This is a genomic window from Burkholderia sp. NFPP32 (genome assembly GCF_900119325.1).
GTDB lineage: Bacteria > Pseudomonadota > Gammaproteobacteria > Burkholderiales > Burkholderiaceae > Burkholderia > Burkholderia pyrrocinia_C.
Genome location: NZ_FPJP01000014.1, coordinates 1 through 88,841 on the forward strand (window position 1 = coordinate 1; position 88,841 = coordinate 88,841).

74 protein-coding genes, 2 tRNA genes and 3 pseudogenes are annotated in these 88,841 nt (G+C 65.2%); 52 read left to right on the forward strand and 27 right to left on the reverse strand.

Going from position 1 to position 88,841, the window contains the following annotated elements; all coding sequences use genetic code 11:
* Positions 1–171: pseudogene (locus BT264_RS23805) on the forward strand (succinyl-CoA--3-ketoacid-CoA transferase); the annotation flags it as partial.
* 142 nt (positions 172–313) lie between these two features.
* On the opposite strand, the gene BT264_RS23810 reads toward BT264_RS23805, so the two are convergent.
* The 3 genes from BT264_RS23810 to BT264_RS23820 are packed head-to-tail and all read right to left on the reverse strand — an operon-like array spanning position 314 to position 2,651.
* Complete coding sequence (locus BT264_RS23810; protein ID WP_072441745.1) at positions 314–1,030, reverse strand: SDR family oxidoreductase; 717 nt, start codon at positions 1,028–1,030, stop codon at positions 314–316.
* A 35-nt stretch (positions 1,031–1,065) separates the two neighbouring features.
* The gene (locus tag BT264_RS23815; RefSeq protein WP_072441743.1) at positions 1,066–2,082 is read right to left on the reverse strand and encodes a polysaccharide deacetylase family protein; all 1,017 of its coding nucleotides are present in this window, start codon (positions 2,080–2,082) and stop codon (positions 1,066–1,068) included.
* A gap of 11 nt (positions 2,083–2,093) precedes the next feature.
* Positions 2,094–2,651 carry an ester cyclase gene (locus BT264_RS23820; RefSeq protein ID WP_072441776.1) on the reverse strand — a complete coding sequence of 186 codons (558 nt, stop codon included), beginning with the start codon at positions 2,649–2,651 and terminating at the stop codon, positions 2,094–2,096.
* Positions 2,652–2,789: 138 nt separating this feature from the next.
* On the opposite strand from BT264_RS23820, the gene BT264_RS23825 reads away from it, so the two are divergent.
* The 13 genes from BT264_RS23825 (at position 2,790) to BT264_RS23890 (ending at position 15,961) form a co-directional block, all read left to right on the forward strand.
* Positions 2,790–3,698 (forward strand): LysR family transcriptional regulator, encoded by a 909-nt coding sequence (locus tag BT264_RS23825; RefSeq protein WP_072441741.1) that lies wholly within the window; start codon positions 2,790–2,792, stop codon positions 3,696–3,698.
* 188 nt (positions 3,699–3,886) lie between these two features.
* A complete protein-coding gene (locus BT264_RS23830) occupies positions 3,887–4,783 on the forward strand; it encodes an alpha/beta fold hydrolase (RefSeq protein WP_072441739.1) in 897 nt (298 codons plus the stop codon).
* An 80-nt stretch (positions 4,784–4,863) separates the two neighbouring features.
* A complete protein-coding gene (locus BT264_RS23835) occupies positions 4,864–5,217 on the forward strand; it encodes a RidA family protein (RefSeq protein ID WP_034184009.1) in 354 nt (117 codons plus the stop codon).
* Positions 5,218–5,271: 54 nt separating this feature from the next.
* The gene (locus BT264_RS23840) at positions 5,272–7,506 is read left to right on the forward strand and encodes a RelA/SpoT family protein (RefSeq protein WP_072441737.1); all 2,235 of its coding nucleotides are present in this window, start codon (positions 5,272–5,274) and stop codon (positions 7,504–7,506) included.
* Between the two features lie 85 nt (positions 7,507–7,591).
* Positions 7,592–7,668 (forward strand) — tRNA-Val (locus tag BT264_RS23845).
* A 271-nt stretch (positions 7,669–7,939) separates the two neighbouring features.
* A complete protein-coding gene (thrS, locus tag BT264_RS23855) occupies positions 7,940–9,847 on the forward strand; it encodes a threonine--tRNA ligase (protein WP_072441734.1) in 1,908 nt (635 codons plus the stop codon).
* 49 nt (positions 9,848–9,896) lie between these two features.
* Positions 9,897–10,421 (forward strand): translation initiation factor IF-3, encoded by a 525-nt coding sequence (gene infC / locus BT264_RS23860; protein WP_071734130.1) that lies wholly within the window; start codon positions 9,897–9,899, stop codon positions 10,419–10,421.
* Positions 10,422–10,611: 190 nt separating this feature from the next.
* A complete protein-coding gene (gene rpmI / locus BT264_RS23865) occupies positions 10,612–10,809 on the forward strand; it encodes a 50S ribosomal protein L35 (RefSeq protein WP_004191477.1) in 198 nt (65 codons plus the stop codon).
* Between the two features lie 30 nt (positions 10,810–10,839).
* Positions 10,840–11,199, forward strand: a complete 360-nt coding sequence (rplT, locus tag BT264_RS23870; RefSeq protein WP_004192938.1) for a 50S ribosomal protein L20 — start codon at positions 10,840–10,842, stop codon at positions 11,197–11,199.
* A 283-nt stretch (positions 11,200–11,482) separates the two neighbouring features.
* Entirely contained in the window at positions 11,483–12,496 is a 1,014-nt protein-coding gene (gene pheS, locus BT264_RS23875; protein WP_034184012.1) for a phenylalanine--tRNA ligase subunit alpha, read from the forward strand.
* Positions 12,497–12,593: 97 nt separating this feature from the next.
* Entirely contained in the window at positions 12,594–15,023 is a 2,430-nt protein-coding gene (gene pheT, locus BT264_RS23880; protein ID WP_072441732.1) for a phenylalanine--tRNA ligase subunit beta, read from the forward strand.
* A 72-nt stretch (positions 15,024–15,095) separates the two neighbouring features.
* Entirely contained in the window at positions 15,096–15,482 is a 387-nt protein-coding gene (locus BT264_RS23885) for an integration host factor subunit alpha (protein WP_040144036.1), read from the forward strand.
* 62 nt (positions 15,483–15,544) lie between these two features.
* Positions 15,545–15,961, forward strand: a complete 417-nt coding sequence (locus BT264_RS23890) for a MerR family transcriptional regulator (RefSeq protein ID WP_072441730.1) — start codon at positions 15,545–15,547, stop codon at positions 15,959–15,961.
* Between the two features lie 81 nt (positions 15,962–16,042).
* On the opposite strand, the gene BT264_RS23895 is transcribed toward BT264_RS23890, so the two are convergent.
* Positions 16,043–18,253 carry a hypothetical protein gene (locus BT264_RS23895; RefSeq protein WP_072441774.1) on the reverse strand — a complete coding sequence of 737 codons (2,211 nt, stop codon included), beginning with the start codon at positions 18,251–18,253 and terminating at the stop codon, positions 16,043–16,045.
* Between the two features lie 425 nt (positions 18,254–18,678).
* Between BT264_RS23895 and BT264_RS23905 the strand changes: the two genes are divergently transcribed.
* The 4 genes from BT264_RS23905 (at position 18,679) to BT264_RS23920 (ending at position 21,814) form a co-directional block, all read left to right on the forward strand.
* Complete coding sequence (locus tag BT264_RS23905; RefSeq protein WP_072441729.1) at positions 18,679–19,392, forward strand: class I SAM-dependent methyltransferase; 714 nt, start codon at positions 18,679–18,681, stop codon at positions 19,390–19,392.
* A 160-nt stretch (positions 19,393–19,552) separates the two neighbouring features.
* Positions 19,553–19,629, forward strand: a tRNA-Pro gene (locus tag BT264_RS23910).
* A 140-nt stretch (positions 19,630–19,769) separates the two neighbouring features.
* Positions 19,770–20,978: an outer membrane protein assembly factor BamC gene (gene bamC / locus BT264_RS23915; protein ID WP_072441727.1), complete on the forward strand. Its 1,209-nt coding sequence runs from the start codon at positions 19,770–19,772 to the stop codon at positions 20,976–20,978.
* Between the two features lie 545 nt (positions 20,979–21,523).
* A complete protein-coding gene (locus BT264_RS23920; RefSeq protein ID WP_072441772.1) occupies positions 21,524–21,814 on the forward strand; it encodes a putative quinol monooxygenase in 291 nt (96 codons plus the stop codon).
* 41 nt (positions 21,815–21,855) lie between these two features.
* On the opposite strand, the gene BT264_RS23925 is transcribed toward BT264_RS23920, so the two are convergent.
* From BT264_RS23925 to BT264_RS23935, 3 genes are all read right to left on the reverse strand, one after another.
* Positions 21,856–22,113 (reverse strand): hypothetical protein, encoded by a 258-nt coding sequence (locus BT264_RS23925; protein ID WP_034184019.1) that lies wholly within the window; start codon positions 22,111–22,113, stop codon positions 21,856–21,858.
* Between the two features lie 136 nt (positions 22,114–22,249).
* Positions 22,250–22,531, reverse strand: a complete 282-nt coding sequence (locus BT264_RS23930) for a hypothetical protein (RefSeq protein WP_072441725.1) — start codon at positions 22,529–22,531, stop codon at positions 22,250–22,252.
* Between the two features lie 220 nt (positions 22,532–22,751).
* A complete protein-coding gene (locus tag BT264_RS23935; RefSeq protein WP_072441724.1) occupies positions 22,752–23,468 on the reverse strand; it encodes a YdcF family protein in 717 nt (238 codons plus the stop codon).
* A 157-nt stretch (positions 23,469–23,625) separates the two neighbouring features.
* Here BT264_RS23935 and BT264_RS23940 point away from each other — a divergent pair, with 157 nt between their 5' ends.
* On the forward strand, positions 23,626–23,943 hold the full coding sequence (locus BT264_RS23940) for a hypothetical protein (protein WP_006495354.1): 318 nt from the start codon (positions 23,626–23,628) through the stop codon (positions 23,941–23,943).
* Positions 23,944–24,139: 196 nt separating this feature from the next.
* Here the strand turns inward: BT264_RS23940 and BT264_RS40115 are convergent, their stop codons facing one another.
* Both BT264_RS40115 and BT264_RS23950 read right to left on the reverse strand, forming a co-directional pair.
* Positions 24,140–24,391 (reverse strand): hypothetical protein, encoded by a 252-nt coding sequence (locus tag BT264_RS40115; RefSeq protein ID WP_072441770.1) that lies wholly within the window; start codon positions 24,389–24,391, stop codon positions 24,140–24,142.
* 202 nt (positions 24,392–24,593) lie between these two features.
* Positions 24,594–24,989 (reverse strand): annotated as a pseudogene (locus BT264_RS23950) (transposase); the annotation flags it as partial.
* A 429-nt stretch (positions 24,990–25,418) separates the two neighbouring features.
* On the opposite strand from BT264_RS23950, the gene BT264_RS23955 reads away from it, so the two are divergent.
* The 9 genes from BT264_RS23955 (at position 25,419) to truB (ending at position 37,623) form a co-directional block, all read left to right on the forward strand.
* On the forward strand, positions 25,419–26,321 hold the full coding sequence (locus tag BT264_RS23955) for a LysR family transcriptional regulator (protein ID WP_034184023.1): 903 nt from the start codon (positions 25,419–25,421) through the stop codon (positions 26,319–26,321).
* Between the two features lie 75 nt (positions 26,322–26,396).
* Complete coding sequence (locus BT264_RS23960; protein ID WP_072441722.1) at positions 26,397–27,599, forward strand: pyridoxal phosphate-dependent aminotransferase; 1,203 nt, start codon at positions 26,397–26,399, stop codon at positions 27,597–27,599.
* 272 nt (positions 27,600–27,871) lie between these two features.
* Positions 27,872–28,927 (forward strand): SMC-Scp complex subunit ScpB, encoded by a 1,056-nt coding sequence (gene scpB / locus BT264_RS23965; RefSeq protein WP_072441720.1) that lies wholly within the window; start codon positions 27,872–27,874, stop codon positions 28,925–28,927.
* Positions 28,928–28,987: 60 nt separating this feature from the next.
* The gene (gene rluB, locus BT264_RS23970; protein WP_072441718.1) at positions 28,988–30,742 is read left to right on the forward strand and encodes a 23S rRNA pseudouridine(2605) synthase RluB; all 1,755 of its coding nucleotides are present in this window, start codon (positions 28,988–28,990) and stop codon (positions 30,740–30,742) included.
* A 459-nt stretch (positions 30,743–31,201) separates the two neighbouring features.
* Positions 31,202–31,660 carry a ribosome maturation factor RimP gene (gene rimP, locus BT264_RS23975; RefSeq protein WP_011351796.1) on the forward strand — a complete coding sequence of 153 codons (459 nt, stop codon included), beginning with the start codon at positions 31,202–31,204 and terminating at the stop codon, positions 31,658–31,660.
* The gene (gene nusA / locus BT264_RS23980) at positions 31,660–33,135 is read left to right on the forward strand and encodes a transcription termination factor NusA (RefSeq protein WP_034184027.1); all 1,476 of its coding nucleotides are present in this window, start codon (positions 31,660–31,662) and stop codon (positions 33,133–33,135) included. Before rimP ends, nusA begins: the two co-directional genes overlap by 1 nt.
* A 91-nt stretch (positions 33,136–33,226) precedes the next feature.
* Positions 33,227–36,163, forward strand: a complete 2,937-nt coding sequence (gene infB / locus BT264_RS23985) for a translation initiation factor IF-2 (protein WP_072441717.1) — start codon at positions 33,227–33,229, stop codon at positions 36,161–36,163.
* Positions 36,164–36,278: 115 nt separating this feature from the next.
* Complete coding sequence (gene rbfA, locus BT264_RS23990) at positions 36,279–36,677, forward strand: 30S ribosome-binding factor RbfA (RefSeq protein WP_034184029.1); 399 nt, start codon at positions 36,279–36,281, stop codon at positions 36,675–36,677.
* 13 nt (positions 36,678–36,690) lie between these two features.
* The gene (truB, locus tag BT264_RS23995; RefSeq protein ID WP_072441715.1) at positions 36,691–37,623 is read left to right on the forward strand and encodes a tRNA pseudouridine(55) synthase TruB; all 933 of its coding nucleotides are present in this window, start codon (positions 36,691–36,693) and stop codon (positions 37,621–37,623) included.
* A gap of 97 nt (positions 37,624–37,720) precedes the next feature.
* Here truB and BT264_RS24000 read toward each other — a convergent pair whose 3' ends face one another.
* The 4 genes from BT264_RS24000 to BT264_RS24015 all read right to left on the reverse strand — a co-directional run bounded on the left by BT264_RS24000 (position 37,721) and on the right by BT264_RS24015 (position 42,653).
* Complete coding sequence (locus tag BT264_RS24000) at positions 37,721–39,280, reverse strand: DHA2 family efflux MFS transporter permease subunit (protein ID WP_072441713.1); 1,560 nt, start codon at positions 39,278–39,280, stop codon at positions 37,721–37,723.
* 27 nt (positions 39,281–39,307) lie between these two features.
* Positions 39,308–40,525: an HlyD/EmrA/EmrK family protein gene (locus BT264_RS24005; protein WP_072441711.1), complete on the reverse strand. Its 1,218-nt coding sequence runs from the start codon at positions 40,523–40,525 to the stop codon at positions 39,308–39,310.
* A 52-nt stretch (positions 40,526–40,577) separates the two neighbouring features.
* Positions 40,578–42,074 carry an efflux transporter outer membrane subunit gene (locus BT264_RS24010; protein WP_072441709.1) on the reverse strand — a complete coding sequence of 499 codons (1,497 nt, stop codon included), beginning with the start codon at positions 42,072–42,074 and terminating at the stop codon, positions 40,578–40,580.
* 84 nt (positions 42,075–42,158) lie between these two features.
* Positions 42,159–42,653, reverse strand: a complete 495-nt coding sequence (locus BT264_RS24015; protein WP_072441707.1) for a MarR family winged helix-turn-helix transcriptional regulator — start codon at positions 42,651–42,653, stop codon at positions 42,159–42,161.
* 327 nt (positions 42,654–42,980) lie between these two features.
* Here BT264_RS24015 and typA point away from each other — a divergent pair, with 327 nt between their 5' ends.
* The 6 genes from typA (at position 42,981) to BT264_RS24050 (ending at position 52,663) form a co-directional block, all read left to right on the forward strand.
* Positions 42,981–44,807, forward strand: coding sequence for a translational GTPase TypA (gene typA, locus BT264_RS24020; RefSeq protein WP_034184035.1), 1,827 nt, complete (start codon positions 42,981–42,983; stop codon positions 44,805–44,807).
* A 319-nt stretch (positions 44,808–45,126) separates the two neighbouring features.
* Complete coding sequence (locus BT264_RS24030; RefSeq protein WP_072441703.1) at positions 45,127–47,991, forward strand: 2-oxoglutarate dehydrogenase E1 component; 2,865 nt, start codon at positions 45,127–45,129, stop codon at positions 47,989–47,991.
* Between the two features lie 135 nt (positions 47,992–48,126).
* Positions 48,127–49,401 (forward strand): 2-oxoglutarate dehydrogenase complex dihydrolipoyllysine-residue succinyltransferase, encoded by a 1,275-nt coding sequence (gene odhB / locus BT264_RS24035; protein ID WP_072441701.1) that lies wholly within the window; start codon positions 48,127–48,129, stop codon positions 49,399–49,401.
* Positions 49,402–49,482: 81 nt separating this feature from the next.
* Complete coding sequence (gene lpdA, locus BT264_RS24040; RefSeq protein ID WP_072441699.1) at positions 49,483–50,913, forward strand: dihydrolipoyl dehydrogenase; 1,431 nt, start codon at positions 49,483–49,485, stop codon at positions 50,911–50,913.
* Positions 50,914–51,010: 97 nt separating this feature from the next.
* Positions 51,011–52,108, forward strand: a complete 1,098-nt coding sequence (gene zapE, locus BT264_RS24045; RefSeq protein WP_034184039.1) for a cell division protein ZapE — start codon at positions 51,011–51,013, stop codon at positions 52,106–52,108.
* A gap of 144 nt (positions 52,109–52,252) precedes the next feature.
* Positions 52,253–52,663, forward strand: coding sequence for a transposase (locus BT264_RS24050; RefSeq protein WP_072441697.1), 411 nt, complete (start codon positions 52,253–52,255; stop codon positions 52,661–52,663).
* A 103-nt stretch (positions 52,664–52,766) separates the two neighbouring features.
* Here BT264_RS24050 and BT264_RS24055 read toward each other — a convergent pair whose 3' ends face one another.
* From BT264_RS24055 to BT264_RS24070, 4 genes are all read right to left on the reverse strand, one after another.
* The gene (locus tag BT264_RS24055) at positions 52,767–53,228 is read right to left on the reverse strand and encodes a DUF2147 domain-containing protein (RefSeq protein WP_072441695.1); all 462 of its coding nucleotides are present in this window, start codon (positions 53,226–53,228) and stop codon (positions 52,767–52,769) included.
* A 166-nt stretch (positions 53,229–53,394) separates the two neighbouring features.
* Positions 53,395–55,080 (reverse strand): ShlB/FhaC/HecB family hemolysin secretion/activation protein, encoded by a 1,686-nt coding sequence (locus tag BT264_RS24060; RefSeq protein ID WP_072441693.1) that lies wholly within the window; start codon positions 55,078–55,080, stop codon positions 53,395–53,397.
* Between the two features lie 144 nt (positions 55,081–55,224).
* Complete coding sequence (locus BT264_RS24065) at positions 55,225–56,577, reverse strand: collagen-like triple helix repeat-containing protein (protein ID WP_072441690.1); 1,353 nt, start codon at positions 56,575–56,577, stop codon at positions 55,225–55,227.
* A 40-nt stretch (positions 56,578–56,617) separates the two neighbouring features.
* Entirely contained in the window at positions 56,618–58,213 is a 1,596-nt protein-coding gene (locus BT264_RS24070) for a collagen-like triple helix repeat-containing protein (RefSeq protein ID WP_072441687.1), read from the reverse strand.
* Positions 58,214–58,890: 677 nt separating this feature from the next.
* On the opposite strand from BT264_RS24070, the gene BT264_RS24080 reads away from it, so the two are divergent.
* From BT264_RS24080 to BT264_RS24145, 14 genes are all read left to right on the forward strand, one after another.
* Positions 58,891–59,100: a Flp family type IVb pilin gene (locus BT264_RS24080; RefSeq protein WP_072441685.1), complete on the forward strand. Its 210-nt coding sequence runs from the start codon at positions 58,891–58,893 to the stop codon at positions 59,098–59,100.
* A 116-nt stretch (positions 59,101–59,216) separates the two neighbouring features.
* Entirely contained in the window at positions 59,217–59,717 is a 501-nt protein-coding gene (locus tag BT264_RS24085; RefSeq protein ID WP_072441683.1) for an A24 family peptidase, read from the forward strand.
* Positions 59,714–60,160 carry a TadE/TadG family type IV pilus assembly protein gene (locus BT264_RS24090; protein WP_072441680.1) on the forward strand — a complete coding sequence of 149 codons (447 nt, stop codon included), beginning with the start codon at positions 59,714–59,716 and terminating at the stop codon, positions 60,158–60,160. The genes BT264_RS24085 and BT264_RS24090 overlap by 4 nt, the downstream gene beginning before the upstream one ends.
* 93 nt (positions 60,161–60,253) lie before the next feature.
* Complete coding sequence (gene cpaB / locus BT264_RS24095) at positions 60,254–61,177, forward strand: Flp pilus assembly protein CpaB (RefSeq protein WP_072441677.1); 924 nt, start codon at positions 60,254–60,256, stop codon at positions 61,175–61,177.
* A 65-nt stretch (positions 61,178–61,242) separates the two neighbouring features.
* The gene (locus tag BT264_RS24100; protein WP_072441674.1) at positions 61,243–62,574 is read left to right on the forward strand and encodes a type II and III secretion system protein family protein; all 1,332 of its coding nucleotides are present in this window, start codon (positions 61,243–61,245) and stop codon (positions 62,572–62,574) included.
* Positions 62,575–62,634: 60 nt separating this feature from the next.
* On the forward strand, positions 62,635–63,909 hold the full coding sequence (locus BT264_RS24105; RefSeq protein WP_072441671.1) for a fimbrial protein: 1,275 nt from the start codon (positions 62,635–62,637) through the stop codon (positions 63,907–63,909).
* 3 nt (positions 63,910–63,912) lie between these two features.
* Positions 63,913–65,283, forward strand: a complete 1,371-nt coding sequence (locus BT264_RS24110; protein ID WP_072441668.1) for a TadA family conjugal transfer-associated ATPase — start codon at positions 63,913–63,915, stop codon at positions 65,281–65,283.
* Positions 65,276–66,274 carry a type II secretion system F family protein gene (locus BT264_RS24115; RefSeq protein ID WP_072441665.1) on the forward strand — a complete coding sequence of 333 codons (999 nt, stop codon included), beginning with the start codon at positions 65,276–65,278 and terminating at the stop codon, positions 66,272–66,274. The genes BT264_RS24110 and BT264_RS24115 overlap by 8 nt, the downstream gene beginning before the upstream one ends.
* Before the next feature lie 4 nt (positions 66,275–66,278).
* Positions 66,279–67,271 carry a type II secretion system F family protein gene (locus tag BT264_RS24120; RefSeq protein ID WP_072441662.1) on the forward strand — a complete coding sequence of 331 codons (993 nt, stop codon included), beginning with the start codon at positions 66,279–66,281 and terminating at the stop codon, positions 67,269–67,271.
* Positions 67,272–67,289: 18 nt separating this feature from the next.
* A complete protein-coding gene (locus tag BT264_RS24125; protein WP_072441660.1) occupies positions 67,290–68,132 on the forward strand; it encodes a tetratricopeptide repeat protein in 843 nt (280 codons plus the stop codon).
* Positions 68,133–68,151: 19 nt separating this feature from the next.
* Positions 68,152–68,481, forward strand: a complete 330-nt coding sequence (locus BT264_RS24130) for a DUF3613 domain-containing protein (RefSeq protein WP_072441658.1) — start codon at positions 68,152–68,154, stop codon at positions 68,479–68,481.
* Between the two features lie 11 nt (positions 68,482–68,492).
* The gene (locus BT264_RS24135; RefSeq protein ID WP_305729457.1) at positions 68,493–70,514 is read left to right on the forward strand and encodes a pilus assembly protein TadG-related protein; all 2,022 of its coding nucleotides are present in this window, start codon (positions 68,493–68,495) and stop codon (positions 70,512–70,514) included.
* 108 nt (positions 70,515–70,622) lie between these two features.
* Positions 70,623–72,014 carry a sigma 54-interacting transcriptional regulator gene (locus BT264_RS24140; protein WP_072441652.1) on the forward strand — a complete coding sequence of 464 codons (1,392 nt, stop codon included), beginning with the start codon at positions 70,623–70,625 and terminating at the stop codon, positions 72,012–72,014.
* A 56-nt stretch (positions 72,015–72,070) separates the two neighbouring features.
* Positions 72,071–72,778: a DUF2968 domain-containing protein gene (locus BT264_RS24145; protein WP_072441650.1), complete on the forward strand. Its 708-nt coding sequence runs from the start codon at positions 72,071–72,073 to the stop codon at positions 72,776–72,778.
* A 79-nt stretch (positions 72,779–72,857) separates the two neighbouring features.
* Here the strand turns inward: BT264_RS24145 and hfq are convergent, their stop codons facing one another.
* Positions 72,858–73,439 (reverse strand): RNA chaperone Hfq, encoded by a 582-nt coding sequence (gene hfq / locus BT264_RS24150; RefSeq protein WP_034184055.1) that lies wholly within the window; start codon positions 73,437–73,439, stop codon positions 72,858–72,860.
* A gap of 294 nt (positions 73,440–73,733) precedes the next feature.
* Between hfq and BT264_RS24155 the strand changes: the two genes are divergently transcribed.
* A complete protein-coding gene (locus tag BT264_RS24155) occupies positions 73,734–74,018 on the forward strand; it encodes a PXPV repeat protein (RefSeq protein ID WP_072441647.1) in 285 nt (94 codons plus the stop codon).
* Between the two features lie 27 nt (positions 74,019–74,045).
* Here BT264_RS24155 and BT264_RS24160 read toward each other — a convergent pair whose 3' ends face one another.
* The 4 genes from BT264_RS24160 to BT264_RS24175 all read right to left on the reverse strand — a co-directional run bounded on the left by BT264_RS24160 (position 74,046) and on the right by BT264_RS24175 (position 79,158).
* Positions 74,046–74,963, reverse strand: a complete 918-nt coding sequence (locus BT264_RS24160; RefSeq protein WP_072441644.1) for a DUF1571 domain-containing protein — start codon at positions 74,961–74,963, stop codon at positions 74,046–74,048.
* Positions 74,964–74,992: 29 nt separating this feature from the next.
* The gene (locus tag BT264_RS24165) at positions 74,993–76,747 is read right to left on the reverse strand and encodes an AMP-binding protein (protein ID WP_072441641.1); all 1,755 of its coding nucleotides are present in this window, start codon (positions 76,745–76,747) and stop codon (positions 74,993–74,995) included.
* A gap of 157 nt (positions 76,748–76,904) precedes the next feature.
* Positions 76,905–77,723, reverse strand: coding sequence for a TetR/AcrR family transcriptional regulator (locus BT264_RS24170; RefSeq protein ID WP_072441638.1), 819 nt, complete (start codon positions 77,721–77,723; stop codon positions 76,905–76,907).
* Positions 77,724–77,937: 214 nt separating this feature from the next.
* Positions 77,938–79,158, reverse strand: coding sequence for an MFS transporter (locus tag BT264_RS24175; RefSeq protein WP_072441768.1), 1,221 nt, complete (start codon positions 79,156–79,158; stop codon positions 77,938–77,940).
* A 281-nt stretch (positions 79,159–79,439) separates the two neighbouring features.
* Here BT264_RS24175 and BT264_RS24180 point away from each other — a divergent pair, with 281 nt between their 5' ends.
* From BT264_RS24180 to BT264_RS24190, 3 genes are all read left to right on the forward strand, one after another.
* The gene (locus BT264_RS24180; protein ID WP_072441767.1) at positions 79,440–79,982 is read left to right on the forward strand and encodes a GNAT family N-acetyltransferase; all 543 of its coding nucleotides are present in this window, start codon (positions 79,440–79,442) and stop codon (positions 79,980–79,982) included.
* A 130-nt stretch (positions 79,983–80,112) separates the two neighbouring features.
* A complete protein-coding gene (locus tag BT264_RS24185) occupies positions 80,113–80,739 on the forward strand; it encodes a ParB-like protein (RefSeq protein ID WP_072441635.1) in 627 nt (208 codons plus the stop codon).
* Positions 80,740–80,763: 24 nt separating this feature from the next.
* Positions 80,764–82,494, forward strand: coding sequence for a SulP family inorganic anion transporter (locus BT264_RS24190; RefSeq protein ID WP_072441632.1), 1,731 nt, complete (start codon positions 80,764–80,766; stop codon positions 82,492–82,494).
* Positions 82,495–82,516: 22 nt separating this feature from the next.
* Here BT264_RS24190 and BT264_RS24195 read toward each other — a convergent pair.
* From BT264_RS24195 to BT264_RS24215, 5 genes and pseudogenes are all read right to left on the reverse strand, one after another.
* Positions 82,517–83,454 (reverse strand): annotated as a pseudogene (locus BT264_RS24195) (carbohydrate kinase).
* 120 nt (positions 83,455–83,574) lie between these two features.
* Entirely contained in the window at positions 83,575–84,519 is a 945-nt protein-coding gene (locus tag BT264_RS24200; protein WP_072441630.1) for an ABC transporter substrate-binding protein, read from the reverse strand.
* A gap of 84 nt (positions 84,520–84,603) precedes the next feature.
* Positions 84,604–85,641: an ABC transporter permease subunit gene (locus tag BT264_RS24205; RefSeq protein ID WP_072441627.1), complete on the reverse strand. Its 1,038-nt coding sequence runs from the start codon at positions 85,639–85,641 to the stop codon at positions 84,604–84,606.
* 42 nt (positions 85,642–85,683) lie between these two features.
* A complete protein-coding gene (locus BT264_RS24210; protein WP_072441624.1) occupies positions 85,684–87,237 on the reverse strand; it encodes a sugar ABC transporter ATP-binding protein in 1,554 nt (517 codons plus the stop codon).
* A complete protein-coding gene (locus BT264_RS24215; protein ID WP_072441765.1) occupies positions 87,224–88,471 on the reverse strand; it encodes an ROK family protein in 1,248 nt (415 codons plus the stop codon). Before BT264_RS24215 ends, BT264_RS24210 begins: the two co-directional genes overlap by 14 nt.
* Between the last annotated feature and the right edge of the window lie 370 nt (positions 88,472–88,841).

The following is an 88,841-nucleotide window of genomic DNA, read 5'->3' on the forward strand; positions in this document are numbered from 1 at the left end:
TGCAACCTGCCGTTGACGGGTGTCGGCGTGGTCGACCTGATCATCACCGATCTCGGCGTGATCGAAGTGACGCCGGCCGGCCTGAAGGTTCTCGAGCTCGCCGACGGCGTGAGCGCCGACGAGATCCAGGCGAAGACGGGCGCACCGCTCGACGTGAGCGCGGTCGCGTAAGCCGACGGAACCTGGCGCCGCGCGCCGTTGCGCGGCTACGGCGCCCCGCATGCTTCGATGCATGCGGGGCGCTGTCTTTTGGCGCGCGGGAATGCGCGTTTCCATGGCGATCGCGCCCGTGTCGCGGACCTTTCTCGACGTACTACGCGATTGCGCCGCCGCCGTCGACGAGCACGGTCGAACCGGTCGAGTACGGCGTCGCTGCCAGATAGACGATCGCGTTCGCGACATCCTCGGGCCGGCCCACGCGGCGCGCCGGCAACCGCTGCGCGGCGCCGGCGAACATGGCGTCGCGCGCGTCGGTCGCGAGCTTGTCCCACAGCGGCGTGGCGATCAGGCCGGGCGATACCGTGTTGACGCGTACGGGGGCCAGTTCGAGCGCCAGGCCGCGGGCCAGTGCATCGAGTGCCGCATTGATGGCGCCCTGCAGCACCGACGATGCACTCGGTCGCACGCCGAGAAACCCCGACACGAACGTCAGCGAGCCGCCCGGGGCGACGTCGATTGCACGCGCGATGCGATACGCGCCCCAGAACTTGCTGTCCATCGCGGCCTGCGCGGCGTCGAATGCGAGCGAACGGACCGGGCCCGTTGCGGTCTGGGCTGCGGAAATCACGACGTGGTCGAACTGGCCGGCGCGTGCGCAGAATGCGTCGACTTCGTCGGTTCGCGTGATGTCGAGCGGTGCGAAGCGCGTGCCGCGGCCGATTGCGGCTGCGATCGCCTCGCCCTTGCGTGCGTCGCGCGAAGCGATCGTCACACGTGCGCCGCGTTGTGCGAATGCCTGCGCGGCGGCCGCGCCGATCCCGGAGCTTCCGCCGACCACGAGCACCGCGTTGCCATTGAATGAATCGTTCATGATGGTTCGTTTCCGTTGAGAAGAAAGAAATCCGGTCAGATCGTCTCGGTTTCGCGCAGTGTCGCCGCGCTGCCGAGCGCGTAACGCGCGATCTCGTCCTTGCGCATGAACGCGACACCCGGATGCGCTCGCGCGTAGCGCAGGAATTCGTCCCACGCATGGACCATCTGCGGCGTGCCGCTGATCCGGTCGTGTGCGCTGATCGACATCAGCCTGCGTCGCTGCCCGGCCTCCGCGTAGAGCTGGTCGAAATCGAGCTTGATCTGCTCCAGGAACATCGTCGGCGAGTAATTGCGGCCTTCGATCAGCAGGATGTCGTTGTTGCGCAGCGTGTACGGGACGACCACGAAGTCGCGGCCGCCGACGGTCTCGATGAACGGCTCGTCGCGGCTGACGTCGTCGATGTGATAGACGTAGCCGAGTTCCTGCAGCAACGACAGCGTATTTGGCCCGCGCCGCAACCAGTTGCAGTTGTAGCCGATCGGCCTCGTGCCGGTCGCCGCCTCGACCATGTCGCGCGCTTCGGTCAGGAAGCGTCGCTCGTCGTCGCGGCTCATCGCGAATTGCGCGCGCCAGGTCGGGCCGTGCGCGGCCGCTTCGTGGCCGCGCGCGACGATCTCTCGGGCCAGTTCGGGATGGCGGCGCGCGGCTTCCCCGATCATGTGCGACGTGACTTTCACGTCGTGGCGGTCCCACAGGTCGAGAAGGCGCGGAATCCCTTCCCGGTAGCCGTAAGCGAACCAGGTGGCTGACGCGAGATCGACCGGCACGGACGGGGGAAACGCGACGGGCGGGAAGGGGCTGTCCGCGCCCTTGGGCGGTTGCCCGCCGGCTTCGAACTGCATCGAGATCGAGATCGCCAGGCGGATGTCGTCCGGCCAGAACTTGCCGTGTGCGGCGGTCGGCGCGGCGAGCGGCCCGGCCGTTGCGGCGCTTGCGCCCCGCGCCGCGCTGCCGAGTACCGCGCCGGCGGCGGCCAGCCCGGCGCCCGCACCGGCCTGTGCGAGAAACGCGCGGCGGGCCGTGCGCATCGAAGGATCGAAGTTCGTCATCGGCCGAGCCCTCAGTTTGCGACGCCGAGTTGGCGCATCAGCGTCAGGTTGTCTTCGATGTGCCAGTTCTCGGCGATCCGGCCGGCCGCGATCCGGTAGATGTCGGTCGCGATGAAATCGACTGCCTGTCCATGACCGGTCGTGTTACCGAAGACCTCGGTGAAATGCCCGCGAAACCGCAGGTGAACGACGACGCGATCGCCGGCGACGATCATCTGCTCGATCTCGCAATGCAGGTCGGGAATCGCCGCGCGCATCGTTCGTGATGCCGCGAGCGGCCCCGGCAGGCCCTGGGCGCGTCCGGCCGGCAGTGTGCGATCCGTGAAGTCGGCAGCGAGTGCCGTGCGCGCAAGCGCCTCGTCTCCGGTGTCCCAGAACGTGGCGTAGCGGCGCGCCGCAAGGATCTGGCCGCGCGCCTGCGCGGCAGGCAGTCCGGCCGCGACCGTCAGGTGCAACGGAGCCGCGAGATCGGCCGCATTGGCGGTGACAGGCGGTAGCGCGACTGCGGCAAACGTCGTCGCGAGCGTGCCGGCAATCGAGCGGCGCAGGAATCGTTGCAAGGCAGACATCGGATTCTCCTTTTTCATGATGGTGCGCCTGGATGGCGCAGTGACGTCATGGTAGGTTTCCGAATTCGATATAAATACCAAAGGGAAGCGAATGGATTATTCGAAAAAAGGAAAGGGTGGCGGCTCGAGGATGCTCGAATGCTGATCGACGACCTGCCTGCGCTGGAAACCTTCTCGATCGTCGTCGCGGCGGGCAGCCTGTCGGCGGCGGCGCGGGAGCAGGACTTGTCGCTGTCTGTAATCAGCAAACGGCTTGCGCACCTGGAGGCTCGGCTCGGCGTGCGCCTGCTGCACCGGACGACTCGCCGGCAGACGTTGACCGACGAGGGCGCTCTGTTCCATGCACAGGTGCTGCGCATCCTCGCCGAAGTCGACCTGGCGGAAACGCTGATGCAGGATCGTCGCGGCACGGTGAGCGGCCTGCTGCGCGTGACCGCGCCGGGCGAGATCGGGCGACTGCGGATCGCGCCGCTCGTCGCCGAGTTCCGGCGCCGGCATCCGCAGGTGTGCGTGCAACTGATTCTGACCGACACGGTCGTTGATCTGCTCGCGCACGAGATCGACGTCGCGGTGCGGATCGGCAGTCTCGCCGATTCGTCGATGATTGCGCGTGAACTGGCGCCGAACCGCCGTGTGCTGTGCGCGTCGCCGGCATACGTGGCCGAATGCGGCTTACCGGTGCATCCCGGCGAGCTGCGTGCGCACCGTTGCATCGTGATGGGCGAGCAACTGCAGGCCGAATGGCGGTTCGATGGCTTGGACGGCCCGATCGCGGTCGAGGTCGCGGCGGCGGTGCTGACCAACGACGGAGGCGCGGCGCGCATGCTTGCGCTCGACGGCGCGGGCATTGCGTTGAAGTCGATCTGGGACGTCGCGTCCGATCTCGAGGCGGGCCGGCTCGTGCGGGTGCTGCCTGCGTATGCGGCGCCAGCGGCGCCGCTGCATGCGGTCTATCCGGGCGGGCGGCATCTCGCGTTGCGCGTGCGGACGTTCGTCGACTTCATGCGCGAGCACTTGCAGGCGGCGTGGCGCTGGGACGAGAGCTGACGTTGCGCGCGATTGTGTGGATCGTTTCGTCGAAAGAGGGCGCACGGCGAACATCACGCGCGCAGCATTCCGCGGCATGGATGGCCGGCGGCGGACCGCGCCGAGCGACCGAAGCGGTTTACAATCGTCTGCATTGGGCCGCACCAGCGTTGCCTCGCTGCGCGCCCCCGTTCGACAGGATGCCAACGATGCCAACGACCCCAGCGAATCCCCCGGTTCCTCGCCAGCGGCGCGTGCAGTGTGCGAGCGCTGCCGGCCTTCATCACGTCGCCTATACCGAATGGGGCGACCCCGCCAATCCGCGCGTGCTGATCTGCGTGCACGGCCTGACCCGTTCCGGGCGCGATTTCGACCGGCTCGCCGCCGCGCTGTCCGATACCTATCGCGTCGTTTGCCCTGATGTCGTCGGGCGCGGCCGGTCTGACTGGCTCGCCGATCCACGACTCTATGCGATCCCGCAATACGTGGCCGACATGGTGACGCTGATCGCGCGGCTCGACGTCGAATCGGTCGACTGGTTCGGCACGTCGATGGGCGGTCTGATCGGCATCGCGTTCGCGGGGCTGCCCGGTTCGCCGCTGCGGCGGATGATCGTCAACGACGTCGGCCCGCGCATCGAACCCGATTCGCTGACGCGCATCGGCGAGTATCTCGGCGTGCAGCCGCGCTTTGCGACCGAGCAGGAGGGTGTCGACTATCTGACGTCGTTGTCGCTGCCGTTCGGCGCGCTGGCCGCCGACGAGTGGCGCGAAATCAACGGGCCGCTGCTGCGCGAGCTGCCCGAAGGCGGCTGGACGATGCGTTACGATCCGCGCATTGCCGAGCCGTTCAAGGCGACGACGCCCGAACTGGCCGCGCTCGGCGAGGCAGCGCTGTGGCGTGCCATCGAGACGACGGACGCGTCGCTGCTCGTCGTGCGCGGCGAGACGTCCGACCTGCTGTCGCGCGAGACGGTGGCCGGCATGATACGTCGCGGCCGGCATGTGACGCAGGCCGAGATTCCCGGTGCGGGCCACGCGCCGGCGTTCATCGGCGCCGACCAGATTGCGCTCGCGCGGCGGTTTTTCGTCGAAGGCGACGCATAAACGCGTCATAATATGCGGTTCGGCGGCACGCGGGCCGTGTCGTCGTCCGATTCTTTACCCACTCACGACCGGAACATTCCATGGCAGTCATTCGTCATCACGTCGGGGCCCGTCTCTCCGAAACCGCGATCCACAACGGTACCGTGTATCTGGCCGGCCAGATCGCCGAAGACACCGCGCAGGACATCAGGGGCCAGACGCGCGAAGTGCTCGGCCACATCGACCGCCTGCTTGCCGAAGCGAACAGCGACAAGGCGCATCTGCTGTCGGTACAGATCTACATCTCGGATCTGGCGAACTTCGAAGGCATGAATGCGGAGTGGGACGCATGGGTCGCGCAGGGCAACACGCCGCCGCGCGCCACCGTCGAGGCGAAGCTCGCGGATCCGGCGCTGCTCGTCGAGATCGTGGTCGTTGCCGCGCAGCGGAGCTGAGCGAGGCAGAGCTGAGCATCAACAGACGATGACCGCATTCCGTCAGGCCGTGCAATGACCGAGTCCGTTTCCACTTCTCCCGTCGCGGCACCGTCGTTCGACGACGTGCTCGCGTTCGTGCGCGAGCGGGCCGGCGACGCACGGCTGTCGTCCGGCGAACTGCTCGCCGATCACTCGGCGGGCACGGCGTCGATCATGCGCACGCTGAACGTCGATCCGTCCGCGATGCAGGCCGCCGCGCTGTTCGTGCTGACGCCGCACCTGAACGACCCGGAGCGCGAGCTCACCGAACGTTTCGGCGACGAAGTGGCGCGGCTCGTGTCGGACGTGCGCAAGCTGTTGCGGCTCGGCACCGTCAGCCTGCGCGCCGCGCAGAACGCGGTGCCCGACGCCGGGCGCGACGCGGCGGAAGAGCGGCGCACGCAGATCGAGGCGCTGCGCAAGATGCTGCTCGCGTTTGCGCAGGACATCCGCGTGGTGCTGATCCGGCTCGCGTCGCGGTTGCAGTCGCTGCGCTACTACGCGGCCGCGAAGATCGACCCGCCGCCCGACGTCGCGCGCGAGACGCTCGAGATCTATGCGCCGCTCGCGAACCGCCTCGGAATCTGGCAACTGAAGTGGGAGCTCGAGGATCTCGCGTTCCGCTTCGAGGATCCCGTCACCTACAAGCGGATCGCGAAGCTGCTCGACGAGAAGCGCATCGAACGCGAGGCGTACGTCACGCAGGCGATCGGGCGGCTGCAGCACGAGCTGGCGGACGCGCACATCCAGGCCGACGTGAGCGGCCGGCCGAAGCACATCTACAGCATCTGGCGCAAGATGCGCGGCAAGGAGCTCGATTTCGCCGAGCTGTACGACGTGCGTGCGTTTCGCGTGATCGTGCCCGACATCAAGGATTGCTACGCGGTGCTTGGCATCGTGCATCACCTGTGGCAGCCGGTGCCGAAGGAGTTCGACGACTACATCTCGCGGCCGAAGCCGAACGGCTACAAGTCGCTGCATACGGTCGTGATCGGCGACGACGGCCGTGCGTTCGAAGTGCAGATCCGCACGCAGGAGATGCACCGCTTCGCGGAGTACGGCGTTGCCGCGCACTGGCGCTACAAGGAGGCCGGTGCGCGCGGCTACGGCGGCCAGTTCTCGGCGAGCGACAAGTACGACGAGAAGATCGCGTGGCTGCGTCAGTTGCTCGCATGGAAGGACGATGTCGAGGACGGCCCGGGGGTATCGGGCGACCAGGCGTGGGCGCAATTGCGCGAGACGTCGCTCGACGACGACCACATCTACGTGCTGACGCCGCAGGCGCGCGTGATCGCGCTGCCGCAGGGCGCGACGCCGGTCGATTTCGCGTACCACTTGCACAGCGAGCTCGGTCATCGTTGCCGCGGCGCGCGCGTCGACGGCGTGATGGTGCCGCTGAACACGCCGCTCGCGAACGGCCAGACGGTCGAGATCGTCGCGGTGAAGGAGGGCGGGCCGTCGCGCGACTGGCTGAACCTGCAGCTCGGTTACCTGAAGAGTTCGCGCGCGCGTCAGAAGGTGCGGGCGTGGTTCAACTCGATCGAGCAGGAAGAAAATGTTTCGCATGGCCGGGCGCTCGTCGAAAAGACGCTGCAGCGCGAGGGCAAGACGTCGGTCAACCTGGACAACCTCGCCGCGAAGCTCGGCTTCAAGTCGCCCGAGGAGTTGTTCTCGGTCGTCGGCAAGGAAGAATTCAGCCTGCGCAACGTCGAATATGCGCTGTCGGATGCGCCGCCGCCCGAGCCGGCGCCCGAGGCGCCAGCCGATTTCGAGAAGCGCAGCAGCGGCGCGAGCGTTGCGCACGGTGCGTCGACCGGCGTGCTGGTGGTGGGCGTCGACGCGCTGCTGACCCAGCTCGCGCGTTGCTGCCGGCCGGCACCGCCCGATCCGATTAGCGGCTTCGTCACGCGCGGCAAGGGGATGTCGATCCACCGCAGCGATTGCCCGACGTTTCGCCGGATGGTCGAGCGCGCGCCGGAACGCGTGCTGCAGACGACCTGGTCGGCCGACGTGCTGGGCGGGCGCGGCGCGTCCGTCTATCCGGTCGACCTGATGATCGAGGCGAGCGACCGGCAAGGGTTGCTGCGCGACATCTCCGAAGTGTTCGCGCGCGAAAAGATGAACGTGGTGGGCGTGAAGACGCAGAGTCGCCGCAATGCGGCATTCATGCAGTTCACGGTCGAGGTGTCGAACTCGGCGCAAGTCCAGCGCGCCTGCACGCTGCTCGGTGAGGTGCAGGGTGTCGTACGGGCCGGTCGCAAGGCATGATGGGGCTCGAACCCCGTTATTTTGCTGCGACCGCATAAAAACGCTTGCCAAACCGACAGCGACTCCATATAATTTCAGCTTCTCTAGGCTCGTAGCTCAGCTGGTTAGAGCACCACCTTGACATGGTGGGGGTCGTTGGTTCGAGTCCAATCGAGCCTACCAACGAATTGAGAATGCCCGGTTTCCGGGTATTCGATGTAGTAAATAGCTCAACGCGAACAAGGCGAATACGGTTATGACACCGCGAACGTTGACCGAAACCACTTCGGAGCGACGCTAGTCGAGGAACGTTTTCGCCCTTTCAGTTTGAGTGAAGTATCGAATGCGGCCCCTCGAAAGCGGGGCCGCATTTTTTTTGTCGCGAAAATTCCGCGCGTGACTTTTACATCGCGTGCCTGGTCTGCCGCCCACTGTCGGCATCACGGAGATTGCTATGGTTTCGATACGCTTGCCTGACGGCTCAGTTCGACAATACGAGCATCCGGTGACAGTTGCCGAGGTTGCAGCCTCGATCGGTCCCGGCCTTGCGAAGGCTGCGCTTGGTGGCAAGCTCGACGGCGAACTCGTCGATACGTCCGCGGTGATCGACCGCGACGCGTCGCTCGCCATCGTCACGGACAAGGATGCCGACGGCCTCGACATCATCCGTCACTCGACCGCGCACTTGCTCGCGTACGCGGTGAAGGACCTGTATCCGGATGCGCAGGTGACGATCGGCCCCGTGATCGACAACGGCTTCTATTACGATTTCTCGTACAATCGTCCGTTTACGCCGGAAGATCTGGAAAAGATCGAAAAGCGCATGCAGGAGCTCGCGAAGAAGGACGAGCCCGTGACGCGCCGTGTCGTGTCGCGCGACGAGGCTGCAGGTTACTTCCGCAGCCTCGGCGAGAAGTACAAGGCCGAGATCATCGAATCGATTCCGCAAAGCGACGAAATCAAGCTGTATTCGCATGGCGGCTTCACCGATCTGTGCCGCGGCCCGCACGTGCCGTCGACCGGCAAGCTGAAAGTCTTCAAGCTGATGAAGGTCGCGGGCGCGTACTGGCGCGGCGATTCGAAGAACGAGCAGCTGCAGCGCATCTACGGCACGGCCTGGACGAAGAAGGAAGACCAGGATCAGTACCTGCACATGCTCGAGGAAGCGGAAAAGCGCGACCACCGCAAGCTCGGCAAGCAGCTCGACCTGTTTCATATGCAGGAAGAGTCGCCGGGCATGGTGTTCTGGCATCCGAAGGGCTGGGCGCTGTGGCAGCAGGTCGAGCAGTACATGCGCCGCCGCGTGAACGAAGCCGGCTACCTCGAGATCAAGACGCCGATGATCATGGACCGCTCGCTGTGGGAAGCGTCCGGCCACTGGCAGAACTACCGCGAGAACATGTTCACGACGGAGTCGGAGAAGCGCGACTACGCGATCAAGCCGATGAACTGTCCGGGGCACGTCCAGGTGTTCAAGCACGGCCTGCGTTCGTATCGCGACCTGCCGTTGCGTTACGCGGAATTCGGCTCGTGCCACCGCAACGAGGCGTCGGGCGCGCTGCACGGCCTGATGCGCGTGCGCGGCTTCGTGCAGGACGATGCGCACATCTTCTGTACGGAAGACCAGATCATTGCCGAGTCGATCGCGTTCAACAGGCTCGCGATGAGCGTGTATGGCGATTTTGGCTTCGACCACATCGACATCAAGCTGTCGCTGCGTCCGGAGCAGCGCATGGGTTCCGACGAAACGTGGGACCGTGCCGAGCAGGGCCTGCGTGAAGCGCTGACGGCGTGCGGCCTCCAGTGGGAAGAACTGCCGGGCGAGGGTGCATTCTATGGTCCGAAGATCGAGTACCACATCAAGGACGCGCTCGGCCGTTCGTGGCAGTGCGGCACGCTGCAGCTCGACATGATGCTGCCGGAACGTCTCGGCGCCGAGTACGTGGCGGAAGATAACAGCCGTCGCCGGCCCGTGATGCTGCACCGTGCGATCGTCGGTTCGATGGAGCGATTCCTCGGCATTTTGATCGAGCACCACGCTGGTGCGATGCCGGTCTGGCTCGCGCCGATGCAGGCTGTTGTGCTCAATATCGCCGAAAGTCAGGTCGAATATGCGCAATCTCTGGCCCAATCGTTGCAAAAACAAGGGGTTAGAGTGACGGCAGATTTGCGCAACGAGAAGATTAGCTATAAAATACGCGAGCACACGCTGGAAAAGGTACCTTATCTCCTCGTCGTGGGCGATAAGGAGCGTGATGCGCAAACGGTAGCCGTGCGTGCCCGTGGCGGCGTCGATCTTGGCGTGATGCCGGTCGATGCCTTCGTTGAGCGTCTGCAGGAAGACCTGCGCTCGTTCAAGTAACCACCCTGGCAGCGCGGCTCGTTTTTTTAATTTTTAGAGGAAACGTAACATCGCTACTGATAAGTCGTCGCATCGCATCAACGGTGAAATCACTGCGCCGGAAGTGCGTCTGGTCGGGATCGAGAACGAACCGCTCGGTATCGTAAAACTCGCTGATGCTTTCCGTAAATCGGAAGAACTGGATGTTGACCTGGTGGAAATCGCGCCGCAAGCGGTTCCCCCGGTTTGCCGTCTGATGGATTACGGCAAGTTCAAGTACCAGGAATCGAAGAAGCAGCACGAAGCGAAGCTGAAGCAGAAGGTCATCCAGGTCAAGGAAGTCAAGTTCCGCCCGGGTACCGATGACGGGGATTACAACGTCAAGCTTCGCAATCTCGTGCGCTTCCTCGAAGAGGGCGACAAGACGAAGATCACGTTGCGTTTCCGCGGTCGCGAAATGGCTCACCAGGAAATCGGTATGCGGATGCTTGAGCGTCTGCGCACGGATCTCGAGGAAGTCGGCCAGGTCGAGCAGATGCCGAAGATGGAAGGGCGCCAGATGATCATGGTGCTCTCGCCGAAGAAAAAGAAGTAACGGGCTCGCGCGCTTCGCGCGCAGGTTCGGAAGTGGTTCGGCGCGTTGCCCGGTCAGGGCGGCGCGCCAACAATGACGGCGGCTGCGCAAGCGGCACGCCGTACACAAGTGGACTGGGTTTCGAAGGGCGGGTCAAGGGCGCAAGCCAACCGCACACCCATCGCCATCTAATAAACTGGAGTTGTTCGTCATGCCTAAGATGAAGACCAAGAAGAGCGCTGCAAAGCGCTTCGTGGTGCGTCCGGGCGGTACCGTCAAGCGCGGTCAAGCCTTCAAGCGCCACATCCTGACCAAGAAAACCACGAAGAACAAGCGCCATCTGCGCGGCGCAACGGCAGTTCATGATTCCGATCTGAACTCCGTCCGCGCGATGCTCCCGTTCGCGTAACCCCTCAATCGATACTCTAAGGAGAGAAACATGCCTCGAGTCAAACGTGGGGTAACCGCACGGGCCCGCCACAAGAAGATCATCAACCTGGCCAAGGGTTATCGCGGCCGCCGCAATAACGTCTACCGCATCGCCAAGCAGGCGGTGATGCGCGCTGGCCAGTACGCGTACCGCGATCGCCGCAACAAGAAGCGTGTGTTCCGCGCACTGTGGATCACGCGTATCAACGCGGCAGTTCGCCAGCACGACATGACCTACAGCGTGTTCATCAACGGCCTGAAGAAGGCGTCGATCGAACTCGACCGTAAGGTGCTGGCCGACATGGCGGTGTTCGACAAGGCTGCTTTTGCTGCGATCGTCAAGCAGGTGAAAGCCGCCGTTGCAGCCTAATTGCGAAATTAGCACTGCGTGGTTAGTTGCAGCGATGATCCGGTAGTCTCGGCCGCTGCAGCGAAAACGGGGCTCTTCCGAGCCCCTTTTTTTATCGGCCCTCGCTGGGCCGCCCCAAGAGGGCCGATCGCCCCCTCGGGGGGCAGCGAATGTGTCGATCCGGAGTTAGCGCCTTTGGCGCTTACTCCGGTCCCATGCAAAGCACGAGAGCGTGGGGGCCGTTTTTTGTTGGCCGGGCGATTTCGCTCGCCAAGACCGAATGACGTTGGAAATGATGGGATCTATGGATCTGGACCAGATTGTCGCCGACGCGCAGCAGTCCTTCGAACAGGCTGCCGACATCACCACGCTCGAAAACGAGAAAGCACGATTTCTCGGCAAATCGGGTGCGCTGACCGAGTTGCTGAAGGGCCTCGGCAAGCTCGATCCCGAAGCACGCAAAACCGAAGGCGCACGCATCAACGTCGTGAAGCAGCAGGTTGAAGCCGCGCTGACCGCACGTCGCCAGGCGCTGGCCGACGCGCTGTTGAACCAGCGCCTCGCCGCCGAGGCGATCGACGTGACGTTGCCGGGCCGCGGCGCCGGTGCAGGCAGCCTGCACCCCGTGATGCGCACGTGGGAGCGCGTCGAACAGATTTTCCGCTCGATCGGTTTCGACGTGGCCGACGGTCCCGAAATCGAGACCGACTGGTACAACTTCACGTCGCTGAACAGCCCGGAGAACCATCCGGCGCGTTCGATGCAGGACACCTTCTATGTCGAAGGCAAGGACGCCGACGGCCGCCAACTGCTGCTGCGCACGCACACGAGCCCGATGCAGGTGCGTTACGCGCGCATGAACCGTCCGCCGATCAAGGTGATCGCGCCGGGCCGCACGTATCGCGTCGACAGCGATGCGACCCACTCGCCGATGTTCAATCAGGTCGAGGGGCTGTGGATCGACGAAAACATCAGCTTCGCCGATCTCAAGGGCGTCTATACCGACTTCCTGAAAAAATTCTTCGAGCGCGACGACATCCTCGTGCGCTTCCGGCCGTCGTATTTCCCGTTCACGGAACCGTCGGCCGAAATCGACATGATGTTCGAGCAAGGCAAGAACGCCGGCAAGTGGCTCGAGATCTCCGGCTCGGGGCAGGTGCATCCGACCGTGATTCGCAACATGGGCCTCGATCCCGAGCGTTACATCGGCTTCGCGTTCGGCAGCGGCCTCGAGCGCCTGACGATGCTGCGCTACGGCGTCCAGGATCTCCGGCTGTTCTTCGAGAACGACCTGCGTTTCCTGCGCCAGTTCGCATAACGCCGCTCGCCGCGCCGACCTGTGCCCGCGCACGCCCCGACGGACGATCCGATGGGGCCCCGGGCGTCGATCTAACCTGTTTCGAACGTAGACATCCATGCAATTCCCTGAATCCTGGTTGAGAACCTTTGTCGACCCGCAGCTCACGACCGACGAACTGTCGCACGCGCTGACGATGGCGGGGCTCGAAGTCGAATCGCTGAGCAAGGCTGCGCCGCCGACGTCGAAGATCGTCGTCGGCCGCGTGCTCGAAGTCGTCAAGCATCCGGATGCGGACAAGCTCAATGTCTGCCAGGTCGACGCCGGCACCGGCGCGACGCTGAACATCGTCTGCGGCGCGCCGAACGTGGCGCCCGGCATCAAGGTGCCGGTCGCGCTGGTCGGCGCGGAACTGCCGCCGGCAGAAGAGGGCGGCAAGCCGTTCGCGATCAAGCTGTCGAAGCTGCGCGGCGTGGAGAGCCAGGGGATGCTGTGCTCGGCGCGCGAGCTGAAGCTGTCCGAGGACCACAGCGGCCTGCTGATCCTGCCGGAAGACACGCCGGTCGGTCAGGACATCCGCGAGACGCTCAATCTCGACGACACGATCTTCGAAATCAAGCTGACGCCGAACAAGGCCGACTGCCTGTCCGTGTTCGGCATCGCGCGCGAGACGGCCGCGATCACTGGCGCACCGCTGACGCCGGTCGACATCCGCCCGGTGCGCGTCGAGCTCGACGAAACGCTGCCGGTGCGCATTGCCGCTCCGGATCTGTGCGGCCGCTTCTCGGGTCGCGTGATCCGCGGCGTGAACGCGCATGCGAAGACACCGCAGTGGATGGTCGAGCGTCTCGAGCGTTCGGGCCAGCGAAGCGTGTCCGCGCTTGTCGACATCTCGAACTACGTGATGTTCGAGCTCGGCCGTCCGTCGCACGTGTTCGATCTCGACAAGATCCACGGCGGCATCGAGGTGCGCTGGGGCAAGCGCGGCGAATCGCTGAAGCTGCTCAACGGCAACACGGTCGAACTCGACGAAACGGTCGGCGTGATTTCGGACGACCGCCAGGTCGAAAGCCTAGCCGGCATCATGGGCGGCGACAGCACGGCCGTCACGCTCGACACGACCAACATCTACCTGGAAGCCGCGTTCTGGTGGCCGGACAGCATCCGCGGCCGCGCGCGCAAGTACAACTTCTCGACCGATGCGGCCCATCGCTTCGAGCGCGGCGTCGATTACGCGACGACCGTCGAGCACGTCGAGCGCATCACGCAGCTGATTCTCGAGATCTGCGGCGGCAAGGCCGGCCCGGTCGACGATCAGTCCGTGAACCTGCCGCAGCGCGCACCGGTGAAGATGCGCGTGTCGCGCGCAAACCGCATCATCGGCGTGAAGATCGGCGCCGACGAGATCGCCAGCATCTTCACGCGCCTCGGCCTGCCGTTCGAGCGTGAAGACGACGCGTTCCTCGTGACGCCGCCGTCGCACCGCTTCGACATCGAGATCGAGGAAGACCTGATCGAGGAAGTGGCGCGTATCTACGGCTTCGAGAAGATCCCCGCACGTCCGCCGGTCGCGACGAGCGAAATGCGTGCGACCAACGAGACGCGGCGCTCGATCCACGACATCCGTCATGCGCTCGCCGCGCGCGACTATGCGGAAACCGTCAACTTCAGCTTCGTCGATGCGGAGTGGGAGCACGATTTCGCAGGCAACGACAACCCGATCCGGCTGCTGAACCCGATCGCGAGCCAGCTTTCGGTGATGCGCACGACGCTGTTCGGCAGCCTGATCGCCGTGCTGCGCCACAACCTGAACCGGCGCGCCGATCGCGTGCGCGTGTTCGAGTCGGGCCGCGTGTTCCTCGCCGATCCGTCGGTGAGGGCCGGCGAGCTGGCCGTCGAGGGGCATTCGCAGCCGAAGCGTGTCGGCGCGCTTGCGTACGGTCCGGCACTCGACGAACAGTGGGGCGTCGCGACCCGCGCGGTCGATTTCTTCGACGTGAAGGGCGATCTGGAGGCGCTGCTCGCGCCCGCGGCCGCGCGTTTCGTGAAGGCAGAGCATCCGGCCCTCCATCCGGGCCGCAGCGCGCGGATCGAGGTCGATGGCCGCGCGGTCGGCTGGATCGGCGAGCTGCACCCGCGCCTGATGCAGAAGTACGAGCTGCCGCATGCGCCCGTGATGTTCGAGATCGATGCGGACGCGCTGATTGCGCGTGCGCTGCCCGCGCCGACCGACGTGTCGAAATTCCCGCCGGTACGTCGCGATATCGCCGTTGTCGTCGATCAGGCGGTCGAGGTTCAGGCACTTTTCGACGAAATGAAGAAGGCGCTTGCCGAAGAAGCCTGCCGATTCGTTCAGAAGGTTGTACTCTTTGACGAATTTCGTGCAAAATCAAATACTTCCGGTGGTCTTGCCGCGCACGAGAAGAGCCTTGCCTTCCGCGTGACGCTGCAGGACGCGGCTGGCACGCTACAGGACGAGGTCGTCGATCAGGCGATCCAGACGCTGGTCGAGCGGATGGCTCGTGCCGGTGCGCGCCTGCGCGGCTAAGGAGAGGGCTCGCCCGCTTGCGGGCGGCTTTTTCCCATCGTAAGTTTTGATTCAACGCGCTGTATGGCAGATATGAACGACATGACCTCGAGTGAATTCGAAGCCCTCCTGACGGCGCAACGCAGCGCCATGAACCGCGACGCTTCGGCGCCGGCGTCCGCCGAGACGCCCACGCTGACGAAGGCGGAACTGGCAGAGCTGCTGTTCGACAGCGTCGGGCTGAACAAGCGTGAAGCGAAGGACATGGTCGAGGCGTTTTTCGAGGTGATCCGCGACGCGCTTGAAAACGGCGAAAGCGTCAAGCTGTCGGGGTTCGGCAATTTCCAGTTGCGCGACAAGCCGCAGCGTCCTGGCCGCAACCCGAAGACGGGCGAGGCGATTCCGATCGCGGCCCGCCGGGTGGTAACCTTCCACGCGAGCCAGAAGCTGAAGGCGCTGGTCGAAAACGGCGCGGAGTAACGCCCCGCGCGCTGACGTCTCCGCGCGGCCGCCGCGCACCCTTTACCGACGGTTAACCGACGATGACCACCACGGTTGAGAAAGTCGTTTTGCCTCCGATTCCCGCGAAGCGCTACTTCACGATCGGCGAAGTCAGCGAACTGTGCGGGGTCAAGCCGCATGTGCTGCGTTATTGGGAACAGGAATTCACTCAGCTGCGGCCGGTGAAGCGGCGCGGCAATCGTCGGTATTACCAGCATCACGAAGTGCTGCTGATCCGGCGGATTCGCGAGTTGCTGTACGAGCAGGGGTTCACGATCAACGGTGCACGCAACCGGCTCGATTCGCCGAGCGGCGGGCGGGCTGCGGCGGAACCGGTCGAATCCGCCGAGATGCAGGCCGCCGACGCGCGTGCGCCCGGCAAGCCGGGCGCAACCGTCGACGTCATCGCGTTGCGGCAGGCGCTGCTCGACGTGATCGACGGACTGAAGCACGACTGAAGCGCGAAGTACGAAGGACGAAATGAAAAGCCCGGTTGGCGAAGCGCCACCGGGCTTTTTCATGCGCGTCGCGCACGCGGATCAGCGCGACGCGAGCGGATTCTTCTGCCCCATGTCGACGACCAGCGTGCCGTCCGGCAGCATTCTCACCGAGCCCTGCGCGACCTGGCTGCGGTAGTCGTACAGGTCGAAACGCATTGGGCCGGCCTCGGCCGAATTCCGGATCAGCGCGCGCACGTTCAGTTCGAGCACGTTGAACATCTTCATGTCGCCGCCTTCCATCCACATGTAGCTCGGCGCATCGATCTGCGGCCGCTTTGGCACGGGCGCGCCCGCGGCCCGCCGGAACGTGAGGCGCAGCCCGTCGCGCTCGACCGTTGCCTGCCCGAGCTTGCCGTTCAGCACCGGCGGCGGGAACACGGTGTACTGGTCGAGCACGAGCGTGTCGCCGCGCAGTTCCGCGCCGCGACGCTGCAGCGGCGTCAGCGAAGCGAGCTCGATACCGAGCGAGCGCAGCAGCTTCGCCTGCGGAATGCCGAGCACCGACACCTCGGATGGCTTGAACGCGAGGTGCCGGTCGTCGAGTACCGTCAGCGAGCCCTTCATGTCGGTCGGCAGCCAGACGCCCGGCACGTGATTCCACAGCTTGATGCCGCCCTGGACGCGCAGGTTCTGGCCGTCCGCACTGAGCCGCAGGTCGTTCAACGAACGTGGCGAGTAGTCGAGCAGGTAGTTGTTGAAGAGCGCGGACATCGCCTTCCATGACTCGACGACCGTGCCGCCGAGAATGCGGATGTCGTACTGGTTCGGATCGTCGAGGTCGACGGGCTCGCCGGGCCGCTTCGACACGAGTTCGACGTCGAGATCCTCGACACGAAAGCCGATATCGCCGGACAGGTTGAAGTCGACGTTGTGCAGGTGGATCGTCGGGTTGCGGTTCGACACGTGCCGCTCGTTGAACGGCGTGGTCGACGTGCGCCGCATCGCGACCTTCTGCATGCCGGGCCGCGCCGTGTCCGCCGCGAGCGCGTAGGCTTCCCAGTGCTGGCGCACCTCGCGCAGCGCATACTGCTGCGCGGCGAGGAAGCTGTCGTTCAGGCGTGCGGCCGCGTTGCCGAGCTGCGCGCCGCTGGCCGGGCCCGTGTACGAAGGCATCCGGATGGCCATCGCACCGCTTTCGTCGAAATTGAAGTAGCCGGCCGACACCTGGTCGCGATAGTGATACAGGTCGAACACGAAATTCCGGTCGCGCTTCGCCGGATCGACCGGACCGATCAGGATGTCGGCGTTCATCGGCATCGAGCGCATGAACTTCACGTCGCCGCCGCGGATGACCATCGCCTGCTGCGGCGCGTTCGCAGGCATCGCAAAGCCCGCATGCGTGCCGTCGTCGAGCGTAAGGTCGAGGCCGGCCGGCGTCACGCGCAACGCGGTGATCGTGAGCTTCAGGCGCGGCGGCGGCATCAGCTTGTCGACCGACATTACGAGATCGTCGCCGGCGAGCTGCGCGATCGGCGTCTGGACCTTCAGCAGGTCGGCCATCTTCACGTTGGCCGCGCGCATCACCGGCTGCGCGTTGATGCCCGACACGCGCACGCCGGTCGGGTGGAACACGAGCTGGCTGCCGTCGCGGATCGCGAGCGTGCCGGTCAGCGAGAACGGCACCCAGCCGTCGCGCTGCATTTCGCCCTGCAGGTGGATCACGCCGTCGCCGGCCGACACGGCGAGCTTGCGCAGCGGTGCGTTGCGGTAACCGAAGATATAGGTATTGAAGAGGGCGGTCAGCTTCGCATTGTCGAGCGTGACCGTGCCTTCGTGCACGTCGATCTCGAAGCTCGTCGGATCGTCGAACACGATCGGCGCGCCGGCCTGCGTCGGCACGAGCGTGGCCGACAACCGATGGATGAAGAAGCCGAGGTTGTTGACGATGCGGAAATCGACGTCGCGCAGGAACGTCATCGCGCCGTTCTGGCCCGAGTCGCGCAGCGTGAACGGGCGCGGTTGCGTGAGGCCGATCGATGCGAGCGACGGCACGGTGCGCGCGATCTGCTGCTCGCGGGCGAGGCGTTCGGCTTTGGTGCGCTCGATCTTCGTCGACGCGACCGACGCGTTGCCGTCGCGCTGCGCGGACGATTCCGCACAACCGGTGCAGAGCAGCGCGAGCGCCAGCGCGCCGCAGCCGAACACGCGGGCTGTCTTGTGCGAAACCGGGGCGGCCGCGCGTCGCGGGCCGGAAATCCAGTCGAAAATTGCCAAAGGCGAGCGATGGCCGCGCCGGACCGCATTCCGCATCGTCTGTCTCCGTGTCTTGTCGTGATCGACGGCGGCGCGCGCCACTGTCCGGCGCGAGCGTCGATGCCGTGCAGTGTGTCATAGCGCGCTAGAGCGGCGTTACCAAACAACGGGCGCCCGGGCGCGGCGCGCCGACGGGCTGCGGGACAATGGATTCGGGCTGGCTGGGCGGCCGGATCAAACGGTCGTTTGGTTTGTGCAGACCCTCGGCCGACGTGTTTTTAGACGAATGGGCGAATCCGCTGCCAGCCTTGGCCGGCGCGGGTTTTCAGCGGATTCGCGACGCGTCGGTCGGGGCGGTCGAGGCAAGCGTGCGATCCTTCCCGGTCGTGCAGCATCGACAGGTACGATCGGCGGCAACGGCGAGGTAAGATCAGCTTTATGGCTGTACGGATCAAAACACTTGGCCGTCACGGGGAAGCGTCATGGATCTGAAGGAAGTCGACGTATTGGGTGCGGGTGTGGGCGATCACTGGTACTACGCGTCGAAGGCGAGCGCGATCCGTCGGTTCCTGGGCGGGGCGGGCGCGAACCGGATACTCGACGTCGGTGCAGGCTCCGGCTTCTTCTCGAAGCACTTGCTCGAACGCACGCAGGCGACGGAAGCGTGGTGTGTCGATACGAGCTACGCCGACGATACCGACGAAGAGACGACCGGCAAACCCATCCACTTTCGGCGGTCCGTCGAGCGATTCGATGCCGATCTCGTTCTGCTGATGGACGTGCTCGAGCATGTCGACGACGATGTCGGGCTGCTGGCACAGTATGTGAAGGGGGCGCCTCCGGGCAGCCGGTTCCTGATCACGGTTCCCGCGTTCCAGTTCCTCTGGAGCGGCCATGACGATTTTCTCGAGCACAAGCGCAGGTACACGCTCGGCGGTCTCGAGGATGTGGTTCGTCGTGCGGGGCTCGACGTCGAGCGCGGCGCCTATTACTTCGGCCTCACGTTTCCGCTCGCGGCAGCGCTGCGGCTGGGCGAGCGGGCGCGTCGGCATCCGCGCGAGCCGGCGTCGCAATTGCGCCGGCACCATCCGCTCGTCAACGGCTTGCTCAAGACGATCTGTCGCGTCGAGTTGCCGATGTTCCGGTTCAACCGCGTTGCCGGCCTGACGGTCATCTGCGTTGCGCGCAAGCGGTGAATGCGATGCGGCCGCCGTGCAATGGGAGCGCAGATCGCGCCAGCGTGCGCGGCTTCACTCGTATCGACACCGGCACGCCAAAAAATTTCACAAGAACATTCACAAAATGCATGCGACCCGATTCTAAATCGGAAAAGTGTCTGTTATACTTTTCTTCTTTCGGGGCGTAGCGCAGCCTGGTAGCGTACCTGCATGGGGTGCAGGTGGTCGGAGGTTCAAATCCTCTCGCCCCGACCAGACAAGAACCCGCGTCAGTTCATGCTGACGCGGGTTTTTTCTTGCCGGTCGCTTTTTTGCACATCGCGGCGCGGCCCCGGTAAAATGCAAGGTTGATCCACGGAAAGCGCCGTGATTTAGCGGAAGAGGATTCCCCGAACATGACTGATCTTCGTCTTACCATGCGGTTCGCTGCAGTGCTCGCCACTGGCGCGCTCGTCGCCGGTTGCGGTACGTCGTCGCCCACGAAAGTGGACTACAAGAGCGATTCGAAATCGAAGGAAGCGTCGCTCGCAGTGCCGCCCAACATGCTCGACGAGACGGCCGATCAGCGTTCGCTGCCGCCCCAGGGCGGCGCGACTTCCCTGTCTGCGCTTCAGCAGGTCCAGCAGGCGGCGCCTGCGCTGGACACCGTCGCGCCAGCCGTGGCCGGCATGCATATCCAGCGCGACGGCACCGAGAGCTGGCTCGTGATCGACGGCAAGCAGCCGGCCGCCATCTGGCCGCAGGTGCGTCGTTTCTGGCAGGAGCAGGGCTTCCTGCTCGTCGTCGACCAGCGCGACAAGGGCGTGATGGAAACCGACTGGAACGAAACCCATCCGCAGATCAACGACGGCCTGATCCGCAGCGTGATCTCGAAGGCGATGGGCAACTCGTACGTGACGGCCGAGCGCAACAAGTACCGCACGCGTCTCGATTCGGCACCGAGCGGCGGCACCTACGTGTTCATCAGCCAGAAGGGGATGCGCGAGGCGATCACCGGCGCGAACAACGATTCGAGCAAGTGGGAGCCGAAGCCGAACGATCCGGCACTCGAGACCGAATACCTGAAGCGGCTGATGGCCGTGCTCGCGCAGAACGAGCAGCGTGCGAAGAACGGCGAGCCGCCGATCGCGAACATCAAGGACAACGAGGTGCCGAAGGACAAGAAGGCCGACGCTGACGCATCGTCGAAGGCTGCCGCCGCGATCGCCGCGCAGAACGTCTCGCGCACGTCGGCGCAGGGTAACGATGCGGCCGACGCGGCAGTGCCGTCCGAAGTCACGCTCGGCGAGCCGTACGACCGATCGTGGCTGCACGTCGGTCTCGCGCTCGATCGCGCGAACTTCACGGTCGACGATCGCGATCGCTCGAAGGGGTTGTATTTCGTGCGCTATGTCGATCCGAAGGACCTGAGCTCGGCCGAGCAGGGCTTCTGGAGCCAGCTGTTCCACGGCAAGAAGGAAAAGCAGGCGAAGCAGTACCGCGTCAACGTGAAGGCACTCACGGCCGACCAGACGCGCGTCGCGGTCGTCGACGATTCGGGTTCTATCGACACGTCGTCGCCAGCTCGTCAGATCATGGGGCTGCTCGTGAATCAGCTCCGCTGATCCCGACGTTTCCCCGCATCCGTGCGAAGCCCGCCATTCGGCGGGCTTTTTTTATGGCCGCTCGCCGGCGTGCGGCTTGCGCGCGCATGTGCGAGAGGTTCGGTCCCCCATCGTGACGTTACGTAACATCCGTGCGTTACGGCGGCAGAACGCGTGTCACATTGTTGTCGACCGAAAAATTGTCCTTATGAATCAACGGTATGGCCGGTGTTCGATGCTTGGCACGCAAACTGCTTTATATGTTGGAATCGTTAGAGCAGGGAGGATGGCGTCAGATGCCGGGCGAGCGTCGCGAGCGCTCGATCAACGGTCTCGACGTTTTCAAATGCCGGCACGACAAGTGCCGGCGCAACTGATGACGATCCGTGCGCCAACGCGCGGATCTCGATGGCCCCGTCGCCTATCCTCGTAGGGCGACGGTTTCGCCCGCGCTTCTCCGAAGCGCGGGCTATTTTTTTGGCCGTCGTGTAGTGCGGCATCGGCGTGGCCGATGCATGATGCGTGATTCGCGTATTCTCGGAATTTTCTGGATGAAGGAGTCGGGAATGGCGGAAATTGCAGTCGTGGCGCTGATCGTCGCGAAGCCGGGCGCCGAGGACAAGCTGCGCACCGTGCTCGAAGGGATCGTCGAGCCGACCCGCAACGAAGCCGGTGCCTTGCAGTACGACCTGCACCGGGATCTGAAGGAGCCCGCTCGGTTCGTGTTCGTCGAGCACTGGGAGAGCGAGGAGGCGCTGGCCGCCCATGCGCGTTCCGCGCACATTCTCGCTTATCGCGAAGCGGCCGCGGACTGGATCGAAAGTTCCGAAATCCGCGTGCTGTCGAAGCTCGTCTGAGCAGGGTGGGGCGACCGGACGTGTCCGGTCGCAGTAGCGCGTCAGTGCGACGTGCCGGGTACGTCGAGGATCAGGATGATCGTCCAGTCGGCGTCGCCGTCGTGATGATACTGGCGCTCGGCGACGATGAACGGTTGCTGCTTGCCTTGCGGGCCGAGGAAAAGCACGTCGCCCTCCATCGGCAGGCACTCGATCGGCGGCAGCGCGAGGAATGCGTCGGCCGAGCCGCGGGGCATCAGTTGCTTGATCTGGCGAGTGGCGGCTTCGGTCCACTCGATGTCGAGTTGAATGTTGCTCATGCTGTCCTCCGCACCGGGGTGCGCACGGGTGGAAAATTTCGGTGCGCGACTTTAGCACAGCGCGCGGGCACCGCAACCAAAAAAGCCGAACCCGGTCGCCCGGATTCGGCTTTTCGCTTGTGCGGTATCGCCGAACTTACTGGCTGGCAGCTTCTGCCGGAGCGGCCTTGGCAGCCTTCTTGCCGGCCTTCTTCGCAGCAGCCTTGTGGTGAGCAGCCTTCTTGCCGTGATGCTCTTCCTGCATCGCCGGCTGAGCGGCTTCAGCCGCTTGTTGCTGCTGCAGCGCCTGTGCGCGCTGCTCGATCTCGGAGATCTTGGCCGGATCGGTAATGGTCTTGATTTCCGTGCTCTCTTGCGCATACGCTGCGCCAGTCAGCGCCGACATCGCTACCAGGATAGCCAGGGACGTCTTCTTCATTGCTTTACCTCCGCTAAGTGGTGATGAACCCGAATGTTGCCGTTTTGTCTGGCGACTGCAAACGAGTGCGTGTCGAGTGTAACAAAAGTGACGGATCAATGTGCACCGGATCTTGGCGCGACGCAAGGCCGCGTTGAAGTCGCGCAACACTTCGCGCACTTCGTCACGCGCCTGCCATCCTGGGCAGTACTGCCATTCCGCTCCCCTTTCCGCGCAGTTGTCAGAACCACCCGAGCCATCGGTAGACGTGGAATTGCGCGATGCCGACCAACTCGTGCAGCGCCTGCTCGGCGTTGGCCACATTGCGCCAGCGTGGCAGCCAGCCCGTTTGCGCGCGCCGGCGATTTGCATAAACGGGCTGCGGATCGATGCCGAATCGGCGGAAATCGAGCAGGGCACGGCGCATCTGGTACGACGAGGTGACGAGAATGCGTGCGTCGTCATACTGTGGGCGTAGTATAGACGCAGTGAATTTCGCGTTTTCGTAGGTTGTGCGGCTGTTCGGTTCGAGAACGAGGTCGCCGGGGGCGATGCCCTCCGCGACGAGCTGGCGTCCGTATACGGCCGCCTCGGTTTCGCCATGATGCTGCGGGTCGCCGCCCGACATCAATACGGTGCAGCGCTCGGCCTGCTGCCGGCACACGCGATAAAGTGCCGCCACCTTGTGGATGCGCGCAATGCCATCGGGCGGCGGTTGCAGCCCGGAGTCGGTGCGGTGCGTGCCGGTGCCGATGAGAATCAGCGTGGTTCGCCCATGCATGTCCGGGTGCTCGACCGGCACGACGCCCGCCTCGCTCCACGCGATCAGCGGCGCGGTGAGCCAGCCTGTCGCGAGCAGCCAGAACAGCGCAACGGCGGCGATCGAGATGACTCGTCGCCGCTTGCGGCAGAGCATGAAACAGATGAAGAGAAGTACAAATGAATCGAACAGAATCAATTTGATTGGGGTATGGTGTCTTTTTATGGACGGCTGACGATCCGGCCCTGAAGCGACGCCGAACGTCGGCCTCCAGAATCGGTGGCGGTATCGGCGGGCGGAGACCCTGCCCGGCGCACCGCTTCGCATTGTCGCTGCACTTTAAGAAAGAATCGAGATGGCCACGTATTCCAACGAAGCGGTGCTCGACGCATTGAGACGAGTGCAGTACCGCCAGGTACCGTGGGCACGCCGCCCGGGCGTGTTCGAGTATCTCCGTTCGCTCGGGCTGATGGACACGGTCAGGCAGAAGACCGTTGCCCCGGCGCCGGGTTTTCACGCACCGGTGGACATCGCCGTGCTGACCGACAGTGGTCGAGCCGAATTTTCGCGCCTCGAGCGTGACGAGAAATTACTTTCCTGGACCGATCGCCGCATGGACGACTACGCATTGAGCGAAGCCAGCGCCGTGGCGATTCTCGAAAGCCGCCTGTAGCGGCGCAGACCATCCCGCTTCGGGCGTCGCCGCGCAAGCCGGCGACGTCAAAAAAAAGCCCGTATCGCGAGGATACGGGCGTACCGGATACTTTTGCTGTTGCCACGCTGTGCTCATGGCAACGATGTGACTCGTCGCATGCGGCGCAGTTCCCGAAAGCGGCCATTTTCTTCGGCGATATCCTGAATTGGCAGGACTACGGATGACGCGGCATGTCGGACGGCTGCGAGCCGATGCGCGCCCGCGCATTGCTGGCGATATCGCCGCGCAGGTCGCCGCGCGGCACGGTTTGCCGGCCAGACGGGGCGGCAGACGGCGGCTGGCGGAGAGTATTGCGGTGATCCTGCTGGCGATGAGGCGGTTTCGCGCGATCGTCGGCGTGAACTGGAGCGGTCAGCGCCAGGGAAATGACAATGCCGCATGCGACAAGCAGTGACATTGGTTTCATGGCGGGGGCTCCCTTCAAGCCGTCGGCGCGGCCTGTTGATATTTCGCTAAGGTAAGCGTGGGAGTGCAGGCTTGCTGTAAATATTGGTAAATAGTTGTATCGCGGCACGACAACGGTATTCGACAGCAACGCAGGCGTCGCGAAAAGATCGCGTCGCGGAAAGAAACCGGGCGGCCGAAGCCGCCCGATCGAGCATTCGTTACGCCATCTTGACGGGGGCGCGCCAGGATTCCGGATTGGTCCAGAAGGCGCCGCGCAGACGGTCGCGGCTCGGCGGTGCGGGCGGCTTCGCGGCGCTCGCGCCGATGCGCCCGCGCAGCGAGATCTGCCGGCCGCTCGTGCCGAGTCGCTTCACGATTTCGGCGAGCGTGCCGTCTGCCTGCCATTCGTCGAAGCGACGGCGGCAGGTCGGCGGCGACGGATAGCGGCCCGGCAGCTTCGACCAGCCTTCACCCGTCGACAGCACCCACAACACGGCGTTTACCACCGAGCGTGCTTCCACCCGGGGGCGGCCGCGCCGTTCACTCCGTGCGGGTTCCGAGCAAAACAGACCTTCGACCAGCGCCCACTCGTTATCTCTCAAATCGTCGAACAGCATCATGTCCTCACCTCAGCGAAGCTAACTCCGGTGCGCTGCCCTGCGCCGCGCACTCTTCAAGCACTCGATCGTCGAGTGCCGGGTGGGGGCGTCCGGTTGGCCGGCAGCGGCGTTTCTGCCTTTCCATCCGACGAAACCTACGCCCTGTGCGCCAGGTAATGCACGAAGCGTGCCACGTCGGAGGCGAATCCCTCGAGAGCCGCTTGGCAGCGAGCTAACGGCTAAGTCAGCTAGGGGCGTATAAGACGCCAAAATAACCCGCCAGCAAATCGGGACAATCACCAATCTTGTGCAGTTCGCCCGCGCTGCGTGCGTTTGCTTGTGTATTGCACCGCAGCGAAACATGTGCGGCCGGTGCCGGATTCGTACGTCGAAGCCGGTCGCGCATTAAAATCGTGCATCGATATCGACGATTGATGAGGTCAGGAGATGAACGTCACGCTGCGCCAGCTTCGCGTATTCATCGAGGTAGCGCGGCTCAAGAGCTTCAGTCGCGCGGGCGACGAGATCGGACTCACGCAGTCCGCGGTCAGCCGCTGCGTGCGAGAACTCGAGGCCGAGCTTGGGCTGAAGTTGATCGACCGCACGACGCGCGACGTGCAACTCACCGACGTCGGCGCGAACCTGATCGCGAGCGTGTCGCGTCTGATCGACGATCTTGACGACACGCTGCGCGAGATTCGCGAGATCGGTGAGCAGCGCCGCGGGCGCGTGATCGTCGCGGCGAGCCCGACGATCGCCTGCAGGCTGATGCCGCGCGTGGTTGCATCGTGCGAGCGCCAGTTTCCGTTCGTGACGCTTGGCCTGCGAGACGACGTGCAGAGCGACGTGCTGCGCAAGGTGAAGTCGAGCGAAGTCGATTTCGGCGTCGTGATCGGGCCGCTTACGGTCGCCGATCTCGTCTGCGAACCGCTGATGACCGATTCGTTTTGCCTCGTCGCGCGTGCCGATCATCCGCTCGCGGCGCGTTCCGAGGTGCCGTGGACGGCGCTGGACGGCGAGCGCCTCGTGCTCCTCGATCACGCGTCGGGAAGCCGGCCGCTGATCGATGCCGCGCTGGCCGCCCATCATGTCAATGCGACGGTGATGCAGGAGCTCGGGCATTCGGCGACCGTGTTCGGGCTCGTCGAGGCCGGCGTCGGCGTGAGCGTGCAGCCGTGGCTGTCGCTGCCGCTGCCGGCCGGCTCGACACTCGTCGCTCGGCCGCTCACGCCGCGCACCGAGCGCACGGTCGAACTGGTGCGTCGCCGCGACAGGTCGTTGTCGCCCGCGGCGCAGGCGATCTGGGAACTCGTGCGGCAGATGCCGGCGAGGGCGGAAGACCTCGACTGACGTGCGCGGAAGCGACGCGGCCCGGCTTGCGGGCCGGTACACTACGCGGATCGTGTTCCTGGGCGGTGGTTCTCGATGACGCATTCCGCAGGTTTTTCCCCGACGACCGATGAGCCGGCGGCGCGCGCCGCGGTACACGCGCTGCGTCCGTCGCTGATCCGGGAGGTGGCGAACGCCGGCTTCGGCCTGCCTGACATGCTGCCGTTCTGGTTCGGCGAGTCCGATCGCGTGACGCCGGATTTCATCCGCGGCGCCGCGGCAGCGGCGCTGCGCGACGGCGCGACCTTCTACACGCACAACCTCGGCACCGCGCCGTTGCGCGATGCGATTGCGGCCTACGTGAGCGCGCGTCATGGTGCGACCGCGGCCGACACGGTCGCCGTGACGAGTTCGGGCGTGAACGCGCTGATGCTGGCCGCGCAGATGCTGGTCGGCCCGGGCGAGCGTGTCGTCGCGGTCACACCGCTGTGGCCGAATCTCGTCGAGATTCCGAAGATCCTCGGAGCGCAGGTCGAATGCGTGCCGCTCGGCTATGGCGACGCAGGCTGGCAGCTCGATGTCGAGCGGCTGCTCGCCGCGCTGACGCCCGATACGCGGATGCTGCTGGTCAACTCGCCGAACAATCCGACCGGCTGGACGATGTCGCGCGACGATCAGCGGGCCGTGCTTGCCCATTGTCGGCGTCACGGCATCTGGCTGGTCGCCGACGAGGTGTACGAACGGCTTGCGTTCGGCGACGGCGGCGCGCCGTCGTTCCTCGATATCGCATCGCGCGACGAGCGGATCGTTGTCGTGAATTCGTTCTCGAAGGCGTGGGCGATGACGGGCTGGCGGCTGGGGTGGCTCATTGCGCCTGCATCGGTGATGGGCGATCTGTCGAAGCTCGTCGAATACAACACGTCGTGCGCGCCGGGCTTCGTGCAGGCAGCGGGCGAGGTCGCGCTGCGGGACGGCGAGCCGTTCGTGCGGTCGTTCGTCGCGGCGCTGCGCGAAGCGCGCGATCACCTGGTCGCCGCGCTGCGGACGCTGCCGGGCGTCGAGGTGCCGCCTCCGCCGGGCGCGATGTACCTGTTCCTGCGCCTGCCGGGCGCGGCCGACAGTCTCGCGTTCTGCAAGGCGCTGGTGCGCGATGCGGGGCTCGGCCTTGCGCCCGGGCGGGCATTCGGCCCGGAGGGGGAAGGATTCGTGCGCTGGTGCTACGCATGCGATCCGGCACGACTCGACGTGGGCGTCGAGCGGCTGCGCCGGTTCCTCGCGCGCGGCGCGGCTGCCCGCTGAAGCAGGGCCGGAGCGGGCGCGGCGCACTGGCGGCGGGCCAATCTGCTCATCTTTACGCACCGGGCAATTTTGCGTAATATGGCGCTCAGTCACGCGGTTCCGTCGTTGAGCCGTGCTGTTCCGTCCGGTTTGGGCCTGGCCTGAAGTTGGTTCGCCGCCCCCGGTTCGTGCTCCCATCAATATGACCGATCAGAATCGGGCGAGCGCGTCTTCCGTTCCTTTCGTCTGTTTGTTGATCCGGTTCGTTTGACCACAGGGTCTGGCCTAGCTGCATGAATACCCAAGAGGCGAAGATCGTCCTCGAGACTGCTTTGATCTGCGCGCAGGAACCGCTGAAGCTCGGCGATTTGCGCAAGCTCTTTGCCGACGGCGTGTCGGCTGACACGGTCCGCACGTTGCTCGAAGATCTGAAACAGGATTGGTCCGGCCGCGGCGTCGAACTGGTGGCGCTGGCGACCGGATGGCGCTTCCAGAGCAAGCCGGCGATGCGTCACTATCTGGACCGCCTGCATCCCGAGAAGCCGCCGAAATATTCGCGCGCGGTGCTCGAAACGCTCGCGATCATCGCGTACCGGCAGCCCGTCACGCGCGGCGACATCGAAGAGATTCGCGGCGTCACGGTCAATACGCAGGTGGTCAAGCAACTCGAGGATCGCGGCTGGATCGAGGTGATCGGTCATCGTGACGTGCCGGGGCGTCCGGCGCTGTATGCGACGACCAAGCAGTTCCTCGACGATCTCGGCCTGAAGGCGCTGGACGAGCTGCCAGCGCTCGAAGAGCCGGCCGCGAACATCGAGGCCGCGCTGCTCGCGCAGCACGCAATGGACTTCGACGGCGGCGTACCGGTTGCCGACGACACGCCGCAAGCCGGTGACGCAACAGACGATGTGCCGCAGGCGCAGGCGGATGAAGCGTCTACCGGCCAATTGGCCGAATTGCCGGGGGATGTCGCGACCGATGTCGCGTCGACGCAGGAAATGCCGAACCGCGATACGCTCGATGCTGATCGCCGGCAAACGGAACAAACGGAACAGGTTGGCGCCGAAGCAGTGCCGACCGATGTGCAGCCCGAGCCGTTGCGCGCGGATCGGAGCGAGGAAGATCGCAACCCGGCCGCCGAAGCGGCTGCCGGAGACGGAGCGGAAGCGGCCGGCGACATGCCCGGCGAGGTTGGCCAGGCCGACGCCTCCCGTTCCCGTCCCGCGGACGGCGAGATGCTGGACGACACGTCCGACAGTCTCGCCGATGCCGTACGAAGCGCCAGTGCGCCCATCGGCGCCGACGCGCTGCCGGACGACGAAGCAGAACCCGAACAGCGTCGCGCCTGAACGCGGCCAACTTCTTGCCGCGCCCGCGCCGGGCGCGAGACCTGACATTTTGAGGTTGTTTTGACAGATATCCACGATATTGAATCGTCCGCGCCTGCCGTGCAGGCAGCGCGTGCCGACGATGCACCGGAGCAGGACGCTTCGGCCGCGGGTGGCGACGAGCGTCCCCGCCGCGGTCTGCGGCGAGGCCCGCGCAGCCTGATCGCGCGGCGTCGCGCGGCGGCCAAGTCGAAGGGCGCCGAAGGCGAGCCGCAGGGCGGCGAAGGCGCGGACGCGCAGCCGGCCGAGGCCGTCGAAGCGCAGCCCGCGCGCGCGCCGCGCAAGGAAGGCGCGGCCAAGGGCGGCCGCAAGCCGGCCGGCAAGCGCGAAGGTGCTGCCAAGGGCGGCCAGGGTGCACAAGGCGGCCAAGGCCGCCGTGGCGGCGCACCGAAGGCTGAAGGCGGCTCGGCCAAGGCGGAGGGTGATGCGTCCCAGGACGAACTGTTCGCATACGTGACGTCGCCCGCATTCGACGCGGACAACTCCGCGGGCGGCAGCGGCGTGCGTGCGCCGATGCTGCGTCGCGGCCGCAGCCAGCCGGCGAACAAGCGCGTGCTGTCGCCGGACGACGACGCGCCGAAGCTGCACAAGGTGCTGGCGGAAGCGGGCATGGGCTCGCGTCGCGAAATGGAAGAGCTGATCGTCGCCGGCCGCGTGTCGGTGAACGGCGAGCCCGCGCACATCGGTCAGCGCATCATGCCGACCGACCAGGTGCGGATCAACGGCAAGCCGGTCAAGCGCAAGCTGCCGAACAAGCCGCCGCGCGTGCTGCTGTACCACAAGCCGACGGGCGAAATCGTCAGCCATGCGGATCCGGAAGGCCGTCCGTCGGTGTTCGACCGCCTGCCGCCGATGAAGACGGCGAAATGGCTTGCGGTGGGCCGCCTCGACTTCAATACCGAAGGTCTGCTGATGCTGACGACGTCGGGCGACCTCGCGAACCGCTTCATGCATCCGCGCTACAGCGTCGAGCGTGAGTACGCGGTGCGGGTGGTCGGCGAGCTCACCGAAGGCAACCGGCAGAAGCTGCTGCACGGCGTCGAGCTGGACGACGGCCCCGCCAATTTCCTGCGCATCCGCGATGGCGGCGGCGAAGGCACGAACCACTGGTATCACGTCGCGCTGGCCGAAGGCCGCAACCGCGAGGTGCGCCGGATGTTCGAGGCGGCCGGCCTGATGGTGAGCCGCCTGATCCGTACGCGTCACGGCCCGATCCCGCTGCCGCGCGGTCTGAAGCGCGGCCGCTGGGAGGAACTCGACGACGCGCAGGTGCGCAAGCTGATGGCGACCGTCGGCCTGAAGGCGCCGTCCGAGGAGAAAGGCAAGCGCGGCGGTGCCGGCCAGGCAGAGCGCCGCCAGCCCGATCCGATGCTGACGTCGATGGGCTTCATCAGTCGCGAGCCGGTGCTGACGACGCACGGGCAGCTCGACCAGCCGCGCCGTGGCGGTGGCCGTCGTGGCGGGCCGGGTCTGCCGGGCCTGAGCGGCTACGGCAGCCTGCCGGTTGCGCCGTCGGGCTACGGCAACCGTGCTGGCGGCGGCCGCGACGGCAACCGCTCGGGCGGCGGCGGCCGAGATGGCAACCGCGCTGGCGGCGGCCGTGATGTCGACGGCAATCGCGCGTCGTACGGCGCGGGCCCCAAGCGTGAGGGCCCGGCGGGCGGCAAGCGAGGCGGCAGCAAGGGCGGCAATCGCAATCCGAACGGCAATCGTGCCGAAGGCGCCGGCAACAGCGGCGGCCCGCGTCCGCAGCGCAGCCGCACGCGCAGCCGCTAAGCGTCTCGCGGCATGCGGCGGCACAAAGCCGCCGACGTGCGGCAGGATCGGCATCCGTCCGGTTTTGTCGGCGCGACGCGTTGCGTTTTTTGATTGCGACTGTATATATATGCCGCGTGCCGCTGGATGGCGGCCGGCATGCCCGATCTCCGGTGCGGCCGGATTGCGCCGGTTGATCGGGTAGCCGGATTTCGCATTTTCGGTCCGTAAAGGCAGTCGAAACGCTGCTTTCACCGGCTGGCTTGGCGTTTGCGCCAAAAATCGCTATAATCGCGGAGTCGCTGGGCGTACGGATTCAATGTGCGGCTCAGGTGCGACCACCAGTAAGAAAGATGGGCGTTCCGCCCATTTTTTTTTGCTGAAACGGTTAGGCATCTCGGGTAGCGCTTCCTGCGCCGGCTAAGGCGCGCGCCCGCGGGTGAATCGCGAGCGGCGGGCGCGAACACCTGAGAGGACACTGTGCAACTGACGGAACTGATAGAAACCACGGTCACCGGGCTCGGCTACGAGCTGGTGGATCTCGAGCGCACCGGGCGCGGCATGCTTTGCATCTACATCGATCAGCCTGCCGGCATCTCGCTCGAAGATTGCGAAAAGGTCACGCGTCAGCTCCAGCACGTCTTGACGGTCGAAAACATCGATTACGAACGGCTCGAAGTCTCGTCCCCGGGGCTCGACCGCCCGTTGAAGAAGCTGGCCGACTTCGAGCGCTTCGCCGGCAGCGAAGTTTCCGTGACCTTGAAAAAGCCGCTGGACGGGCGCAAGACGTACCGGGGCATTCTGCACGCGCCGAATGGCGAAACGATCGGTTTGGAATTTGAAGGGAAGAAGGGCGAGGCGGCCATGCTGGATTTCACGCTGGCCGATATCGACAAAGCCCGCCTGATTCCGCAAGTTGACTTTAGGAGCCGCAAATAATGAGTCGCGAAGTGTTGATGCTGGTGGATGCGCTGGCGCGCGAGAAAAACGTCGACAAGGATGTGGTGCTGGGCGCCCTCGAGGCTGCGCTCGCGTCTGCTTCCAAGAAGCTGTTCGACGAAGGCGCCGAAATCCGCGTCCATATCGATCGCGAAAGCGGCGAGCACGAAACCTTCCGTCGCTGGCTCGTCGTGCCCGACGAGGCAGGCTTGCAGGAGCCGGATCGCGAGATCCTGCTGTTCGAAGCACGTGAGCAGAAGCCCGACGTCGAAGTCGGCGAATATGTCGAGGAACCCGTACCGTCGATCGAGTTCGGTCGCATCGGCGCGCAGGCCGCGAAGCAGGTGATCCTGCAGAAGGTGCGCGACGCGGAGCGCGAGCAGATCCTGAACGATTACCTCGAGCGCGGCGAAAAGATCATGACGGGCACGGTGAAGCGCCTCGACAAGGGCAACTTCATCGTCGAATCGGGCCGTGTCGAAGCGCTGCTGCGCCGCGACCAGCTGATCCCGAAGGAAAACCTGCGCGTGGGCGACCGCGTGCGCGCGTACATCGCGAAGGTCGACCGCACCGCGCGCGGCCCGCAGATCGAGCTGTCGCGCACGGCGCCCGAGTTCCTGATGAAGCTGTTCGAGATGGAAGTGCCGGAAATCGAGCAGGGCCTGCTCGAGATCAAGGCGGCGGCCCGCGACCCGGGCGTGCGCGCAAAGATCGGCGTCATCGCGTACGACAAGCGGATCGATCCGATCGGCACCTGCGTCGGCATTCGCGGCTCGCGCGTGCAGGCCGTGCGCAACGAGCTCGGTGGCGAAAACATCGACATCGTGCTATGGTCGGAGGATCCCGCCCAGTTCGTGATCGGCGCGCTCGCGCCGGCAGCTGTCCAGTCGATCGTCGTCGATGAAGAAAAGCACTCGATGGACGTCGTCGTCGACGAGAACGAGCTGGCTGTCGCGATCGGCCGCAGCGGTCAGAACGTTCGCCTTGCCGGCGAGTTGACCGGCTGGCAGATCAACATCATGACGCCGGACGAATCCGCCCTGAAGCAGGGTGAAGAGCGCGACCGGCTGCGTGCGCTGTTCATGGCGCGTCTCGACGTCGACGAAGAAGTTGCCGACATCCTGATCGACGAAGGCTTCACGAGCCTCGAAGAGATCGCGTACGTGCCGCTCAACGAAATGCTCGAAATCGAGGCGTTCGACGAGGACACCGTGCACGAACTGCGCAACCGCGCACGCGATGCGCTGTTGACGATGGCCATCGCGAACGAAGAAAAGGTCGAGAACGCAGCGCTGGATCTGAAGAGCCTCGACGGCGTCACGCCGGAGTTGCTCGCGAAGCTGGCCGAACATGGTGTGCAGACGCGAGACGATCTCGCCGAGCTTGCAGTGGATGAACTGGTCGACCTGACCGGGATGGAAGAGGATGCCGCTAAGGCGTTGATCATGAAAGCACGTGAACACTGGTTCCAGTGAGAAATGACCATGGCGCACTGATTTGATGGCGGCCGTATGGCCTGACCCGATGCTAACAGCAAGGAATCGGTCCTTGCACTAAGAGGAATGAATGGCGAGTAACAACGTAGCCCAATTTGCCGCGGAACTGAAAATGCCTGCTGGTGTGCTGCTCGAACAGCTGCAGGCAGCGGGCGTCCAGAAAGCGAGTGAAGACGATGCGCTGTCCGAAGCGGACAAGGCGCGTCTGCTCGATCATTTGCGCAAGTCGCACGGCGCAACCGACGGCGACAAGCGCAAGATCACGCTGACCCGCAAGCATACGTCGGAGATCAAGCAATCTGACGCGACGGGCAAGGCTCGCACCATTCAGGTCGAGGTCCGCAAGAAGCGCACGTTCGTCAAGCGCGACGACGTGAGCGATGGCGCGGAACAGGGTCAGGCGCAGGCCGCCGAAGCGGACGACGATGCAGAACTGAAGCGTCGCGAGGAAGAAGCGCGCCGCGAGGCCGAGCTGCTCGAGAAGCAGGCTCAGGAACTGCGCGAGCGCCAGGAGCGCCTCGAGCGCGAGGAAGCCGAGCGCCGCGCTCGCGAGGAAGCGGCTGAAGCCGAGCGCCGTCGCGCCGAGGAAGAAGCTGCGGCGAAGCGTGCCGCGGCCGAAGCCGCAGCGGCGCAGCAGCAGGCGGCAGCGCAGCAGGCCGCCGCGGCCGAGCCGGAAGCACCGAGTGCGCAGTCCGCGCAGGACGAAGCGCGCGCGGCCGCCGAAGCCCGTGCGGCTGCCGAACGTGCGGCGCAGCGCGAAGCGGCGAAGAAGGCCGAGGATGCTGCCCGCGAGGCGGCGGACAAGGCGCGCGCCGAGCAGGAAGAGATCAGCAAGCGCCGTGCGGCCGCCGAGGCCGAAGCGCGCGCGATCCGCGAAATGATGAACACGCCGCGCAAGGCCGTGGTCAAGGCAGTCGAGCCGCCGAAGCCGGTCGAGCCGCCGAAGCCGGCCGAAGCGAAGGGCACGCTGCACAAGCCGGCGAAGCCTGAAGGCGCGCAGGCGCGTCCGGCAGTGAAGAAGCCGGCCGGCGCAGCACCGGCCACGACGCAGGCACCGGCAGGCGCGGGCGACCGCAACAAGAAGCCGGGCGCAGGCAAGGGCGGCTGGCAGGACGACGCGGCGAAGCGCCGCGGCATCAAGACGCGCGGCGATTCGAGCGGCGGCGTCGACCGCGGCTGGCGCGGCGGCCCGAAGGGCCGTGGCCGTCACCAGGACAGCGCATCGTCGTTCCAGGCGCCGACCGAGCCGATCGTACGTGAAGTGCACGTGCCGGAAACCGTGTCGGTTGCCGATCTCGCGCACAAGATGTCGATCAAGGCCTCGGAAGTCATCAAGGTGATGATGAAGATGGGCCAGATGGTCACGATCAACCAGGTGCTGGACCAGGAAACGGCGATGATCGTCGTCGAGGAACTGGGCCACCGCGCGGTTGCCGCGAAGCTGGACGATCCGGAAGCGCTGCTCGTCGAAGGCGAAACGACCACCGATGCGGAGCAACTGCCGCGTCCGCCGGTCGTTACGGTGATGGGGCACGTCGACCACGGCAAGACCTCGCTGCTCGACCACATCCGCCGCGCGAAGGTTGCCGCGGGCGAAGCGGGCGGCATTACGCAGCACATCGGCGCATATCACGTCGATACGCCGCGCGGCGTCATCACGTTCCTCGATACGCCGGGTCACGAGGCGTTCACGGCAATGCGTGCACGCGGCGCGAAGGCGACCGACATCGTGGTGCTGGTGGTGGCGGCCGACGACGGCGTGATGCCGCAGACGAAGGAAGCAATCGCCCACGCGAAGGCGGGTGGCGTGCCGATCGTCGTCGCGATCAACAAGATCGACAAGCCGGATGCGAACCCCGAGCGCGTCAAGCAGGAGCTGGTCGCGGAAGGTGTCGTGCCGGAAGAGTACGGTGGCGATTCGCCGTTCGTGCCGGTGTCGGCGAAGACGGGTGCCGGCATCGACGATCTGCTCGAGAACGTGCTGCTTCAGGCCGAAGTGCTGGAACTGAAGGCACCGATCGAAGCGCCGGCCAAGGGCATCGTGATCGAAGCGAAGCTCGACAAGGGCAAGGGCCCGGTCGCGACGATCCTCGTGCAGTCCGGTACGCTGAACCGTGGCGACATCGTGCTGGCGGGTACGGCCTACGGCCGCGTGCGCGCGATGCTCGACGAGAACGGCAAGCCGACGAAGGAAGCCGGCCCGTCGATCCCGGTCGAAATCCAGGGTCTGTCGGAAGTGCCGGGTGCGGGCGAGGAAGTGATCGTGCTGCCGGACGAACGCAAGGCACGTGAAATCGCGCTGTTCCGTCAGGGCAAGTTCCGTGACGTGAAGCTCGCGAAGCAGCAGGCCGCGAAGCTGGAAAGCATGCTCGAGCAGATGGGCGAAGGCGAAGTACAGAACCTGCCGCTCATCATCAAGGCAGACGTGCAGGGTTCGCAGGAAGCGCTCGTGCAGTCGCTGCTCAAGCTGTCGACCGACGAAGTGCGCGTGCAGATCGTGCACAGCGCGGTGGGCGGCATCAGCGAAAACGACGTCAACCTCGCGACGGCATCGAAGGCGGTCATCATCGGCTTCAACACGCGTGCGGATGCACAGGCGCGCAAGCTGGCCGAGTCGAACGGCATCGACATCCGCTACTACAACATCATCTACGACGCAGTGGATGAGGTGAAGGCGGCAATGTCGGGCATGCTGGCGCCGGAGAAACGCGAAGTCATCACCGGCATGGTCGAGGTGCGTCAGGTCTTCAAGGTACCGAAGGTCGGCACGGTCGCCGGCTGTATGGTGACGGACGGTATCGTCAAGCGCTCGTCGTCGGTTCGCGTGCTGCGCAACAACGTCGTGATCTTCACGGGCGAACTCGAATCGCTGAAGCGCTTCAAGGACGACGTGAAGGAAGTGAAGCAAGGCTTCGAGTGCGGTATGTCGGTGAAGAACTTCAACGACGTCATCGAAGGCGACCAGTTCGAAGTCTTCGAAGTGACCGAAGTCGCGCGTACGCTGTAACCGTCGCGCATCGGCTCATGGGCGGGGCAGGCTTGGGCCTGTCCCGCCCATTTTCATAGTGGCGCGCCAACAATGGCCCGCCGCTTCATCCTGATAAACGGATCACGGATCGATCATGTCCAGGAAACGGACTTCTCCCAATCGCAACGTTCAGATCGCCGACCAGATTCAGCGCGATCTGTCCGAACTCATCATGCGCGAGGTCAAAGACCCGCGCATCGGCATCGTCACCATCCAGAGCGTGGAGCTCACGCCGGACTACGCGCACGCGAAGGTCTACTTCACGGCGCTCACCGGCGATCCGGAAAAGACGCAGGAGGCGCTGAACCATGCGTCGGGGCACCTGCACAACCTGCTGTTCAAGCGTCTGCACATTCATACCGTGCCGACGCTGCACTTCCATTACGACCAGACGATCGAGAAGGCCGTAGAAATGTCGCGCCTGATCAAGGAAGCGAATTCGACGCGTGCGAAGGACGACGACGAAGCCGACGCGCCGACCAAGGACGACTGAACTCGACCGGCCTATGACGAATGCAGCATCCCAACGCCCGCGCGTGCCCCGGCGCGCGCTGGACGGTGTCCTCCTGCTCGACAAGCCGGTCGGCCTGTCGAGCAACGATGCGCTGATTCGCGCGAAGCGGCTGCTTCTCGCGAAGAAAGCCGGCCATACCGGCACGCTCGATCCGCTGGCTTCGGGCCTGCTGCCGCTGTGTTTCGGCGAGGCGACGAAGTTCTCGCAGGATCTGCTCGAGGCCGACAAGACCTACGAAGCGACGATGCGCCTCGGCCTGCGCACGGCCACCGGCGACGCGGAAGGCGAAGTGATCGACACACGGCCGGTCGGATGCGACCGCGCAGCGGTGGAGGCCGCGCTCGCGCGCTTCACCGGCGAGATCGTGCAGGTGCCGCCGATGTATTCGGCACTCAAGCGTGATGGCAAGCCGCTGTACGAATATGCGCGCGCGGGCCAGACCGTCGAGCGCGAAGGCCGCAACGTGACGATCCATGCGCTCGACCTGCTTGCCTGCGAGATGCCCGACGTGACGTTTCGCGTGACCTGCAGCAAGGGCACTTATGTGCGCACGCTGGCGGAGGATATCGGCGAGGCGCTCGGTTGCGGTGCGCATCTGACGATGCTGCGTCGCACGGGCGTCGGCGCGCTGACGCTCGAGCATGCGGTGACGCTCGATGCGCTGTCGGATGCGGATGAGTCGGCGCGCGATGCGTGGCTCCAGCCGGTCGATGCATTGTTGTCGACGTTTCCGTCCGTTCGTCTCGACGACGCGTGCGCGAAGCGGTTCCTGCATGGTCAGCGCCTGCCGCTGTCGGAACTCGGGCCGATCGATGCGGCCGATGGCGAGCGCGTGCGCGTCTACGACGCAGCGCGGCTGCTCGGCGTGGCGCGCAAGGCGAATGGCGTGCTCGCACCGGAACGGCTCGTCGTGACGGCAGCCTGACGCAGCGGCGAGAGCGCGCCGTCGAAGCAACAAAAAGCCCGGTCGAAATCGACCGGGCTTTTTGTTTGGCGCGCGGTGGCGCGGTGTCGGGCGGCGCTCAGTGTGCCGCCGACGCTGCCGCACCGGCATCGCCGCCGCCTGTGCGTTCGGGCTTCGTGATCCAGATCAGCGCAATCAGCAGCACGAAGATCACGGCCGAGATGTAGAACAGGTCGTTCACGCCGAGCTGCGCGGCCTGTTGCGTGGCCTGGTTGTTGATGAGGCCCTGCGCCTGGTTCTGCGTCAGCCCGAGATTGCCCATCTGCGTGACGGCCTGGTTGAACGTCGGGTTGTACACATTCGCCTGCTCGACCAGCTGCGCGTGATGGAAGTTGTTGCGGTGATCCCACGCGGTCTGGAAGATCGACGTGCCGATGCCGCCGCACATGATCCGCACGAAGTTCGACAGGCCGGAAGCCGCGGGAATGCGGTGGCCGGGCAGGCCGGACAACGTGATCGACACGAGCGGGATGAAGAAGCCGGCCATCGCGATGCCCTGCACGAGTGTCGGCAGCGTCAGCGACCATTCGTCGACGCCCGTCGTGTAGCGCGAGCGCATCCAGAAGCACAGTGCGAACGTGAGGAACGCGGCAGTCGCGATGTAGCGAGGATCGGTGCGCGGCAGATACTTCCCGGTGAGCGGGGACAGCAGGATGGCGAACAGCCCGACCGGCGCCATCACGAGACCGGCGTCGGTCGCGGTGTAGCCGATCTGCGTCTGCAGCCATAGCGGCAACAGCACGAGGTTGCCGAAGTACAGGCCGTACCCGATCGACAACGCAACCGTGCCGCCCGTGAAGTTGCGAATCCGGAACAGCGACAGGTCGACGACGGGGTGCTCGGCGGTCAGTTCCCAGATCACGAAGAACGCGAACGAGATGATCGCGATCAGCGCGAGCGCGACGATCGTCGTCGATGCGAACCAGTCGAGATCCTTGCCCTTGTCGAGCATGATCTGCAGCGAGCCGACCCACAGCACCAGCAGCGCGAGACCGACGCCGTCGATTGGGGCGCGGCGCACGGCCGACTCCCGATTGCGGTAGATCGCCCACGTCGCGGCGGCGGCAGCGATGCCGACCGGGATGTTGACGTAGAAGATCCACGGCCACGAGTAGTTGTCCGAGATCCAGCCGCCGAGAATCGGACCGGCAACGGGCGCGATCAGCGTCGTCATCGCCCATAACGCGAGCGCCATCGGCGCCTTCGCGCGCGGATAGCTCGACAGCAGCAGCGATTGCGACAGCGGAATCATCGGGCCCGCGACCGCACCCTGCAGCACGCGCGACGCGAGCAGGAACGGCAGCGTCGGCGCGAGGCCGCACATCCAGGACGAGATGACGAACAGGATGATCGACGCGAGGAACAGGCGGACCTGCCCGAAACGGTCGGTCAGCCAGCCCGTCAGCGGCACCGAGATCGCGTTCGCGACCGCGAACGACGTGATGACCCACGTGCCCTGGTCGGACGACACGCCGAGGTCGCCCGAGATGGTCGGGATCGCGACGTTCGCGATGGACGTGTCGAGCACGTTCATGAACACCGCGAGCGACACCGCGATCGTCCCGAGCACGAGTTGCCCGCCCTGCAAGGGCGGGTAGGAGACAGGAGCCTGTGCCATTTCGGTTGTTTTTCCGGAGTCGGAGCGTTACATCATCTTCGCGGCGCTGGCTTGCTTCGCCGCGGCCGGCGCCGACGCGTTGCCGCCCGCGTTCTCGGCGATGACGCGCGCGATTTCGGCATCGGCTTCGTCGCCGTACTTCGCGAACACGTTGGTCTCGTAGACGGTGTTCGGCGCGTTGACGAGCTGGTTGCCGCGTTCGTCCTTGATGTCCACGTCGACCTGCATCGACAGGCCGATGCGCAGCGGATGCTTGTCGAGATCCTTCGGATCGAGCTCGATACGCACCGGCAGGCGCTGCACGACCTTGATCCAGTTGCCGGTCGCGTTCTGCGCCGGCAGCAGCGAGAACGCCGAGCCCGTGCCGGCCGAGAAGCCGACGACCTTGCCGTGGTAGACGGCCGACGAGCCGTAGATGTCGGCCGTCAGCTCGACCGGCTGGCCGATGCGCATGTGCTTGAGCTGGACTTCCTTGAAGTTCGCGTCGACCCACACGGCATTCAGCGGCACCACCGACATCAGCGGCGTGCCCGGCGACACGCGCTGGCCGACCTGCACCGAGCGCTTCGCGACGTAGCCCGTCACAGGCGCCGGCAGCACGTTGCGCGCGTTCGCGAGATACGCGTCGCGAACCTTCGCTGCGGCGGCCATCACGTTCGGGTGCGACGCGATCGTGGTGTTCGCGGTCAGCGCGCGGTTCGATGCGAGCTGCTGCTGCGCGCTATCGAGCGACGCTTGCGCGGCTTTCACGGCGTCACGTGCGTGCGAGATCTCTTCCTGCGACACGGCGCCCGTCTGCGCGACGGCCACACGGCGGCGCAGATCGTCCTGGGCCTTCGACAGGTCGGACTGGCGCAGCGCGACCTGCGCGCGGTACTGGTCGTCGTTGACGAACAGGCCGCGCACCTGGCGCACCGTCTGCGCGAGGTTGGCTTCCGCCTGTTGCAGCGCGACCTGCGAATCGGCCGGGTCGAGCACGACCAGCGGGTCGCCGGCCTTGACCGTCTGCGTATCGTCGGCCTTTACGGCGATCACGGTGCCGGTGACCTGCGGCGTGATCTGCACGACGTTGCCGTTCACGTACGCATCGTCGGTTCCTTCATGGAAGCGGGCAACGAGGAAGTAGTACAGGCCGTACGCGATGGCCGCGATCACGATGACCGCGACGAGCAGCGTCATCATCCGTTTGCGCTTCCCGTTGTTCTGCGACTGTGCGCTGGCGGCATTTTGTTGAGGGTCGCTCATGGCGATTTTCTCCGTCCGTTATTTCGAGTGTCTGCGTAGTGGTGGCGCCGGATCAGTTGGCGGCCTGTTTTGTCGGTTTGTCGGCGTCGGGCGCGGCGAGCGGCGTGCCGGTCGCGTCGAACCCGCCGCCGAGCGCCTTGATCAGCGCGAGCTGCATGTCGCGGCGGCGCATCTTCAGGTTGGTCACCGTCTGCTCCGATGCGAGGCGGTTGCTGTCCGCGGTCAGTACCTGCAGTTGCGGCGACAGGCCGGCCTTGTAGCGGATCACGGCGAGATCGTACGCGCGCGTCGACGCGTCGAGCGCGCGTTGCGCGTCGCCCGTCTGGCGATCGACCGCGCGGATCGACGCGACTTGCGTCGCGACGTCGTTCAGCGCGCCGATCAGCGTCTGGTTGTAGTTCGCCACCGACAGGTCGAAGTCCGCATAGCGGCCCTTGAGCTGGGCGCGCAGCGCGCCGGCGTCGAAGATCGGCAGGTGGATCGCCGGGCCGAACTGCGCCTGGCGGCTCGCGAAGTTCAGGAATTTGCCCCAGCCGAACGCATCGAAGCCGAAGCCGGCCGCGAGGTTCACGTCGGGATAGAACTCGGCCTTCGCTTCCTTCACGTCGTGCATCGCAGCCTCGACCTGCCAGCGTGCGGCGACGATGTCGGGGCGGCGCGAGACGAGATCGGCCGGCAGGTTGCCGGGCAGTGCGACTTCGCCGCTCGGGTTCATCACGGGCGCCGCGATCTGCAGCCCGCGATCAGGCCCCTTGCCGAGCAGCGCGGCGAGCTGGTAGCGCACCGTCGTGATCTGGCCGTCGAGATCCGACAGCGAAGCCTGGGTCGTCGCGATATTGCCGCGGGCCGTCTGGCGTTCGACGTTGGTGTCGAGGCCAGCCGATACGCGGCCGTCGGTGATCTTGCCGACCGTCTCGCGGTTGGCGATCTCGCGTTGCGCGATGTCGCGCAGCGCGTAGAGCTGCGCGAGCGAGTTATAGGTGCGCGCGACCGATGACGCGAGCGTGATGCGTGCCTGCTGCATGTCGGCTTCGGCCGCTTTTTCCTGCGACACGGCGGTGTGCAGGCGTTCGCGGTTCTTGCCCCACAGGTCGAGCTCCCACGACGCGCTCGCGAGCGCGTTGTTCTCGCTGTACCACTGGCCGCCGTACGGGGGCGGGAACAGTGCGTTCGACGAATACAGCTCGCGGGTCCACGAGTAGCTGGCCTCGGCTTTCGGCAGCAGGTTCGAGCGCGACGATTCGATGTACGACGATGCCTTCGCGATGCGCGCCTGCGCCTGCGCGATCGACGGATTGCCCTGAAGGGCCTCGTCGATCAGCTTCGGCAACTGCGGATCGCCGAACTGATTGGCCCAGTCGAGCGCCGGCCACTGGCCGCCCTGGGCCGGCAGGCTCTGCGCGGATTCGAATTGCGACGCGGGGGCGATCTGCTTGTCGCTCTTGATGCCGATGTAATTCGCGCAGCCCGCCAGCGCCAGTGCGGCGACCGCGGCGGCGACGGCGGCGCGGCACGACCCGGCGCGCACGGACAACGGGGAGGATTTCATCGCGCTGACCCCTGACTCGGAATGAATGATGGACACTGCAAGGATTTCCTTACATTAATCTGTCAAAAGTAATTGTTATGGCAACTATTCCGTGATGCTGCCGCCGGCCGTCTCGCAATAGTTGCTGAGAATGCGGCGCAGCATGCTCTTCAGGAACCCGACTTCTTCCGGCGTAAATCCGTCCAGCACCTGGTCGAGCACGCTGCGGAAAATGGGCGGCAGCCGTTCGGCAAGCGCGCGGCCTTCGTCGGTCAGTTCGAGGCGCACGACGCGCCGATCCTCGATGCTGCGCACGCGGGACAGCAGGCCGCGTTTCTCGACCCGGTCGAGCAGGCGCGTGACCGCGCTCGCGTCGATCCCGTATTCGCGCGCGAGCTCGGCGGCCGTCGAGCACTTGCCGACCGCGATCATGAACAGCATGCTCGCCTGCGTGCCCGTGATGCCGAGCTCTTCCTGCGTGCGTTGCGTGACGAGGTTGGTCATCACGGACTTCACGCGCGACATCAGATAACCGACGCTATCGTTCATCTGATATGAAGACAGCGGCGAAACCGGCGGTTGGGTAGGAGAATCCGACATAAAACCCTGAAGCTGCAATAGTTGACTAGGCAGCAGTATAGGGACAATTGCTTGCCGCGGCAAATGTTAATCGAACGGCCAGGGGCATGCTTCGCGTTGCAAGAATCCCTTATCGCGACAAGGGTTTTCGGTTTGTCGGCGGCGGCGCCTTCGGCAGATCTGCGCGTTCGAGGAGGGGTAGGGCCGGGCCGGCTTGCTGCGTTGCAACGTGCCAGCCAGCTTTCGACACGCGCACGTGCTATAATTTGAGGCTTTCCAAGCTGCAATGCGCGCGCCCGTGAAAAACGAGCGGGCGCGTTTGCGCGTTCAAACGATTTCCAGGTTTCTATGACCCGCGCCCTTCGCAATATCGCCATCATCGCCCACGTCGACCACGGCAAGACTACGCTCGTCGACCAACTGCTCCGCCAGTCCGGCACCTTCCGCGAGAACCAGCAGATTGCGGAGCGGGTGATGGACTCGAACGACATCGAAAAGGAGCGCGGGATCACGATTCTCGCGAAGAACTGCGCGGTCGAGTATGAAGGCACGCACATCAACATCGTCGACACGCCGGGGCACGCGGACTTCGGTGGCGAGGTGGAGCGCGTGCTGTCGATGGTCGACTCGGTGCTGCTGCTCGTCGACGCGGTCGAGGGCCCGATGCCGCAGACGCGCTTCGTCACGAAGAAGGCGCTCGCGCTCGGCCTGAAGCCGATCGTCGTCGTCAACAAGATCGACCGCCCGGGCGCGCGGATCGATTGGGTCATCAACCAGACGTTCGACCTGTTCGACAAGCTCGGCGCGACGGAAGAGCAGCTCGACTTCCCGATCGTCTATGCATCGGGCCTGAACGGCTATGCGTCGCTCGACCCGGCCACGCGCGAAGGCGACATGCGCCCGCTGTTCGAGGCGATCCTCGCGCACGTGCCGGTCCGCCCAGCCGACCCGGAAGCGCCGCTGCAGCTTCAGATCACGTCGCTCGACTATTCGACGTACGTCGGCCGGATCGGCGTCGGCCGCATCACGCGCGGCCGCATCAAGCCGGGCCAGCCGGTCGTGATGCGTTTCGGCCCGGAAGGCGACGTGCTGAGCCGCAAGATCAACCAGGTGCTGTCGTTCAAGGGGCTCGAGCGCGTGCAGGTCGACTCGGCCGAAGCCGGCGACATCGTGCTGATCAACGGTATTGAAGATGTCGGTATCGGCGCGACGATCTGCGCGGTGGATACGCCGGAAGCGCTGCCGATGATCACTGTCGACGAGCCGACGCTGACGATGAACTTCCTCGTCAACTCGTCGCCGCTCGCAGGTCGCGAAGGCAAGTTCGTGACGAGCCGCCAGATCCGCGACCGCCTGATGAAGGAACTGAACCACAACGTCGCGCTGCGCGTGAAGGACACCGGCGACGAAACGGTGTTCGAAGTGTCGGGCCGCGGCGAACTGCACCTGACGATTCTCGTCGAGAACATGCGTCGCGAAGGCTACGAGCTGGCCGTGTCGCGTCCGCGCGTCGTGATGCAGGAAATCGACGGCGCGAAGCATGAGCCGTACGAACTGCTGACGGTCGACGTCGAGGACGAGCATCAGGGTGGCGTGATGGAAGAGCTCGGCCGCCGCAAGGGCGAGATGCTCGACATGGCGTCGGACGGTCGTGGCCGCACGCGTCTGGAATACAAGATCTCGGCGCGCGGCCTGATCGGCTTCCAGAGCGAATTCCTGACGCTCACGCGCGGCACGGGCCTGATGAGCCATATCTTCGACTCGTACGCACCGGTCAAGGACGGCTCGGTCGGCGAGCGCCGCAACGGCGTGCTGATCTCGCAGGACGACGGCGCGGCCGTGGCGTATGCACTGTGGAAGCTGCAGGATCGCGGCCGCATGTTCGTGAAGCCGGGCGACGCGCTGTATGAGGGCATGATCATCGGCATCCACAGCCGCGACAACGACCTCGTCGTGAACCCGATCAAGGGCAAGCAGCTGACCAACGTGCGCGCGTCGGGCACCGACGAAGCCGTGCGTCTCGTTCCACCGGTCCAGATGTCGCTGGAATACGCGGTCGAGTTCATCGATGACGACGAGCTCGTCGAGGTGACGCCGCAGTCGATCCGCCTGCGCAAGCGCTTCCTGAAGGAGCACGAGCGTCGCCGCGCGAGCCGCGAAGGCGCGGTCGACTGAGCGTTTCGACCGTTCCCGTGCATGACGAAAAAGGCTGCCTCCGGGCGGCCTTTTTTGCGTGTGCGCGGCGCGCAACCGGATTGTCTGCAAAACACTGTTCCCGCGGGTCGTGGCAATCCGGCAAAACCCCGTCGCGCGGTGCTTTCGGGCACATTTCGCCGTGAACTCCGGTATCGGTTCTGTGATATGCTGCGCGCACGCAAGTTTTAGGTCCTTCCAAGCAAGACTTGATTCGCAATCCGCTAAACGGTCAGGCCGTGTCGCGGAAGGTTGAGTAACCCGCTATTTCTCGAGAAGCTCGAAGAAAGGTGAGCGTAAAATGTCAGATGTAATGAAGCAGTTTCAGCTGAACTCCTATCTGTTCGGCGGCAATGCTTCGTACGTTGAAGAACTGTACGATGCATACCTCAACAATCCGGCGTCGGTGCCGGAGAATTGGCGAGAGTATTTCGACGCGCTGCAGAATGTGCCTGCAACGGACGGTTCGAATGCCAATGACGTCGCGCATTTCCCGATCGTCGAATCGTTTGCCGAGCGTGCGAAGGCCAATGCCTTCATCCCGCGCGAAAGCGGCACCAATCTGGCTGCGGCGCGCAAGCAGGTTCACGTCCAGTCCCTCATCAGCGCCTATCGCTTCCTTGGCTCGCAATGGGCCAATCTGGATCCCCTGAAGCGTCGCGAACGTCCCGCCATTCCCGAACTCGAACCCGCGTTCTACGACTTCTCCGAAGGCGACCTCGACCAGACCTACAGCGCGAGCAACCTGTATTTCGGTTTCGACCAGGCTTCGCTGCGCGATATCGTCAAGGGCCTGCGCGACACGTACTGCGGCACGATCGGCGCCGAGTACATGTATATCAGCGACCCGGAACAGAAGCGCTGGTGGCAGGAGCGCCTGGAGTCGACCCGCGCGACGCCGAACTTCTCGGCAGACGAGAAGAAGCACATCCTGAATCGCCTGACGGCTGCTGAAGGCCTCGAGCGTTACCTGCACACCAAGTACGTCGGCCAGAAGCGCTTCTCGCTCGAAGGCGGCGAAAGCTTCATCGCGGCGATGGACGAAGTCGTCCAGCATGCGGGCAAGCGCGGCGTGCAGGAAATCATCATCGGCATGGCCCACCGTGGCCGCCTGAACGTGCTCGTCAACACGCTCGGCAAGATGCCGGCCGACCTGTTCGCCGAATTCGAAGGCAAGCACGTCGACGACCTGCCGGCCGGCGACGTGAAGTACCACAAGGGCTTCTCGTCGGACGTCTCGACGGAAGGCGGCCCGGTTCACCTGTCGCTTGCATTCAACCCGTCGCACCTCGAAATCGTGAACCCGGTGGTCGAAGGTTCCGCGAAGGCGCGGATGGACCGCCGCGGTGACGAAGACGGCCTGCAGGTGCTGCCGGTGCAGATCCACGGCGACGCGGCCTTCGCGGGCCAGGGCGTCGTGATGGAAACGCTGAACCTCGCGCAGACGCGCGGTTACGGCACGCACGGCACGCTGCACATCGTCATCAACAACCAGATCGGCTTCACGACGTCCGACCCGCGCGACGCGCGCTCGACGCTGTACTGTACCGACGTCGTCAAGATGATCGAGGCGCCGGTGCTGCACGTGAACGGCGACGATCCGGAAGCGGTGATCCTCGCGACGCAGATCGCGATCGACTACCGGATGCAGTTCCACAAGGATGTCGTGATCGACATCGTCTGCTTCCGCAAGCTGGGTCACAACGAGCAGGACACGCCGGCCGTCACGCAGCCGCTGATGTACAAGAAGATCGCGCAGCACCCGGGCACCCGTGCGCTGTACGCCGAGAAGCTCGTGCAGCAGGGCGTGATCACCGCGGAAGACGCCGACAACTACGTGAAGGCGTACCGCAAGGCGATGGACGATGGTCACCACACGGTCGACCCGGTCCTGTCGAACTACAAGAGCAAGTACGCGGTCGACTGGGTTCCGTTCCTGAACCGCAAGTGGACGGATGCGGCCGACACGGCCGTGCCGCTCGCGGAACTGAAGCGCCTCGGCGAACGCATCACGACGGTCCCAGAAAACTTCAAGGTCCACCCGCTCGTCGAGCGCGTGATCAACGACCGCCGCAACATGGCGCGCGGCGACCAGCCGCTCGACTGGGGCATGGGCGAGCACCTCGCGTTCGCGTCGCTCGTCGCATCGGGCTACTCGGTGCGCCTGACGGGCCAGGACTCGGGCCGCGGCACGTTCACGCACCGTCACGCGGTGCTGCACGACCAGAACCGCGAGCGCTGGAACGACGGCACGTACGTGCCGCTGCAGAACATCGCCGAAGGCCAGGCGAAGTTCACGGTGATCGACTCGGTGCTGTCGGAAGAAGCGGTGCTGGGCTTCGAATACGGTTACTCGACCGCCGAGCCGAACACGCTCGTGCTGTGGGAAGCGCAGTTCGGCGACTTCGTCAACGGCGCGCAGGTCGTGATCGACCAGTTCATCTCGTCGGGCGAAGTGAAGTGGGGCCGCGTGTCGGGTCTGACGATGCTGCTGCCGCACGGCTATGAAGGCCAGGGTCCGGAACACTCGTCGACCCGTATCGAGCGTTTCCTGCAACTGTGCGCGGATCACAACATGCAGGTCGTCCAGCCGACGACGCCGGCGCAGATCTTCCACCTGCTGCGTCGCCAGATGATCCGCCTGTTCCGCAAGCCGCTGATCGTCGCCACGCCGAAGTCGCTGCTGCGTCACAAGGAAGCGGTGTCGGACCTGTCGGAACTCGCGAAGGGTTCGTTCCAGCCGGTGCTGGGCGAAACCGACGGCGGCATCGACGCGAAGAAGGTCAAGCGCGTGCTGGCATGCTCGGGCCGCGTGTATTACGACCTCGTCGCACATCGCCGCGAAGCGAAGGCGAACGACGTCGCGATCATCCGTATCGAGCAGCTGTATCCGTTCGCGCACAAGCAGTTCGAAGCCGAAATGAAGAAGTACGAGAACGCGACTGAAGTGGTCTGGGTGCAGGACGAGCCGCAGAACCAGGGCCCCTGGTTCTACGTCGAGCACCATCTGAAGGAAGGCATGAAGGAAGGACAGAAGCTGGCATACAGCGGCCGTCCGGCTTCGGCCTCGCCGGCGGTTGGCTACTACGCGAAGCACTACGAGCAGCAGAAGGCCCTGATCGAAGGTGCTTTCGGCCGCCTGAAGAGCGCATCGATCGCGAAATAACCGACGGAAGCGAAACGGGAAGGCGCGCGGCGCTTTCCCGTCTCTTTTGGCCTGCCGGGCGCGTCGCGCGCCGCACCGGCCGAAGGAATCGCACGAACCTCGTCATTACCCAGATTAAGCATCCAGGAAAATCACATGGCTATCGTAGAAGTCAAAGTCCCCCAGCTTTCGGAGTCGGTTTCGGAAGCCACCATGCTGCAGTGGAAGAAGAAGCCGGGCGAAGCAGTCGCGCAAGACGAAATCCTGATCGAACTCGAGACCGACAAGGTCGTGCTCGAAGTGCCGGCACCGGCCGCGGGCGTGCTCGCGCAAGTGCTGCAGAACGACGGTGACACGGTGGTTGCCGATCAGCTGATCGCGACGATCGACACCGAAGCGAAGGCAGGTGCGGCCGAAGCAGCGGCGGGCGCCGCCGAAGTCAAGCCGGCAGCAGCGCCTGCCGCAGCCGCACCGGCAGCACAGCCGGTCGCCGCAACGGCATCGAGCTCGGCCGCCGCATCGCCGGCCGCATCGAAGCTGCTGGCCGAGAAGGGTCTGTCGGCAGGCGACGTCGCAGGTTCGGGCCGCGACGGCCGCGTCACGAAGGGCGACGCGCTGGCAGCAGGCAGCGCACCGAAGGCCGCTCCGGCCGCCGCACCGGCCAAGGCCGCTGCGAAGCCGTCGCTGCCGGAAGTGAAGGTGCCGGCGTCGGCGACGACCTGGCTGAACGACCGTCCGGAACAGCGCGTGCCGATGTCGCGCCTGCGTGCGCGTATCGCCGAGCGTCTGCTCGAATCGCAGCAGACCAACGCGATCCTGACGACGTTCAACGAAGTCAACATGGCTCCGGTCATGGAACTGCGCAACAAGTACAAGGACAAGTTCGAGAAGGAACATGGCGTGAAGCTCGGCTTCATGTCGTTCTTCGTGAAGGCGGCCGTGCATGCGCTGAAGAAGTTCCCGCTCGTGAACGCGTCGATCGACGGTAACGACATCGTCTACCACGGCTACTTCGACATCGGTATCGCCGTCGGTTCGCCGCGTGGCCTGGTCGTGCCGATCCTGCGCAACGCGGATCAACTGAGCCTCGCCGACATCGAGAAGAAGATCGCCGAATTCGGCCAGAAGGCGAAGGACGGCAAGCTGTCGATCGAGGAAATGACGGGCGGTACGTTCTCGATCTCGAACGGCGGCGTGTTCGGCTCGATGCTGTCGACCCCGATCATCAACCCGCCGCAGTCGGCGATCCTCGGCGTGCACGCGACCAAGGAGCGTCCGGTTGTCGAAAACGGCCAGATCGTGATCCGTCCGATCAACTATCTCGCGCTGTCGTACGACCACCGGATCATCGACGGCCGCGAAGCCGTGCTGTCGCTCGTCGCGATGAAGGATGCGCTCGAGGATCCGGCACGCCTGCTGCTCGACCTGTAAGCCGAGTTTCACCGCATTGACCCGCTCCGCACGGGCGCGCAGACGCGCGACCGTGCGGACGTACAAGTAGAAAGGATTTCCATGTCCAAGGAATTTGACGTCGTCGTGATCGGCGCCGGCCCCGGCGGCTACATCGCCGCGATCCGCGCCGCGCAGCTGGGCAAGACCGTTGCCTGTATCGAAAAGTGGAAGAACCCGGCCGGCGCGCTGAAGCTCGGCGGCACCTGCCTGAACGTGGGCTGCATCCCGTCGAAGGCGCTGCTCGCGTCGTCGGAAGAGTTCGAGAACACGTCGCATCACCTGGCCGATCACGGTATCACCGTCGATGGCGTGAAGATCGACGTCGCGAAGATGCTTGGCCGCAAGGACGCGATCGTCGAGAAGATGACGAGCGGGATCGAGTTCCTGTTCAAGAAGAACAAGATCACCTGGCTGAAGGGCCATGGCAAGTTCGCCGGCAAGACCGACGCCGGCGTGCAGATCGAAGTGAGCGGCGAGGGTGAAACCGAAGTCGTCACCGCGAAGAACGTGATCATCGCGACGGGCTCGAAGGCGCGTCACCTGCCGGGCATCCCGGTCGACAACAGAATCGTGTCGGACAACGAAGGTGCGCTGACGTTCGACTCGGTGCCGAAGAAGCTCGCCGTGATCGGCGCAGGCGTGATCGGCCTCGAACTCGGCTCGGTGTGGCGTCGCCTGGGTGCCGAAGTGACGGTGCTCGAAGCGCTGCCGGCATTCCTCGGCGCAGCCGACGAAGCGCTCGCGAAGGAAGCGGCCAAGCTGTTCAAGAAGCAGGGCCTCGACATCCATCTCGGCGTGAAGATCGGCGAAGTGAAGACGACCGCGGACGGCGTGTCGATCGCCTACACGGACAAGGACGGCAACGCGCAGACGCTCGACGCCGACCGCCTGATCGTATCGGTCGGCCGCGTGCCGAACACCGACAACCTCGGCCTCGAGGCAATCGGCCTGAAGGCGAACGAGCGCGGCTTCATCGACGTCGACGACCACTGCCGCACGGCGGTGCCGAACGTCTACGCGATCGGCGACGTGGTGCGCGGCCCGATGCTTGCGCACAAGGCGGAAGATGAAGGCGTGCTGGTCGCGGAAGTGATCGACGGCCAGAAGCCGCACATCGACTACAACTGCATTCCGTGGGTGATCTACACGTACCCGGAAATCGCGTGGGTCGGCCAGACGGAGCAGCAACTGAAGGCGGAAGGTCGCGAGATCAAGACGGGCAAGTTCCCGTTCTCGATCAACGGCCGCGCGCTCGGCATGAACGCGCCGGACGGTTTCGTGAAGATGATTGCAGACGCAAAGACCGACGAACTGCTCGGCGTGCACGTGATCGGCGCGAACGCGTCGGACCTGATCGCGGAAGCCGTGGTGGCGATGGAGTTCAAGGCGGCGTCGGAAGACATCGCCCGCATCTGCCATCCGCACCCGTCGATGTCGGAAGTGATGCGCGAAGCGGCGCTCGCCGTCGACAAGCGTTCGCTGAATAGCTGAGCGCGGTAAGCGCCAGCCGGCTCTCGGCCGGCGCAGCCGTCTCATGACGAAGGCGGGCGGGGTTTCCCGCTCGCCTTCGTTCTTTCCGGTTTGCCCGATGAACGTCACCGAATACTACACGCGCGAACTGACCACGCGCGGCTATCAGTCCGACCCCGCGCAGCGCGCCGCGGTCGATCGCCTGCAGCGCTGTTTCGACGAGTGGGTCGAATACAAGGCGCGCCGCTCGAACGCGTTCAAGAAGCTCATCATTCATCCGGACCTGCCGCGCGGCGTCTACATGTGGGGCGGTGTCGGTCGCGGCAAGAGCTTCCTGATGGACAGCTTCTACGCGGTCGTACCCGTGCAGCGCAAGACGCGCCTGCATTTCCACGAATTCATGCGCGAAGTGCACCGCGAGCTCGAGGAACTGAAAGGGCAGGCCGATCCGCTCGACGAACTTGCGCGGCGCATCGCGAAGCGCTACCGGCTGATCTGCTTCGACGAGTTCCACGTGTCGGACATTGCCGACGCGATGATCCTGTACCGTCTGCTCGATCGCCTGTTCAACAACGGCGTGCAGTTCGTGATGACGTCCAACTACGATCCCGACGACCTGTATCCGGACGGGCTGCATCGCGACCGCATGCTGCCGGCGATCGCGCTGATCAAGGAAAAGCTCGACGTGCTCAACGTCGACGCGGGTGTCGACTATCGCCAGCGCACGCTCGCGCAGGTGCAGATGTATCACACGCCGCTTGGCGCCGACGCCGATCGCGAACTGCGCCATGCGTTCGCGAAGCTCGCCGCGGTACCGGACGAAAGCCCGATCCTGCATATCGAGAAGCGCGAGCTGAAGGCGCTGCGCAAGGCGGACGGCGTCGTATGGTTCGACTTCGCGACGCTGTGCGGCGGCCCGCGATCGCAGAACGACTATCTCGAACTCGCGAGCCGCTTCCACGCGATCGTGCTGTCCGAGGTGCCGCAGATGTCGCCGCGGATGGCGTCCGAGGCGCGCCGCTTTACCTGGCTGATCGACGTGCTGTACGACCACAAGGTCAAGCTGCTGATGTCCGCGGCGGTGCCGGCGGAGCAGTTGTACGTCGAAGGCCCGATGGCGAACGAATTCGCGCGCACGGTCTCGCGTATCGTCGAGATGCAGTCGAAGGAGTATCTTGAAACGCCGCGCCGTATCGTCGATACTTCGCTGACCTGATTGCGATTCTCGGTAATTGGCGCGATTCAAACGTCAATTCCGGTCAAATCCGCGTAATCTCGGGGTATTTTCGGATTTGTCTTATATTCATTGTTGAGGTGAGCCGATATCGTTGTGTCATGGTTACCAAGGCTGGAGATGTCCATGACACCGTATCGCGATCTGACCGACCACGAGTGGCGCTGCGTCGCGCCGCTTCTGCCCGAAATGCAGCCGCGCACCGAGTTGCGCGGCCGACCGTTAGCCAATACGCGTGCCGTGCTGAACGGCGTGCTCTGGGTGATCTACAGCGGCGCAACGTGGTCCGCCATGCCGCGCCGTTACCCTTCGTATCAGACATGCCATCGCCGCTTCAAGGTATGGCACGAGACGGGCACGTTGTTGAACGTGATGCGTGAGCTCTATGGCGATTCGGGCGTGAGTCTGTGCAACGAACTGTCCACACGGATGCGCAAGCATACGCAATCGAAGGCAGCGGAGGCGCGTAGCAGCATCGCGCCCGCATGTCGTGCGCCGGGCGGCTATGCATCGGACACGTTGAAGCACGCGGCGTGATGTCCGTCGTTTGCTTCTGCGTCTGCACCAAAAGAAAATCGGCCTGACGACTTTGTCGCAGGCCGATTTTTTTATCGAGCCGCGCGTTTCAGCGCGTGCTGCGTTATTGCTGGCGTACCCAGGTCTGCGAACGGCCGAGCAGCGACACGCCGATATAACCGCGCACGACGAGCTTCTGGCCGCCATCTTCAAGCGTCATCTTGCACTTGTAGACCTTGCCGTTTTCCGGGTCGAGAATGTTGCCGCCGTCCCAGTGGTCGCCTTCCTTCTTCATCGCCTTGATGATCGTCATGCCCTTGATGAGCTGATCCTTGCGCTCGTCCGTGCAGGCGGTGCAGCGGCGATCGGGCGTATCGTTCGCGCCGAGGCCCTTGACGACCTTGCCCGACAGCGAACCGTCGCCGTCCTCGGCGATTTGCACGAGTGCCTTCGGCTGATGGGTGTTGTCGTCGATGGTCTGCCACATGCCGACGGGGTTGTCGGCTTGAGCGAACGTGGGTGCTGCGCAGGCGAGCAGTGCGCCGGCGACGGCGATTGCACGCAACGGACGGGTCAGTTGAATCATTGTCATCCTCCTTGTTTTGCATGTCGTGTTCGATTCGCCCGCACGACCGTCTGCATGGGACGGGCATGTTGCGAGCTTCGTCAGAATACGTGAAACCACGCGCCACGTTTTATAGAGGGGACTCTAATCGAAACAGCCCGCGTGACGCGAGCTGTTTGCCGACCAATCAGTTGAGCTGATACGAGAATGCGGCGTTGATGCGCGGGCTGCGCGACGCGCTTTCGACCGGCGCGTCGCCAATCGGTTTTGCGACGTTCAGGTCGAGACTGTAGTAACGGCTGTCCGTGAACCGCACGCCGATGCCGACCGACGACATGCGGTTCGGCGACGGCGTGCCCGCGTGCAGGTACACGCGCGCCATGTCATACGCGATGTACGGCGTGACGGATTTCATATATGTCCAGCCCGGCGAGAAGCCGCGGTTGACCTCGAGCGACATCCCCCAGCCCGAGTCGCCCGACGTTTCGCCTGGCTGGTAGCCGAGCGCGTAGCGGGTCGATCCGAACGAGATCTGTTCGGACGTCGGCAGCGAGTCGGGGCTGTATTGCCCGGTCAGCGAAACCGACGTGCCGATCCGGAACGGCCATTCGTTCGTTTGCGTGAAGGTCGCGCCGGTGCGGACGAAGGTCAGCGAAATCGGGCTGTCCACCGAGGTCGTCGTCGTGCCGACGGTCACGTCCTGCGCTTTCGACGCGCCGAGGATGTTGAACCCCTTCGCGACGTTGACGCTCAGCTTCTGAACCTGTTTCGGCGAAACGCTCGTGTAGTCGAGCTGCATCTGCAGCACGCGGACCTGCGAGCGCGTGTCGATGGAGTTGCCGGTGATCTTGTTCTGGTAACGGTCTTCGTTGTGCGATGCATAACCCGACACGGTGCCGAGCAGACTGCGCTGGTTGTTTAGCAGCAACGGATAGGATGCCGAAAGACCGAGCTTCTCGTTTTTGACGGTGCGTTCGACATATGACGGTAGCCCCGGGTTGTCGGTCGGCTTGCCGCGATAGGTGCTCGCGTCGAGGCGTGTGATCAGGCCGCTGCTGCCGACGGGTACCGCGCCGCTGAACGCGAAGTAGGTCTGCTTGTCACGCCCCGGCGGCGCCAGCGCGGAGATGCTCAGTTGCTCGCCGAACGACGTCAGGCCGTTTTCGGTCGCGGTGATGAGACCCTGGACGCCCGGGTGATTGAAGTCGATACCGGTGCTGACGTTGAACGGCTTGCGGTCGACCGCGAGTTCGAGTGTCGTGGCCCCGTCGGTGGTTTGCGGCGGCGGCACGTTCGCTTTTACCGTGAGGCCGGGCAGCAGGCCGAACGTATTCACGTAGCGCTCGAACGTCGCGCGGCGCAGCGGGCGATCTGCAGTGATATGCGCGGCGATCGCGCGAATCTTCGGTTCCATTGCGCCGGGCTTGCCGGTGACCTTGACGTCCGACACATAGCCTTCGACGACCGTGATTCGCACGACGCCGTTCTCGAACGTCTGCGCGGGAACGAACGCGAACGACAGCGCGTAGCCGCGATCCTGGTACAGCTTCGTCACGCCATTGGCGGTTTCGATCAACTCGCCGATCGTGATGTCCTTGCCGACGAGGGGCGTGAAGCGACGCGAGATTTCCTCGAACGGTACCGACTTCACGCCTTCGACCTGGAACGTCGTCGGCGTCAGGTGTCGCGACAGCAGTTCCTGCAATTGCGGCGCCTGGGGCGCGACCTGCACGGTGACGTTCGGGCCCGTCTTCGGTGCGTTGATCTGGGGCAGGGAGTCGAGCGGGTTACCTCCGACGCGCGTTTGTGCGTGTGCCGTGCCTGCTGCCGCGATGGCGAGCAGCATCATCCATCTGTCGAGTCTGGATTTCATTGTTCTTCCTCGTAGGCCTTGCTTTTCATCTTCTTTCTAATGCTGTCGCGCGACACCAGGGTGTCGCGCGACGCGTGCCGCTATGCCGGGTGTATTTGTACGGCCGCGCCGTTCGCTCCGGCTGCGAAGGTGCGACCGTCGTCCTTATTTGCCAACGCTACCCAGCGTGCCCAGCAACCCCGTTACCGGTGCGAGCAGCCCCGTCGAACCGCCACCCGACGATGCCGTACCCGACACGCCGCCGACCAGCGACGTGACCGGTGCGAGCGGGCTCGAGCCCCCGGACCCTGCTGCACCGCCGACTGCTCCGGTGACAGTATTCAGCAAACCGGTGACAGGCGCGAGAGGGTTTGCACTGCCTGCGCCGCCCGTTGCGCCGCCGAGCGTGCCCGTGACCGTCGATACGAGATTCGTGATCGGAGCGAGCGGGCCGCTGCTCGTGCCGCCCGTTGCGCCGCCGACTGCACCCGTGAGCGAGCCGAGCGGCGTCGAGCCCAGACCCGACAGCAGGCCGCCGAGCGGGTTCGTCGAACCGGAGCTCGACGACGTGCCGTTCTGGACGCCAGCTGTCGAGCCGCCGACGAGGCTCGTGATCAGACCGGGGATCGGTGCTGCACCGTTCGGGCCGTTCGGGTTGACGAGACCACCCGCGTTGGTGACGGTGTTGCCGACCGCGGTCACGAGTTGACCGACATCGCCGACGAGCGGTTGGTTCGACGTGCTACCGACCTGCTTGCCGGCCGAGCTGATCGCGCCGCCGATCTGGCCGAGCAGGCCCGAGACGGGTTGGCCGAGGCCGGTCGTCGTGCCGACCTGTTGCGTGACCTGGCCGGCGGTGATCACGAGCGGCGTGATCACCGAGCTGAGCGGCTGCGTGACCTGCTGCACGGCACCCGACGACAGCGTCGAACCGATCGTCGTGCCGGCGGCCGTCAGGCCGTTGGCGACCGTGTCGAGCACGGTGCCGACCGGGGTCGTGACGGGAGCGAGCGGCGCGAGCGGGCCCGTGCCGAGCGCCTTGACCGTCGAACTCAGGCCGGACACCGTGTTGCTCGTCGCGCCGACGACATTGCCCAGACCGGCAACCGTCGTGCCGACCGGATCCTTCGTCGAGCCGATCTGTCCCAGCCCGTTGCTCACCGCATCGGCGGCTGCGCCGACGATCGTGCCGGTGCTGGCGACCGTGCTGCCGACACCCTTCGTTACGCCGTCGCCGAGGCCCGGCAGGCTGATGTTGCCGACCGTGCTGCCGAGGTCGGTGGCCGTCTGGCCGACCGTGCTGACGACACCCTTGGTGCCGGTGGTGGTCGTGCCGCTGGTGCCGCTCGTGCCGGACGTACCGCTCGTGCCGCTGGACGAGCCGCCATTGTTGCTGGTCGGCGGCGAGCTGACGCCGCCGCCGCCGCAGGCGGCCAGCAGGCAGGCTGCGGCGAAAGCGGTGAGGGGCATGCGCCACTGGCGCAGGGTGGCCGTCGTGAGAGAACGTTGCTGGGACATGGTGAACTCCTCGCTGTCTTGTCGATGAATGGATATCGGTTTATTTGCCGTGCGTGCCGCCGAGCAGGCCGCCGATCAGCGACGTGACAGGCGCGAGCAGATTCGACGACGAGCCCGAACTCGTGACGGCGCCCGTGCCGCCGGTCAATGCCGGTGCACCGACCGTGCTGGTGACCGTGGACACCGCGTTCGTCACCGGTGCGAGCGGGCTGCTGCCGCCTGCGCCGCCCGTCGCGCCGCCAAGTGCGCCCGTGACTGCGCCGAGGAGACCCGTGACCGGCGCGAGCGGGCCGCCGCTCGTGCCGCCCGTTGCACCGCCGAGCGCGCCCGTGATCGTCGAAACGAGGCCCGTGACCGGCGCGAGCGGGCTGCCGCTGCCGCCCGTTGCGCCGCCGAGAGCGCCGGTGACCGTGGAGACGAGGCCGGTGACCGGTGCAAGCGGGCCGCTGCCGCCACCCGTTGCGCCACCGAGAGCGCCGGTGACCGTGGAGACGAGACCGGTGACCGGGGCGAGTGGGCCGCTGCCGCCACCCGTTGCGCCGCCGAGTGCGCCGGTCACCGTCGAGACGAGGCCAGTGAGCGGTGCGAGCGGGTTGGTCACGCCACCGGTGCCGCCCGTGAGCAGGCCGCCGACGGCCTTCACGGTGTTGCCGGTCGACGAGACGGTGTTGCCGAGGCCCGTCGTGACAGGGTTGCCGCCCGTCGATGCGAGCAGTGCGCCGGCCTGGTTCAGGCCGTTGCCGACCGTGCCGAGCAGCGTGTTGACGGGCGCGCCGAGGCCGGTCGCCGTGCCGATCGTCTGGGTCGTCTGGCCGACCATCGTCGTGATCGGCGTGATGGCCGAGCTGACCGTCTGCGTGACCTGCTGGATCGGGCCGGTCGACAGCGCGTTGGTGAGGGTGGTGCCGCCGTTCGACACGGCGCCGCCGAGTGTCGACACGAGGCCGCCGACGGCACCCGTGACCGGTGCGAGCGGCGACAACGGGCCGCTGCCGAGACTCGTAACCAGGTTGCCGGTCTGCGTGACTGCGCCGCCGAGCTGGTTGACCACGCCGCCCGTGCTGGCAACCGTGGTGCCGATCGGATCCTTCGTCGCGCCGAGCTGGCCGAGACCATTGCCGAGGCCGTTGCCGAGCGCGGTGACTGCGCCGCCGACGCTCTGCACGATGCCGCCCGCGGCTTGCGTGGTGGCCGGGTTGACGCCCGGCAGCGATTGGTTGGCGATGACGGAGCCGAGACCCGAGACGGTTCCGCCGACACCCGTGACGAGATTGCTGCCGCTTGCGAGGACACTCCCTACCGCGTTCGACGACACACCCGAGGTGCCGCTCGTACCGCTGGTCGTTCCGCTCGTCGAGCCGCTGGTACTGCCGCTCGTCGAACCGCTCGTGCTGCCGCTGGTCGATCCGCTGGTGCTGCCCGACGTGCTGCCGCTCGTTGAACCCGACGTGCCGCCGGAGGTGCCGCCACCCGACGTCGAGATCGAATCGCCGCCGCCCGAGCTCGAGCCGCCGCTGCCCAGACCCTGGCTGATGGAACCGGAGCCGCCGCACGCGGAGAGGGAAAGCATGGCTGCAACGGTGGCCGCGATCAGAGTCGTCCGGAACACGCCATGAGGGATAACCTTAATGTCCATGTTGTCCTCGCATTAAAAATGTGTTGTGAACTGCCGTTGTGTTGAGTGCCGCGAGGACTACTCTGCAACTGTCGTGCCATTTCGATGGCCGACGGTTCGACAACAGGTTTTAAACGAGGCAATTCCTTGTCGGGAAAGGAACTTCTGGGAATTGAAAGATTGTTGAATCTGTTTAAGCGCAGATGAATGAGAACGGTTTCGGCCGTTTCGTAACGTAACGTCACAACATTGGCGTTACGCGTGCGACGTAACGTGGGGCCCACGCAGGCTTGGTGGACGAGGCAATTGTTTTACTGGTGGATTAGGTGTGTACATCTAACCTATCGTAAATCCTATGTGTAAGACCTACCGAAACGCCGTACAAATACGTCGTGCTCACGGTCATTTTTTCGATCCGAGTGGTTAAAAGAGGTTGGAACTTAAATGGGATCGGATATAGAATCCGGAGCAGATGTAAGCAAATGTACGGTTCGGTACACAACGTTCGAGGAGGATTGCTATCGCGAATGTTAATTTGCATCAAATCGTGAGACATGCCCCTCGGGGCGACCTATAAAGAAAGCGCACCCGGTTGTCGTCGCAAAAGATGTGGCGAACAGCGCGGGGCAATGGCCAGATATGCAGGGATGTATACGTATAAAAGGCCAAAGAACGTAAATACAGGCACGAGGAATAAAATGAAAGCAATCATCAAGCGTTTCCTTAAGGAAAACAACGGGGTCACCGCGATCGAGTACGGTCTTATCGCGGGTCTTATCGCTGTCGCGATCGTTGCTGGAGTAACGTCGATCGGCGACAGTCTCGGGAACATGTTCACCAAACTCGGTACCTGCGTGACCACGCGTACGGCTTCCGCCTGTTCGTCTACCACGATTTGGGGTTCCTGACCGCATCCGTAAATAATTAGAACGGCGCACATTTTGTGAAAGCTGTTTTGGGTCGGTAGCGAGCGGATTGCCTCGGCATCCGCTCGCTACCGACATTTGCGGCGGGCTGTGGCGCGATGGCACATCTTATTTTCAGCGGGGCATTCCTGGTTTGGGCGACGTTCGTCACGGCCAGCGATATCCGTTTTCGACGCATTTCGAATTCGCTCGCCCTGACCGGGCTGGTCATCGGGTTCGGGGGCGCGTTTTTCAACGCGAATCCATTCGGGATCTCGCTGTTCCAGGCAATGCTCGGCATGCTGGCCGGGCTGGTCGGCCTTTTCCCCTTTTTCATGCTGCGCCTGATGGGTGCGGCAGACGTAAAGATATTCGCCGTGCTCGGTGCATGGTGCGGTGCGCACGCGCTGCTCTGGCTCTGGGTTGCCGCGAGCCTTGCTGCCGGCGTTCATGCAGTCGTCCTAATTCTGCTGTCGCGCACGTCGCTCGGCACATTGTGGCGCCGCGGAGAACCCGCGCTGGCGCTCGGCAAATATCGGGCGACGCCCTATGCGGCATGTCTCGCGATACCGGCTGCCGCGTGGCTTGTCTATGTGGTTGCAACGGAGGGCGTGCGATGAAGCGACCGAGGCAGCCACGGGGATGCCGGAGGCAGCGTGGGGCCACAGCGGTCGAATTCGCAATCGTTTTTCCGCTGTTCTTCATGATTCTCTACGCAATCCTCAGTTTCGGGATGATCTTCGTCATTCAGCAAAGCTTGACGCTGGCAGCCAGCGAAGGCGCGCGTGCGGGCTTGAATTACGCACCGACCCTGGCCGCGCGTGTGACGAACGCTACGACCGCCGCACAGAATGTCTTGGGCTGGTTGAATGTCAGCCCACCGCAGGTGGCTGCGCCACAGTGCAGTTACGACACGACGAATCCGCCGACGCTGTATTGCCTGACGGTCACGGTGAGCTACTCGCCGGAAGCGTGGGTCACGACCATGCCATTCCTGGGGACCATCATCACCAAGCCGTTGACGGGTACGGCAGTCGTGCAGATCCCGCAGTCCATCCTGTGAGAGGGGCATCGTGACGCGACAGGTCCGCGAGCACATGAATCGAGCAACAGGAAAAACTTACTCGGACTTTTATTCCGGCATCCATACCAAAACATGGCCAACAACCTAACCAAGATCATCGCGGGGCTGCTGATTGCGATCGCTGTTCTGCTCGGAATCTATGCGTGGATGCTCGGGCGTAGTTCGCCGGCTCCGGTGCCGGCGCAGCAGATCGCGGTGGCAAATCCGGTGCCGGTCGTGATCGCGGCGCGCACGTTGCCGGCGGGTCAGCCGATTACCGCCGACGCGTTGAAGGTTCAACCGACCGCGCCGATGCCGGTCGGTGCGTTCGGCAATCCGGGCGAGCTCGTCGGCCGTGTGCCGACGCGGGACATTCCAGTTTCGTCGCCGGTTGTCTCGGGCGCATTGGTGTCGGGCCTCGCCGAGGACGTGCAGCCAGGCGAGCGCGCGATCGCGGTTCGCGTCGACGAGACCAACGCGGTCGGCAACCGGCTGCGTCCTGGCAATTTCGTCGACGTATTCCTGAACCTTAAACGCGAGGCCAGTTCGTCGATGTTCGACGGGGAAATCTCGCAGACGCAGGCACGACTGCTGTTGTCGAAGGTGCGTGTGCTTTCATTCGGCGATGCGACGTCCGAACGCGACAGCGGCAACAGCACGAACGGCAATAACGGCCAGCCGTCGAATGTGCGCATCGCGGTGCTTGCGGTGCCGACCGCGCAGGTTGATGCACTAACACTCGGTGAGGCGAGCGGCCGGTTGACACTCGCATTGCGCAACCCGCGCGACGACGAGCTTGCGATGCAGACGGTTGCGGTGCGCACGGACAACAAGCTGTCGCCGTCGGGGCTCGCGGCAGCAGGCATTTCGCTGCAGCAACTGTCCGGCACGCAGCGCAATGCGGTGGCCAACGTGAACGTGCCGCCGCTGCCGTCGCGCCTGCCGCCGTCGGTGCGGCCGGGCGGTGGCGGTATCGAGGTGATTCGCGGCGGCCGGTCGGAAACGGTTGCTTATTGAAAGGCATCGACGGTCATCGATATCAGCGACGACAAGTAAAAGGCCGAGAGACGGTCCAACGAACAATGAAAAACACACTGATTGCATTCGCGATTGCTATCTGGACCATGACATTTGCATCGCTCGCCAGCGCGAGCGGCACGATCGAACTCGCCGTTGGCACGCAACGGCAGATTTCGGCCGGCCGCGCGCTGCAGCGTGTTGCGGTCGGCGATCCGGCGGTCGCCGACGTGCTGATCATGAAAGGCAGCCGTTCCGGATCGGTGCTGCTGATCGCGAAGGCGCCGGGTGCGACGAACGTGATGCTGTGGGAGCGCGGCCGCGACGAGCCTACGGTCTGGAATGTCGAAGTCGTCGATGCGTCCGCGCATGCGGTGCTCGACGGCTCCACGCCGCGCGTGAACGCGTACGGCGGAACGGCGGTGCTGCGGGGAGCGTCGACTTCGCTCGATGCGCACGACCGCGCAGTCGCGGTCGGCAAGAACATGAGCGCGAAAGGGAGCATGATCGATCGCTCGACGATCGCCGGCAAGAATGTCGTGCAGGTCGATGTGCGCGTCGTCGAATTCAGCCGCTCGGTGCTCAAGCAGGTTGGCTTCAACTTCTTCAAGCAAAGCAACGGGTTCTCGTTCGGCTCGTTCTCGCCGGGCGGTGTGCAGTCATATAACGGCGGATCGGGCCCCGGTACTGCCGGGTACATTCCGACGCTCGGTGCGCCCGTAGCGTCGGCCTTCAATCTGGTCGTGAACGCAGCCGGGCGCGGGATCTTCGCCGACCTGTCGTTGCTCGAGGCCAACAATCTTGCTCGTGTGCTCGCGGAGCCGACGCTCGTCGCGCTGTCCGGGCAGAGCGCGAGCTTCCTCGCGGGCGGTGAGATTCCCGTACCGTCGCCGCAAGGGCTCGGCTCGACGGCGATCCAGTGGAAGCAATACGGAGTCGGACTCTCGCTGACGCCGACGGTGCTGAGCCCGCAGCGGATCGCGCTGAAGGTCGCGCCCGAGTCGAGCCAGCTCGATTTCGTGAACAGCGTGACGATCAGCGGCGTCGCGGTGCCGGGTATCACGACCCGCCGTGCGGATACGACGGTCGAGCTCGGTGACGGCGAGAGCTTCGTGATCGGCGGCCTGATCGATCGCCAGACGATGTCGAACGTGAGCAAGGTGCCGTTGCTCGGCGATCTGCCGATCATCGGCACGTTCTTCAAGAATCTGAACTATCAGCAGAATGACAAAGAGCTGCTGATCATCGTGACGCCGCATCTCGTTGCGCCTATCGCGAAGGGGGCGGTGCTGCCTGCAACGCCTGGTGAGCTGTCCGAACAGCGCAACGGGCCGGTCTGGCAGTCGTATCTGGGCGGCGCCGCATCGCCGGACGCTGCACCGGGGTTTTCGAAATGAGTGCGAAGCATCGCGCGTCGCGGTGCATCGGCACGCCTTGCTTAATCGGGGGTGTTCAACATGAACGCGCGAATCCAATCATTGTGTGAACCCGCCGTGACCGACTATTTCATTTGCGCATCGCAACAGGAGGCACACGTCCGCTGGCTGGCCGATACGCTCGCGTCGGCCGGTGCGGTCGAGGCCGCATCGCTCGAGCCGGGCATGCTTGCACAGCGCATCACGGGCCTCAATCCGGCGCTCGTCTTCATTGATTTCTCGGACGGCAGCACGGCAGCGAGCATTGCCGCCGCCGCAGTCCGTGCTACGCATCCGGGGTTGCCGATCGTCGCGCTCGGTTCGCTCGCACGGCCGGAGAGCACGCTCGCCGCATTGCGCGCCGGCGTTCGCGATTTCATCGACGTGTCGGCACCGGCCGAGGAGGCGTTGCGCACGACGCGCGGGCTGCTTGCGAACGTCGCCGAGCCGGCGAGCCGCCACGGCAAGCTCGTCGCGTTGCTCGGTGCGCGTGCCGGCATGGGCGTGAGTACGCTCGCGGCGAATCTCGCCGTATGGCTGCAGAAGCGGGCGGTGAGCCCGGGGGCGGGCGGCGCGCCGAATGGGGGCACCCCGGCCGGCCGCCAGACCGCGCTCGTCGACCTGGGACTGCCGGCAGGCGATGGCGCGCTGTTCCTGAATACCCGTTGCGAATTCCATTTCATCGATGCGGTTCACAACCTGCGCCGTATCGACCGGACCTTCGTGAATACTGCGCTGACCCGGCATGAGAGCGGCGTCGCATTGACGACGCTGCCGGCCGACCTCGGCGGGCTGCGCGACGTCTCATACGCGTCGTGTGCTGGTTTGCTGAACCGGTTTCGCGCATTCTTCGATCAGCAGATCGTCGATCTCGGCGGTTTTTCGAACCGCGAGTTCGTCGCCCAGATCACGAGCTCGGCCGATGAAGCGTGGCTCGTCTGCGATCAGGGTGTCGCGTCGATCGTGTCGGCAGCCGATCTGCTTACCGGGCTGCGCGACGCGGGCGTCGATACCGATCGTGTACGGCTCGTCGTCAACCAGTACGACCCTGCCCTCGACCTGACGCCCGCGCAGATCGCGGAACGCCTCGGCCTGTCGCTGGTCGGCACCTTGCCGTCGCGCCGCGTCGCGATCGGCCGTGCGGCGAACCAGGGCCGGCTCATCGTCGATATGGCGGAGCGCGATCCGTACGTGCGCGCGCTCGAGTCTCTCGCCGCGCGGCTGCCAGGCGTGTCGGTCAGATTGGCGGCACCGCGTTCTGCATCCGGCCTGTCCGCGCTGAAGCGTTTCATTCAACCCTCGTCCAAGCGGTCGTAAGCGATGGCACACGACATTCAATTTGCCGACGGCGCAGCGCCGTTCTCCCAGACGCAGCAATTCCACGACATCAAGAATGCCGCGCACGAGCACTTGCTGACGCGCATCGAAGAACTGGGCGCCGAGTTCGGCCGATGGTCCCGCCAGGCGATCAACCAGTTCGTCGATCTCGAGATCGACAGCTTCGTGCGACTGCGCCGCATTCCGCTCAACGAGAACGAGGTGCGTGCGATCGCGGAGGCGCTGACGAAGGAGCTCGCGGGCTTCGGGCCGATCGAGGACCTGCTCGCGGACCCGGCCGTCGAGGACATCCTGATCAACGGCTACAACGACGTGTATGTATCGCGTCACGGGATCCTCGCGAGGCTGCCGGTGCGTTTCACCGACAACGCGCACCTGCTGCGGATCGTGCGGCGCATCCTCGCGCCGATCGGCCGCCGCCTCGACGAGTCGAATCCGATGGTCGATGCGCGGCTGCCCGATGGCGGCCGTGTGAACGTCGTGATCGAGCCGCTGTCGATCGACGGCCCGGTCGTATCGATCCGGAAATTCCGCAAGGATCCGCTGAAGCCGTCCGACCTGCTCGGCAACGGGACCTTTAACGAAGAGATCAACACGCTGCTCCAGGCGGCGGTCGAGGCGCGCTGCAACATTCTCGTGTCGGGCGGCACGAGTTCCGGCAAGACGTCGCTGCTCAACGCGCTGGCGTTCCACATTCCCGAGATCGAGCGTGTCGTGACGATCGAGGATACGGCGGAGTTGTCGCTGAACCACCCGCACGTCGTGCGGCTCGAGAGCCGGCCGGGCGGCTTCGACGGCACCGGCGTCGTGTCGATTCGCGACCTGCTGCGCAATACGCTGCGGATGCGCCCGGACCGGATCATCGTCGGCGAAGTGCGCGGCGGTGAAGTGCTGGAAATGCTGCAGGCGATGAACACCGGTCACGACGGTTCGATGGGCACCGTGCATGCGAGTTCGCCGCGCGAGTGCTTGTACCGTCTCGAGATGCTTGCGGGCTTCGCGGGCTTCCAGGGCACCGAGTCGAGCCTGCGCCGGCAGATCGCGAACGCGATCGACTTCATCGTGCAGATCGGGCGCCTGTCGAACGGGCGGCGGCGGATCCTGTCGATCACCGAAGTGACGGGGTTGTCCGACAACATTATCGCGACGCAGGAGCTTTACCGCTACGAAGCGCGCGTGACGCCGGAGGGCGAGGAGGTCGACCACTGGGAAACGCTGGGCATTCATCCGCATTCGCCGAAGCTTGCGCGCTTCCGCCAGACGCTGACGAGCGGTGGGTTCGGTGATGGCGGGTTTGGCGGCGGCTTCGGCGGCGGCGGGTTCGGTCGCGGCGGCGGGGGCTTCAATGTATAGCGCAATGGTGTGGGTGCTGGCGTGCGCGATGCTGTGTGTCGCGGCGGCGATGATGCTGTGGCGTTACGCGGAGACCCGGCGCGTGCGAACCGACGCGAAGCGCTTCATCGACAGCCGGCTCGAACCCGGCGCGCGTGCCGGCGTCGCTGCGCAGGCGGCACGGCAGTCCGCGGCAGGTGCTGCGCGTGCCGTGGCGCAGCCGGGCGCGGCACGGAATGTATCGTCCGACGCATTTTGGGCGCATTGGTATGCGACGGCATCCGAGTATCTGGCGAACCTCGCGAGTCGCGCCGGGATCGAGGATGCACGCGGCAAGACGCTCGTCGCGCTTGCCGTGCTGGTTGTTGGCGCGGCGTTCGCGGGCAGTCGCGGCGGCGCGCTTGCGTGCTTCGCGGCGCTTGCGTGCGGCAGTTCGATGCTCGGCGTCTGGCTCGCGTCGCGAATTCAGCGGCGCAGACTGAAGATCGTCCGGCAGATCCCGTCGTTCCTGGACGGGATCGTGCGTCTCGTGACGCTCGGCAACAGCGTGCCGGCGGCCTTCCAGTCGGCGCTGCTGACGACCGAGGAGCCGCTGCGCGGCTGTCTCGATCTCGTGTCGCGGATGCTGCGCGGCGGTATCGAGATCGACCGCGCAATGATGCATATCGCGAAGATCTACCGGACCGAAGAGTTCGAACTCGTGGGCTCGGTGCTGCGTTTGTCCGTCAAATATGGTGGCCGTGCGGACGTAATGCTCGAACGGATGGCCGTGTTCATGCGCGATCTGGAGCAGGCCGAGCGGGAATTGACCGCGATGTCGTCGGAGACGCGGCTGTCGGCGTTCGTCCTCGTCATGCTGCCGATCGCAATCGGCAGCTTTGTCGTGATGACTAACCCAAAGTATCTGCACGGGATGTGGAACGATCCGAGTGGGCGAACGCTCCTCATGATCGCGTTCCTGATGCAATTGACCGGCAGCGTATGGCTGTATCGAATGGCTCGGCTCAGGTGATGCGATGACAGCGACTCAAATCGGAGCGATTGCGTTGGCGGTGGGCGCGCTCGGGGTGCTGCTGCTCGGCATGGTCGCCATGCTGCGCGCAAGTGCCGCGACGCGTGCCGAACGTGCGCTGGTCGATGCGCTGGACCGGCGCATGGCCGCGCTCGAAGCAGCGAAAGCGCGAACCGCGCCGGATGGCGAGGCGCCTGCGAAGCCCGACGTACGTGGCGGGCAGCGCGTCGAACGTTTTCTCGACAGGCTGTCGGCGGCGGGCGTGCGCTGGCTCGATACCGGGCTCGGCAAATACGTTGTCGCGGAAGAGGATCGCCGCCTGCTCGAGCAATGCGGCTATGTCGACGTGCGCACTCGCGGGCTATTCCTGAGCGCGCGGGTCGCATGCGGGATCGGGCTGCCGCTGCTGTTCGCGATCTTCGCGAGCGGGCGCATGAAGGGCGGTATCTGGATGGTCGGCATGTTCGTCGCCTTCGGGCTCGGCTTCATGTTGCCGAAGCTCTATGTGCAGCGCCGTGCGGCGGCGCGGCGGCAGAGCGTGGTCGACGAACTGCCGTTGCTCGTTGACATGCTGCGCTTGCTGCAAGGCGTCGGACTGTCGCTGGATCAGAGCCTGCAGGTTGTGACGAACGATTTTCGCGGGATGTTGCCGGTGCTGTCGTCGGAGGTGGGAATCGCGCAGCGCCAGTTCGCTGCGGGCCGCACGCGCGAGCAGTCGCTGCAGCGGTTGTCCGTCGGATTCGACAACGAGGATTTGCGCGCGATCGTGCGATTGATGATCCAGGTCGACAAGCATGGCGGCGCGGTGCAGGAGCCGCTCAAGCAGTTCGGGGACCGGCTGCGCGAAACGCGCCGGGCCATGCTGCGCGAGCGGATCGGCCGGTTAACCGTGAAGATGACCGGTGTAATGGTGCTGACGCTGTTGCCCGCGCTGTTGATCGTGACGGCCGGGCCCGGCATGTTGGCGGTGATGCACGCGTTGTCGAAGCATCATTGAAGGACGGAAGGAAAGACGATGAAGCGGATCGGCGGAATGGCGATACGGGCGGGTGCGGTAGCGGCGGTTCTGCTGCTGGGCGCGTGCGCGACCAAGGACAGCGGTTATGGCGTGAACGCGCAGACGGAGCGCGCGGCGCTGATACAGGCGGCCGACCAGAAGCAGGCCGTGCCGGATACGCCGGGCATGTACCTCGGCCTGATCCAGCGGATGCAGTCGCAGGGGCTCTATTACGCGTCGCTCGCGCACATCGACGCGTACGACAAGACCTACGGCATCGTGCCGGAGTCGATCCTGCTGCGTGCGGACGCGCTGCGGATGACCGACCAGCCGGCCGCGAGCGCGGCCGCCTATACGCAGTTGCTGAAGACGCCGCTCGCGGCGCGCGGTTATCGCGGGCTGGGACTGCTCGCGGGCGCGGCAGGCGATTTCGACCGCGCGGCGCAGACACTGACGCAGGCGTCGGAACTGGCGCCGACCGATGCATCGATGCTGTCCGATCTCGCATACGCGAAGCTGCGCAGCGGCGATGTTGTCGGAGCGCGCGTGCCTTTGATGAAGGCGGCCGAACTGGATCAGCGCAATCCGAAAATCGTCAGCAATCTCGTGCTTTACCTGTTTGCAGCAGGGCGTACGCAGGACGCGCAGAGGCTGATGAACCAGCAGCACCTGCCGGCGGATATCCGCAAGGACATCGTTAGCGATGCAGCGAAGATTACGGCGGCGGCGCGTGCGCAGCAACGCGCGGTTGCGATGCCGCCGGTCGTGTCACGGCGCGGTACCACCGCGCCGATCACGCCGATGGCGAACAATTTTGGCTACGATCAGACCGTGCCGCTCCTGCAACGGTTTGCACAATGAACAGGCATCGGGGAACGACATGAACGACAACAAAAATCATCGAAGCGTACACGCGCACCGGGCCGCGGTGCTGACCGCGATCGTTTGCATGGTGGTTGGTTCCGCCGCGGCATACGGTCAAGAGGCCGTAACAGCGGGCGCGGCCGACGTCGGCCGCTCGACAAGAGACTGGCTCACGATGCAACGCGACAATCGCGCGGCGGCACCGACGCAGCCGATGCTTGGCGACGTCGCGTCGCTCGTCTACCAGCGCTATCTCGATTCGTTCAAGAACAAGATCCCGAGTTCAATGAGTCCGCAGCTCGGTTCCGCCAGCGGCATGTCGGGCGGTGGTCAGGGCATGCAGTAAGCGGGACGGCGATGCACGCAGATCAATCACACGTAGCGCGGCGGCGCCGCGCTGCCGGCGGTCCGGGGCGCCAGCGCGGCGCCGTTGCGGTCATGGCCGCGATCTGGGTGTCGGTCGCATTCATCATGCTGGCTGCGATCGACATCGGCCATTTCTATTCCGAACGGCGCAGCATGCAGGCGGCTGCCGATTTGGCCGCGCTTTCGGCGGTGTCGCAAATTACCGCTGATTCGACCTGCACGACAGCGACAACTGCAGCCAATCGAATCGCGAATCCAGCGGCGAATCCACTGCCGGCCAACTCGACCGTTTCCGTGACGTGCGGTGTCTGGACCGCACCTCAAGGCAGCGGCAATCCGCTGTTTACGCCGACCTCTGGAGCAGCAACCAACGGTCAATGCGCCGGCTTGTCACCCGGAACGATCAACGGTCAATCGGTCAATGCCGTATGCGTGACGGTTTCCGAGCCAGTCTCGGGCATTTTCCGCGGCGGGGTAACCATCGACGCGTCGGCCATTGCCAAGAGCGTGCCAACCGATACCTTTACGCTGACCACGTCGCTGGCAGCGCTGAATGGCGGACTGGCCAATCAGTTGCTCCAGGCGCTGACGGGGTCGCCCAATTCACTGAGTCTGCAGGCTGTCGATTATCAGGGGCTCGCGCAAGTCAACCTGAAACTGGCCGGCATTCTCGCCAATCTGCCGGTCGGTACCAGCACGTCCGTATTGAACGGCAACGTGACGCTCGGCCAACTGGCCAATGCGACGTTGCAGGCGGCGACGCAGCAGAATGTGGCTGCGGCGAATCTGAACGTTCTGAATGCGCTCGTCGTCGCGCTTTGCTCGAACAGCATCTGTGGCGGGCCGCAGATCGCGCTCGGCCAGTTGGTTTCCGCCGCAACCGCTACGGGAACTTCCGCCGTCAACACCAGCGTCAATGCGCTCGGATTGTTGTCGACGGCATTGCAGATCGCGAACGGCACGAATTCGGTGAGCATTCCCAGTGTCACGGTCCAGACACCTACTTTGCTCGCACCGTTACTCAACGTGACCGTGTCGGGTTCCGTCAAGTTGGGGGCGAATCCGCCGTCCACCGCGAGCGGTCCGCCCGGACCGGCGAATTGCGGGACGTCCGATTGCACGACCAACACGTCGACCGCGCAGGGGAACGTGTTCCTCAATACGTCGATCTCGCTGCTGTCGACGTGCTCCAACGGCTCGCTGGTCTTTCCTGGCGGCAGTTGTCCATCGGGCAATGCGACGCCGCTTGCAGCGGTGCAATTGCCGATCACCGCTTATGTCGCGCCGGCGAAGGCGGGCCTGATGTCCGTCACCTGCACCGCGGGCGGCACGAAAAGCGCGCAGGTAAACGTGCAGACCGGGGTAGTGGCCGTCTACATCGGCGGCGCGGCGAATACGCCGATCAATCTCAATGCGCCCAGCGGTTATGTTCCCGACGGCAGCGCTGCACCGATTACGTTGGTGTCCGTCAACCTGCAGAGCCTGCTCAACCTGTTGAACCTCGGCGGTCTGGTTTCCGGACTGACGACGTTGGTCAAAACCCTGACGTTAGGAATCGTCGACCTGACCGATATCTCGATCAACATCAACCTGTTGCCCGGACAGCTGACGGTTCCCGTCGCCAACCAAAGTCCGACGCCGTTGGTGTTCACATACCCCGGGCCCGGGTCGTCCGCTTCGCCGAACCCGGCGTCGCCGTACATGCTGAGCACGGGAACGGATCAGTTCCTGTCGCCCGCTGTTCAAGGTATCTTGAACAGCGGCCTGTCGTTGAAACTATCGACGAGCAGCGGTTTGCTGTCGTGGCTGGGCGACATAGTGAATCCCATACTGGGCGTCGTGACCGGGCCGATCTTGTCCGCGCTGGCGACCACACTCGTTCCGCTACTCCTGCAACCGATCGATTCGCTGCTGACCTCGGTCACGGGCCTGCTCGGTTTGAGCCTGGGGAACGCCTATGTCACGAACACACCGGACTCGATCAAATGCGGCAATCCCATGCTGGTTCAATAAATGCCTGAACGTTCCGTTATCGAAGCAGGCGTCGTCGCTGCCGTTCGCAACCGATCACTGACCTGCAACACCGAGCAACTCGTCAATAACTGAAGCCGCACCCGAATCATGAGAACCACGCCCGCAATCGCAGAACTCGACCTCTACGTCTGGGAAGGCAAGGCGGACATCGTCGACCGCGTCGCCCGGTGCATGGCGAGCTTCGACGTCGAAGTGATCCGTGCCGACAACGCGGAGATCTCGCCCGAACGCGCCGCGTTGCGGCCGTCGCTGGCGATCATCAGCGTGTCGATGATCGAAACCGGCGCGGCGTTCCTGCGCGACTGGCAGGCCAACATCGGCATGCCGGTCGTCTGGGTCGGCGCGGCGCGCGACCACGACGCGTCGCAGTATCCGCCCGAGTATTCGCACATCCTGCCGCTCGACTTCACGTGCGCCGAACTGCGCGGCATGATCGGCAAGCTCGTCACGCAACTGCGTGCGCACGCGGCCGAAACGTTACAGCCGTCCGAACTCGTCGCGCACTCGGAATCGATGCAGGCGCTGCTGCACGAAGTCGATACGTTCGCCGACTGCGACACCAACGTGCTGCTGCACGGCGAAACCGGCGTCGGCAAGGAGCGCATCGCGCAACTGCTGCACGAAAAGCATTCGCGCTACCGGCACGGCGAATTCGTACCGGTGAACTGCGGCGCGATTCCGGACGGCCTGTTCGAATCGCTGTTCTTCGGCCATGCGAAAGGCTCGTTCACGGGCGCGGTTGTTGCGCATAAAGGCTATTTCGAGCAGGCGGCGGGCGGCACGCTGTTCCTCGACGAAGTCGGTGATCTGCCGCTATACCAGCAGGTCAAGCTGTTGCGCGTGCTCGAGGACGGCGCGGTGCTGCGCGTCGGCGCGGCGACGTCGGTCAAGGTCGATTTCCGCCTGGTCGCGGCGAGCAACAAGAAGCTGCCGCAGCTCGTGAAGGAAGGCCTGTTCCGCGCGGATCTCTACTACCGGCTCGCGGTGATCGAGCTGAGCATTCCGTCACTGGAAGAGCGCGGCGCGGTCGACAAGATCGCGCTGTTCAAGTCGTTCGTCGCGCAGGTCGTCGGCGAGGACCGGCTCGCTGAGTTGTCGGATCTGCCGTACTGGCTGACGGATTCGGTCGCGGACAGCTATTTTCCCGGCAACGTGCGCGAATTGCGCAATCTCGCCGAGCGTGTCGGCGTGACGGTGCGGCAGACGGGCGGGTGGGATGCCGCGCGGCTGCAGCGGCTGATTGCGCATGCGCGTAACTCGGCACAGCCGGTGCCGGCGGAGAGTGCGGCCGAGGTCTTCGTCGATCGAAGCAAGTGGGACATGAACGAGCGCAATCGCGTCATCGCGGCGCTCGATGCAAACGGTTGGCGGCGTCAGGACACGGCGCAGCAGCTCGGCATCAGCCGCAAGGTGTTGTGGGAAAAAATGCGCAAATATCAGATCTTCGACGAAGAGCCCGAGACACGCGAAAGCGAGTAATTAATGAGATAAAATCGCGTTGGATTACAACGACTCGGGCGGGGAATAAAAACTTCATGAGCCATATGACGGGGTTGGGGCGGGCGTGTGTGTTGTTCGCCATGGTAGGAGGCATGCAGGGCGCTTACGCGCAGGGGCTGGCAGGCAGCGATTCGCCGGCGGTGCAGCAGGCATCGGCGCCGGTGGCAGCGATTCCGGTGATCGATTCGCAGGTCCAGACGTCGGTGCAGCCGCAGGCGGGCGAGACGACGGGGCCGAGCACGGTCGACGACCTGCAGCGCCAGATCCAGGCGCACACGCTGACGGAAATGCGCACGAGCTACAACGGCAGCTACGGTGCGAGCCTGCTGTTCAACGTGAAGGACGGTGCGTACTTCGTCGCGCTGTTCCAGCAGAAGGCGTTCTGGCGCGTGATCAAGACTTACGACGAAACGCGCGCGGAAGCGATCTATCGCGATTTCTCGCATCAGGCGGAGCGGCTGGCCGTCAACGAACTGCGAGCGACTAAGCTGGAGTCGCAGAAGGCGCAAATGGACAAGCAGATCGAAGTCACGCAGGACCGTGCGCGGCGTCTGCAGGCCGATATCTCGATTGCACGCCAGCAGCAGGCAGCGGTCGCGGATCGCCAGAAGAGCGTACGCAGCGAGACGGTCGCGTTGCAGGCGCAGCAGGCCGAACTCCAGTCGCAACTGCGCGCGTTGCAGCAGCAGGTGCGTTCGCTGCAGCGCGAGGCCGACGCGGGCCTGCCGAGGACGGCACGCTGAGCCGAGAGTGGCGGTGCGGCGACTTGCCGCGCCGGCCGCACAAGAGAAAAGGGCAAGCCCGTTGGCTTGCCCTTTTGTTTTACTGGCCGTCCGGCACGATTCGCCGGCGGCGGGTGACGATCACCGGCCCGTTGCCGCCGCGTGCATCCGACGGCGATGTGTTGCCGGATGCGTCACCGGTGTCGCGCGGCGCGCCGTAGCTTTCGCGCGGCTCACGGGGTTCGCGCGGTGCGCCATAGCCTTCGCGTGGTTCACGCGAGCCGTAACCTTCGCGCGGCTCGCGAGAGCCATAGCCTTCACGCGGTTCGCGGGAACCGTAGCCGCCGCCGTCGCCACGCGATTCGCGCGGGCCGCCGTGCGAGCCGTACGGGCTGTGACCGCCGCCTTCACGGCCGCCGGGGCGCCCGCCGGTGCGCGGACCGCGGGGGCCGCCGCCGCCCGGGCGCGAGCCGCCCGTGTCGAGCTGGATCGTGGAAATCGCGCGCTTGTAGATGCCTTGCAGACCCACGGGGGTGCGCAGCATCACCAGGTACTGGTCGAACGACTCGATACATCCCGTCAGACGAATGCCGTTGACGAGATAGATTTCAACGCGCTTACGTTCCTTGCGCGCCGAATTGATGAAGTCGTTTTGCGGATGGGATTCTGCGGGATTGGCCATTGAGGTGCGGCAGGAGCCTGCGTCAGAGAATATGTTGTGCGTGTGTGGCGTGTTCGTCCACAAGGCGTTTGGCGGAATTCTACCCTGTTCGATAGGGAAGCGCGCAGTCGTGATTGTGTCGAACCGTAACCCACTATAGACGTTCCAGCGCATTTTCGCGATTCGGCCGAACGGCCAAAGCCATTTCGTTACGTCGCGTTACGACTCTCGCAGCGCCGTATCACCTCGGTGCGTGCGCGGCGCTTACATTTGGTCGCGCGAGCCGGGCGGGCCGGCTTATCAGGGATCCGGAGCATGAACAAGAGTCAAGTGGCAGGGTTGGTCGGGGGCATGGCGTTGCTGGCTTCCGGAAGTGCAATGGCGGGGCATGTCGACCTGTCGGTCGGCATCGGCGTACCGGTCGCGCCGGTCTATGTCGAGCCGGCACCGGTTTATGTGGCGCCGCAGCCGGCTGTGGTCGCCTATCCGGGCTACGGATACGGCTATTACGGCGATGACGACGACGATCGCTACCGGAAGTGGCGCAAGCACTATTACAAGCATTGGCGCAAGCACCACGGCGACGACGATGACGATTGAGCCCGAGGTCGGCCCCGCCGGTGCGCATCAGAACGCGTAGTCGGGGTTTTTCGGGTCGAATGCGGTGTCGTCTAGCGTCGCCGGCGCGATTTTCTCGATGACGATCCGCTCGAAGATCTTGCCGTCGTTGTCGTAGGACTCGACGGTCCGGAAATAGGGCGCGTGCAGGTCGAGCCCGAGGACTTCCTTCTTCGCGTAGAACTGCGGCCGGCCGGTCGGCGTTTCGTAGGTGAGCGCGACGACGCGCACGCCGCCGATCGTTTTTGCCTCCACCCGGGTCGGCCGCTGCACGCCGGCTTCCTGGTATTTCTTCCCTTCGGTCAGGTACAGGTTCGTGATGAACTCGGTGCCGAGATCCTTCACCTGGTGATTCGACTGGGCGCGCGCGAGCGCGCCGTCGAGCGCCGTCCACAACGGAATCTTGCCGAGCAGGCCGCCGAGATGGCCGTACATCTCGTCCTTGCGCTGCGTCGTGTCGTAGATCGTCTCCTGGCCGGCATGCGCGCCGCCCGGCAGCCATTTCGCATATACCCGCAGCGGCTCGCGGGTGGTTTTCACGAGCATGCGGTCGGGCGTGTCGGACCATTTCCCGCTGATGCGCTCCTGACGCACCATCGTGAACTGGTACGACGGATAGCCGTTAGGGCCATTCCGGATATAGAGCGGCACGGCGAGCGGGTCGAGCGCCTTGAAGAGCGTCGTGAGCGTCGCGTCGTCCAGCTGCGCGAGCGTGCCGCGCTGCGCGGCCGTGCGCAGCCAGCGCGCCTGTTGCGCGACCGGGTCGCGCGTGATTTTCGCCAGGTCCGCCGGCAGCGCGACCTCCTGTGCCGCGCTCGCGGCATCGGCCGCTTCCTGCGCATGCAGGCCCGGCGGAACGAGCGACAGCATGCACGCGACTGCCGCGGCGGCTGCATGCCGCGCGCTGCGCTTCTTTCCTGCGTTCATCGACAGCCTCTCCCGGAGCGATGGATCGTTCAGTCTTGCTTCGCGGTCTTGATCCTGGCGAGCTCCTCGTCGCGCAGCGCGCGGCGCAGGATCTTGCCGACGTTCGTCTGCGGCAGCGCGTCGCGGAACTCGACGAATTTCGGCATCTTGTAGCCGGTCAGGTTCTTGCGGCAGTGCGCGAGCACGTCGTCGACGGTGAGCGACGGGTCGCGGCGCACGACGAACACCTTGATTCGTTCGCCCTGCACCTCGTCGGGAATGCCGATCGCGGCGGCCTCGCTGATGCCCGGATGCATCACGAGCACTTCCTCGATCTCGTTCGGATACACGTTGAAGCCCGATACGAGGATCATGTCCTTCTTGCGGTCGATGAGGCGGATGAAGCCGCGTTCGTCCATCACGCCGATGTCGCCGGTGCCGAGCCAGCCGTCGGCGTCGATCGCCTTGGCCGTCTCGTCGGGGCGCTGCCAGTAGCCGCGCATCACCTGCGGACCGTGTACGCACAGCTCGCCCGGCTCGCCGATCGCGGCCCAGGTACCGTCCTCACGGCGAAAGCGCACGACGGTGGACGGGGCGGGCAGGCCGATCGAACCGCTGAACGAGGCCATGTCGTTCAGGTTCACGGGGTTCATCGTGACGATCGGCGAGCATTCGGTAAGGCCGTAGCCTTCGACCACCGGCCGGCCCGTCACCTGCTGGAAGCGCTCCGCGACCGCACGCTGCATCGCCATCCCGCCCGCCATCGCGAGCTTGAGCTTCGAGAAGTCGCGCTTGCGGAATTCCTCGTTGTCGAGGAACGCGTTGTACAGCGTGTTGATTCCGGTGATCCCCGTGAACGTTTCGTTGCGGATGATCTTCATCACCATTTTCATGTCGCGCGGGTTCGCGATCAGGATGTTGCGCCCGCCGAGCCCCATGAAGATGAACGCATTCACCGTCAGCGAATAGATGTGATAGAGCGGCAGCGGTGTGAGCACGGTTTCGACGTCGCCCGAGACCTGGTCGGCGATCCATGCCTTCGCCTGCAGCAGGTTCGCGATCAGGTTGCCGTGCGTGAGCATCGCGCCTTTCGCGACGCCGGTCGTGCCGCCCGTGTATTGCAGGAACGCGAGGTCGTCGCGCGTTATCTGCACCGGCTGCGGTTTGCCGCGCGCGCCGAGCGCAAGTGCGGAGCGCAGCCGGATCGCCTGCGGCAGGTGGTAGGCCGGCACCAGCTTCTTCACGTGCTTCAGCACGAAATTGATCAGGCGTCCTTTCGCATTGAAGCCGTCGGCGAGCAGGTCGCCGAGCGCGGTGACGACGATGTTCTTCACCTGCGTTTCCGGCAGTGCCTCCTGCAGCGTGCTCGCGAAGTTCTCGAACACGACGATCGTCTGCGCGCCGCTGTCCTTCAGCTGGTGCGCGAGTTCGCGCGCGGTATAGAGCGGGTTCACGTTGACGACGATTGCGCCGGCCTTCAGCGTGCCGAACAGCGCGACCGGATACTGGAACGTGTTCGGCAGCATGATCGCGACGCGGTCGCCGGGTTTCACGCCGAGGCTTTGCAGATACGACGCGAATGCGTCGACTTTCCGCGCGAGCGTGCGATAGGTCATCGATGCGCCTGCGCTCACGTAGGCGACGCGCTCGGCGAAGCGTGTCGTGCATTCGTCGAAGAACTGCACGAGCGATGCGTATTGAGTGACGTCGATTTCGTGCGGTACGCCGGGTGGGTATGACGCGTACCAGATACCGTCGGTGTTCGGCGGAACCTGGGCCGCTGCGGTTGCTGCGGAAGATGACATGACGTGTCTCCGGTCTTTGCTTTTGGCGCGGGCAGGCGCTTCGATGCCTGCCCGTGCCCCATGCTTCACGGGCGATCAACACGGGCGCCTCGACGCACCGCATGACCCCTCGTATCGATCAAATCGTGAACAGGAAGTCGCGTGTGGCCCCGCGCACTCAGTTCGCGGAATGCAGCGTCGCCGTCTCGGCGGCTGCCGCACTCGACGGCAGCCCGAACGCTTCGCTCGCTCCCGCGTCGTCGAGCACCGCCGCGAAAATCGACAGTTGGGCGCTGTCGGGCATCGGCGCCTTCAGCGCGGCGACGATCAGCGATGACAGCCGCGCGATCATCTGCACGTCGTTCATCGTGCGGCCTTGCGAGAACTCGTCGATCAGGCTTTCCGTCTCGGCACCCGCGAGCGCGCCGGACAGCGCGCCGATCGCGAAGTGCAGCCGCCAGCCGAGCTCCGTGCGCGGCAGGTGCGGCAACGCGCGCTGGAACGCATCGAAGAAGCGGCCCGCGACGCTCGCGTAGTGCGCGGTCAGGAAGTTGCGCACGAACGGCGACGGATCGGTGTACGCGCGGCCGATCAGCCGGAGGAACCCGGGCCCGCCGCGTTCCGGATTGCGCGACGCCTTCAGCGCGGGAATGAACATCGCGCCGAGCACGTGCTCGCACGTGATGTGCGAGCCGAGCTGCGCATCGAAGCGGTCGAGGATGCCGAGGCGTTCCTGGTTGAGCTGATCGAGCCGGCGCGACAGCATCGCGTGGATCAACGCTTCCTTGCTGCCGAAGTGGTAGTTGACCGCCGCGAGGTTGACCGCCGCGCGCGACGTGATCTGCCGCATCGACATCGCCTCGAAGCCATGCTCGATGAACAGGTCCTCGGCCGCATCGAGGATGCGCGCCTTCGTCCCGCCGGTCTGCCGAGGGCCGGATGATCGCGCCCCGGACGGCCGTCCCGCGGATGGCCGCCCCTCCTGACTTACTGCCATGTTCCGCCTCCCATGCCGGTCGCCCGGCCGCGAACAGGTGATTTGATTGTCTGATTCAAACAGTCGTTTTTATTAAGATAAAAAAACGCGGGCGGAGCGGGCAAGCGGGGAATCTGGACAAATTCCTCTAGTTCGATGTGCAACTGCGGCAAGCGTGGCGCGCGACCCCGAGGGGCGGGGCGCGCGCGATGGTGCGATGCGTCAATGTGCGGGTTCAGCCGACCGTGCTACGCGTATTGACCGATTGCGTCATGTCGATGCCGCGCCGCTCGCGGCTGAACAGGATCAGCACGGCGATCGCGACGGCGACGATGCCGGCCACGAGCGCGAGCGCGAAGCTGTAGTTGTTGTCGTGCGAAACGGCGAGCGATGCCTGCATCGTCGCGTTGCCGGACGCGAGCAGGTTGCCGAGCTGGTAGACGACGCCGGGGAAGGTCGCGCGGATTTCGTCGGGCGAAATCTCGTTCAGGTGGACCGGAATCACGCCCCACGCGCCCTGTACCGAGATCTGCATCAGGAACGCGCCCGCGGCGAGGGCAATCGGGCCGCTCGAGAACGCCCACAGCGGCAGCACGGGCAGTGCGATCAGCGCGGCGATGAAGATCGTGCGGCGCCGGCCGATCCGTTCCGAGATCGCACCGAACGACAGTCCGCCGACGATTGCGCCGATGTTCAGCACGATCGTGATCCACGACACGGTATGCGGATCGAAGTGATGCTGTTCGCGCAGGAACGTCGGATAGAGATCCTGCGTGCCGTGCGAGAAGAAGTTGAACGCGGTCATCAGCACGATCGCGTAGATCGTGAGCTTCCAGTTCTGCTTCAGCGTGGTTCCGAGGCTCGGGCGCGGGCGTTTCTCCATCAGTTTCCACGCCGGCGATTCGGGCACGTGCGTGCGCACGTACAGCACGAGCAGCGCGGGCAGCACGCCGACCATGAACATGCCTCGCCAGCCGATGTACTGGTAGAAGAGGCCGAACACGACGGACGCGAGCAGATAGCCGCTCGGATAGCCGGCCTGCAGCAGTCCCGACACGAAACCGCGTGCATGGGTCGGCACGGTTTCCATCGTCAGCGCGGAGCCGACGCCCCATTCGCCGCCCATCGCGATGCCGAACAGCGCGCGCAGCACCAGCAGCGCGGTCAGGCTCGGCGCGAAACCCGACGCGAGTTCGAGCAGCGAATAACACGCGATGTTGACCATCAGCGTCGGGCGGCGGCCGAAGCGGTCGGCGAGCCGGCCGAAAATCAGTGCGCCGAGCGGGCGCATCGCGAGCGTCAGCGTGAGCGCGAACGCAACGGCGGGGATCGTCGACGCGAATTCGGCGGCGATGTCCTTCAGCACGAAAACCATCAGGAAAAAATCGAACGCGTCGAGCGTCCAGCCCAGGTAGGCGGCGATCGTGACGTTGCGTTGTTCGCGGGTCCAGCTCATGTCCGAGGTCTCCTCGTTGGCTTGCGCGCTCAGGATGTGCATGCGGATGCCGGCCCGGCTTGCGCGCGGTGCGCGGGCACTGATCGAGTGTAGGCCGCGGCGCCATGCGATGTGGGGCGCGATAACGCCGAATCGGGAATAATCCCTACGAAATGAACTGTTTCGGAAACGGAAACGAAGCCGCGCCGGACCGGCGACAGGCATCTGTATCATTCCGGAAGGCGTTTTGTATTTGTTCTGTAATGCGCTCGACGCGCATCGTCACCGAATCAGGAGTCCCGATGAACGAACGTTCCGCTGCTGCGCTGCCCGTGCTCGAAACCGCCAGGCTGTGGCTGCGCCCGCGCGTGCTGGCCGATCTCGACGCGTGCATCGCGATGGATCGCGATCCCGAGGTCACGCGGCATATCGCGGGCCCGTGGCACGATCCCGTCGAGCATCGCCGCTTCGTCACGCACCGGATCACGCGCGACTATCCGCCGGGACTCGGCTACTGGTCGATCTTCGAGAAGGCCGCCCCCGATACGTTTATCGGCTGGGTCCTGCTGATTCCCGACTATGCGGACGGTGCGCGCGATGTCGAGATCGGCTGGCGGCTCGTGCGCGCGACCTGGGGGCGCGGCATCGCGAGCGAGGCCGCGGCCGCCGTCGTGCGGCATGCGTTCGATACCGTGCGCCTGCCGCGCGTGATCGCCGATATCGCCGAGGCCAACAACGGTTCGCTGAACGTCGCGCGCAAGCTCGGGATGCGTCGCGTGAGCGTCGTGCAGGACGGCATTCCTTACATTCGCCATCGTCTCGAGCGCAACGATCTGCGCGCGTAGCGCGGCATCGTGCACACGCGTGCGCGGCTGCCGGAGATCGTCGATCGCCGGCATATCGCGGTCATGACGTATTAACGGCTCGCGCGATCAGGAGTATCGTTGCCGGAATTTCGCAACATGGGGTACGACCATGACACTCGGCCGCGACGTTCATCTCATTCCAGTCAGGCTCGACGCGCTGCGTCCGACGCAGATGACGGTTGGTTATCGCGAAGTCAAGGCGAAGCGCAAGCACTGGAAGGCGCTCGACAAGCGCGCGCGCAAGGCCGCGATCGAATCGCACTGGTTCCCGGCCGTCCTCGGCCCGGACGGGCTGCACTACATCACCGATCATCACCATCTCGGCCTCGCGCTGATCGAGGAGGGCGAGTCGCGCGTGAACGCGATGCTGCTGAAGGATCTGTCGTGGCTCGACGACACGATTTTCTGGCGGATGATGGAGCACAACCAGTGGGTGCATCCGTTCGGCGCGGACGGGTCGCGTCGCGACTACGTGCATTTGCCGAAGGCGCTGACGGGGCTCGTGGACGATCCGTACCGCAGCCTTGCAGGCGAACTGCGCACGGCGGGCGGCTATGCGAAGGACGCGACGCCGTTCAGCGAATTCCTGTGGGCCGATTACCTGCGCCAGCGCGTGTCGCTCGACCAGATCCGCAAGAACTTTGCAAAGGCGCTCGACCTCGCGCTGCACCGCGCGCACGACCAGGATGCGCGCTATCTGCCCGGCTGGTCGGGCGTCATCGCCGTCAAACCCTGACCGGCGCACGGCGCCGACCGCCTCATGACGATCGCCCCGATCCGCCCCGATGCCGGCCCGCAGCATGCCGACCATTTCTCCGCGCTCGACGCGGCCTCGCCGCCGCCCGCGCGGCGCATCGGCCTCGATGCACTGGCGGGCCTGTCGATCGCGGGCCTGCTGATTCCCGAGGCGGTAGCGTATGCGGGGCTGGCCAACCTGCCGCCGCAGGCCGGCCTCATCGCGCTGCTGGCGGGGCTCGTCGTCTATGCGCTCACGGGCAGCAGCCGCTTCGCGATCGTGTCGTCGACGTCGTCGTCGGCTGCCGTGCTCGCGGCGACCGTGCTCGCGGAATCGGGGATGGCGCTTGCCGAACAGCTCGCGCTGGCGGCGGCGCTGGTCGCGATGACGGGCGTACTGTTCATGCTGGCGGGCGCCGCGCGGCTCGGCGGCATGTCGGACTTCGTCGCGCGGCCCGTGCTGCGCGGTTTCACGTTCGGGCTCGCACTGACGATCGTCATCAAGCAGTTGCCGAAGATTCTCGCGATTTCCGTGCAGCACAGCGATGCGCCGCATGTCACGCTCGACCTGATCGCCGGCGCCCCGCATGCGAACCTCGCGAGTGTCGTGCTCGGCGCGACCGCGCTGGCGCTGCTGTTCGTGCTCGGGCGCCGCTCGCGCGTGCCCGCTACGCTCGTCGTGATCGTGCTGTCGATCGCTGTCGGCTATGCGATCGACTGGCAGCGATACGGGATCGCGATCGTCGGCAACATCGATTTCCGGCACATCGAATTCGGCCTGCCGCAGCTCGACCGCAACGCGTGGATGCAGACGGTCGAGCTCGCGTTCGCGCTGATGCTGATCCTGTACGCGGAGTCGTACGGATCGATCCGCAACTTCGCGCTGAAGCATGGCGACAGCGTGTCGCCGAACCGCGACCTCGTCGCGCTCGGCTGCGCGAACCTCGTGTCGGGCCTGCTGCACGGGATGCCGGTCGGCGCCGGCTATTCGGCAACGTCGGCGAACGAGGCGGCCGGCGCGCAGTCGCGCTTCGCCGGCCTGTGGGCGGCCGGCGTGGTCGCGCTGATCGTCTGGCTGCTGCTGCCGCAGCTTGCGCGCACGCCGGAGCCCGTGCTCGCGGCGATCGTGATCTTCGCGGTCAGCCACTCGCTGCATCCGTCCGTATTCAAGCCGTACTGGGACTGGCATCGCGACCGGCTCGTCGTGATCGCCGCACTGCTCGCGGTGCTCGTGCTCGGCGTGCTGCACGGGCTGCTCGCGGCCATCGGCGTAAGCCTGCTGCTGACGCTGCGCAAGCTGTCCGAGCCGAACGTCAGCGTGCTCGGCCGGCTGCGCGACAGCCATGACTTCGTCGACGTCGCGAGCCATGCGGACGCGAAGCCGGTGCCGGGCGTGCTGATCGTGCGGCCCGAGGCGCAGCTGTTCTTCGCGAACGCGGACCGGATGCTGAATCGCGTACGTGCGCTGATGAAGGCCGCGCCGGACACGCATGCCGTGATGCTGAGCCTCGAGGAAACGCCGGATATCGACGGCACGACGATCGAATCGTTGCGCACGTTCGCGGCCGAATGCACGGCACGCGGGCTGCGGCTCGCGATCGTGAGGCTCAAGGTGCACGCGCTGCATGCGTTGCGCCGTGCGGCGGACGATACGCTGCATGAGGACGCGATGTCCGAACTGAGCGTAGACGAAAGTCTGCAACTGTTGCAGGCTGGTATGCAGCCGGACGGCAGCGCCGGAACGACCTCCGTGTAACGAGGCGGCGCGTCAGTGCGATCTATTGCGAAAGCACGGCGTCGGCAGCGCGATCGATCATATCGGCCACTTCCGCGGCCGTCGGCGCATAGGCGCCTGCGTGAGCACAGGCGACCGCCGCGCACGCGGCCGCGTAACGCAGATGCTCGGCGGGCGATGCATCGGGCCGCGCAAGCTGGCTCGCGAGCCAGCCGCCGATGCTGGCGTCGCCGCAGCCGACCGTGTCGACGACCTCGGTCGGGAACGCGGGCTGGAACAGCACGGTGTCGCGATGCAGGAGCTGCATGCCGGATGCGCCGCGCGTGACGAGCATCGTCGCATCGGGCGCCCCCACGCACGCAGTTGCGCGAGTGCGGCCGTTTCGTCGAGTTCGGGAAACAGCCCGTGAAGGTCCTCGTCGGACACCTTGATCCAGTCGGCGAGCGCGACCAGCCGGCGCAGCGTGTCGCGATACGACGGCGCGGCCATCGGCGCACGGTAGTTCGGATCGAACGAGATCCGCTTGCCGGCCGCGCGCGCGGCCCGCGCCACCTCGATCAGGCGCGACGCGAGCGGCTCGCGCACGACGCCGAGCGAGCCGATGTGCACGATCTCGGCCGCGTCAAGTGCGCCGGCGGGCAGGTCCGCCGGATCGAACGCGAGATCGGCGCTGTTCTCGCCGATGAAGAAATAGTGGGGCGGCTGCTTCGACACGACCATCGCGAGCAGCGGCGCGCGGTCGACCTGCCGGATGAAACGCATGTCGAGCCCCGCGTCGGCGCTCCTGCGCATCAGTTCGTCGCCGAAGATGTCGCGGCTGACCGTGCCGGCGAAGGCCGTCGGCGCGCCGAGTCGCGCGCCGACGCGCGCAACGTTCCAGCATGAGCCGCCGGCGACGCTGTGCCAGCGCTGCGCGTCGTCGCGGATGAAATCGGTCAGCGCTTCGCCGAATACGATCAGGCGGGGGAGCGTCGTCGTCATGTTGAAACCTTGTGGCGCGGCCGTGCAGTGGTTGATGTGAGCGGGCGGGGCGGGCGGCGCCGGCCGTCGCGCGCGGCGACGCAGCCCGGCACCGCCCGGTTCAGTGGACGGGCGGCGCGATCAGCGCGGGGCGCTCCAGCCCTTGTAGGTCTTCACGTTGTCGCGCGTGATGAGCGTCGGCTCGATCAGGATCATCGGATTGGCCGGCTTCTGGCCGTTCATGATCCCGTAGCCGACGTTGACGGCCTGCTGCGCCATCGCCCACGGGTCCTGGCTCGACGACGCCTGCACGAGCGTGTTGGACTTGAGCGCGACCTCGATGTCGGGCGCACCGTCGACCGACGTGATCACGATGCCCGGACGGTTCAGCTGTTTCGCGGCGAGATCGCTGCCGATCGCCTGCGGGTCGTTGATCGTAAATACCGCATCGAGCTTCGGAAAGCGCGTCAGGTAGCCCTGCATCGCGTTCATCCCGCCTTCGCGCGAGCCCTTGCCGTCCTGGTCGCTCGACAGCAGCTTGATGCCCGCGTTTTTCGCGAGCACGGTCTTGCAGCCGGTGACGCGATCGATCACAGCCGACACCTGCGGCCCGTTCTCGATGATCACGTTGCCCTTGCCGTTGAGTTTCTTCGCGATGTAGTCGCACGCGAGTTCGCCGGCCTTCACGTTGTTGGTCTGCACGGTCGCATTCGCGCCGGCTGCCGCGACGTCGACCGCGACGACCGTGATGCCGGCCGCCTGCGCCTTCTTCACTGCCGGCTCGATCGCCTTCGGGTCGGTCGCGTTGAGCAGGATCATGTCGACGTGCGCGGAGATGAAGTTGTCGATCTGCGTGAACTGCTTGTTCAGGTCGTAGTCGGCCGACACGGCCGTGACCTTCGCGTTCGGGTTGATTTGCTTCGCGCGCGCTTCGGCGCCCTTGACGATCGTGACGAAGTACGGGTTGCCGAGCGACCCGACCGTGACGCCGATCGATTTGAGCGGCTTGTCGGCTGCGTGCGCGACGGCAGCGCCGAATGAGAGTGCGCAGGCGACGGCGGTCAGGGCGGCTTTGTGCTTGAACATGTCGTTGTGTCTCCGTGAGGTTGGTTGGTAGACGGGCGCGGGCGTGCCTGCCTGCGCCGCAAGGTTGAATGGACGGGAACGGTGTCAGGTGCGCGCCGAATCGCGCTGGCGGTAGCGATCGAGCGCGACGGCGCCGATGATCACGAGCCCCTTGATGATGTACTGCCAGATGTCGGACACGCCGAGCAGCACGAGTCCGTTCGTCAGTACCGCGATGATCAACGCGCCGATCAGCGTGCCGACGATCGAGCCGACGCCGCCGACGAAGCTCGTGCCGCCGAGGATCACCGCGGCGATCGCGTCGAGTTCGTAGGACTGGCCGAGCTGCAGGCCGTTGGCCGCATAGAGCCGCGCGGCGGACATCACCGCGCCGAGGCCCGCGAGCAGCCCCGACGCCGCATACACGAACATCTGGATCGCCCGCACGTTGATGCCCGACAGGCGTGCGGCTTCCGGATTGCCGCCGACCGAATAGATCCGCATCCCGAGCACGGTACGGCGCAGGATGAACCATGAGATCGCGATCACCGCGCACGCGATCACGACGAGCCACGGCACACCGAGGATCGTGCCGTTGCCGATGAACGCGAACGGCAACTGCGGATTGAACACGGTCGTGTCGTTGCCGATCAGGCGCGCGACGCCGCGCACGGCCGTCATCGCACCGAGCGTGACGATGAACGGCGGCAGGCGCAGGAATGAGATCAGGCCGCCGTTGATCGCGCCGAACACGAGGCCGACGACGAGCGCGAAGGGCACGCCGAGCCAGCCCCAGCCGGGAATGGTCGACGCGATCAGCGCGGCGACGGCCGCGGCGGCGAGCACCGAGCCGACCGACAGGTCGATGCCGCCCGTCAGGATCACGAAGGTCATGCCGGCGGCGAGCACGATGTTGATCGACGCCTGCTGCGTGACGATCGACAGGTTCTGCAGCGTGAAGAAGCCGTCGGTCAGGAAGCCGAAGCCGATGCACAGGACCAGCAGCACCGGCAGCATGCCGGCGGTGCGTATCAGCGACTGCATGCGTGCTCGATGATCGGCGGTGCGCAACTGGGGAGTACGATCGCCCACCGGATGGGCCGTCGCGGAAGCGAGGTTCCGCTGCTTGGTCGGGTTGATCATTTCGGTAACCTGAATTGTAAGAGTCAAATGAAAGAGCGCGGCTCAGTGCGCGTCGGCGAGTTCGGCCTGCGAGCCGGTCGCGAGCGCGATGATGGCTTCCTGCGTGATGGGCGTGTGCGTGTGGCCGCCGAGTTCGCCCGCGATCTCGCCTTCGCGCATCACGAGCACGCGGTCCGCGACGCCGATGATCTCGGGCAGCTCGCTCGAGATCACGATCACGCCCACGCCGGCACGGGCCAGTTCGTTGATGATCCGGTAGATCTCGGATTTCGCGCCGATGTCGACGCCGCGCGTCGGTTCGTCGAGGATCAGTACGCGCGGTTTCGTCTCCAGCAGGCGCGACAGCAGAACCTTCTGCTGGTTGCCGCCCGACAGCGCGCCGACGTTGACGTTCGCGTGAGGTACACGGATCGACAGCGAGGAAATCGCGTCGCGCGCGCGTTCGGCGCCGCGCGCGAGGTCGAGCGCGCCGAGCCGTGCATCGCGGTTGCAGACGGAAATGTTGATGTTGTCGCGCACGCTCATGTCGAGGAACAGGCCCTGGCGCTTGCGGTCTTCGGTCAGGTAGACGAGGCCCGCGTCGATCGCGTCGCGCGGCGAGTGTCCGCCGAACGTGCGGCCGGCCAGTTTCACGTCGCCGCGCACGCGCGGTTCGGCGCCGAAGATCAGCCGCGCGAGTTCGGTGCGGCCCGCGCCGACGAGCCCGGCGATGCCGAGCACCTCGCCGGCATGCAGGTCGAGGCTGCAGCCGCGCACGCGCGCGCCGTCGGCGATGTCGCGTACCGACAGCAACAGGTGGCCGGGGTCGTACGGCGCGTGTTCCTTCTTGTAGAAGCCGGAGATGTCGCGGCCGACCATCATCGCGACGAGACGCTCGGCCGACAGCGATTCGCGTTCGAGCGTGCCGACGTATGCGCCGTCGCGCAGCACCGACACGCGGTCGGACAGTTCGTAGATCTCCGCCATCCGGTGGCTGATGTAGATGATCGCGAGACCTTCCGCGCGCAACTGGCGGATCAGGCGGAACAGATGCTCGGTTTCGCGCGACGACAGCGGCGTTGTCGGCTCGTCCATCACGAGGATGCGGGCGCGGGTGTGCACGGCGCGCGCGATCTCGACGAGCTGCTGTTCGGCGATCGACAGCGTGTCGACGAGCGTTTCGGGGCCGAACGATGCGCCGAGGCGCGCGAGCACGTCCTGGCAGCCGCGCGCCATCGCCGCGCGGTCGATCATGCCCCAGCGCCGATTGCCGCGCCGCAGTTCGCGGCCGACGTAGATGTTTTCCGCGACGGTCAGGTTCGGCGACAGGCACAGCTCCTGGTAGATCACCGCGACGCCCGCATCGCGCGCGGCGAGCGGCCCGTCGATGTCGATGCGTTCGCCGTCGATCAGGATCTCGCCGCCGGCGTCGGCGCGGTATGCGCCCGACAGGATCTTCATCAGCGTCGATTTACCGGCGCCGTTCTCGCCCATCAGCGAGTGGATCTCGCCCGGATAGACGGTCAGGCTGACATTGTCGAGCGCGCGCACGGCCGGGAACGTCTTGCTGATCCGGCGCATTTCGAGCAGCGGGCGGGGCGACTCAGACCGCGACATGGTTGACCTCCTGCGAGTCGGTGCGGGCGCCCTTGAGGATGCCGGCCCGCGGGGAAAAGTTGAAGAACATCGGCAGCGTGGCCGCGCCGATCGCGCCGGCGTCGGCGCCGAACGTGCCGCGCACGAGCGTCGGCGTGCCGCGCGCTTCGGGCGCGGTGGCAACCAGTGCCGAGCGCAGGCGCGTCGTGACCGCGTCGAGCAGGCCCGCATCGGTATCGGCGTCGATCACGACTACCGGAGCATCGACCACGCACAGCACCGCGCGCAACGCCGGCGCGAGCGCGTCGACGCAGTCGTCGATCCATTCGTCGACGGCCGGCAGGCCGCGGGCAATGCAGGCTTCGAGATCGGCGCGGTTCTCGACCGTCTCGCCGTGATGGCGCAGATGGCGTACGAGCGCGTGCAGCGAGGCGCGCGCGAGCAGGATGTCCCACGGGCCGCGCGGCGGCGGCGCGGATGCCAGCCGGCTCGGCGGCACGGGAATCACGGCGATGTCGCCTGCATTGCCGGTCACGCCGCGCAGGCAGTCGCCGTCGATCGCGATGCCGCCGCCGATCGCCGGTCCGATGAAGAGGTAGACGAAGTCGTCGCACTGCCGGCCATATCCGTAGAACAGCTCGGCGATCGCGGCCGCGTTGCCGTCGTTTTCGCCGAACACGGGCAGCGACAGCGCGCGACCGAGGTCGCTCGCGAAATCGACGTCTTCCCATGCGCGGAACGTGTCGGGCGCGAGGCCGAGTTCGCGCATCCACGCGCCGAGGTTGTAAGGCTGCGCGACGCCGATGCCGGTCAGGCGGGCGCGTTCGTGGTCGGGGAGCAGGGCCTGCATCGCGTCGATGTCGTGACGCACGATCTCGAGCACGTCGGCGGGAGGGGGCAGCAGCGTGTCGTGCGAGCGGCGGCCGAGCACGTCGCCCGCGAAGTTGACGAGCGCGGTTTCGATGCGCATCCGGTCGAGATGGACGCCGATGCCGAATGCGCCGCGCGGGTCGAGGCGGATCAACGATGCCGGCTGGCCGCGCTGGCCTTCGGTGCGGCCAGCGAATTCGATCAGCTTCGCATCGGCGAGCGATGCGATGATGCTGCCGACCGCCGTGCCCGTCATGCTCGCGAGACGCGCAAGGTCGGCCTTCGACGCGCTGCCTGCGCGGCGCAGCGTCTTCAGCAGCAGGCGCTCGTTGTAACGGCGCACGTTGGCCGAATTACTTCCCTGGCCGATGTGCGGGCTTCTCATGGCGTCTCCTTCCATGTTGCGCTGTGCGGTAGCGCATTAAATAAATCACGTTGATTTATTTAACCGCGTGAGCGCCGACATGTCAGCCTAGGGAAATCCCGGTGCTCGGGAAATGGGGAATGGGTCGCGGAACCGGGGCGAAAACTTTGGAATTCGCGTGGCGGGCGCGTGTTCGCCGCGGACGTGACGACGTTCGTCCGGTAGGTGGCAAGGGAAGGGGGGGGCACACCGTGCGGATCAACGGGGCGGTGTGAATGATGCAGGATGGGAAATGAAAAAAGGCCGGCTAGAAGCCGACCTTTTTAAATAAGTGGTGCCCAGGAGAGGACTCGAACCTCCACGGTGTTGCCACCGCTAGGACCTGAACCTA

What these genes read in the sequence shown, in the direction of transcription:
- BT264_RS23810 (WP_072441745.1), bottom strand. Translation starts at nt 1,030, where the DNA reads ATGAACGATTCATTCAATGGCAACGCGGTGCTCGTGGTCGGCGGAAGC.
- BT264_RS23815 (WP_072441743.1), bottom strand. Translation starts at nt 2,082, where the DNA reads ATGACGAACTTCGATCCTTCGATGCGCACGGCCCGCCGCGCGTTTCTC.
- BT264_RS23820 (WP_072441776.1), bottom strand. Translation starts at nt 2,651, where the DNA reads ATGTCTGCCTTGCAACGATTCCTGCGCCGCTCGATTGCCGGCACGCTC.
- BT264_RS23825 (WP_072441741.1), top strand. Translation starts at nt 2,790, where the DNA reads ATGCTGATCGACGACCTGCCTGCGCTGGAAACCTTCTCGATCGTCGTC.
- BT264_RS23830 (WP_072441739.1), top strand. Translation starts at nt 3,887, where the DNA reads ATGCCAACGACCCCAGCGAATCCCCCGGTTCCTCGCCAGCGGCGCGTG.
- BT264_RS23835 (WP_034184009.1), top strand. Translation starts at nt 4,864, where the DNA reads ATGGCAGTCATTCGTCATCACGTCGGGGCCCGTCTCTCCGAAACCGCG.
- BT264_RS23840 (WP_072441737.1), top strand. Translation starts at nt 5,272, where the DNA reads ATGACCGAGTCCGTTTCCACTTCTCCCGTCGCGGCACCGTCGTTCGAC.
- thrS (WP_072441734.1), top strand. Translation starts at nt 7,940, where the DNA reads ATGGTTTCGATACGCTTGCCTGACGGCTCAGTTCGACAATACGAGCAT.
- rpmI (WP_004191477.1), top strand. Translation starts at nt 10,612, where the DNA reads ATGCCTAAGATGAAGACCAAGAAGAGCGCTGCAAAGCGCTTCGTGGTG.
- rplT (WP_004192938.1), top strand. Translation starts at nt 10,840, where the DNA reads ATGCCTCGAGTCAAACGTGGGGTAACCGCACGGGCCCGCCACAAGAAG.
- pheS (WP_034184012.1), top strand. Translation starts at nt 11,483, where the DNA reads ATGGATCTGGACCAGATTGTCGCCGACGCGCAGCAGTCCTTCGAACAG.
- pheT (WP_072441732.1), top strand. Translation starts at nt 12,594, where the DNA reads ATGCAATTCCCTGAATCCTGGTTGAGAACCTTTGTCGACCCGCAGCTC.
- BT264_RS23885 (WP_040144036.1), top strand. Translation starts at nt 15,096, where the DNA reads ATGAACGACATGACCTCGAGTGAATTCGAAGCCCTCCTGACGGCGCAA.
- BT264_RS23890 (WP_072441730.1), top strand. Translation starts at nt 15,545, where the DNA reads ATGACCACCACGGTTGAGAAAGTCGTTTTGCCTCCGATTCCCGCGAAG.
- BT264_RS23895 (WP_072441774.1), bottom strand. Translation starts at nt 18,253, where the DNA reads ATGCGGAATGCGGTCCGGCGCGGCCATCGCTCGCCTTTGGCAATTTTC.
- BT264_RS23905 (WP_072441729.1), top strand. Translation starts at nt 18,679, where the DNA reads ATGGATCTGAAGGAAGTCGACGTATTGGGTGCGGGTGTGGGCGATCAC.
- bamC (WP_072441727.1), top strand. Translation starts at nt 19,770, where the DNA reads ATGACTGATCTTCGTCTTACCATGCGGTTCGCTGCAGTGCTCGCCACT.
- BT264_RS23920 (WP_072441772.1), top strand. Translation starts at nt 21,524, where the DNA reads ATGGCGGAAATTGCAGTCGTGGCGCTGATCGTCGCGAAGCCGGGCGCC.
- BT264_RS23925 (WP_034184019.1), bottom strand. Translation starts at nt 22,113, where the DNA reads ATGAGCAACATTCAACTCGACATCGAGTGGACCGAAGCCGCCACTCGC.
- BT264_RS23930 (WP_072441725.1), bottom strand. Translation starts at nt 22,531, where the DNA reads ATGAAGAAGACGTCCCTGGCTATCCTGGTAGCGATGTCGGCGCTGACT.
- BT264_RS23940 (WP_006495354.1), top strand. Translation starts at nt 23,626, where the DNA reads ATGGCCACGTATTCCAACGAAGCGGTGCTCGACGCATTGAGACGAGTG.
- BT264_RS40115 (WP_072441770.1), bottom strand. Translation starts at nt 24,391, where the DNA reads ATGAAACCAATGTCACTGCTTGTCGCATGCGGCATTGTCATTTCCCTG.
- BT264_RS23955 (WP_034184023.1), top strand. Translation starts at nt 25,419, where the DNA reads ATGAACGTCACGCTGCGCCAGCTTCGCGTATTCATCGAGGTAGCGCGG.
- BT264_RS23960 (WP_072441722.1), top strand. Translation starts at nt 26,397, where the DNA reads ATGACGCATTCCGCAGGTTTTTCCCCGACGACCGATGAGCCGGCGGCG.
- scpB (WP_072441720.1), top strand. Translation starts at nt 27,872, where the DNA reads ATGAATACCCAAGAGGCGAAGATCGTCCTCGAGACTGCTTTGATCTGC.
- nusA (WP_034184027.1), top strand. Translation starts at nt 31,660, where the DNA reads ATGAGTCGCGAAGTGTTGATGCTGGTGGATGCGCTGGCGCGCGAGAAA.
- infB (WP_072441717.1), top strand. Translation starts at nt 33,227, where the DNA reads ATGGCGAGTAACAACGTAGCCCAATTTGCCGCGGAACTGAAAATGCCT.
- rbfA (WP_034184029.1), top strand. Translation starts at nt 36,279, where the DNA reads ATGTCCAGGAAACGGACTTCTCCCAATCGCAACGTTCAGATCGCCGAC.
- truB (WP_072441715.1), top strand. Translation starts at nt 36,691, where the DNA reads ATGACGAATGCAGCATCCCAACGCCCGCGCGTGCCCCGGCGCGCGCTG.
- BT264_RS24000 (WP_072441713.1), bottom strand. Translation starts at nt 39,280, where the DNA reads ATGGCACAGGCTCCTGTCTCCTACCCGCCCTTGCAGGGCGGGCAACTC.
- BT264_RS24005 (WP_072441711.1), bottom strand. Translation starts at nt 40,525, where the DNA reads ATGAGCGACCCTCAACAAAATGCCGCCAGCGCACAGTCGCAGAACAAC.
- BT264_RS24010 (WP_072441709.1), bottom strand. Translation starts at nt 42,074, where the DNA reads ATGAAATCCTCCCCGTTGTCCGTGCGCGCCGGGTCGTGCCGCGCCGCC.
- BT264_RS24015 (WP_072441707.1), bottom strand. Translation starts at nt 42,653, where the DNA reads ATGTCGGATTCTCCTACCCAACCGCCGGTTTCGCCGCTGTCTTCATAT.
- typA (WP_034184035.1), top strand. Translation starts at nt 42,981, where the DNA reads ATGACCCGCGCCCTTCGCAATATCGCCATCATCGCCCACGTCGACCAC.
- BT264_RS24030 (WP_072441703.1), top strand. Translation starts at nt 45,127, where the DNA reads ATGTCAGATGTAATGAAGCAGTTTCAGCTGAACTCCTATCTGTTCGGC.
- odhB (WP_072441701.1), top strand. Translation starts at nt 48,127, where the DNA reads ATGGCTATCGTAGAAGTCAAAGTCCCCCAGCTTTCGGAGTCGGTTTCG.
- lpdA (WP_072441699.1), top strand. Translation starts at nt 49,483, where the DNA reads ATGTCCAAGGAATTTGACGTCGTCGTGATCGGCGCCGGCCCCGGCGGC.
- zapE (WP_034184039.1), top strand. Translation starts at nt 51,011, where the DNA reads ATGAACGTCACCGAATACTACACGCGCGAACTGACCACGCGCGGCTAT.
- BT264_RS24050 (WP_072441697.1), top strand. Translation starts at nt 52,253, where the DNA reads ATGACACCGTATCGCGATCTGACCGACCACGAGTGGCGCTGCGTCGCG.
- BT264_RS24055 (WP_072441695.1), bottom strand. Translation starts at nt 53,228, where the DNA reads ATGATTCAACTGACCCGTCCGTTGCGTGCAATCGCCGTCGCCGGCGCA.
- BT264_RS24060 (WP_072441693.1), bottom strand. Translation starts at nt 55,080, where the DNA reads ATGAAATCCAGACTCGACAGATGGATGATGCTGCTCGCCATCGCGGCA.
- BT264_RS24065 (WP_072441690.1), bottom strand. Translation starts at nt 56,577, where the DNA reads ATGTCCCAGCAACGTTCTCTCACGACGGCCACCCTGCGCCAGTGGCGC.
- BT264_RS24070 (WP_072441687.1), bottom strand. Translation starts at nt 58,213, where the DNA reads ATGGACATTAAGGTTATCCCTCATGGCGTGTTCCGGACGACTCTGATC.
- BT264_RS24080 (WP_072441685.1), top strand. Translation starts at nt 58,891, where the DNA reads ATGAAAGCAATCATCAAGCGTTTCCTTAAGGAAAACAACGGGGTCACC.
- BT264_RS24085 (WP_072441683.1), top strand. Translation starts at nt 59,217, where the DNA reads ATGGCACATCTTATTTTCAGCGGGGCATTCCTGGTTTGGGCGACGTTC.
- BT264_RS24090 (WP_072441680.1), top strand. Translation starts at nt 59,714, where the DNA reads ATGAAGCGACCGAGGCAGCCACGGGGATGCCGGAGGCAGCGTGGGGCC.
- cpaB (WP_072441677.1), top strand. Translation starts at nt 60,254, where the DNA reads ATGGCCAACAACCTAACCAAGATCATCGCGGGGCTGCTGATTGCGATC.
- BT264_RS24100 (WP_072441674.1), top strand. Translation starts at nt 61,243, where the DNA reads ATGAAAAACACACTGATTGCATTCGCGATTGCTATCTGGACCATGACA.
- BT264_RS24105 (WP_072441671.1), top strand. Translation starts at nt 62,635, where the DNA reads ATGAACGCGCGAATCCAATCATTGTGTGAACCCGCCGTGACCGACTAT.
- BT264_RS24110 (WP_072441668.1), top strand. Translation starts at nt 63,913, where the DNA reads ATGGCACACGACATTCAATTTGCCGACGGCGCAGCGCCGTTCTCCCAG.
- BT264_RS24115 (WP_072441665.1), top strand. Translation starts at nt 65,276, where the DNA reads ATGTATAGCGCAATGGTGTGGGTGCTGGCGTGCGCGATGCTGTGTGTC.
- BT264_RS24120 (WP_072441662.1), top strand. Translation starts at nt 66,279, where the DNA reads ATGACAGCGACTCAAATCGGAGCGATTGCGTTGGCGGTGGGCGCGCTC.
- BT264_RS24125 (WP_072441660.1), top strand. Translation starts at nt 67,290, where the DNA reads ATGAAGCGGATCGGCGGAATGGCGATACGGGCGGGTGCGGTAGCGGCG.
- BT264_RS24130 (WP_072441658.1), top strand. Translation starts at nt 68,152, where the DNA reads ATGAACGACAACAAAAATCATCGAAGCGTACACGCGCACCGGGCCGCG.
- BT264_RS24135 (WP_305729457.1), top strand. Translation starts at nt 68,493, where the DNA reads ATGCACGCAGATCAATCACACGTAGCGCGGCGGCGCCGCGCTGCCGGC.
- BT264_RS24140 (WP_072441652.1), top strand. Translation starts at nt 70,623, where the DNA reads ATGAGAACCACGCCCGCAATCGCAGAACTCGACCTCTACGTCTGGGAA.
- BT264_RS24145 (WP_072441650.1), top strand. Translation starts at nt 72,071, where the DNA reads ATGAGCCATATGACGGGGTTGGGGCGGGCGTGTGTGTTGTTCGCCATG.
- hfq (WP_034184055.1), bottom strand. Translation starts at nt 73,439, where the DNA reads ATGGCCAATCCCGCAGAATCCCATCCGCAAAACGACTTCATCAATTCG.
- BT264_RS24155 (WP_072441647.1), top strand. Translation starts at nt 73,734, where the DNA reads ATGAACAAGAGTCAAGTGGCAGGGTTGGTCGGGGGCATGGCGTTGCTG.
- BT264_RS24160 (WP_072441644.1), bottom strand. Translation starts at nt 74,963, where the DNA reads ATGAACGCAGGAAAGAAGCGCAGCGCGCGGCATGCAGCCGCCGCGGCA.
- BT264_RS24165 (WP_072441641.1), bottom strand. Translation starts at nt 76,747, where the DNA reads ATGTCATCTTCCGCAGCAACCGCAGCGGCCCAGGTTCCGCCGAACACC.
- BT264_RS24170 (WP_072441638.1), bottom strand. Translation starts at nt 77,723, where the DNA reads ATGGCAGTAAGTCAGGAGGGGCGGCCATCCGCGGGACGGCCGTCCGGG.
- BT264_RS24175 (WP_072441768.1), bottom strand. Translation starts at nt 79,158, where the DNA reads ATGAGCTGGACCCGCGAACAACGCAACGTCACGATCGCCGCCTACCTG.
- BT264_RS24180 (WP_072441767.1), top strand. Translation starts at nt 79,440, where the DNA reads ATGAACGAACGTTCCGCTGCTGCGCTGCCCGTGCTCGAAACCGCCAGG.
- BT264_RS24185 (WP_072441635.1), top strand. Translation starts at nt 80,113, where the DNA reads ATGACACTCGGCCGCGACGTTCATCTCATTCCAGTCAGGCTCGACGCG.
- BT264_RS24190 (WP_072441632.1), top strand. Translation starts at nt 80,764, where the DNA reads ATGACGATCGCCCCGATCCGCCCCGATGCCGGCCCGCAGCATGCCGAC.
- BT264_RS24200 (WP_072441630.1), bottom strand. Translation starts at nt 84,519, where the DNA reads ATGTTCAAGCACAAAGCCGCCCTGACCGCCGTCGCCTGCGCACTCTCA.
- BT264_RS24205 (WP_072441627.1), bottom strand. Translation starts at nt 85,641, where the DNA reads ATGATCAACCCGACCAAGCAGCGGAACCTCGCTTCCGCGACGGCCCAT.
- BT264_RS24210 (WP_072441624.1), bottom strand. Translation starts at nt 87,237, where the DNA reads ATGTCGCGGTCTGAGTCGCCCCGCCCGCTGCTCGAAATGCGCCGGATC.
- BT264_RS24215 (WP_072441765.1), bottom strand. Translation starts at nt 88,471, where the DNA reads ATGAGAAGCCCGCACATCGGCCAGGGAAGTAATTCGGCCAACGTGCGC.